At 65.4% G+C, this 112,217-nt stretch carries 109 protein-coding genes, 2 pseudogenes and 2 riboswitches (1 of these 113 running past the window's edge); of the genes and pseudogenes, 56 read left to right on the forward strand and 55 right to left on the reverse strand.

The genetic code is table 11. The features are described from left to right. Nucleotides 1-31: 31 nt before the first annotated feature. Together NLR35_RS24285 and NLR35_RS24290 are read right to left on the reverse strand one after the other, a co-directional pair. The gene (locus NLR35_RS24285; RefSeq protein ID WP_257169058.1) at nucleotides 32-1,078 is read right to left on the reverse strand and encodes an HD-GYP domain-containing protein; all 1,047 of its coding nucleotides are present in this window, start codon (nucleotides 1,076-1,078) and stop codon (nucleotides 32-34) included. A 213-nt stretch (nucleotides 1,079-1,291) separates the two neighbouring features. Continuing rightward, nucleotides 1,292-1,699, reverse strand: coding sequence for a hypothetical protein (locus NLR35_RS24290; protein WP_257169059.1), 408 nt, complete (start codon nucleotides 1,697-1,699; stop codon nucleotides 1,292-1,294). Nucleotides 1,700-1,899: 200 nt separating this feature from the next. On the opposite strand from NLR35_RS24290, the gene NLR35_RS24295 reads away from it, so the two are divergent. After that, nucleotides 1,900-3,399 (forward strand): caspase family protein, encoded by a 1,500-nt coding sequence (locus NLR35_RS24295; protein WP_257169060.1) that lies wholly within the window; start codon nucleotides 1,900-1,902, stop codon nucleotides 3,397-3,399. Between the two features lie 193 nt (nucleotides 3,400-3,592). Here the strand turns inward: NLR35_RS24295 and NLR35_RS24300 are convergent, their stop codons facing one another. Further along, the gene (locus NLR35_RS24300; RefSeq protein WP_257169185.1) at nucleotides 3,593-3,844 is read right to left on the reverse strand and encodes a PilZ domain-containing protein; all 252 of its coding nucleotides are present in this window, start codon (nucleotides 3,842-3,844) and stop codon (nucleotides 3,593-3,595) included. A 148-nt stretch (nucleotides 3,845-3,992) separates the two neighbouring features. Continuing rightward, complete coding sequence (locus tag NLR35_RS24305; protein WP_257169061.1) at nucleotides 3,993-4,433, reverse strand: PaaI family thioesterase; 441 nt, start codon at nucleotides 4,431-4,433, stop codon at nucleotides 3,993-3,995. A 383-nt stretch (nucleotides 4,434-4,816) separates the two neighbouring features. On the opposite strand from NLR35_RS24305, the gene NLR35_RS24310 reads away from it, so the two are divergent. Then, nucleotides 4,817-5,113, forward strand: coding sequence for a hypothetical protein (locus tag NLR35_RS24310; protein ID WP_257169062.1), 297 nt, complete (start codon nucleotides 4,817-4,819; stop codon nucleotides 5,111-5,113). A gap of 108 nt (nucleotides 5,114-5,221) precedes the next feature. Beyond that, the gene (locus NLR35_RS24315) at nucleotides 5,222-5,452 is read left to right on the forward strand and encodes a hypothetical protein (protein WP_257169063.1); all 231 of its coding nucleotides are present in this window, start codon (nucleotides 5,222-5,224) and stop codon (nucleotides 5,450-5,452) included. A gap of 15 nt (nucleotides 5,453-5,467) precedes the next feature. On the opposite strand, the gene NLR35_RS24320 is transcribed toward NLR35_RS24315, so the two are convergent. The 4 genes from NLR35_RS24320 to NLR35_RS24335 form a co-directional block, all read right to left on the reverse strand. Next, complete coding sequence (locus NLR35_RS24320) at nucleotides 5,468-5,605, reverse strand: hypothetical protein (RefSeq protein ID WP_257169064.1); 138 nt, start codon at nucleotides 5,603-5,605, stop codon at nucleotides 5,468-5,470. A gap of 193 nt (nucleotides 5,606-5,798) precedes the next feature. Then, nucleotides 5,799-6,038, reverse strand: coding sequence for a DUF6894 family protein (locus NLR35_RS24325; protein WP_015665825.1), 240 nt, complete (start codon nucleotides 6,036-6,038; stop codon nucleotides 5,799-5,801). A 410-nt stretch (nucleotides 6,039-6,448) separates the two neighbouring features. After that, nucleotides 6,449-6,640, reverse strand: coding sequence for a hypothetical protein (locus NLR35_RS24330; protein ID WP_257169065.1), 192 nt, complete (start codon nucleotides 6,638-6,640; stop codon nucleotides 6,449-6,451). A gap of 987 nt (nucleotides 6,641-7,627) precedes the next feature. Beyond that, on the reverse strand, nucleotides 7,628-7,981 hold the full coding sequence (locus NLR35_RS24335) for an ADP-ribosylation/crystallin J1 (protein ID WP_257169066.1): 354 nt from the start codon (nucleotides 7,979-7,981) through the stop codon (nucleotides 7,628-7,630). A gap of 340 nt (nucleotides 7,982-8,321) precedes the next feature. Here NLR35_RS24335 and recA point away from each other — a divergent pair, with 340 nt between their 5' ends. Further along, nucleotides 8,322-9,410, forward strand: coding sequence for a recombinase RecA (gene recA / locus NLR35_RS24340; RefSeq protein ID WP_006610143.1), 1,089 nt, complete (start codon nucleotides 8,322-8,324; stop codon nucleotides 9,408-9,410). 317 nt (nucleotides 9,411-9,727) lie between these two features. Then, a complete protein-coding gene (locus NLR35_RS24345) occupies nucleotides 9,728-10,807 on the forward strand; it encodes a DUF1835 domain-containing protein (RefSeq protein WP_257169067.1) in 1,080 nt (359 codons plus the stop codon). On the opposite strand, the gene gcvP is transcribed toward NLR35_RS24345, so the two are convergent. The 3 genes from gcvP to gcvT form a co-directional block, all read right to left on the reverse strand. Continuing rightward, nucleotides 10,786-13,659, reverse strand: coding sequence for an aminomethyl-transferring glycine dehydrogenase (gene gcvP, locus NLR35_RS24350; protein WP_257169068.1), 2,874 nt, complete (start codon nucleotides 13,657-13,659; stop codon nucleotides 10,786-10,788). The two genes, NLR35_RS24345 and gcvP, sit on opposite strands and share 22 nt — an antisense overlap. A gap of 148 nt (nucleotides 13,660-13,807) precedes the next feature. Then, entirely contained in the window at nucleotides 13,808-14,173 is a 366-nt protein-coding gene (gcvH, locus tag NLR35_RS24355) for a glycine cleavage system protein GcvH (protein ID WP_006610141.1), read from the reverse strand. A gap of 24 nt (nucleotides 14,174-14,197) precedes the next feature. Then, the gene (gene gcvT / locus NLR35_RS24360; RefSeq protein ID WP_257169069.1) at nucleotides 14,198-15,352 is read right to left on the reverse strand and encodes a glycine cleavage system aminomethyltransferase GcvT; all 1,155 of its coding nucleotides are present in this window, start codon (nucleotides 15,350-15,352) and stop codon (nucleotides 14,198-14,200) included. Between the two features lie 142 nt (nucleotides 15,353-15,494). After that, a riboswitch (glycine riboswitch) is annotated at nucleotides 15,495-15,605 on the reverse strand. A 182-nt stretch (nucleotides 15,606-15,787) separates the two neighbouring features. Here gcvT and alaS point away from each other — a divergent pair. The 4 genes from alaS (at nucleotide 15,788) to NLR35_RS24380 (ending at nucleotide 20,331) form a co-directional block, all read left to right on the forward strand. Beyond that, a complete protein-coding gene (gene alaS / locus NLR35_RS24365; RefSeq protein WP_257169186.1) occupies nucleotides 15,788-18,469 on the forward strand; it encodes an alanine--tRNA ligase in 2,682 nt (893 codons plus the stop codon). Between the two features lie 2 nt (nucleotides 18,470-18,471). Beyond that, a complete protein-coding gene (locus NLR35_RS24370; protein WP_257169070.1) occupies nucleotides 18,472-19,695 on the forward strand; it encodes a cyclic nucleotide-gated ion channel in 1,224 nt (407 codons plus the stop codon). A 140-nt stretch (nucleotides 19,696-19,835) separates the two neighbouring features. Continuing rightward, a complete protein-coding gene (locus tag NLR35_RS24375; RefSeq protein WP_257169071.1) occupies nucleotides 19,836-20,042 on the forward strand; it encodes a hypothetical protein in 207 nt (68 codons plus the stop codon). Then, entirely contained in the window at nucleotides 20,035-20,331 is a 297-nt protein-coding gene (locus NLR35_RS24380) for a type II toxin-antitoxin system RelE/ParE family toxin (RefSeq protein WP_257169072.1), read from the forward strand. Before NLR35_RS24375 ends, NLR35_RS24380 begins: the two co-directional genes overlap by 8 nt. Before the next feature lie 15 nt (nucleotides 20,332-20,346). Here NLR35_RS24380 and NLR35_RS24385 read toward each other — a convergent pair whose 3' ends face one another. The 5 genes from NLR35_RS24385 to NLR35_RS24405 are packed head-to-tail and all read right to left on the reverse strand — an operon-like array spanning nucleotide 20,347 to nucleotide 26,365. Further along, nucleotides 20,347-20,592, reverse strand: a complete 246-nt coding sequence (locus NLR35_RS24385; protein WP_008961224.1) for a formate dehydrogenase subunit delta — start codon at nucleotides 20,590-20,592, stop codon at nucleotides 20,347-20,349. Beyond that, entirely contained in the window at nucleotides 20,582-21,430 is an 849-nt protein-coding gene (gene fdhD / locus NLR35_RS24390; protein WP_257169073.1) for a formate dehydrogenase accessory sulfurtransferase FdhD, read from the reverse strand. Before fdhD ends, NLR35_RS24385 begins: the two co-directional genes overlap by 11 nt. A 1-nt stretch (nucleotide 21,431) precedes the next feature. Next, complete coding sequence (gene fdhF / locus NLR35_RS24395) at nucleotides 21,432-24,311, reverse strand: formate dehydrogenase subunit alpha (RefSeq protein WP_257169074.1); 2,880 nt, start codon at nucleotides 24,309-24,311, stop codon at nucleotides 21,432-21,434. A 24-nt stretch (nucleotides 24,312-24,335) separates the two neighbouring features. Then, nucleotides 24,336-25,892, reverse strand: coding sequence for an NADH-quinone oxidoreductase subunit NuoF (locus NLR35_RS24400; RefSeq protein ID WP_257169075.1), 1,557 nt, complete (start codon nucleotides 25,890-25,892; stop codon nucleotides 24,336-24,338). Beyond that, nucleotides 25,889-26,365 (reverse strand): formate dehydrogenase subunit gamma, encoded by a 477-nt coding sequence (locus NLR35_RS24405; protein WP_257169187.1) that lies wholly within the window; start codon nucleotides 26,363-26,365, stop codon nucleotides 25,889-25,891. Before NLR35_RS24405 ends, NLR35_RS24400 begins: the two co-directional genes overlap by 4 nt. Nucleotides 26,366-26,639: 274 nt before the next feature. Here NLR35_RS24405 and NLR35_RS24410 point away from each other — a divergent pair, with 274 nt between their 5' ends. Both NLR35_RS24410 and NLR35_RS24415 read left to right on the forward strand, forming a co-directional pair. Next, nucleotides 26,640-27,533, forward strand: a complete 894-nt coding sequence (locus NLR35_RS24410; RefSeq protein ID WP_257169076.1) for a LysR family transcriptional regulator — start codon at nucleotides 26,640-26,642, stop codon at nucleotides 27,531-27,533. A 412-nt stretch (nucleotides 27,534-27,945) separates the two neighbouring features. Further along, on the forward strand, nucleotides 27,946-29,187 hold the full coding sequence (locus NLR35_RS24415) for a YeeE/YedE family protein (RefSeq protein WP_257169077.1): 1,242 nt from the start codon (nucleotides 27,946-27,948) through the stop codon (nucleotides 29,185-29,187). 12 nt (nucleotides 29,188-29,199) lie between these two features. Here the strand turns inward: NLR35_RS24415 and NLR35_RS24420 are convergent, their stop codons facing one another. From NLR35_RS24420 to NLR35_RS24435, 4 genes are all read right to left on the reverse strand, one after another. Further along, entirely contained in the window at nucleotides 29,200-29,505 is a 306-nt protein-coding gene (locus NLR35_RS24420) for an antibiotic biosynthesis monooxygenase (RefSeq protein ID WP_257169078.1), read from the reverse strand. A 172-nt stretch (nucleotides 29,506-29,677) separates the two neighbouring features. Beyond that, nucleotides 29,678-30,190 carry an isoprenylcysteine carboxyl methyltransferase family protein gene (locus NLR35_RS24425; RefSeq protein ID WP_257169079.1) on the reverse strand — a complete coding sequence of 171 codons (513 nt, stop codon included), beginning with the start codon at nucleotides 30,188-30,190 and terminating at the stop codon, nucleotides 29,678-29,680. 882 nt (nucleotides 30,191-31,072) lie between these two features. Then, nucleotides 31,073-33,397 (reverse strand): PAS domain-containing sensor histidine kinase, encoded by a 2,325-nt coding sequence (locus tag NLR35_RS24430; RefSeq protein WP_257169080.1) that lies wholly within the window; start codon nucleotides 33,395-33,397, stop codon nucleotides 31,073-31,075. Nucleotides 33,398-33,606: 209 nt separating this feature from the next. Continuing rightward, nucleotides 33,607-34,920: a cation-efflux pump gene (locus NLR35_RS24435; RefSeq protein ID WP_257169081.1), complete on the reverse strand. Its 1,314-nt coding sequence runs from the start codon at nucleotides 34,918-34,920 to the stop codon at nucleotides 33,607-33,609. Here NLR35_RS24435 and NLR35_RS24440 point away from each other — a divergent pair. Next, nucleotides 34,901-35,029, forward strand: a complete 129-nt coding sequence (locus tag NLR35_RS24440) for a hypothetical protein (RefSeq protein ID WP_257169082.1) — start codon at nucleotides 34,901-34,903, stop codon at nucleotides 35,027-35,029. The two genes, NLR35_RS24435 and NLR35_RS24440, sit on opposite strands and share 20 nt — an antisense overlap. Before the next feature lie 74 nt (nucleotides 35,030-35,103). Here the strand turns inward: NLR35_RS24440 and NLR35_RS24445 are convergent, their stop codons facing one another. The 8 genes from NLR35_RS24445 to NLR35_RS24480 all read right to left on the reverse strand — a co-directional run bounded on the left by NLR35_RS24445 (nucleotide 35,104) and on the right by NLR35_RS24480 (nucleotide 43,454). Beyond that, nucleotides 35,104-36,072: a zinc-binding dehydrogenase gene (locus NLR35_RS24445; RefSeq protein WP_257169083.1), complete on the reverse strand. Its 969-nt coding sequence runs from the start codon at nucleotides 36,070-36,072 to the stop codon at nucleotides 35,104-35,106. 137 nt (nucleotides 36,073-36,209) lie between these two features. Continuing rightward, on the reverse strand, nucleotides 36,210-36,629 hold the full coding sequence (locus NLR35_RS24450) for a CBS domain-containing protein (protein ID WP_257169084.1): 420 nt from the start codon (nucleotides 36,627-36,629) through the stop codon (nucleotides 36,210-36,212). Nucleotides 36,630-36,845: 216 nt separating this feature from the next. After that, complete coding sequence (gene oxlT / locus NLR35_RS24455; RefSeq protein ID WP_257169085.1) at nucleotides 36,846-38,162, reverse strand: oxalate/formate MFS antiporter; 1,317 nt, start codon at nucleotides 38,160-38,162, stop codon at nucleotides 36,846-36,848. Between the two features lie 244 nt (nucleotides 38,163-38,406). Beyond that, nucleotides 38,407-39,696 (reverse strand): oxalate/formate MFS antiporter, encoded by a 1,290-nt coding sequence (gene oxlT, locus NLR35_RS24460; protein ID WP_257169086.1) that lies wholly within the window; start codon nucleotides 39,694-39,696, stop codon nucleotides 38,407-38,409. Nucleotides 39,697-39,904: 208 nt separating this feature from the next. Then, a complete protein-coding gene (locus tag NLR35_RS24465) occupies nucleotides 39,905-41,404 on the reverse strand; it encodes a tripartite tricarboxylate transporter permease (RefSeq protein WP_257169087.1) in 1,500 nt (499 codons plus the stop codon). 42 nt (nucleotides 41,405-41,446) lie between these two features. Further along, complete coding sequence (locus NLR35_RS24470; protein WP_257169088.1) at nucleotides 41,447-41,941, reverse strand: tripartite tricarboxylate transporter TctB family protein; 495 nt, start codon at nucleotides 41,939-41,941, stop codon at nucleotides 41,447-41,449. Between the two features lie 9 nt (nucleotides 41,942-41,950). Then, nucleotides 41,951-42,949: a tripartite tricarboxylate transporter substrate binding protein gene (locus NLR35_RS24475; protein WP_257169089.1), complete on the reverse strand. Its 999-nt coding sequence runs from the start codon at nucleotides 42,947-42,949 to the stop codon at nucleotides 41,951-41,953. Between the two features lie 367 nt (nucleotides 42,950-43,316). Then, nucleotides 43,317-43,454 (reverse strand): hypothetical protein, encoded by a 138-nt coding sequence (locus tag NLR35_RS24480; protein WP_257169090.1) that lies wholly within the window; start codon nucleotides 43,452-43,454, stop codon nucleotides 43,317-43,319. Nucleotides 43,455-43,830: 376 nt separating this feature from the next. Here NLR35_RS24480 and NLR35_RS24485 point away from each other — a divergent pair, with 376 nt between their 5' ends. After that, nucleotides 43,831-44,322 (forward strand): peptidoglycan-binding domain-containing protein, encoded by a 492-nt coding sequence (locus NLR35_RS24485; RefSeq protein ID WP_257169091.1) that lies wholly within the window; start codon nucleotides 43,831-43,833, stop codon nucleotides 44,320-44,322. 40 nt (nucleotides 44,323-44,362) lie between these two features. Here NLR35_RS24485 and NLR35_RS24490 read toward each other — a convergent pair whose 3' ends face one another. Beyond that, nucleotides 44,363-44,770, reverse strand: a complete 408-nt coding sequence (locus NLR35_RS24490; RefSeq protein WP_257169092.1) for a hypothetical protein — start codon at nucleotides 44,768-44,770, stop codon at nucleotides 44,363-44,365. 304 nt (nucleotides 44,771-45,074) lie between these two features. Between NLR35_RS24490 and NLR35_RS24495 the strand changes: the two genes are divergently transcribed. Continuing rightward, nucleotides 45,075-45,365, forward strand: a complete 291-nt coding sequence (locus NLR35_RS24495; protein ID WP_257169093.1) for a hypothetical protein — start codon at nucleotides 45,075-45,077, stop codon at nucleotides 45,363-45,365. Between the two features lie 199 nt (nucleotides 45,366-45,564). Beyond that, entirely contained in the window at nucleotides 45,565-46,269 is a 705-nt protein-coding gene (locus NLR35_RS24500; protein ID WP_257169094.1) for a hypothetical protein, read from the forward strand. A gap of 66 nt (nucleotides 46,270-46,335) precedes the next feature. On the opposite strand, the pseudogene NLR35_RS24505 reads toward NLR35_RS24500, so the two are convergent. Further along, nucleotides 46,336-46,478, reverse strand: a pseudogene (locus NLR35_RS24505) (formyl-CoA transferase); the annotation flags it as partial. A 107-nt stretch (nucleotides 46,479-46,585) separates the two neighbouring features. Between NLR35_RS24505 and NLR35_RS24510 the strand changes: the two are divergent. Beyond that, nucleotides 46,586-46,879: a hypothetical protein gene (locus NLR35_RS24510; protein WP_257169095.1), complete on the forward strand. Its 294-nt coding sequence runs from the start codon at nucleotides 46,586-46,588 to the stop codon at nucleotides 46,877-46,879. Between the two features lie 783 nt (nucleotides 46,880-47,662). Here the strand turns inward: NLR35_RS24510 and NLR35_RS24515 are convergent. From NLR35_RS24515 to NLR35_RS24540, 6 genes and pseudogenes are all read right to left on the reverse strand, one after another. Beyond that, nucleotides 47,663-47,875, reverse strand: a pseudogene (locus tag NLR35_RS24515) (formyl-CoA transferase); the annotation flags it as partial. Then, the gene (locus NLR35_RS24520; RefSeq protein ID WP_257169096.1) at nucleotides 47,869-48,330 is read right to left on the reverse strand and encodes a hypothetical protein; all 462 of its coding nucleotides are present in this window, start codon (nucleotides 48,328-48,330) and stop codon (nucleotides 47,869-47,871) included. The pseudogene NLR35_RS24515 and the gene NLR35_RS24520, both read right to left, overlap by 7 nt. Nucleotides 48,331-48,374: 44 nt before the next feature. Beyond that, nucleotides 48,375-48,656 (reverse strand): hypothetical protein, encoded by a 282-nt coding sequence (locus tag NLR35_RS24525; protein ID WP_257169097.1) that lies wholly within the window; start codon nucleotides 48,654-48,656, stop codon nucleotides 48,375-48,377. Nucleotides 48,657-48,855: 199 nt separating this feature from the next. Continuing rightward, nucleotides 48,856-50,133, reverse strand: a complete 1,278-nt coding sequence (gene frc, locus NLR35_RS24530) for a formyl-CoA transferase (protein ID WP_006610672.1) — start codon at nucleotides 50,131-50,133, stop codon at nucleotides 48,856-48,858. Nucleotides 50,134-50,199: 66 nt separating this feature from the next. Further along, entirely contained in the window at nucleotides 50,200-51,930 is a 1,731-nt protein-coding gene (gene oxc / locus NLR35_RS24535) for an oxalyl-CoA decarboxylase (protein ID WP_257169098.1), read from the reverse strand. Nucleotides 51,931-51,989: 59 nt separating this feature from the next. Further along, on the reverse strand, nucleotides 51,990-52,685 hold the full coding sequence (locus NLR35_RS24540) for a GntR family transcriptional regulator (RefSeq protein WP_374940856.1): 696 nt from the start codon (nucleotides 52,683-52,685) through the stop codon (nucleotides 51,990-51,992). A 225-nt stretch (nucleotides 52,686-52,910) separates the two neighbouring features. Here NLR35_RS24540 and NLR35_RS24545 point away from each other — a divergent pair, with 225 nt between their 5' ends. From NLR35_RS24545 to hyi, 5 genes are all read left to right on the forward strand, one after another. Continuing rightward, nucleotides 52,911-55,052, forward strand: a complete 2,142-nt coding sequence (locus tag NLR35_RS24545) for an acetate--CoA ligase family protein (protein ID WP_006610669.1) — start codon at nucleotides 52,911-52,913, stop codon at nucleotides 55,050-55,052. A 128-nt stretch (nucleotides 55,053-55,180) separates the two neighbouring features. After that, nucleotides 55,181-56,014, forward strand: a complete 834-nt coding sequence (locus tag NLR35_RS24550; protein WP_257169100.1) for an IclR family transcriptional regulator C-terminal domain-containing protein — start codon at nucleotides 55,181-55,183, stop codon at nucleotides 56,012-56,014. A gap of 122 nt (nucleotides 56,015-56,136) precedes the next feature. Further along, on the forward strand, nucleotides 56,137-57,939 hold the full coding sequence (locus NLR35_RS24555) for an adenine deaminase (protein ID WP_257169101.1): 1,803 nt from the start codon (nucleotides 56,137-56,139) through the stop codon (nucleotides 57,937-57,939). Between the two features lie 171 nt (nucleotides 57,940-58,110). After that, nucleotides 58,111-59,898, forward strand: a complete 1,788-nt coding sequence (gcl, locus tag NLR35_RS24560; RefSeq protein WP_257169102.1) for a glyoxylate carboligase — start codon at nucleotides 58,111-58,113, stop codon at nucleotides 59,896-59,898. 33 nt (nucleotides 59,899-59,931) lie between these two features. Further along, nucleotides 59,932-60,723, forward strand: coding sequence for a hydroxypyruvate isomerase (gene hyi, locus NLR35_RS24565; protein ID WP_257169103.1), 792 nt, complete (start codon nucleotides 59,932-59,934; stop codon nucleotides 60,721-60,723). 229 nt (nucleotides 60,724-60,952) lie between these two features. Here the strand turns inward: hyi and NLR35_RS24570 are convergent, their stop codons facing one another. Then, nucleotides 60,953-61,222, reverse strand: coding sequence for a hypothetical protein (locus NLR35_RS24570; protein ID WP_257169104.1), 270 nt, complete (start codon nucleotides 61,220-61,222; stop codon nucleotides 60,953-60,955). Between the two features lie 214 nt (nucleotides 61,223-61,436). Here NLR35_RS24570 and arr point away from each other — a divergent pair, with 214 nt between their 5' ends. Beyond that, on the forward strand, nucleotides 61,437-61,850 hold the full coding sequence (gene arr, locus NLR35_RS24575) for an NAD(+)--rifampin ADP-ribosyltransferase (RefSeq protein WP_257169105.1): 414 nt from the start codon (nucleotides 61,437-61,439) through the stop codon (nucleotides 61,848-61,850). A gap of 185 nt (nucleotides 61,851-62,035) precedes the next feature. On the opposite strand, the gene NLR35_RS24580 is transcribed toward arr, so the two are convergent. Continuing rightward, the gene (locus NLR35_RS24580; RefSeq protein ID WP_257169106.1) at nucleotides 62,036-62,707 is read right to left on the reverse strand and encodes a hypothetical protein; all 672 of its coding nucleotides are present in this window, start codon (nucleotides 62,705-62,707) and stop codon (nucleotides 62,036-62,038) included. A 23-nt stretch (nucleotides 62,708-62,730) separates the two neighbouring features. Beyond that, entirely contained in the window at nucleotides 62,731-63,768 is a 1,038-nt protein-coding gene (locus NLR35_RS24585) for a hypothetical protein (protein WP_257169107.1), read from the reverse strand. 81 nt (nucleotides 63,769-63,849) lie between these two features. Here NLR35_RS24585 and NLR35_RS24590 point away from each other — a divergent pair, with 81 nt between their 5' ends. Next, entirely contained in the window at nucleotides 63,850-64,050 is a 201-nt protein-coding gene (locus NLR35_RS24590; RefSeq protein ID WP_257169108.1) for a hypothetical protein, read from the forward strand. 195 nt (nucleotides 64,051-64,245) lie between these two features. Here the strand turns inward: NLR35_RS24590 and NLR35_RS24595 are convergent, their stop codons facing one another. Together NLR35_RS24595 and NLR35_RS24600 are read right to left on the reverse strand one after the other, a co-directional pair. Next, on the reverse strand, nucleotides 64,246-64,893 hold the full coding sequence (locus NLR35_RS24595; protein WP_257169109.1) for a response regulator transcription factor: 648 nt from the start codon (nucleotides 64,891-64,893) through the stop codon (nucleotides 64,246-64,248). A 29-nt stretch (nucleotides 64,894-64,922) separates the two neighbouring features. After that, the gene (locus tag NLR35_RS24600; RefSeq protein ID WP_257169110.1) at nucleotides 64,923-66,029 is read right to left on the reverse strand and encodes a PAS domain S-box protein; all 1,107 of its coding nucleotides are present in this window, start codon (nucleotides 66,027-66,029) and stop codon (nucleotides 64,923-64,925) included. A gap of 1,258 nt (nucleotides 66,030-67,287) precedes the next feature. Here NLR35_RS24600 and NLR35_RS24605 point away from each other — a divergent pair. Then, nucleotides 67,288-67,677, forward strand: coding sequence for a DUF1236 domain-containing protein (locus NLR35_RS24605; RefSeq protein WP_015665892.1), 390 nt, complete (start codon nucleotides 67,288-67,290; stop codon nucleotides 67,675-67,677). Between the two features lie 52 nt (nucleotides 67,678-67,729). On the opposite strand, the gene NLR35_RS24610 is transcribed toward NLR35_RS24605, so the two are convergent. The 3 genes from NLR35_RS24610 to NLR35_RS24620 form a co-directional block, all read right to left on the reverse strand. Continuing rightward, nucleotides 67,730-68,083, reverse strand: coding sequence for a VanZ family protein (locus NLR35_RS24610; protein ID WP_257169111.1), 354 nt, complete (start codon nucleotides 68,081-68,083; stop codon nucleotides 67,730-67,732). 166 nt (nucleotides 68,084-68,249) lie between these two features. Continuing rightward, entirely contained in the window at nucleotides 68,250-68,849 is a 600-nt protein-coding gene (locus NLR35_RS24615) for a thiamine pyrophosphate-dependent enzyme (protein ID WP_257169112.1), read from the reverse strand. Continuing rightward, the gene (locus NLR35_RS24620; RefSeq protein ID WP_257169113.1) at nucleotides 68,846-69,394 is read right to left on the reverse strand and encodes a thiamine pyrophosphate-binding protein; all 549 of its coding nucleotides are present in this window, start codon (nucleotides 69,392-69,394) and stop codon (nucleotides 68,846-68,848) included. The genes NLR35_RS24615 and NLR35_RS24620 overlap by 4 nt, the downstream gene beginning before the upstream one ends. Before the next feature lie 135 nt (nucleotides 69,395-69,529). Between NLR35_RS24620 and NLR35_RS24625 the strand changes: the two genes are divergently transcribed. Further along, nucleotides 69,530-70,579: a hydroxyacid dehydrogenase gene (locus NLR35_RS24625; RefSeq protein WP_257169114.1), complete on the forward strand. Its 1,050-nt coding sequence runs from the start codon at nucleotides 69,530-69,532 to the stop codon at nucleotides 70,577-70,579. A gap of 433 nt (nucleotides 70,580-71,012) precedes the next feature. Beyond that, on the forward strand, nucleotides 71,013-71,225 hold the full coding sequence (locus NLR35_RS24630; protein ID WP_006610655.1) for a hypothetical protein: 213 nt from the start codon (nucleotides 71,013-71,015) through the stop codon (nucleotides 71,223-71,225). Between the two features lie 8 nt (nucleotides 71,226-71,233). Here NLR35_RS24630 and NLR35_RS24635 read toward each other — a convergent pair whose 3' ends face one another. Together NLR35_RS24635 and NLR35_RS24640 are read right to left on the reverse strand one after the other, a co-directional pair. Then, complete coding sequence (locus tag NLR35_RS24635) at nucleotides 71,234-71,806, reverse strand: GNAT family N-acetyltransferase (protein ID WP_257169115.1); 573 nt, start codon at nucleotides 71,804-71,806, stop codon at nucleotides 71,234-71,236. A gap of 8 nt (nucleotides 71,807-71,814) precedes the next feature. Further along, nucleotides 71,815-74,184, reverse strand: a complete 2,370-nt coding sequence (locus NLR35_RS24640; protein WP_257169116.1) for an Orn/Lys/Arg decarboxylase N-terminal domain-containing protein — start codon at nucleotides 74,182-74,184, stop codon at nucleotides 71,815-71,817. Between the two features lie 208 nt (nucleotides 74,185-74,392). On the opposite strand from NLR35_RS24640, the gene cobT reads away from it, so the two are divergent. From cobT to cobS, 3 genes are read left to right on the forward strand one after another with little or no spacing between them, the layout of a single operon-like run. Continuing rightward, nucleotides 74,393-75,448: a nicotinate-nucleotide--dimethylbenzimidazole phosphoribosyltransferase gene (gene cobT / locus NLR35_RS24645; protein WP_257169117.1), complete on the forward strand. Its 1,056-nt coding sequence runs from the start codon at nucleotides 74,393-74,395 to the stop codon at nucleotides 75,446-75,448. Next, the gene (locus NLR35_RS24650) at nucleotides 75,448-76,041 is read left to right on the forward strand and encodes a histidine phosphatase family protein (protein ID WP_257169118.1); all 594 of its coding nucleotides are present in this window, start codon (nucleotides 75,448-75,450) and stop codon (nucleotides 76,039-76,041) included. Before cobT ends, NLR35_RS24650 begins: the two co-directional genes overlap by 1 nt. Further along, entirely contained in the window at nucleotides 76,038-76,757 is a 720-nt protein-coding gene (gene cobS / locus NLR35_RS24655) for an adenosylcobinamide-GDP ribazoletransferase (protein ID WP_257169119.1), read from the forward strand. Before NLR35_RS24650 ends, cobS begins: the two co-directional genes overlap by 4 nt. Here cobS and cobD read toward each other — a convergent pair. Beyond that, nucleotides 76,754-77,779: a threonine-phosphate decarboxylase CobD gene (gene cobD / locus NLR35_RS24660; protein WP_257169120.1), complete on the reverse strand. Its 1,026-nt coding sequence runs from the start codon at nucleotides 77,777-77,779 to the stop codon at nucleotides 76,754-76,756. The two genes, cobS and cobD, sit on opposite strands and share 4 nt — an antisense overlap. A 22-nt stretch (nucleotides 77,780-77,801) precedes the next feature. On the opposite strand from cobD, the gene cbiB reads away from it, so the two are divergent. Next, entirely contained in the window at nucleotides 77,802-78,764 is a 963-nt protein-coding gene (gene cbiB / locus NLR35_RS24665) for an adenosylcobinamide-phosphate synthase CbiB (protein WP_257169121.1), read from the forward strand. A gap of 3 nt (nucleotides 78,765-78,767) precedes the next feature. On the opposite strand, the gene NLR35_RS24670 is transcribed toward cbiB, so the two are convergent. Genes NLR35_RS24670 through cobU form a run of 3 tightly spaced genes read right to left on the reverse strand, consistent with a single transcriptional unit; the run spans nucleotide 78,768 to nucleotide 81,417 of the window. After that, nucleotides 78,768-80,252, reverse strand: a complete 1,485-nt coding sequence (locus tag NLR35_RS24670) for a cobyric acid synthase (protein WP_257169122.1) — start codon at nucleotides 80,250-80,252, stop codon at nucleotides 78,768-78,770. 3 nt (nucleotides 80,253-80,255) lie between these two features. Further along, a complete protein-coding gene (gene cobO, locus NLR35_RS24675) occupies nucleotides 80,256-80,864 on the reverse strand; it encodes a cob(I)yrinic acid a,c-diamide adenosyltransferase (RefSeq protein WP_257169123.1) in 609 nt (202 codons plus the stop codon). Nucleotides 80,865-80,880: 16 nt separating this feature from the next. Further along, a complete protein-coding gene (gene cobU, locus NLR35_RS24680; protein WP_257169124.1) occupies nucleotides 80,881-81,417 on the reverse strand; it encodes a bifunctional adenosylcobinamide kinase/adenosylcobinamide-phosphate guanylyltransferase in 537 nt (178 codons plus the stop codon). Between the two features lie 34 nt (nucleotides 81,418-81,451). Continuing rightward, nucleotides 81,452-81,645, forward strand: a riboswitch (cobalamin riboswitch). Nucleotides 81,646-81,764: 119 nt separating this feature from the next. Here cobU and NLR35_RS24685 point away from each other — a divergent pair. From NLR35_RS24685 to cobJ, 8 genes are read left to right on the forward strand one after another with little or no spacing between them, the layout of a single operon-like run. Then, nucleotides 81,765-82,397: a HupE/UreJ family protein gene (locus NLR35_RS24685; protein WP_257169125.1), complete on the forward strand. Its 633-nt coding sequence runs from the start codon at nucleotides 81,765-81,767 to the stop codon at nucleotides 82,395-82,397. A gap of 3 nt (nucleotides 82,398-82,400) precedes the next feature. Further along, entirely contained in the window at nucleotides 82,401-82,796 is a 396-nt protein-coding gene (locus NLR35_RS24690) for a DUF1636 domain-containing protein (protein ID WP_006610643.1), read from the forward strand. 12 nt (nucleotides 82,797-82,808) lie between these two features. After that, entirely contained in the window at nucleotides 82,809-83,858 is a 1,050-nt protein-coding gene (cobW, locus tag NLR35_RS24695) for a cobalamin biosynthesis protein CobW (protein ID WP_257169126.1), read from the forward strand. A 9-nt stretch (nucleotides 83,859-83,867) separates the two neighbouring features. After that, a complete protein-coding gene (cobN, locus tag NLR35_RS24700) occupies nucleotides 83,868-87,287 on the forward strand; it encodes a cobaltochelatase subunit CobN (protein WP_257169127.1) in 3,420 nt (1,139 codons plus the stop codon). After that, entirely contained in the window at nucleotides 87,284-88,555 is a 1,272-nt protein-coding gene (gene cobG / locus NLR35_RS24705; RefSeq protein WP_257169128.1) for a precorrin-3B synthase, read from the forward strand. Before cobN ends, cobG begins: the two co-directional genes overlap by 4 nt. Continuing rightward, nucleotides 88,548-89,180: a precorrin-8X methylmutase gene (locus NLR35_RS24710; protein ID WP_257169129.1), complete on the forward strand. Its 633-nt coding sequence runs from the start codon at nucleotides 88,548-88,550 to the stop codon at nucleotides 89,178-89,180. Before cobG ends, NLR35_RS24710 begins: the two co-directional genes overlap by 8 nt. Then, entirely contained in the window at nucleotides 89,177-89,935 is a 759-nt protein-coding gene (locus tag NLR35_RS24715; RefSeq protein WP_257169130.1) for a precorrin-2 C(20)-methyltransferase, read from the forward strand. Before NLR35_RS24710 ends, NLR35_RS24715 begins: the two co-directional genes overlap by 4 nt. Then, nucleotides 89,932-90,696: a precorrin-3B C(17)-methyltransferase gene (gene cobJ / locus NLR35_RS24720; RefSeq protein WP_257169131.1), complete on the forward strand. Its 765-nt coding sequence runs from the start codon at nucleotides 89,932-89,934 to the stop codon at nucleotides 90,694-90,696. The genes NLR35_RS24715 and cobJ overlap by 4 nt, the downstream gene beginning before the upstream one ends. Here the strand turns inward: cobJ and NLR35_RS24725 are convergent. Further along, the gene (locus NLR35_RS24725; protein ID WP_257169132.1) at nucleotides 90,660-91,433 is read right to left on the reverse strand and encodes a cobalt-precorrin-6A reductase; all 774 of its coding nucleotides are present in this window, start codon (nucleotides 91,431-91,433) and stop codon (nucleotides 90,660-90,662) included. The genes cobJ and NLR35_RS24725 overlap by 37 nt on opposite strands. Before the next feature lie 14 nt (nucleotides 91,434-91,447). Between NLR35_RS24725 and cbiE the strand changes: the two genes are divergently transcribed. From cbiE to cobM, 3 genes are read left to right on the forward strand one after another with little or no spacing between them, the layout of a single operon-like run. Next, on the forward strand, nucleotides 91,448-92,683 hold the full coding sequence (cbiE, locus tag NLR35_RS24730) for a precorrin-6y C5,15-methyltransferase (decarboxylating) subunit CbiE (protein WP_257169133.1): 1,236 nt from the start codon (nucleotides 91,448-91,450) through the stop codon (nucleotides 92,681-92,683). Continuing rightward, nucleotides 92,680-93,078 (forward strand): cobalamin biosynthesis protein, encoded by a 399-nt coding sequence (locus NLR35_RS24735; RefSeq protein WP_257169134.1) that lies wholly within the window; start codon nucleotides 92,680-92,682, stop codon nucleotides 93,076-93,078. The genes cbiE and NLR35_RS24735 overlap by 4 nt, the downstream gene beginning before the upstream one ends. Further along, the gene (gene cobM / locus NLR35_RS24740) at nucleotides 93,075-93,836 is read left to right on the forward strand and encodes a precorrin-4 C(11)-methyltransferase (protein ID WP_257169135.1); all 762 of its coding nucleotides are present in this window, start codon (nucleotides 93,075-93,077) and stop codon (nucleotides 93,834-93,836) included. The genes NLR35_RS24735 and cobM overlap by 4 nt, the downstream gene beginning before the upstream one ends. On the opposite strand, the gene NLR35_RS24745 is transcribed toward cobM, so the two are convergent. Next, entirely contained in the window at nucleotides 93,806-94,936 is a 1,131-nt protein-coding gene (locus NLR35_RS24745) for a cobalt-precorrin-5B (C(1))-methyltransferase (protein ID WP_374940855.1), read from the reverse strand. The genes cobM and NLR35_RS24745 overlap by 31 nt on opposite strands. 47 nt (nucleotides 94,937-94,983) lie before the next feature. Between NLR35_RS24745 and NLR35_RS24750 the strand changes: the two genes are divergently transcribed. Continuing rightward, the gene (locus NLR35_RS24750) at nucleotides 94,984-96,324 is read left to right on the forward strand and encodes a cobyrinate a,c-diamide synthase (protein WP_257169137.1); all 1,341 of its coding nucleotides are present in this window, start codon (nucleotides 94,984-94,986) and stop codon (nucleotides 96,322-96,324) included. Continuing rightward, entirely contained in the window at nucleotides 96,321-96,977 is a 657-nt protein-coding gene (gene bluB / locus NLR35_RS24755; protein WP_257169138.1) for a 5,6-dimethylbenzimidazole synthase, read from the forward strand. Before NLR35_RS24750 ends, bluB begins: the two co-directional genes overlap by 4 nt. Here the strand turns inward: bluB and NLR35_RS24760 are convergent, their stop codons facing one another. From NLR35_RS24760 to NLR35_RS24770, 3 genes are all read right to left on the reverse strand, one after another. After that, nucleotides 96,978-97,703: a formyltransferase family protein gene (locus NLR35_RS24760; RefSeq protein ID WP_257169139.1), complete on the reverse strand. Its 726-nt coding sequence runs from the start codon at nucleotides 97,701-97,703 to the stop codon at nucleotides 96,978-96,980. A 21-nt stretch (nucleotides 97,704-97,724) separates the two neighbouring features. Next, the gene (locus tag NLR35_RS24765) at nucleotides 97,725-99,050 is read right to left on the reverse strand and encodes a hypothetical protein (protein WP_257169140.1); all 1,326 of its coding nucleotides are present in this window, start codon (nucleotides 99,048-99,050) and stop codon (nucleotides 97,725-97,727) included. A 368-nt stretch (nucleotides 99,051-99,418) separates the two neighbouring features. Next, the gene (locus NLR35_RS24770; protein ID WP_257169141.1) at nucleotides 99,419-99,769 is read right to left on the reverse strand and encodes a hypothetical protein; all 351 of its coding nucleotides are present in this window, start codon (nucleotides 99,767-99,769) and stop codon (nucleotides 99,419-99,421) included. A 204-nt stretch (nucleotides 99,770-99,973) separates the two neighbouring features. Here NLR35_RS24770 and NLR35_RS24775 point away from each other — a divergent pair, with 204 nt between their 5' ends. From NLR35_RS24775 to cyoB, 13 genes are all read left to right on the forward strand, one after another. Continuing rightward, entirely contained in the window at nucleotides 99,974-100,678 is a 705-nt protein-coding gene (locus NLR35_RS24775) for an RNA polymerase sigma factor (RefSeq protein WP_257169142.1), read from the forward strand. Between the two features lie 138 nt (nucleotides 100,679-100,816). After that, nucleotides 100,817-101,644 carry a flagellin gene (locus NLR35_RS24780; RefSeq protein ID WP_257169143.1) on the forward strand — a complete coding sequence of 276 codons (828 nt, stop codon included), beginning with the start codon at nucleotides 100,817-100,819 and terminating at the stop codon, nucleotides 101,642-101,644. 61 nt (nucleotides 101,645-101,705) lie between these two features. Continuing rightward, nucleotides 101,706-103,415, forward strand: a complete 1,710-nt coding sequence (gene fliD, locus NLR35_RS24785; RefSeq protein ID WP_257169144.1) for a flagellar filament capping protein FliD — start codon at nucleotides 101,706-101,708, stop codon at nucleotides 103,413-103,415. After that, entirely contained in the window at nucleotides 103,415-103,840 is a 426-nt protein-coding gene (fliS, locus tag NLR35_RS24790) for a flagellar export chaperone FliS (protein WP_257169145.1), read from the forward strand. Before fliD ends, fliS begins: the two co-directional genes overlap by 1 nt. Nucleotides 103,841-104,073: 233 nt before the next feature. Further along, nucleotides 104,074-104,346, forward strand: a complete 273-nt coding sequence (locus tag NLR35_RS24795; protein ID WP_257169146.1) for a hypothetical protein — start codon at nucleotides 104,074-104,076, stop codon at nucleotides 104,344-104,346. 359 nt (nucleotides 104,347-104,705) lie between these two features. Next, nucleotides 104,706-105,371: a flagellar hook assembly protein FlgD gene (locus tag NLR35_RS24800; RefSeq protein ID WP_257169147.1), complete on the forward strand. Its 666-nt coding sequence runs from the start codon at nucleotides 104,706-104,708 to the stop codon at nucleotides 105,369-105,371. A 22-nt stretch (nucleotides 105,372-105,393) separates the two neighbouring features. Continuing rightward, nucleotides 105,394-106,632, forward strand: a complete 1,239-nt coding sequence (gene flgE / locus NLR35_RS24805; protein WP_257169148.1) for a flagellar hook protein FlgE — start codon at nucleotides 105,394-105,396, stop codon at nucleotides 106,630-106,632. A 2-nt stretch (nucleotides 106,633-106,634) separates the two neighbouring features. After that, complete coding sequence (locus NLR35_RS24810; RefSeq protein ID WP_257169149.1) at nucleotides 106,635-106,904, forward strand: hypothetical protein; 270 nt, start codon at nucleotides 106,635-106,637, stop codon at nucleotides 106,902-106,904. A 16-nt stretch (nucleotides 106,905-106,920) separates the two neighbouring features. Then, on the forward strand, nucleotides 106,921-107,373 hold the full coding sequence (locus tag NLR35_RS24815) for a flagellar protein FlgN (RefSeq protein WP_257169150.1): 453 nt from the start codon (nucleotides 106,921-106,923) through the stop codon (nucleotides 107,371-107,373). A gap of 27 nt (nucleotides 107,374-107,400) precedes the next feature. Further along, nucleotides 107,401-109,158, forward strand: coding sequence for a flagellar hook-associated protein FlgK (gene flgK, locus NLR35_RS24820; RefSeq protein ID WP_257169151.1), 1,758 nt, complete (start codon nucleotides 107,401-107,403; stop codon nucleotides 109,156-109,158). A 16-nt stretch (nucleotides 109,159-109,174) separates the two neighbouring features. Next, entirely contained in the window at nucleotides 109,175-110,083 is a 909-nt protein-coding gene (locus NLR35_RS24825) for a flagellin (protein ID WP_257169152.1), read from the forward strand. Nucleotides 110,084-110,200: 117 nt separating this feature from the next. Next, complete coding sequence (locus tag NLR35_RS24830) at nucleotides 110,201-111,964, forward strand: SDR family oxidoreductase (protein ID WP_257169153.1); 1,764 nt, start codon at nucleotides 110,201-110,203, stop codon at nucleotides 111,962-111,964. A 12-nt stretch (nucleotides 111,965-111,976) separates the two neighbouring features. After that, on the forward strand, nucleotides 111,977-112,217 hold the start of the coding sequence (cyoB, locus tag NLR35_RS24835; protein ID WP_257169154.1) for a cytochrome o ubiquinol oxidase subunit I. The gene runs 1,760 nt beyond the window's last position; 241 of the gene's 2,001 nt are visible here — the first part of the coding sequence; it begins with the start codon at nucleotides 111,977-111,979; its stop codon lies off the right edge, out of view.

Raw genomic sequence — 112,217 nt, forward strand, 5'->3', positions numbered from 1 at the left:
ACGACGCATTCACCACGGGCTCAACGCGCGATCAGCGGATCAGCGCGACATCGCGGAAGGCGCCGATCAACGGCTTCTCGAGCTTGCCCTCCATGCTCTGGAGGATCTCGTAGGCCTTTTCGCGGGCCATGACCGGCTTGTAGCTGCGATATTCGATCAGCGCCGAGAAGATGTCGGAGATGGTCAGGATACGCGTCAGATCCGGAATGCTGTTGGCCATCAGCCCGTCGGGATAGCCGCTGCCGTCGAGGAATTCATGATGGTGACGAACCGCCTTGAGCACCTCCTCGGTGATCGCCGCGTTGCCCTTCAGCGCATCGTAGCCCGCCGCCGGATGAGTCTCGACCAGCGCGCGTTCCGCGACATCGAGACGGCCGGGCTTGTCGAGGATGGCGAGGGGGATCTTGGCCTTGCCGATGTCGTGAAACATCGCAGCCATGTAGAGCCGTTCGAGATCGGAACTGTGGACGCCCAGGCTCAGGCCGAAATCGACTGTGATGCCGGTGACGAGCAGGCAGTGCTGATAGGTGCCTTCATGATGGCGGCGGACGGTGGCGAGCCAGTCGGACAGGCCGTTCTCAGCGATGCACTCGGCAATTCGCTTGCCGGCGCGTCGCGTCTCGTCGACGTCGATCTCGGCGCCGCCCAGGACGGCGGCGAACATCGAGGCGATGCAGGATGCTCCAGTGAACGCGGCCTGCCGATCGTCCGTGGCGACGCTCTTCGCCGGCTGATGAGGCCGCGTATCGAGCAGCTTTCCGAGCAGCTGGTTGCGGCTCGGCGTAGCCGACAGAACAGTCGTGGCGCCGAGCGCGTAGGCCTGCACCGTCGAGAGGCGCGATTTGTGATTGGTGAGGAAGATGCGGCGCGGAATACGCGCAAGCCGGTCGGAGATTTCCTTCAGGGCGGTGATGTTGTCGACATCGCGCAGGTCCGCGGCCACGACGATCGCGTCGATGTCGGCGCCCTTGATGTCGGCGTCACCGATCAGTTCGGTCGTGAGAGAGCAGCGCTCGGCCAGCATACCGCGCAGCAAAGCAAGCTTGGCCGAATCGTCGCCGACGAGGTGAACGTGCATGAAGAACCAGATCCAGTGGTCATTCCCGGCGTTAGCTGAAACCAATGTTGCGCAAGAATCGTTAAATTTGAGCCAGTCGTTCGCTCCTCGGTTACGCGCTTGCGTTAGCTAATAGCTAACGCTCTGCTACCGGGAAGGTAGCGGGTTCCCGCCCCGCGGGGGACCTGATCAGTTCAGGTCGATCGCGCCTGTTGTCATCAGCCAGGGGTTGAATCACTTTGTTGATAGTACGGCTGTGTAATCTTCAGCAACACAGTCCCCGGCGGCTGCGCGCCGGCGATCGATGATCTCATCCTGCTTGATCGTCAGCCGGTAGATCTGCCTCCGCAGCGGCGCGCCGGTGACCGAAATGATCTCCGCGCGCACGCAGGCTGTCCATGCATCGCCGTGGTCCGTGCGCCGGGCGGCTGTGGCCTCGAGATCGCGCGGTTGCGTCGTGGCGACGAAGATCATGTCGAGGTTCTTGCGGACGAGACGCCCGACATCGGGAGCAGCTTCGGGCGGGGGCGGCTCGGATGCCCGCACGCGCATGAAGGCGGGCAGGCGCGACTGACTGTCCGCGGCGCAGCCCGAGAGAAGCAGAGCTGCGAGCAGCCCTGCCAATATTGCCGTCAACCGCATGTTCGCCCCGCCGCCGTGCGGCGCGCAACCTAGTCGGCGATCGCGGCAAGGCTGCGGGAATCCTGTGCAGCAACGGTGTCCGATACGGTCCGAAGTGGTGAGCAGGACGTGTTCAGGCGTGCGGCATTTACTCTCCGCAATGAACCGGGTCGCGAACCGGCCCGACCAACTGGCACGTCAGCAGCAGATTGGAGATCGCCATGTTCCGCCACGCTCTCAGGGCCGCATTGATTGCGGGCGGCCTGCTTGCCGGCCTGGCGCCAGCCTTGGCCGAGAGCAGCCGGCTGGCGCTGGTGATCGGGCAATCCGCCTATCGGTCGGTGACGCCGCTGCCGAACCCGGCGAACGACGCCAATGCAATGGCGAAAATGCTGGGAGAGTCGGGCTTCGAGGTGACGACGGCCGCCGATCTCTCACAGCGGGATCTGAACCGCGAGGTCGGGGATTTCGCCGCCAAGATCGCAAGCAAGGGGCCCGATACGGTGGCCTTGGTGTTCTATGCCGGCCACGGCCTGCAGATCGACGGCGAGAACTATCTGGTTCCCGTCGATGTCGATCCACGCCGCGAGGCCGACATTCCGCTGCAGGCGGTGCGTCTCAACGATCTCCTTAACACGCTCAATGCGGTGCCGAGCCGGATGCGCATCCTGCTGCTCGATGCCTGCCGCAACAACCCGTTCCCGAGCATCAACCAGAGCGCCGGCCGCGGCCTCGCGCTGCTCGACACCAAGAGCGGCGCGCCGGGCACGTTCCTGTCCTACTCGACCTCGCCCGGCGCGGAGGCCGAGGACGGCAGCGGTGCCAACAGTCCCTACACCACGGCGCTGCTGCAGGCGGCGCGCGAGCCCGGCCTGCCGATCGAGGAGGCGTTCAAGCGGGTGCGCGTCGCCGTCAACAAGGCGACCGAAGGGCGGCAGACGCCGTGGGATTCCTCCTCGCTCACCGAGGATTTCCGCTTCGTGGCCACGAGCGATGCAAGCGCGGCCAATGCCGGGCCGCGGCCGGTGATCGCCAAGCGCAGCGTTGATGAATGGAAGCGCAGCCTGCAAGGCAAGCCGATCGAGGCCGCCAATGAGCTCATCGTCGGCGACGGCAGTGTCGAGGCCTATGAGGCGTTCGTCACGCTCTACACTGCGGCGCCCTATGGTCCGCAGGCGCGGCAATGGCTCGACCTGCACAATCGAATGGCCGCGTGGAACGAGGCCGTGCTGATCAACACCGTCGCGTCCTATCAGGGCTTTCTCGACCGCTATCCGGATAGCGACCTGACGGCGACCGCGCGCAAGCTGATCGAGCGCCTGCGCAACCGTCCGGTCGTGACGCCGGTCGTGGCGGCTGCCAACGCAGCCATCCCCGCGGTGGTCCCCGCAACTCCGCCGGTGGTGCCGGCGAATGCCACCACGGGGCCGACCTGTCCGTGCTCGCAGACGCCGCCGGCGCGCAAGTCCGAAACGCCCAAGCGCGTCGAGGAGAAGCCGGTCAGGAAACGCGATGAGGATCCGCCGAAGCGCGCCAGCCGCCCGTCCCGCCGTGATCCCGATGACGTCGTCGTCTACGCGCCGCCGCCGCCGCCGCGGGAATATTATGGGCCGCCGGTGCGGGTGGTGCCGCCTGTCAGCATCGGAATCGGCATCGGTGGCGGCTACGGCGGGGGATACGGGCGGGGTCCTTCGAACTATCCGACCCGGCGCGGCTACTGAGCGTCGAACTTTGCAACAGCGGCCGCTTGGGAGGCGGCCGCCTTGTATGGCGCGTTTGCCGTTCCCCTCGTTGGAGTTTCAGTCCGTGGAGGCGCGGGGGCAGGGGACGGCACCGTGCGAGAGCCGCCGGTACTCCAGGGAGAGCGTCGTCGGCCGCGTCATGCGCGGCAGGTCCCATCGCCCTCGATCCTGATCAGTCGAAGGCGATGCCGATCCGCTTATCGTGGCTCCACACCGCGTGACAACGGCGCGTGAACCTGTCGGACGGGATCACCAGCGTGAACGCTCCGGGCAGGCCGACCGGGCTGACCACCTCGACCCGCGCCCCGGTGTCCGACATGTTGCGGACCATGCAATCGACCGCGCCGCCGCCGTCGAACGCCAGCCTGCCCTGCTTGAGCACCCGATGACGGGGTGCAATCCGTTTTTCATCTGTCTCGCTCATCGCCTGCAACCCGATGCCGAATGGAATCACCTTTCGCGTCAAAAGCGCATAAAATAAATCAGGCCCGGGTTTCATTGCGATGAATCGCGCTCGCGAAGGCGGGGCCCTCATCTTCACAATTCGTTAAACTCCCGTGGCTTTGCGGGGGTCAGAGCATCGCGAAGGCGCTGGACACCATGGCCACCGGCTTGCCGTCGGCGGCGCTGGTCAACGTGACCCGGCCGAAGCCCATGGTGCGGCCCAGCCGGACCACGCGCGCATCGGCCAACACATCGGAGGAGGCGACCGCGCGCATGAAGTGCGTGGTCTGGTCGACCGTGGTCATCGGCCGATAGCCTCCGCTGGCGCTCACCATCGCGATCACCGTCGCGGTATCGGCAAAGGCCATCAGCGCCTGGCCGCAGACAACGCCGTTGTCGCGGCACAGCCGCGGCGAGAACGGCAGGCGCAGGATGGCGCCCGGCTCGCCCTGGGCCGTGGGCGCGATGTCCTCGACGATCAGCGCAAGATCCTTGATCCAGGGGGCGAACACGTCATCCAGCAGGCGCCGCGCCTGATCGAGGGTGAAGTCAGGTGTGTCGTTCGGCACGAGAAAGAGTCCTCCCCAGGTGTTTGATGCTGGTCTTGTTGTCGGCGGCCCGCTCGTTGGCGGAAGCAGTCCGGGCCGTTTGCCGCAAGCGGGCGGCTTGAAAAGGCCGGAGTTGGAATCCTATGCTGAATGGCAGGCCGGGCGACAGGCTGATGGGACGGCAACTGAGGCTTCCCTCCCGGAACTGCCTCGCGACTGGTGATGTCGAGGGCTGATCGTGCGGTGTCTCGGGCAAGGTGTCCCGTGCCAGCAGCCGCTGCACGTCCCGCGCTGGGTTGGTGGTTCCAGGGCAAGGAACGCCGATGGGGCCCGTCCGACACGCGCCTGAGACTTGGCGCGGGGCGACGCAATGGTATAAGGCGGCCAAGACCGGGGAGTAACCAATGAAGAAGCTGATCGTGACGATGGCGGTCGCCGTGTTGACCGGCTGGGCCGTGCCGGCGATGGCGCAGATGCCGAACATCAACCTTCTCGCTGATGGTCCTTCCAAGACCCCAGAGGAGAAGGAGGCCGAGGCTGCGCGGGACAGGGCCTACAGGGACACCATGCGCAAGATCCCGGACGCCAAGACGGCGGCGGATCCGTGGGGCAATGTGCGCGCTGCCGAGCAGCCGAAAACGACGCCTCCCGTGAAGACGACGGCGGCGAAAAAGCCGAAGACCGGCGCCAGCACCAACTGACGTTTGCCCATGGGGCGCCCGCTGGCAGAGCGGGCACGGCGACGATCCGACTCGGATTCCGTGCGACCTCGTCTATATTGACGGGGTGCAACGTGTTGGAGTTCGTCGATGGGGTTGCGCCCGCGGGACATTGCCAGCCGGATGGCGGCCCGGCGCCGGAAGCCGGACGGCTATGTGCGCGACACCTTCACTTTGCCGCGCGAGGCCGCGCGCGCCAAGGCGCGCGATTACCTGACCCGTTATCCGAAGGCCGGCTATATGAGCGCCGTGGAAAGCTGGCGCGAGCTCCCGGATGGAGCGATCGAATTCACGATGCGGCGATTGCCCAGCGCTGATTGAGCCATTGCCGGCCGATCATTCCCGCTCGCCGAGGAGCTTTCGTGTGTTGCGGTTGATGAAGTGAAGCCGGGTGCATGCCTTGCACACCACGGTTTCATACGCGCAGGTCGGGTCGCCCGGCTTCGGCTCTTCCAGCCAATGCTGCACGTTCATTCCCGTTCGCGGACATTTGAAGATCAGATTACCCATACAAATTTAAGTGTCGGCCAGCAGGGGCCTTGCCTACTTGATCTAGATCAAGGGGGCTTGCCGAAATGACAGGCAATGGCATATGGCCTGCCAACTACGGATTGTGAGCGAGGGCGACCATCGACCATTGATGGCAGATCGTCACGTCGAACAGCGCTCAGGCCTGATCCAGCGACTCGGCGACGATGCGGATGCGGAACACCGGCTGCCGCGTCTCGTCGAGCAGCTCCATCTGCCACTCCGAGTTCTCGGCGAGCTTGCGCGAGATGCTGCTGGCCATGTCGGCGCAGACAGTGGTCATCTCTTTCCAGGCGGCGTTACGATCGGCACACTCGGTCCCATACTCGGACGCGCCTGAGAAGTGGCCGTTACGGATACGAAAGAAATAGAGCGGCATTGCCAAAACCGGTGAGCCCTGACCGCCCCAGGCCGCTGGGTTTGATGAACGCAGCGTAAATGGAAGCGGAAAACCCCCCTGGATCAATTCCGGTAAAATACGGTCGACGGTTGCGATGGCTGTTAGTTGTTGCCGTCACGCAAGGATTTGCCGCCTTCGCACCGCGGGAGGGGCGAAGCTGAGACGAAGTTCATCTCCGCTGAATTCATGTCCGCTGAATGAGTGAGCCTCGGACCGCCGCGGTCCGAGGCTCGGCGTCAACGTCGTAGCTTCCCGGCGAGGGCAGTTCGGCAATGACACGTTGAGAGTAGACAGCAACTTGCGCGCGCGCCTTGCGTCAAATCAAGGGTTGCAAATAACAGATCAGCTCACGCGATTTTTGGCGAGTGAGTTGACTGCGTTGCCTGCGGCTATCGCGGATCGAAAATCCGCTCCGGCACGACGGTGAGGCGGTAGGCGACCTCAGTCGCGCCGTCCACCGTTTCCAGCACTTCATTGCAGGCCGGGCATCGTTTGTCGCCGGCAACGCCGCGCTGCGAGTGAAGCTCCAGGCGCTGCAGGCCGGCTCTGCACCAGCGGCAGATGAGATCATCGCGTGTCATCGGTCATATGATGGGCAACGGTGCGATCCGTTACCGGTACGGGCAACGACAAATTCGGATGCGCGTCATGGTGAATCCGGAACTGAGACGTCAAACGTCAAAAGCCCCGGACACGGGTCCGGGGCTTTCTTTCGGCGCGGATGGTTTCAGGGCCGTGCGCCTAGGGTGACTGAGCCTGCAGACATTGTCTCGAGCCATCGTCTCGGCAATTCTCTGCAGATGGCATGTCACATGGCAGCACATGACTCGCCAAAATGAGCCGGTCGATATGCGCCATCATCATCGGAAACGAACAAACAAATTCGGGGCTGAAAAATCCGTTGTCACGCTCCAAGACCCGGTTTTCGTACCACAACCAAAAGTTTATGACAATGGCCGTGGTTTGCCGGGGCGTTCCGGCACCGGACTGCGTGAGGCGCATCACGCAGCGGCGCGCTAAAGCGCGATGAGATTAGGATGAATCGCCACCGCGCTTTAGATTGTTGTTTGCGATGATCTTTTCGGAAAACCGCTGCGCGCTTTTCCGGATCATGCTTTAGAACATTCGGCAGACCAGGATGCTTTCATCTTGCGGTTGTGCAACGGGCGAGCTCGTAGACCTCCAGTCAATCGTGGTTGAGGCTGCGCTTGCGGCCCGCTTCACCTGCTGGTCATCATGCCATGAGCATCGAACAGCATCGTGATCCCGATCGCGCGTGATTGGAACCGGCCGGGAAGTTTCGCGCCTCCTTCGACGGGACATGTCCGCGATCTCTGGAAATTCGCTGCGCTGGTAGCAGGCTTGCGGAGACGATCGTTTGTGGAACTCGCAGCGGCTCGTCGCGCATGTCGTTCGACCACCTCTCTCATCGTCCGTTCGGATGCACGAAAACCAAGCGGCTGCTCAGAGGATGAGCCGAACAAAAGCAGAAGAGACGCGGGAACTTCGTTCTTCTCAGGAGAACCACGGACGTGCGGTGTTCGCACGCTAGCGGAAGTCGGGTTGTTTCAAGGAAAACTTTTGACGAGCACGATCGGCCCGACGATGGCGGCATTGAACTCAATGAGATGTTCGCTCGGAATCCAGTACTCGAGATGGTCCCGCCCGCCGGCCTCCTGCACTTGGTAGCAATCGATGAATTCGCGCAACACCTCGAACCGCAGCACATGGCCGCTGCCGCTCGCCGGCACGTTCCAGTCGCGCGCGATCTTCACTGCGTAGTCCTCGCTCAGCACGGGATAGAAGATCGGCTGCTCGGGGAGGCGGGGTGGAAACCGCCGCATGCCCGAGGCCTCGATCAAAGCGAGCTCCTTCGGGCCGACGGGGCGCCACAGCGTGACGGTGTTGCTTGGGGTGGTCATGGGGTTCGTGCTGGCCCGAGGTCGATCGGATCCGCCCGACGAAGCAGAACCCAAGAGCCGGCGCAAGCGTCTCGCGTCGTCTGCAATTTTTGGTTGTGTCGAGGCCTGCCGCAGGCGAGGCGCGCGAGATGCTGGAGCCGTGCCGCACGCTGTCGCCGCTCTCTGGCCGATGCTCGTTGAGGCCGCCGCCTCGGCGCGTTGCTGAAGCTGTGAACGGGCGCGAATGATTGAAAGAACATATTGCGAACAAAGAACAGATCGAGTACATTCACCTCAAGATTGCTGGCCGACCTCGTTAACCGTTTGTCCATCCCGCGAATCCCCGCCATAAGGAGCGCCAATGTCCGCCACAGCCCTGCGTATCGTCGAAGGTTCTTCCATGGATAAGAGTAAGGCGCTCTCCGCTGCGCTGTCCCAGATCGAGCGTCAGTTCGGCAAGGGCTCGGTGATGAAGCTGGGCAAGAACGACCGCTCGATGGATGTCGAGACGGTCTCGACCGGCTCGCTCGGGCTCGACATCGCGCTCGGCATCGGCGGTCTGCCGAAGGGGCGCATCGTCGAGATCTACGGGCCGGAATCGTCCGGCAAGACGACGTTGGCGCTGCACACGGTGGCGGAAGCGCAGAAGAAGGGCGGCATCTGTGCCTTCATCGATGCCGAGCATGCGCTCGATCCGGTCTATGCGCGGAAGCTCGGCGTCAACATCGACGAACTCCTGATCTCGCAGCCGGATACGGGTGAGCAGGCGCTGGAGATCTGCGACACGCTCGTGCGCTCGGGCGCGGTCGACGTTCTGGTCGTCGACTCCGTGGCGGCGCTGGTGCCGAAGGCCGAGCTCGAGGGCGAGATGGGCGAGTCGCTGCCCGGCCTGCAGGCCCGCCTGATGAGCCAGGCACTGCGCAAGCTGACGGCCTCGATCAACAAGTCCAATACCATGGTGATCTTCATCAACCAGATCCGCATGAAGATCGGCGTGATGTACGGCTCGCCGGAGACCACCACCGGCGGCAACGCGCTGAAGTTCTACGCGTCCGTGCGCTTGGACATCCGCCGCATCGGCGCGATCAAGGAGCGTGACGAGGTGATCGGCAACTCCACCCGCGTGAAGGTCGTGAAGAACAAGCTGGCGCCGCCGTTCAAGCAGGTCGAGTTCGACATCATGTACGGCGAGGGCGTGTCCAAGATGGGCGAGATCCTCGATCTCGGCGTCAAGGCCGGCATCGTCGAGAAGTCCGGCGCCTGGTTCTCCTATGACAGCCAGCGGCTCGGACAGGGTCGTGAGAACTCGAAGACGTTCCTCAAGACCAATCCGGACATGACCGCCAAGATCGAGGCCGCGATCCGCCAGAACTCCGGCCTGATCGCCGAGCAGATCCTGGCCGGCAATGCCGAGCGCGACTCCGACGACGAGGAGCCGGCGGAAGAATAGGGTTAGTTACGACGGCAGCGGGCGGCTTGGACGCCGACATATCGGCGTCCCGGTGCCCGCTTGCTGATCTGTGGCGCTCTGCCAGCCTGTGCATCTGAACGTCTGCGCATCTGCAAGTCTGTGCGCCCTGGGCTGCTGCATTTTCGAATGCAGCGGGCACGTTTTTCCGAGCGCCGGACGCGATCTCATCAGAATGGCTGAAAGCGGACGTGCGGTCCCGATCCGCACGGCGGCATTGCGTTGTCCGGTGCCGGTGTCTGGCGCCGGAAGCCGATTGCAAACGTGTTGGACCAACAGGTCGTGCCGGAGCCAACAGCATGACGCGTTTGATTCTCGTCGCCGATGATCCCAGCGCCGGCGCGCTCCGGAGAGGCGGCTTCGCCGAACTGGTGGTGCCAATTCTGCATCGCTTCGTTTGGGGACCCTTGCCATCCGAGGCCGAACTCTCTGCGTATCTCCTGCCGCGCGGCGCGCGACGGAAGAGGGGGCATTGGCTGGATTTCGCCTCGCGCGGTGACTTCCTGGCGGTCGGTGGGCGGAGCCACGGTTTTCTCGAACTCGTCGATCGCTGCGACAGCGTCGAGCTGTGGATGGGCACCCGCCCCAACGATCAGTTGGTGCTGATCTGGTTGCTGGATCATCTGCGCGATCACGCCGAGATCGCGACGAAGATCGTGTTGCGACACCTCGATTCGCCAGGCTTCGAGGCTTTGGTCAGACAACCCGCCGACCGAACCATCGCCGGCGTTGCGCTTTCACGTGAGCATCTCGATCTGGGGCGGCTCGCATGGCAGGCATTTCGGGCGCCGACGCCGCAAGCCTGGTTCGATCTGTTGAAGCAGGATCTCAGTCCGCTGCCGCAGCTTCGCCGTTGCGTGCAGGAGATGCTGGATGAGCTGCCCGGCGTCGTCACGGGTCTCGGCGCGTCGGAGCTGAGACTTCTCGAACTGCTCTCGGCCGGTTACCAGCACCCATCGGACCTGCTTCCGCATCATCGGGAGCGCTTTCAACGGCGCGTCTATGATTATTGGGAGGGCGGCATGTTGCTCGATGGCCTGGCACTCGCGCCGGTGCCGGCCATTTCAGGCCTCGCCGAATGGCCCTTCTCGGTCGACATGCACGACAGCCGTGAACGTCTCGCGCGCTACAAGGCCAGCACGCTGTTTCTCTCTCCGCTCGGCAAGGCCATCCTGGCCGGTGAGGAGGATTTCAGCAGCCACAATCCGATCCGGCGCTGGTGGGGCGGCACCGGATTGAGCAACGCCAATCTCTGGCGTTGGCATGCGGTGCTCATCGCTCCGGATCCCGACCGGCCCGACGTCGACGAATGTCGCGAGCCGTGGCGGCCGATCGATTGGGGCGTGCGTGAAGAGGCTTACTCCGCCGCCTGGGCGTAGTCGCCGATCGGCGGGCACGAGCACACCAGGTTGCGGTCGCCATAGACGTTGTCGACGCGGCCGACCGGGCACCAATATTTGTCGGTGCGCGAGGTGCCCTGGGGGAAGCAGCCCTCGCTGCGGCGGTAGGCGCGGCTCCAGTCATCATCGGCGACGTCGTGCACTGTGTGCGGCGCGTGGCGCAGCGGTGAGGCCTCGATCTTGAAGCGGCCCTGCTCGACCTCGGCGATCTCCTTGCGGATCGCGATCATGGCGTCGCAGAAGCGGTCGAGCTCGGCCTTGGATTCCGACTCGGTCGGCTCGATCATCAGGGTGCCGGCGACCGGGAAGCTCATCGTCGGGGCGTGGAAGCCATAGTCGATCAGGCGCTTGGCGATGTCATCCACGGTGACGCCGCTGGTCTGCTTCAGCGGCCTGGGGTCGATGATGCACTCATGCGCGATGCGGCCGCGCTCGTTGCGGTAGAGCACCGGGAAATGGGCATCGAGCCGGGCCGCGACGTAGTTGGCATTGAGGATCGCGATCTCCGTGGCGCGCGTCAGGCCCTCGCCCCCCATCAGCAGCATGTAGATGTAGGAGATGGTCAGGATCGAGGCCGAGCCGTAGGGCGCCGCCGAGACCGGGCCGACCGGATGGGCGCTCGCGCCATCCGTGTTGGGATGACCCGGCAGGAACGGCGCCAGATGCGCCTTGACGCCGATCGGGCCCATGCCCGGACCGCCGCCGCCATGCGGGATGCAGAACGTCTTGTGCAGGTTGAAATGGCTGACGTCGGCGCCGTAATCGCCGGGACGGGCGAGGCCGACCTGGGCGTTGAGGTTGGCGCCGTCCAGATACACCTGGCCACCATGGGCATGGACGATGTCGCAGATGTCGCGGATGTGCTCCTCGAACACGCCATGCGTCGAGGGATAGGTGATCATGATCGCGGCGAGCTTGGCGCTGTGCGCCTCCGCCTTGGCCGTGAGATCGGCGAGATCGACATTGCCGCCCGCGTCGCAGCCGACCACGACCACCTCCATGCCGACCATGTGCGCGGAGGCCGGATTGGTGCCGTGGGCGGAGGAGGGGATCAGGCAGATCGTGCGGTGGCTGTCGCCGCGCGCGGCATGGTAGCCGCGGATCGCCAGAAGCCCGGCATATTCGCCCTGCGCGCCGGAGTTCGGCTGCAGCGACACCGCGTCATAGCCGGAGATCCGGCAAAGCCAGTCCTCGAGATCGGCGAACATCGCGTGATAGCCGGCCGCCTGGGCGCGCGGCACGAACGGATGCAGGCTGGAAAATTCCGGCCAGGTCAGCGGAATCATCTCGGTCGTCGCGTTCAGCTTCATCGTGCACGAGCCGAGCGGAATCATCGCGCGGTCGAGCGCGAGATCGCGGTCGGCGAGCTTGCGCAGATAGCGCAGCATCTCGGTCTCGGAGCGGTGCGCGTGGAACACCGGATGCGTAAGGTATGGCCGCTGCCGCTTCAACTCGGCCGGAACGGCGTCGCGCGCCCCGGCTTCGATATCGGCATAGGACAGCTCGCCACCGAACGCGCGCCACACGGCTTCGACGACATCGGCCGTCGTCGTCTCGTCGAGCGCGATGCGCAGCCTGCTGCCGTCGCGTCCGAGATTGATCTGTTCGCCCTCGGCGCGCGCGATGATCGAGGAGGCCTTGGCGCCAGCGTCCACGGTCACCGTGTCGAAGAAGGCGTCGTTGGCCGGCGCAAAGCCGAGCTTCCGCAAGCCGGCCGCCAGCACCGTCGTCCGGCGATGCACCGTGCGGGCGATCGCCTTGAGCCCCTCGGGTCCATGATAGACCGCATACATCGCCGCGATCACCGCCAGCAGCACCTGCGCCGTGCAGATGTTCGAGGTCGCCTTCTCGCGGCGGATGTGCTGCTCGCGGGTCTGCAGCGCCAGGCGATAGGCGGGGGCTCCGCGCGAATCCACGGAGAGGCCGACGATGCGGCCGGGCAGCGAGCGCTTCAGCGCGTCGCGCACCGCCATGTAGGCGGCGTGCGGACCGCCATAGCCCATCGGCACGCCGAAACGCTGCGCCGAGCCGATCGCGATGTCGGCGCCGAGCTCGCCCGGCGAGGCGATCAAGGTCAGCGCCAGGAGGTCCGCGGCGAGAACGGCCAGTGCGCCCTTGTCGTGCAGCTTGGCGATGGCACCGCGCGGATCGCGCAGCGCGCCGGTCGTGTCGGGGTATTGCAGCAGGCCGCCGAACACCTCGGCGCTGTCCAGATCCTTGGCGGGATCGCCGACGATCAGCTGCCAGCCGAGCGGCTCGGCGCGTGTGCGCAGCACGGCCAGCGTCTGCGGATGGACATTCCGGTCGACGAAGAACGCCTTCGTCTTTGCACGCGCCGACCGCTCGGCCAGCGCCATCGCCTCCGCCGCCGCGGTGCCCTCGTCGAGCAGCGAGGCGTTGGCGACGTCGAGACCCGTGAGGTCGCAGATCATGGTCTGGAAGTTGAACAGCGCCTCCAGCCGGCCCTGGCTGATCTCGGGCTGGTAGGGCGTATAGGCCGTGTACCAGGCCGGGTTCTCCAGGATGTTGCGCTGGATTACCGCCGGCATGACCGTGCCCGAATAGCCCTGGCCGATCAGCGAGGTGAAGACCTGGTTCTGCGCCGCCAGCGCGCGCATGTGGCCGATCGCCTCGACCTCGCTCAAGGCGGGCTCCAGCGTGAGCGGCGCGGCCTGCCGGATCGTGCCGGGCAGGGTCTGTGCCATCAACTCCGACACGCTTTTGGCGCCGACGGTCTCCAGCATCGCCGCAACGTCGCGGGGAGACGGACCGATGTGGCGGCGGGCAAAGCTGGTGGCGGCATCATCGAGCGGCTTGAGCGGCGTGGTCATGAGCAAATCCTCTAGGCCTCGTCACGCCCCGCGAAGGCAGGGCATCCATTATTCGTTGCTGTCGAGATCAGACTGAGGGAGCGCGGCGTACTGGATCGCCCGGTCGAGCCGGGCGATGACAGAGGTGAGTGTCGCCGCACCGCGGCTCTCACGCGGTGTGCGCCTTGTAGGCGGCCTCATCCATCAGGCCGCCGAGCTCCGCCTTGTCGGCGATCTTGAGCTTGAAGAACCAGGCCTTGCCATCGGCGTCGGTGTTGACCAGCGCCGGCTCGTCGACGATGGCCTGGTTGACCTCGACCACCTCGCCGGTGATCGGCGCGTAGACGTCGGAGGCGGCCTTGACCGATTCGACCACGGCGGCGGCCTCGGTCTTCTTCAGCGCGCGGCCGACCTGCGGCAGCTCCACGAACACGACGTCGCCGAGCTGCGCCTGCGCGTAGTCGGTGATGCCGATGGTGGCGACATCGCCGTCGATGCTGAGCCATTCATGGTCGGAGGTGTACAGCGTGGTCATGGACGTCCTTCAGCGCTTGCAGGTTCAACGTTTGTAGGTGTTGGGGACAAAAGGCGTGGCGGCGACGCGCAGCGGCAGGCGCTGCCCGCGCACGTCGGCGAACAACTGGGTGTCGAGCGCGGCGAGGGCGGTCGGAACGTAGCCCATGGCGACGGGCGCATTCAGCGTCGGGCCGAAGCCGCCGGAGGTGACCTTGCCGACCGGCTCGCCGCCGTCAGCGCTGGCGAACAGCACCGCGCCCTCGCGGACCGGCGCGCGGCCCTCGGGCCGCAGCCCAACGCGGCGGCGGGCCGCGCCGCCGTCGAACTGCGCCAGGATCTTCGCCGCGCCCGGAAAGCCGCCGGCGCGCGCGCCGCCCGTGCGCCGGACCTTCTGCACCGACCATTCCAGCGCCGCCTCGACGGGCGTCGTGGTGGTGTCGATGTCGTGGCCATAGAGGCAGAGCCCCGCTTCGAGCCGCAGGCTGTCGCGGGCGCCGAGCCCGATCGGCAGCACGTCCTTGTCGGACAGCAGCGCTTCCGCAAGCTGCTCGGCCTCGTCGGCCGGCACCGAGATCTCGTAGCCGTCCTCGCCGGTATAGCCGGAGCGCGAGACGTAGCAGGCGAGACCGTCGACCGTGCGCGGGCCCGAATCCATGAACCGCATGCCGTCGGCCTCTGCACAGAATTTCGCCAGCACGCTTGCCGCCTTCGGCCCCTGCAGCGCCAGCAGCGCGCGGTCGGTCAGCGGCTGCACGTCGCAGACGTCGGACAAGCCGTTGCGCAGCAGCTGGATATCGGCCTCCTTGCAGGCGGCATTCACCACCAGCACCAGATGCTCGCCGAAATTTGCCACCATCAGGTCGTCGAGAATGCCGCCGTCGGCATGGGTGAACTGGGCGTAGCGCTGGCGGCCCGCGGGGATGCCGATGATGTCCTGCGGCACCAGCCGCTCCAGCGCAGCCGCGGCGTCGGCGACAGTGCCGGATTTCGGCACCAGCGCGACCTGGCCCATATGCGAGACATCGAACAACCCGGCGGCGGCGCGGGTATGGAGGTGCTCCTTGAGCACGCCGGGCGCGTATTGCACGGGCATCTCATAGCCCGCGAACGGCACCATCTTGCCGCCGAGGCTGACATGCAGCGCATGCAGCGGCGTTCGCTTCAAAGAGGAGGGAGTTGCAGCAGCCGGTTCAGCCATCAGGGGTCCTCGCGCGGTTCCTCGGGACCAGTCCCGAAAAACGCTACCGAAGCCCCATCTGTCGCTGTGCCTGAGAGTATTATCCCGTCGGCGGACGCCTCCCGGGATCAGGCCCGGCCAGCGTCTCTTTCCAGATGCAGTTGAAGTCGCGAGGGTCCTTTTGCCTGAGAGTTTCCGGGGCGGTTGCTCCTTCGGCGCCGACCCCTGAAGTTCAAGCTGAACCTCAAGAGACGGTCTCTCCCGACGCGACTGTCGTTGAGTAGCGGCGACAAAACACCAGCTCAACCGAGCTGTCAACGCGTCACCGTGGCTTTCAACCAGCTTTAGGAGCCGTGCAGCAACCCCATGATGTTTCTGCACAGTTTCTGGACACGCGATAGTCCCTTGTCTAAAAGCAATGCCGCCGAATTCCCGGACTTCTTCGATTGGATTGCTATGAGCGGCGTCAACGAGATCAGGTCGACCTTCCTCAATTTCTTCGCTGCGAACGGCCACGAGATCGTGCCGTCCTCGCCGCTCGTGCCGCGCAACGACCCGACTTTGATGTTCACGAACGCCGGCATGGTGCAGTTCAAGAACGTCTTCACCGGCGTCGAGAAGCGGCCCTACAACCGCGCCACCACGTCGCAGAAATGCGTCCGCGCCGGCGGCAAGCACAACGACCTCGACAATGTCGGCTACACCGCCCGGCATCACACCTTCTTCGAGATGCTCGGCAACTTCTCCTTCGGCGACTACTTCAAGGAGAACGCGATCGAGCTCGCCTGGAAGCTGGTCACCAAGGAGTTCGGCCTCCCGAAGGACAAGCTGACCGCGACCGTCTATATCGACGACGACGAGGCGTTCGGGCTCTGGAAGAAGATCGCGGGCCTCCCTGAGTCGCGCATCATCCGCATCGCCGGCTCGGACAATTTCTGGCAGATGGGCGACACCGGCCCGTGCGGCCCGTGCTCGGAGATCTTCTACGACCATGGCGACAAGATCTGGGGCGGCCCTCCGGGATCGCCGGAGGCGGATGGCGACCGCTTCATCGAGATCTGGAACCTCGTGTTCATGCAGTACGAGCAGCTCGAGGGCGGCGTCCGCAATCCCCTGCCGAAGCCGTCGATCGACACCGGCGCGGGCCTCGAGCGCGTCGCCGCGGTGCTGCAGGGCAAGCACGACAATTACGACATCGACCTGTTCGTCGCGCTGATCCGCGCCATCGCCGACCTCACCAATGCCGATCCGCAGGGCCCGCAGAAGGCGAGCCTGCGCGTCATCGCTGATCATCTCCGCGCCTCGTCGTTCCTGATCTCGGATGGCGTGCTGCCGTCCAACGAAGGCCGTGGCTACGTGCTGCGCCGGATCATGCGCCGCGCGATGCGCCACGCTCAGCTGCTCGGCGCGCGCGAACCGCTGATGCATAAGCTGGTCGGCGCGCTCACCCGCGAGATGGGTCAGGCCTATCCCGAGCTGATCCGCGCCGAGTCGCTGATCAAGGAGACGCTGCGCCTGGAGGAGACGCGTTTCCGCAAGACCCTGGAGCGCGGCCTTGCGATCCTCGACGAGAAGTCGGCCTCGCTCGCCAAGGGCGACATGTTCGACGGCGACGTCGCCTTCACCTTGTACGACACCTACGGCTTCCCGCTCGACCTCACGCAGGACGCGCTGAAGTCGCGCGGCATCAGCGTCGATCAGGCGTCCTTCACTGACGCGATGGAGCGTCAGAAGGCAAAGGCGCGCGCTGCCTGGGCCGGTTCGGGCGAGGCGGCCACCGAGACCGTCTGGTTCCCGCTGCGCGAGAAGCTCGGCGCCACCGAATTCCTCGGCTACGACACCGAAACCGCCGAGGGCGCGGTGACCGCGCTGGTCAAGGACGGCGCCGAGGTCGACAGCCTCAAGGCCGGCGAGAGCGGGGTGATCGTGCTCAACCAGACGCCGTTCTACGGCGAGTCCGGCGGCCAGGTCGGCGACACCGGCGTGATGACCGGCGACGGCGTCCGCGTCCGCATCACCGACACGCAGAAGAAGGCCGGCGACCTGTTCGCGCATATCGGCACCGTGGAGCAGGGCACACTCAAGCTCGGCACTGCGCTGCAGCTCGACGTCGATCATGGCCGCCGCTCGGCGATCCGCGCCAACCATTCGGCGACCCACATCCTGCACGAGGCGCTGCGTCAGGTGCTCGGCGACCACATCGCCCAGCGCGGCTCGCTGGTCTCGCCCGACCGCCTGCGCTTCGACTTCGTCCATCCGAAGCCGATTTCGCCCGAGGAGCTCGCCCGCGTCGAGGACATCGCCAATGACGTCGTGCTGGAGAATGCCGAGGTCACGACCCGGCTGATGGGGCTCGACGATGCCCGCGAGGCCGGTGCGCGTGCGCTGTTCGGCGAGAAATATGGCGACGAGGTCCGTGTCGTCTCGATGGGCCATGCCGCGCGCGACCATGGCGCCAACGCAATGGGCTGGTCGGTCGAGCTGTGCGGCGGCACGCATGTCAAGCGCACCGGCGACATCGGCCTGATCGCGGTGACCTCGGAGAGCGCAGTGGCCTCCGGCGTCCGCCGCATCGAGGCGCTGACGGCGCGTGGCGCCCGCGCGCATGCCAACCACAATCTCTCGCTCGCCAAGGCCGCCGCGGCCGAACTGCGCACCACGGTGGACGAAGTTCCGGCGCGCATCACCGCGCTGATGGAGGAGCGCAAGAAGCTCGAGCGTGAGCTGTCGGATGCGCGCAAGAAGCTCGCGATGGGCAGCGGCACCTCGATCGGCAACGGCTCGCCGGCGGCTGGCGTCCGCGACGTCGGCGGCATCAAGCTGATGGCCCGCGCTGTCTCCGGCATCGAGATGAAGGATCTCAAGTCGCTCGCCGACGAGGCCAAGAAGCAGCTCGGTTCGGGCGTCGTCGCGCTGGTGGCGACTTCCGAGGACGGCAAGGCCGGCGTCGTGGTCGGTGTGACTGCCGATCTCACATCGCGCTTCAACGCGGTGGAGCTGGTGCGCGCGGCGTCGGAGGCGCTGGGCGGCAAGGGCGGCGGCGGCCGTCCCGACATGGCCCAGGCCGGCGGCCCCGATGGCACCAAGGCGGAGGCCGCACTGGCCGCGATCGAGAGCGCGATCGGCAAGGCCGGCTAGCCGTGCCGCTGCTCGGGCCGGGCGAGAGCGTTCGCAGCCCCGATCTGCGGGACCGGCTCTACGAGTTGCTCGAGCACGACCATCTGCCGAGCACGCACGGCTCGCGCTTCGTGCAGCTGATCGTGCTCGTCATTACGCTCGACGTGCTGGCGGTGGTGCTGGCGTCCGATCCGGACATTGCCGCCAGCTTCGGCTGGCCGCTGCGGCTGATCAAGATCACAGCACTGATCGTGTTCGCCGCCGAGTATGCCGCGCGGCTCTGGAGCGTCGCCGGCCACATGCCGAGGCGCCAATCGCCGTGGCGGGACCGCCTGGCCTACGCGCTCTCCGCGCTCGGCATCATCGACCTCTTGTCCTTCGTCCCGGCCACGATTGCGCTCGCGCTCGGCGACCGCGGCCTGGAAGCGGTCAGCATCGTCCTGCCGTTCCTCAAGCTGGTGCGCTATTCGCCGGCGCTGCGCTCGCTGTTGTCGGCCGTACAGGCCGAGCGCCGCACTCTGGTCGGTTGCCTCGTGATCCTGGCCGGCGCGGTGCTGCTGTTCGCCTCGCTGCTCTACGCCGTCGAGCGCGACGTGCAGCCGGACAAGTTCGGCACCATCCCGCATGCGATGTGGTGGGCGATCGTGACGCTCGGCACCGTCGGCTATGGCGACGTCGTGCCGGTGACGCCGCTCGGCCGCATCATCACCGTGGTCGCGATCATCTGGGGCTTTGCGATGATCGCGCTGCCGGTGGCCATCATCTCCACGGCGTTCGCCGAGGAGATCAAGCGGCGCGATTTCGTCGTCACCTGGGGCATGCTCGCCAAGGTGCCGCTGTTCTCGCATCTCAACGCCTCGGAGATTGCCGACATCATGCGGCTGCTCCGCGCCCGCACGATCGAATCCGGCGAGGTGCTGGTGCGGCGCGGCGATGCGGCGTCCTCGATGTATTTCATCACCGCGGGCGAGGTCGAGATCGAGCTGCCGACGCAATGCGTCAAGCTCGCCGACGGCACCTTCTTCGGCGAGATCGCGCTCCTGCACCGAACCAAGCGCTCCGGCACCGTCACCGCCACGCGCAAGACAAGGCTGCTGGTGCTGGACGCCCAGGATTTCCACGCCCTGATCGCCCGCATGCCGGCGCTGGCTGCGCATGTCAGGACCATCGCGAAAGCCCGCATGGCCGATTCCGGCGATCTCGCCATCGCGGAGCTATCGCAGGCCGAGCACGAGGATGAGGTGTGAGATCACACGCTGCCAGACCGGCGCGCTCCCTCTCCCCGTAAGAACGGCGAGAGGGAGCTGACCTCGCAAAATTGGGCGAAAGCTGTTATCTGTCTAAGAGGCGGCCCCCCCGGGGGGCGACGGTTTTCGGGAACAACGCCATGTCGCAAACCAAGATCGGTGTCGTGCCTTCAGCGTTGCCGCCCAGTGATGCGGAACTCGCGGAGTGGAATGGCTTGAGCCGCGAGGAGCAGATCGCTCGCTACCGGGAGTTCTTCGCGCATCCCGATTGCGAGAGGTTCACCGACGAATCTGCCGAAGATATTATCCTGGCTGCCCGGCAGCGCGCTGCGGCGCGCCGTGGGTAGCTACCGCCTGACCATTCGTGCGCGCGACCAGCTCGCACAAATCTACGATTATACAGAGACACATTTCGGTTCTTATCAGGCGGACGCTTACGCGTCCGGACTGATCAGAACTTTCGAGCTTCTCTCGGACTTCCCTGCAATCGGCCAATCAGCCGACGAATTTCGAGCGGGACTGCGACGGTTCCGCTTCCAAGCACACGTCGTCTACTACACGGTATCTATTGAAGCGGTCGAGATCCGAGGCGTGTTGCATCACGCGCGCCGGATCCGATCCAGCCTGTTCGATTGACGGCGTAGAGGCGCCTTACGCCTTCTCCTTCGCGACCGCCGCGTCCTTCAGCTTGCCGATCGCGTCTTTCACGGCGGGGTCGAGGCCTTCGCCGCCGGCGTCGTGATGCGCGTAGATGGTCTTGAGCATGCGCGGGTCCCAGAACTTCTTGATGTGCTCGGCGACGCCGGCAACCTCCTTGTCGCGGCCCTGGCTCTGGAAGAACTTTCCGATCTGGTTCGCCATGTAGACGAGGCGGTCGTGGGTGCTGCTATGCGACATGGGGCTTATCCGTCTGTGGTGATGGCGCGCGCGCCTCGGCGCTCGCGACGATGCGGTCGGGGTGGGTGAAGATTTCGAAGCCGTCGTTGCGGGCCACCGCAATCAGGGTGATGCCCGCGGCCTCGGCCATGCGGATGGCAAGCGCGGTCGGCGCGGAGACGGCGACCAAGACTGGCGCGCCCATCGCGGCGGCCTTCTGCACCAGCTCGACCGAGACGCGGCTGGTCATGATGACCAGGCCTTCGCTGGCCGTCTCGCGCGTCTGCGCGAGGTGGCCGGCGAGCTTGTCGAGCGCGTTGTGGCGGCCGACGTCCTCGCGAAGGGCGACGATGCCGCGGGCCGGAGTCCAGAACGCCGCGGCGTGTACGGCGCGGGTCTCGTGGTTGAGCTTCTGCAGCGGCTCAATCGCGGCCAGCGCAGTCATGATATCGCGCGGGGCGAAGCGCCGTCCTGCGGGCACATGCGCAGCGGGCCGCACCGCTTCGGCGAGGGAGTCGATGCCGCACAAGCCGCAGCCGGTGGGGCCGGCGATGTTGCGGCGGCGCTCGGCGAGGCGTTCGGCAAGCGCGTCGGGCAGCCACATCCGAAGCTCGATACCGTCATCGAGTTCGACGACATCGAGCGAGACGATGTCGTCGCGGCTCTTGATCAGACCTTCGTTGAGGCTGAAGCCGATGGCGAAGTCGGCAAGGTCCTGCGGCGTCGCCATCATGACAGCCTGGGTGCCGCCATTATAGGTCAGCGCGACCGCGGTCTCCTCCGGCACGCGGCGGTGGCCCTCGGTGAGGGCTCCGTCGCGCCAGACCAGACGATCCGCGATGCGCACTGCATCTGGCATGCTACTCCGCAGCCTCCACGATCGGGGCAATGCGGCGCGAGTTGCGGGCCTGCTCGTCATAGGCCTTCTGCCAGTCCGACGGGCCGTTGGACTGCGACACCTGCACCGCCGTGACCTTGTACTCCGGACAATTGGTCGCCCAATCGGAGTAGTCGGTGGTGATGACGTTGGCCTGGGTCAGCGGGTGGTGGAACGTGGTGTACACCACGCCCGGCGCCACGCGCTCCGAGATCAACGCGTGCAGCGTTGTCTCGCCGGCGCGGCTGGTCAGCCGCACCCAGTCGCCGTCGCGGATGCCGCGCTGCTCGGCGTCGTGCGGATGGATCTCCAGCACGTCCTCGCCATGCCACACCACGTTGTCGGTGCGCCGGGTCTGGGCGCCGACATTGTACTGCGACAGGATGCGCCCCGTCGTGAGCAGCAGCGGGAAGCGCGGGCCGGTGCGCTCGTCGGTCGCGACGTACTCGGTGACGACGAACTTGCCCTTGCCGCGGACGAAGCCGTCGACATGCATGATCGGCGAGCCCTCGGGATACTTCTCGTTGCAGGGCCACTGCACCGAGCCCATCTCCTCGAGCTTCTGGTAGGAGACGCCGGTGAAGGTGGGCGTCAACGCCGCGATCTCGTCCATGATCTCGGAGGGATGATTGTACGTCATCTCGAAGCCCATTGCCTTGGCGAGGCCGATCGTGACCTCCCAGTCGGCGAGGCCATTGCGCGGGGTCATCACCTTGCGGACGCGCTGGATGCGGCGCTCGGCGTTGGTGAAGGTGCCGTCCTTCTCGAGGAAGGTCGAGCCGGGCAGGAAGACGTGGGCGTAGTTGGCGGTCTCGTTCAGGAACAGGTCCTGCACGATGACGCACTCCATCGACGACAGCGCCTGCACGACGTGGCTGGTGTTCGGATCGGACTGCAGGATGTCCTCGCCCTGCACGTAGAGGCCCTTGAAGGTGCCGTCGATCGCGGAGTCGAACATGTTCGGGATGCGCAGGCCCGGCTCAGGGTTGAGCTTGACGTTCCACATCGCCTCGAACTGGTCGCGCACCGCGTCGCCCGAGATGTGCCTGTAGCCCGGCAGCTCGTGCGGGAACGAGCCCATGTCGCAGGAGCCCTGTACGTTGTTCTGGCCGCGCAGCGGATTCACGCCGACGCCGCGGCGGCCGATATTTCCGGTGGCCATCGCGAGGTTGGCGATCGCGATCACCGTGGTCGAGCCCTGGCTGTGCTCGGTGACACCCAGGCCGTAATAGATCGCGCCGTTGCCGCCCTTGGCGTAGAGCCGGGCCGCGCCGCGGATCGCTTCCGGGTCGACGCCGGAGATGCTGGCGATCGCCTCGGGGCTGTTCTTCTCCAGGGCAACGAACTCGGCCCAGTCCTGGAACTCGCTCCAGTCGCAGCGCTCGCGCACGAAGGTCTCGTTGACGAGGCCCTCGGTGACGATGACATGCGCCAGCGCGGTCAGGATGGCGACGTTGGTGCCGGGTAGCAGCGGCAGATGATAGTCGGCCTTGATATGCGCCGACTTCACCAGGTCGATCTTGCGCGGATCGACCACGATCAGCTTGGCGCCCTGGCGCAGCCGCTTCTTCATGCGCGAGCCGAACACCGGATGCGCGTCGGTCGGGTTGGCGCCGATCACCATGATGACGTCGCTGTCCTCGACCGAGTCGAAGTCCTGCGTGCCGGCCGAGGTGCCGAAGGTGGTGGCGAGGCCGTAGCCGGTCGGCGAGTGACAGACGCGGGCGCAGGTGTCGACATTGTTGTTGCCGAAGCCGGCGCGGACCAGCTTCTGCACCAGATAGGTTTCTTCGTTGGTGCAGCGGGACGAGGTGATGCCGCCGATCGAGTCGCGGCCATACTTGGCCTGGATGCCGCGCATCTTCTGCGCCGCGAAGGTGAAGGCCTCGTCATAGGAGACCTCGCGCCAGGGCTGGTCGATGGTTTCGCGGATCATCGGCTTGAGGATGCGCTCCTTGTGGGTCGCATAGCCATAGGCGAAGCGGCCCTTGACGCAGGAATGGCCGCGATTGGCCTTGCCGTCCTTGTAGGGCACCATGCGCACGATCTCCTCGCCGCGCATCTCCGCCTTGAAGGTGCAGCCGACGCCGCAATAGGCGCAGGTGGTGACCGCCGAATGCTCGGGCTGGCCGATCTCGATGACGCTCTTCTCGGTCAGGGTCGCGGTCGGGCAGGCCTGCACGCAGGCGCCGCAGGACACGCACTCGGAGCCGAGGAAGCTCTCGCTCATGCCCGGCGAGACCCGGCTGTCGAAGCCGCGGCCGGAGATCGTCAGCGCGAACGTGCCTTGCACCTCCTCGCAGGCGCGGACGCAGCGCGAGCAGACGATGCACTTCGACGGATCGTAGGTGAAATAGGGGTTCGACTCGTCCTTCGGCAGCCAGGCCGGATTGGCCTCGCCGCAGGCGTCGGCGAACACGTGGTTCTCACCCTGGTTGCCGTAGCGCACGTCGCGCAGGCCGACCGCGCCGGCCATGTCCTGCAGCTCGCAATCGCCATTGGCGGCGCAGGTGAGACAGTCGAGCGGATGGTCGGAGATGTAGAGCTCCATCACGCCCTTGCGCAGCTTCTTCAGCCGCTCGGTCTGGGTATGGACGACGAGGCCCGCGGCGACCGGCGTGGTGCACGAGGCCGGCGTGCCGGCGCGGCCCTCGACCTCGACGAGGCAGAGGCGGCAGGAGCCGAAGGCGTCGACCATGTCGGTCGCGCACAGCTTCGGGATCTGCGTGCCCGCCTCCATGGCCGCGCGCATGATCGAGGTGCCCTCGGGAACTGTGATGCTCTGGCCGTCGATGGTGAGCGTCACCATCTTCTCGGACTTGGAGAGCGGGGTGCCGTAATCGGTTTCGTGGATGAGCGACATGGCTGTGTCCTTATTCCCGAATGTCTATTCCGCAGCCTGCAGGCGCGGTTGCTGAGGACCGAAATCCTCGCGGAAATGTTTCAGCGCCGAGAGCACAGGGTAGGGCGTGAAGCCGCCGAGTGCACAGAGCGATCCGAGCTTCATAGTGCCGCAGAGGTCCTCGACGAGAGCGATGTTCTCAGACACGCGCTCGCCGCGGCGGATCTTGTCGATGGTCTCGGCGCCGCGCGTCGAGCCGATGCGGCAGGGCGTGCACTTGCCGCAGGATTCGATGGCGCAGAACTCCATCGCGAAGCGCGCCTGCTTCGACATGTCGACGGTGTCGTCGAATACGACGATGCCGCCATGGCCGATCAGGCCTTCCTTGGCGGCGAACGCCTCGTAGTCGAACGGCGTGTCGAACAGCGCGCGCGGGAAGTAGGCCCCGAGCGGACCGCCGACCTGCACTGCGCGCACGGGACGCCCGGTGAAGGTGCCGCCGCCGATGTCGTCGACGAGATCGCCGAGCGTGATGCCGAACGCGGTCTCGAACAGGCCGCCGAACTTCACATTGCCGGCGATCTGGATCGGCATCGTGCCGCGCGAGCGTCCCATGCCGAAATCGGCATAGGCCTTGGCGCCCTCGTCGAGGATGAAGGGGATCGCAGCGAACGACAGCAGGTTGTTGACCACCGTCGGCTTGCCGAACAGGCCGTGATGGGCGGGCAGCGGCGGCTTGGCGCGGACAATGCCGCGCTTGCCTTCGAGGCTCTCCATCAGCGCGGTCTCTTCGCCGCAGACATAGGCGCCGGCGCCGGTGCGGACCTCGAGCTCAAACGTGTAGTTCGAGCCCGCGATCTTGTCGCCGAGCAGGCCGGCTTGCCTCGCGATGTCGATCGCCTTGGCCATGGTTGCGATCGCGTGCGGATATTCCGAGCGCGTATAGATGTAGCCCTTGGTGGCGCCCACCGCGATGCCGCAGATGGTCATGCCTTCGATCAGCACGAAGGGATCGCCTTCCATCAGCATGCGGTCGGCGAAGGTGCCGCTGTCGCCTTCGTCGGCGTTGCAGATGACGTATTTGCGGTCCGCCGCGGTCTGCGACACCGTCTTCCACTTGACGCCGGTCGGGAAGCCCGCGCCGCCGCGGCCGCGCAGGCCCGACGTCGTGACCTCGGCAATCACCGCGTCCGGCGACAGCGTCAGCGCGCGCGTCAGGCCCTTGTAGCCGCCATGGGCGCGATAGTCGTCGAGCGACAAGGGATCGATGATGCCGCAGCGCGCGAAGGTGAGGCGGGTCTGCCGCTTCAGCCAAGGGATCTCCTCTGTCAGGCCGAGCGAGAGCTTGTGCGATTTGTCATCGATGATGGCGTCGAGCAGCGACGGCGCGTCGTCAGCCGTGACGGGGCCGAAGCCGAAGCGGCCCTGCGCCGTCTCCAGCTCGACCAGCGGCTCCAGCCAGTACAACCCACGCGAGCCGTTGCGGACGATTTCAAGTTCGACCTTCCGCTCCAGCGCCGCCTTGTGCAGCGCGTGGGCGACCTCATCAGCGCCGACGGCGAGCGCGCCGGCATCACACGGGACAAAAAGACGCACGCTCATCGCTGGGCCTCCGAGACGAGAGCATCGATCCGGGCTTCATCGAGCCGGCCGACCAGCCGGCCGTCGATCATGGCCGAGGGCGCGGTGGCGCACAGGCCGAGGCAGTAGATCGGCTCGAGCGTGACGCGCTCATCCGATGTGGTGTTACCCATGGCGATCCCAAGCTTGGCCTCGGCACGCGCAGCGAGCGCATCGCCACCAGCGGCCTGGCAGGCCTCGGCACGGCACAGCTTCAGCACGTGACGGCCGGCCTTCTTGGCGCGGAAATCATGGTAGAACGTGAACACGCCGTAAACCTCGGCGCGAGACAAATTGAGCGTGGATGCAATCATCGGCAGGGCATCCTCCGGCACGTAGCCGAACGCCTCCTGCAACGCATGGAGGATCGGCAAGGTTGCTCCCTCCATCCTGCTATGTTCAGCGATGATCTCGGCGCCGCGCGCCGCATCCCAACTCTCGTACATCGGCGTCATCTTGGGCGTCATCCTGATCCCGATTCTGCGTTGCAAGCGTTTCTCATATCCAAGTTGGAATTGCTCAAGATATCAATAAAGCAGTCCCGTGCTGCGATAGCGAAACGCAATCGTGAGATAGCTAGAAGTTGACGAAAAACAGGCCTTCGCGCGACCGGCTTGCGGCCGCGTTTTACCGTGTCCGTGCCCCCCTCGCCGTGATAGGGTTTCATCCTGTCCGGAGGCGCCCAAAACGTGCGGAACCGGGCCATTCAACCCGGGGAAGGCCGACCTCTTGATCGACAAGCTCGAACTGCTGCTGGCACTCGCCAAGGAGCGCCATTTCGGCCGCGCCGCGGAGACGTGCGGGGTCACCCAGCCGACGATGTCGACCAGCATCAAGCAGCTCGAGGAGATCCTCGGCGTCATGCTGGTGCAGCGGGGATCGCGGTTCCAGGGTTTTACCCCCGAGGGCGAGCGCACGCTGGACTGGGCCCGGCGCATCGTCGGCGACTTCCGCGCGATGCGGCAGGAGATCAACGGCCTCAAGGACAAGCTGTCGGGCGAGATCCGCATCGCTGCGGTTCCGACGGTGCTCGGCATGGTGGCGTCGCTGACGACGCCGTTCCGCGCCAAGCATCCGGAGGTCCGGTTCCGCATCATGTCGTGCACGTCGGCGGATGTGCTCGGCCTCTTGGAGAACCTCGAGGTCGATGCCGGGCTGACCTACATCGAGAACGAGCCGATCGGCCGCGTCAGAACCATCCCGCTGTACAACGAGAGCTACCGCCTGCTGACCGCGCCGGACGCCATGTTCGGCGATCGCGACCAGGTGACCTGGCAGGAAGTGGGGCAGGTGCCGCTGTGCCTGCTGACGCCGGACATGCAGAACCGCCGCATCATCGACCGCGCGCTGAAGGCCGCCGGCAACGAGGTCACGCCGACGCTGACCTCGAACTCGCTGCTCGTGCTCTACACCCATGTGAAGACCGGCCGCTGGGCCAGCGTGATGCCGGCCAAGCTCGCCGAAACGTTGGGGCTCGCCGACAAGGTGCGCTCGATCCCGATCATCGACCCCGTGATCAACTATCAGATCGGCCTCGTCATCCCGCAACGCGACCCGATGACCCCGCTGATCGCCTCGCTGGTGCAGATCGCGCGCGAGGTCGCGCCCACATTGCAGGCGTGAAGCGCGACCGCTATCTGCGAGGCTCAAGGCTGGCCTCACGGCGGTCGACCCGACGTCGAGCAGGCGGCCCCTTGATTGACCCGCTGCGCTCGCAATGAGGAGCGGGGCTGGGATCTCCCCACTCCAGCTGTCATCGCCCGGCTTGACCGGGCGATCCAGTACGCCGAGACGTTCGTGAGTCCACCGAGAGGCCGCGGCGTACTGGATGCCCGCCTGCGCGGGCATGACAGCGAGGTTGAACCACAGCCGTCATTGCGAGCGAGCGCAGCGACGCAATCCAGGCTCATACAGCACGACTGGATGCTTCGGTTCGGGGGACGTACACCCCGGCGTTTTGATCGGCGTCGCCAGGGTGGAACAGCCCGGAGCAGCAGCTGTTAGCCCGGGACAGATCATCGCCCTCGGAACCGATATGACCGACCTCTCCATCGATGCCCGGCTGCTCGCGCCGGACAATCACCGCAACCGCTCGAACAGGCCGGTCGTCGCCGTCGCCGCTGCGGCCTTGATCCTCGGCGCGCTGGTGCTGGGCGCTGCGATCACCTGGCGGCAGGGTGCGCTGTTTCTGGTCGGCGGGGCGCTCGGGCTGTCGCTGTACCACGCGCTGTTCGGCTTCACCTCGGCCTGGCGCGTCTTCATCGTCGCGCGTCGCGGCGCCGGCCTGCGGGCGCAGATGGTGATGCTTGCAATCGCCGTCATCCTGTTCTTCCCGGCGCTCGCCCACGGCACGCTGTTCGGCCAGCCGGTGCACGGCGAATATGGCGCGGTCGGCATCGGTATGCTCACCGGCGCGTTCCTGTTCGGCCTGGGCATGCAGATGGGCGGCGGCTGCGCGTCAGGGACGCTCTACACCGCGGGCGGCGGCAACACGCGAATGCTGGTGACGCTCGCCGCCTTCATCGTCGGCTCGACGATCGGCGCGCGGCACCTGCCGTGGTGGAGCGCGCAGCCGAACATCGGCGCGGTGTCGCTGATCGACAAGCTCGGCTGGATGCCAGCGCTGATCGTCTGCCTCGTCGTGATGGCCGGGATCTACGTGTTCACCCTCCAGGTCGAAACCCACAGTCATGGTGCAATCGAGCCGGGCGTCCGCACCGAGCTCACCGGCGCCAGGCGCTTTCTACAGGGCCCATGGCCGCTGCTGTGGGGCGCCGTCGCGCTCGCGCTCGGCAATTTCGCGACGTTGTTTCTCGCCGGCCGTCCCTGGGGCATCACCTCCGCTTTCGCGTTGTGGGGATCGAAGATCGCGATGGCGCTCGGCGTTGACGTCGCGTCCTGGGGCTATTGGCAGGGCGCCCGCGCGGCGTCGCTGCAGCAGAGCATCTTCGCCGATATCACCTCGGTGATGGATTTCGGCATCATGCTCGGCGCGCTGCTCGCCGCGGGCCTCGCCGGCAAATTCCATCCGACCTGGCGCCTGCCGCTGCCGTCGCTGCTCGCCGCCATCATCGGCGGCTTGCTGCTCGGCTACGGCGCGCGTCTCGCCTATGGCTGCAACATCGGCGCTTACTTCAGCGGCATCGCTTCGGGCAGCCTGCATGGCTGGTGCTGGTTCGTCGCGGCCTTCATCGGCAACATGATCGGCACGCAGTTGCGGCCGCTGTTCGGGCTCACCGTCGAGCGCGGGCCCGTACCGGCGGCGAAGCCTGCCTGAGGCGATCTTGCATTAGTCGATGCGCAGCTCGTATTGCGCGGCGTGTGTTTCATAGCGGCTGAGCAGCACGCGCGCCGCCGGCGGCACCACCGCTTCCTTCGCCGGCCCGGCGAAGCGGACGACGGCGTCGTCGTCGCTGAACCTCATGATCGTCACGAACTCGACCTCGGTGTCGAGGGACCGGCGCAGCAGCTCGATGCCGATGAACCCTGGGATCGCGCGATCCTTGATGCCCGGAAAGATCGTCGACCGCAGCAACTCCTCATAGGCATCGGCATCCGCCGGCGCGGTCCAGCCGCGCCAAATACGCTTGAGCATCATTGATTCCTTCAGGTGCGATCGTGGTCGCCCCGGGAATCGCACAGCCTGCGGTTCTGGACTTGCTCAAAATTGCGATTCTGAGGTTTGGATCTCGAAACGGCGCGTCGCAGAGCAGGGCACGCCGCTCTCTTTGATCCGTGTCCCTTGCGCTTCGTGCAGCCCGCCGCGGTCAATACGCCGCAAACGTGTCGTGCATGATCTTCTCCTCCTGCCGGATGCGCAGCGTCAACGGCACGGCATAGATGATCAGTCCGGCAACGAGCGTGAAATAGGCGTGCAGTGTCAGCGCGTAGCCGATCAGCTCGGGCAGGATGTTGAGGAAGTAGTTCGGATGGCGGACGATCCGGAACAACGGGTGCGTCACCAGCGCGTGGTCGCGGGCGATCATCAGCTTGACGGTCCAGAACCGTCCGAGCAGTTGCGACACCACCAGCAGCATCGCCGCGCCGAACAGGTAAATCACGAATCCGATGATGCTGACGGCATCAACCGGTGCGTCGCGGACGAGGCCCTCGGCTGTCGCCGCGAGATAAAAGGCGACATGAGCGATCGCGAGCCAGCGCGACACGGAGGCGCCGTATTCGGTCGCGCCCCCGGCGCGCAGCCGCTTCTCGTTGCGGATCGAAACGGCGAGCATGGCGAAGCGGTAGGCGAAGGCGGCGACGATGAAGGCGATGATCACACGGAGGGTCCTCTGATGACTGTAGATGGATACCTATAACCTGTGTCGTCGCGATGATGAAAGCAGGCTGATTTGGCCGACGGGCAGAGTGTCCATGCCGCGCGCGAGCCGATCGAGCTGCCCAGCGCCGTCAGAGCCTGCGCGCTGCGCTGAAGTTCGCGAATGTTTTCAACGCGCGACTCGCTGTCCAGATGAGAGATGAAAAATATTCTGCTTTTCAGAACATTTGCAACGTGTTGAATTGGGCGCATCCCGCCTCATGCAAAGGGGCGTTGCGCGCGATCGTCACGACACGCGAGGCGGGGATGCGGTGGCCGCGAGGGATCGCAGCGTCGTCTTGCGACGGCGCCGACGAACGATGCTCTCGCGGACGTGAAGTCGCAGCGGCCTGACACCCCGAAGCTGGTGTCCAGCGCAATGCGCAAGCATTGTCGCGGCATGGTGGCCAACAAGCCCGGCGCACCAGGGCGACTGCGTATAAGCGTGAAACCCATCGCGCAGGGAAGGCCGGGTTTGTCCGGCTGCACCTGTGGTACCTGCCGCCTGCATTCTTTTTCGCAGGCGGGCCGCAGGCGTCAGCCGACGCCTGGCCTTCCCTGCGCCCTTTGCAACTCAGAGGGCATGACTGATCGCATCACTCGGGCATCATGTGCCGCGAGAATGCGCGGTCATGTCCAGTTCTGTCGATGCGCCGGGTCCATGGTTTTTCGAGATGTCAATCCGATCCTCAGGTGTCGTCCCGGGCTTGACCCGGGACCCATACGCCGCGGCGGAGATGAGGTGCGGGATGGTCGACGAGCGTGCCTCGCGCGACGGCCTGGGGCTATGGGTCCCGGGTCAAGCCCGGGACGACAGCGGTGGTTGTTGATGCAGCCGGGCCGCTCACGCCGCGACCGAGATGCTCGCCGTGGCCTTGTACGCGTCGCGGGGCAGGGTGACGCGGACGACGGTGCCGCATTCGAGGCGGGAGCGCAGGCGCATCGAGCCGCCGTGCAGCTGGGCCAGCGAGCGGGCGATCGCCAGGCCAAGGCCGGAGCCGTGATAGGTCTTGGTCATCTGGCTCTCGACCTGCTCGAACGGGCGGCCGAGCCGGGCCAGCGACTGCGCGGGGATGCCGATGCCGGTGTCGGCGATGATCAGCACGACCTTGTCCTCGAACACCCGGCTGCGCATCGTGACGCGGCCGCCTTCGGGCGTGAACTTCACCGCGTTCGACAGCAGATTGACCATGATCTGCTTGGTGGCGCGGCGGTCGGCGATGACGGGGATGCTGCCCTCGATGTCGGCGTCGAGCACCAGGCTCTTGTCCTGGGCGCGGCCGGAGACGACGCGCAGCGACTCCGCCAGCGTCTTGGCGAGGTCCAGCGGCTCCATGTCGAGCTTCATGCGGCCGGCCTCGATCTTCGACATGTCCAGGATGTCGTTGATCACTTCGAGCAGATACTGACCCGAGGTCAGGATGTCGTGGCAATATTCCTGGTACTTCTCCGAGCCGAGCGAGCCGAACATGCCGCTGCCCATGATCTCGGAGAAGCCGATGATGGCGTTGAGCGGCGTGCGCAGCTCGTGGCTCATATTGGCGAGGAATTTCGACTTGGTCTGGTTGGCTTCCTCGGCCCTTGTCTTCTCCTGCGAGTACTTTTCCGCGAGGTCGGCGAGCTCGATCGCCTGGCGCTCCAGCGCCGTCTGCGATCGCTGCAGGTCGATGACGGTGGCGCGCAGGCGCAGATCGTTGTCGACGAGCTTCTGCTCGTGCTCCTTGATCCGGGTGATGTCGGTGCCGACCGAAACGTAGCCGCCGTCCTTGGTTCGCCGCTCGGAGATGTGCAGCCAGCTGCCGTCGTCGAGCTGCGCCTCAAAGGTGCGTCCGCCCTGTGCCTGCTGGCTGTTGTCGTGCAGCCGTGTGCGGATCTCCGGCATCTTGCCGACCTCGATCACGGTCTCGTAGGAGGTGCCGGGGGTCACCGCGGAGTCCGGCAGCTTGTGCAGCTTCTGGAAGTGCGAGTTGCACAGCACGAGGCGGTTGTTGGAGTCCCACAGCACGAAGGCTTCCGAGATCGTCTCGATCGCGTCGCGCAGCCGCAGATCGGCCTCGACGGTCTTCTCGACCAGGCTCTTCTGCTCGGTGACGTCGACGGCGATGCCGATCAGATGCAGGCCGGAGTCGGTGGTGCCCTGGCTCAGCTCGCAACGCACGCGCAGCCAGATCCAGTGGCCCTCGGTGTGGCGCATCCGGAAGCTCTGGTCGATGTGGCGGAGTTCGCCGGCGACGAGCTGGTCGGCGATCGCGAACAGGTCGATGTCATCGGAGTTCACCAGCGCATTGACTTCGCCGAAGGTGAGCAGGTCAGTGCGGTTGTCGAGGCCGAGCATTGCGAACATCGAGTTCGACCAGAAGATCCGGCCGCGCGACAAGTCCCAGTCCCACAGCCCGCAGCGGCCGCGGTTCAGCGCGGTGTCGATGCGGCCGCGCACGGCGTCGTTGATCAGGTCGCCTTCGCGAGCCCGCGTCGACTGCCAGTGGAAGGCGAAGCCCAGGATCAGCACGACGAAGCCTGTCGTCGCCGACAGCGTGATCGACAGCGCTGCGTCCGAGCCCCAGATCGGCTCGATCTTCTCCTGGATGATGACGACGCGGCCCGGCAGGCTCTTGATCAGCTGCGAGACAGCGAAGGCCGGACGGCCGTTCGGCAAGGTGATCTCGGTGACGGCGCCCTGCAGGCCCGGCGTGGCCAGGAGTTGCGCGGTCGAGATCAGGTCGAGGATGCGGTCGTTCTCGCCGAGGCCGGCATCCACCGGGACCCGGGCGAGGATGCGGTGGTCGGCGCCGGTCACGATGACATGGCGGCCCGGCGCGACGCCCCAGGCCGGGATCAGGTCAGGCAGCAGCGTCTGCAGATGCTCGATATTGGCCATGCGGTCGGGCCGCATCGCCAGATAGCCGATGCGGTCGGCGAGCAGGTCCGAGATCGCGGCAAGGTCGCGCTTGGTCGCGCCACGCTTCTGCCGGCTGTGATCGAGCACCTGGACGAAGGCGCCGAGGCAAATGGTGACGAGAAAGGCGATGATCAAAGTGGGGACAGCACGACGCAATACCGGCTCAGCAGTCAGCAGCCTTTGATAGGCCGGTTTCGCGATCGATTGCGCCAACCCTTTGATTGAATCAGAAGATTGGACGCACGCGTTCGCGGCATGCGCACGCGCCATGCTGTAGACCCCCGAAACTTCCTGGATTACCCGAATTTCGAAAGAGCCCCAGCCGCTTCCGAATCAAGTTGATTTGAATCCAGATTTGTCGGGCTGTCGAGAGTCAACGATTTGGCAAAAGCTAATAAATCTTATCCAATGCGGAGTCGCGGTGACAAAAAATTGGCGAGATGAGTCCGAAGCAAGAACACCGCGTGACTTTTACGGCTTCAGCCGTGCGGCGGCTCGGCATGGCTGATGACGCGCTTCACGGTCGGGAAGGCGCGCCGCAGGCCGCGCTCGATGTGATCGACATTGTCGTGCACCTTGAGCACGCTCATCGACGGCGCCGCCCGGCAATGGAAGTTGACGATCTCGCCGGCCTCGGTGTTGCGGACCCGGACATTGTGCACGTCGTACATGTCGGTCTCGGCGGCGAAGCGTTGCAGGGCCTCGGCGATGATGGCGACGCGCTCGATGGGAGCGTCGATGCCGAACGGCAGCTCCGGCTCGAGCGGCTCGATATGGGTGTCGACCTCGACGTCGGCGCCGAACTCGTCGCGGATCGAGCGCTCCAGCTCGTGCGCGATCGCATGCGCGGCGACCAGGCTCATGTCGCCGTCGACCTCGAGGTCGATCGCGACGATCAGACGGCCGCCGACGTCGTGGACTGTCACGTGATGGATCGCGAGTCCGGAATTGCGCGCGATGACCATGATGCGTTCGCGCACGCTCTCATTGCTCAGCGCCACCGGCACGGTGGTGAAGGTGACGTCGGCGCCGGACAGGCTGACATCGACCGCAGCCTGCGCGTCGCGCTTGATCTCGTGGACCCGGTCGATCGGATAGGTGCGCGGCACCTGCACGGTGGCGTCGACGAAATGGGTGGCGCCGACGAGCCGCACGCGGAGGCGCTCGACGTCGACGACGCCGGGGACCGAACGGATCGCGGCATCGGCCTTCTCGGCGGCGCCGTCCGGCGCGCGGTCGAGCAGGGTTTCGACGGTCGAGCGCGCCAGCCTGAGACCGAGCACGGAGATCATCACGGCAACCGCGACGGCGGCGGCGGAGTCCCCCCACCAGAAGCCGAGCGCGGTGAGGACGAGGCCGGCGATGACCGCGATCGAGCCGAGCACGTCGGAGGCGAAATGCAGCGCGTCGGCGGCGAGCGCCTGGCTGTGGGTCTCGTGCGCGGCGCGGTGCAGCGCGCGGGCGCGCCAGAAATTGACGGCGATGTCGATCAGCAGCACGACGAACGGGATCGCCGACAGCGACGGCGGCGGCGCCGCCTCGCGCAGCCGGCTCACGGATTCGACCAGCACGCCGCCGGCCAGCACGTAGAGCAGGGCGATGACGCCGAGCGCCGACAGGCTCTCGAGCTTGCCGTGGCCGTAATGATGTTCGTCATCGGCCGGCCGGTCCGATACCCGAACGACCATCCAGGTGATGACCGTGGCGACGACGTCGACGCCGCTGTGCAGCGCCTCGGAGATCAGCGCGAGGCTGCCGATCAGGATGCCGACGATGAACTTCGCCGCCGCCATGCTGGCGCTCGCCGCGATCGAGATCGCGGCGACGCGGGCTTTCCCGGAATGGATGGGGGAGTCGGCATCGCTCATGGCCGCGGATGTAGCAGCCGAGGCTCTGCCGTGAAAGCCGGGATCGCGCGGCATATGTGCATGAGCCGCGCACTGTTTCGATTGCGTCTAAATGTCAGGAGCTCGCGCTCACAAGGTCACCACGATCTTGCCGAGATGTTTGTTCGCTTCCATGTGCGCGAACGCCGCGCCGATGTCATCGAAGGCGAACACGCGGTCGATCGGCAGGCCCAGAGTCCGGGTTTCCACGGAGCTCCAGATGTCGGCCTTCACCTCGGCGAAGATCGCGCGGATCTCCTCGATCGAGCGGGTGCGGAAGGTGACGCCGACATAGCTGATGCGGCGTGCGGCGTGCAGGTCGAAGTTGAAATCGGCATGCGTGCCGCCGAGACGGCCGACATTGACGATGCGGCCGAGCACCCTGGTTGCGGCGAGATTCTGGTTGGCGACCTGGCCCGAGACCTGGTCGATGATGAGATCGACGCCCTCACCATTCGTGGCCTCGAGCACCTGCTTGACCCAGGCGGGATCGCGGGAGTCGATCGCGAGATCGGCGCCGAACTCCTTGAGCCGTCCGCGGCGCATGGCATCGGTCGAGGAGCCGATCACCAGCGAAGCGCCCTTGAGCTTGGCGATCTGCATCGCCATCAGGCCGACACCGGAGCTCGCGCCCTGCACCAGCACGGTTTGCCCCGCCTGCAGCGCGCCGTTGGTGACGACGGCATTGTGCATCGTGGTCAGCGCGATCGGCAGCGTCGCGGCCTCGTCGAAGTTCATGTTCGACGGCGCATGAAACAGCCGGCCATGATCGGCGAGGGTGTATTCGGCAAACGCGGCAGCGCCCGAGCCCATCACGCGGTCGCCGACCTTCACGCCCTTCGCATCAGGTCCGAGCTCGGCCACTTCGCCGGCCCATTCCATGCCGAGCACGGTGCCGACGCCGCCGGCGGCGCCATGCACATGGCCCTTGGTCATGCCGAGGTCGGCGCGGTTGAGCCCGCAGGCACGCACGCGGATCAGAACCTGCGTGCCCTTCGGCACGGGCTTGGCGATGTCGGTGATCGCGGCGCCCTGGGCGCCATAGACATAGGCTTTCATCGCAAGGAATCCTGTCGGAGTGAAACGAGCCGCAACCCGAACGTTGCTGCTCTCTGTTGCGCACCGCCTAGCAGGCGGCGCGCTGATCCGACAAGTCTGCGGTGGCAGCGGAACGGTTCCGCCGGCCGGGATCCCGATCAGGCGGCGGCGGACGCTTCCGCGTCGTCGAACGCCGAGGAGACGTCGCGCATGCTGATGACGCCGGCGAGCGCGAAGTCGACGATGACGGGCAGGTGGCGGATGTGATGCACGTTCATCAAATGGCGGACATGCTCGAGCGAGTCCTCGGTGCTGCAGGAGATCAGCCGCTGCGGCGAGATCAGCTGCGAGACCTTCATGGTGACGCCGGCTGCGCCGTGCTCGGCGATCGCGCGGACGACGTCACGCTCGGTGAACATGCCGGCGGCGGTGTTGCCTTCCGTGCGGACGACGTCCTTGACGACGAGGGCACTGACATTGCTGGCGCGCATCAGCTGCGCCGCAACGCCGACGGTCTCGTTCATTCGCACCGTGATCACGCGCGCCGTCTTGTTGCGCAGGATGTCTCCGACCTTCATGGCACCCTCCCGTTGGTTCATCGTTGGTGGCTGAAGTCTGGTATACGTTATGCCAGATGTCAATGCAGTCAGACCGCTTTTTGTCTGTCCGATCACCGAAAAAACACGTCAGTGACACTGCCGGAGCGCGGCGATCCGGCCGCGGCGTTTCGTGTCGGCGCAAAAAAAGAGGCGCACCGGGGTGCGCCTCTGGAAGTCGCGGGAAGAAACAGGGGCTCAGGCGGTGCGGACGTCCTGCGTCGCCGGCTGGGTGGCCGGAGCCTCCTTGCCAAGGATGAAAGCGCGGCGCAGCGGCTTGATCACGAACAGCGCCATCAGGGCGGCGGTCGCATTCAAGCCGACGCCGATCACGAACACGGCCTGCCAGCCATACTTGGCCGAGACCAGGCTCGCGAGCGGGACCAGCAGCGAGGCGGTGCCCTTCGCGGTGTAGAGCATGCCGTTGTTGGTGGCGGCGTATTTGCTGCCGAAGGTGTCGCCCGAGGTTGCCGGGAACAGGCTGTAGATCTCGCCGAACACGCCGAAATAGACGGCGGTGGCCAGCACGAACACGATCGGGTTCTGCCCGTAGTTCGACAGCGTCAGCAGCATCACCGCGGCCGTGCCGAAGGCGATGAACATGGTGTGCTCGCGGCCGATCGTGTCCGAGATCCAGCCGAATATCGGACGGCCGAAGCCGTCGAAGATGCGGTCGAGCGAGATCGCGAACGTCAGCGCGGCCATCTGGAAGCCGGCGAGCGACACCGGCTCGTTGGCGATCTTGAAGTCGTGGGCGATCGGCGCGATCTGGGCCGCGGTCATCAGGCCGCCGGAGGCGACCATCACGAACACCAGGTACATGATCCAGAAGATCGGCGTGCGCAGCACCTGCGGCGGGGTGTAGTCGATCTTGCTCTGCGGCAGGTTGAGCTGCTTCTTGCGCGCCGGCGCCGCGTGGGTCGGCGGCCGCAGGAAGATTGCCAGCACGAACACGATCAGGCCCTGGCCGATGCCGAAGGTGAAGAACGCGCTCTGATAGCCGCTCGAGGCGATCATGCTTGCGATCGGCACCACGGTCAGCGCCGCGCCTGCGCCGAAGCCGGCAGCAGTGGCGCCGGCGGCGAGGCCGCGGCGGTCGGGAAACCACTTCAGCGCATTGCCGACGCAGGTGCCGTACACAGCACCGGCGCCGATGCCGCCGATGACGGCGCCTGCGTAGAGCAGGGTGAGCGAGTCGGCATAGGAGTTCAGGATCCAGGCCAGCGAGATCATGACGCCGCCGAACATGATCACGACACGCGGGCCGTATTTGTCGACGAACCAGGCTTCGACCGGCACGAGCCAGGTCTCGGTGACGACGAAGATCGTGAAGGCCAGCTGGATGGCCGTGCGGCCCCAGTGATATTTCGCGTCGATCGGATCGACGAACAGCGTCCAGCCATATTGCAGGTTGGCGATCATCGCCATGCAGACGATGCCCATCGCGAGCTGGACCCACCGGAAGCCGCTCGACTGCTGCGGGGTGGGCGGTGAAGCCTCTGTGCTGGAAACCATGAATCCTCCCAAAGCGCGCTCTCTTGGAGGTTGCCGCTGCGACCAGCGCGCTCCTCATCTGCGCATCCGGTCATCCTGGTATAATATATTCCAGTCCGCAATATGGCCTGCGACACAAGGTGCGACATGCTGCTCTGCAGCGAGACGCGGGCGGCCGATCAACCAAAAGAAAACGCTCGGCAAAATGCCGAGCGTCGCGTCTGTGGAATCGTTCTATTTTATTTTTGCTGCGAGTGCGAAGTCGCTATTGCAGCATGGACTTCTCGACCACGACCTTGCGCCAGGGCTTGAGCACCGCGATCGAGAGGATCGAGGCCAGGATGTTCGCGCCGGCCGCGATGATGAAGACGCGGTCCCAATCGCCCGATGACTGCTGCATGTAGTTGGCGATCGGCACCAGCAGCGCGGCGGTGCCCTTCGCGGTGTAGAGCAGGCCGGCATTGGTGGTCGCGAACTTGGTGCCGAAGGTGTCGGTGCAGGTCGACGGGAAGAGCGAGTAGATCTCACCCCAGGCAAAGAACACGAAGCCGGAGAGGATCACGAACCACACGGGATCATGGCCGAGCATGTACAGCGCCCAGATGCCGATGCCTTCCATGCCGAAGGCGATGAACATCGTGTTCTCACGGCCGATATTGTCGGAGATCCAGCCGAAGAACGGACGCGTCAGGCCGTTGAGCACGCGGTCGATCGTCGCCGCGAAGGTCACGGCCGTCATGGTCATGCCGATCAAGGTCACCGGGATGTTGTCGACCTTCCAGTCGCCGGCGATCGGCTTCAGGTTGGCGGTGACCATCAGGCCGCCGGCGCCGACGATCACGAACATGAAGTACATCAGCCAGAAGATCGGCTGGCGCAGCACTTCGGTCGGGTTGTAGTTGCGGCGGCTCTGCACGAGGTTCGCATTCTGCGTGACCGCGGGCACCTGGCCTTCCTTGGGTGCGAACAGGAAGAAGGCGAGGATGACGATGATGATGCCTTGGCCGAGACCGAAATACAGGAACGTGGTCTGGAAGCCGGAGTCGCGGATCATCGCCTGGATCGGCGCGACGGTCAGCGCGGAGCCCGCGCCGAAGCCGGCGGCGGTGATGCCGGCCGCGAGGCCGCGCTTGTCCGGAAACCACTTCAGCGCATTGCCGACGCAGGTGCCGTAGACGCCGCCGGCGCCGATGCCCGCGATGATCATGCCGAGATAGTAGCCGTTGAGCGAGGTGGCGTAGGCGTTGATCATCCAGCCGATGGCGCAGAGCACGCCGCCGACGAGCACGACGATGCGCGGGCCGTATTTGTCGACGAACCAACCTTCGACCGGCACCAGCCAGGTCTCGAACAACACGAACAGCGTGAAGGCCCACTGGATCGAGGCGCGATCCCAGCCGAACGTCTTGGCGATGTCAGGGACGAAGAAGGTCCAGCCATATTGGTAGTTGGCGATCATCACCATCGCCAGAACGCCGACCGCCAGCTGCGTCCAGCGGTAGGCGTCACTTACTCTTGCAGATGCGGGCGCCCCCGCGTGAGCCAAGTCCGTCATGTTTCCTCCAGGCTGTCTATTTTTGACCTAACAGCTATGCGGAGTTTGGTATATGATATGCCAATAGACAAGCTGATTTCCGCGGAGCTGCGGCTCCTGCACTGCGAAGCCGGCCCAAAAAAACCAGCGATAGCAAGGCAAATCGCTGCAGCGACAATACGACGCGGCAGCGGAGAATTGTAGATCAACTATCGGATTAACGTCCGGTTTATGCGGCCGCCCCGCGCAACCGGCTCCATCCCTGGTTGATGGCCGACCAGAACAGCGCAACGAGGCCGAGCACCATGATGGTGCCGACCAGTCCGTTCGCGAAGAACACGGCGAGCGACCCCTGGGATCCCAGCAGCGACTGCCGGAAGGCTTCCTCCGCCTTGTCGCCGAGCACGATCGCCAGCACCAGCGGCGCCAGCGGGTAGCCGCACTTCTTGAACAAATAGCCGAGCACGCCGAACACCAGCATCATGACGACGTCGAACGTGCTGCTGTGCACCGAATAGGCGCCGATGGCGCAGAGCACGAGAATGAGCGGTGCAATGATGCTGAAGGGGACCCGCAGGATCGCCGCGAAGATGGGGACGCAGGTCAAGACGACGAGCAGGCCGGCGAGATTGCCGAGATACATCGAGGCGATCAGACCCCAGACGAACTCCTTCTGTTCGACGAACAGCATCGGCCCCGGCTGCAGGCCCCAGATCAGGAGGCCGCCAAGCAGCACCGCCGCGGTGGGCGAGCCGGGAACGCCGAGTGACAGCATCGGCAGCAAGGCTGCAGTTCCCGCGGCATGGGCCGCCGTCTCCGGCGCGACCACGCCCTCGATCTCGCCATGTCCAAAATTCTTGCCGCGCCTGGAGAGGCGCTTGGCGATGCCGTAGCTCATGAACGAGGCCGGCGTGGCGCCGGCCGGCGTGATGCCCATCCAGCAGCCGATCAGGCAGGAGCGCAGCGAGGTCAGCCAATAGGCCGGCATCTCCTTCCAGGTGTGCAGCACGACGCGCAGATTGATCTTCGCGTTGCCGCCGCGGAAACTCAGGCCTTCCTCCATGGTCAGCAGGATCTCGCCGATGCCGAACAGGCCGATCACCGCAATGAGGAAGTCGAAGCCGTTGAGCAGCTCGGTGATGCCGAAGGTGAGCCGGAGCTGGCCGGTGATGGAATCGAGACCGACGGCGGCCAGCGCGAAGCCGATCATCATCGCCGCGACGGTCTTGAACGGCGGCTCCTTGCTCAGTCCGACGAAGCTGCAGAAGGCGAGAAAGTAAACGGCGAACTTCTCGGCGGGGCCGAACTGCAGCGCGAAGCTCGCCACCAGAGGCGCGACCACGGTGATCATCATCACCGCGAACAGCGCGCCGACGAAGGACGAGGTGAACGCCGCGGTGAGCGCCTCGCCGGCCTTGCCCTGCTGCGCCATCGGGTAGCCGTCGAAGGTCGTTGCGACCGACCACGGCTCGCCGGGGATGTTGAACAGGATCGATGTGATGGCGCCGCCGAACAAGGCGCCCCAGTAGATGCAGGACAGCATGATTATGGCCGAGGTCGGCGGCATGCTGAAGGTCAGCGGCAGCAGGATCGCGACGCCGTTGGCGCCGCCCAGCCCCGGCAGCACGCCGATGATCACGCCCAGCACGATGCCGAGGAGCATCACCATGATGTTGAAGGGTTGGAGGGCGACGGCGAAGCCGTGAAACAGATTGGCGAGTTCTTCCATGCCGGCTTCGTCCTGCAACCCTTCAGCGGATGATCGTTCTTGTCAGAGCCCGAGCCATTCCTCGACCGGTCCCTTCGGCAGCGGGACCATGAACCAGCGCTCGAAGATCAGATAGGTGACCACCGGCATTCCGATCGCGACAACGGCGACCGTGAGCCAGCCGTACTTGCCGAGCCAGCGCATGAACCAGGCGATGAAGATCATCGATGCCAGATAGAGCCCGGTGAAGGGCAGGGCGCCGACATAGATCGCGGTCGGCACCACCACGCTCATGACCTGGCGCAGTTGCGTCCATTCGGCGAACAGCCCGCCGTCATCCTCGCGCAGCGTGTTGCGAAAATTCATCGCGCTCGACGCCACGATGAACAGGCCGACATAGAACGGGAAGAAGCCCGCGCGCGGCCCCTCGGCGCCCCAGTTGATTCCCGCCTTCACGCTGCCGACGATCACGATGATGCCGAACAGCGCAATGGCGAGCGTGACGCCGAGCTCGACCGCTCTATGGCTCGGGCCGGCGGAGCGTCCCTGACTGCTCATGTGCGCGGCTCAGTTCGACGCCAGGAAGCCGGCGTCCTTCATCAGGGTCTCGTGCCGCTTCTCCTCGGTCTCGACCCATTTGGCGTAGTCGGCGCCGGTCATGAAGGTAGTATTGAACGCGCCGGTCTTCATGAAGTCCTGCCAGTCCGGTGTCTCCCGCACCTTCTTGAACAGCTCGACATAGTATTCGACCTGGTCCTTGGTGGCGCGCGGCGACATGAAGATGCCGCGCAGCATCAGGTACTCGATGTCGAGGCCCTGCGACTTGCAGGTCGGAATGTCCTTCCAGGCCTTTCCCTCGGTGATGGGCTCGTCATAGCTCATCGGCTTGGCGTCGAACACGCAGAGCGGCCGGACCTTGCCGCCGCGCCATTGCGCCACCGCCTCGATCGGATTGTTCACGGTGGAATCGACGTGGTTGCCGACGAGCTGCACCGCGACCTCGCCGCCGCCCTTGTAGGGGATGTAGGTGAACTTCGTGCCCGTCGCCTTCTCCATGGCGACCGTGATGATCTGGTCTTCCTGCTTGGAGCCGGTGCCGCCCATCTTCAAGGTGCCGCCGGCCTGCTTGACCGCCTCGATGTAGTCCTTGGCGGTCGTGTACGGCTTCTCCGCGTTGACCCACAGCACGAACTCGTCGAGCGCGAGCATCGCGACCGGCGTGAGATCCTTCCAGCCGAACGGGATGCCGGTGGCGAGCGGGGTGGTGAACAGGTTCGACAGCGTGATGATGATCTTGTGCGGGTTGCCTGCGGACGCCTTGACGTCGAGGAAGCCTTCGCCGCCGGCGCCGCCGGACTTGTTGATCACGACCAGCGGCTGCTTCATCAGGTTGTGCTTGGTGACGATGCCCTGGATCGTCCGCGCCATCTGGTCGGCGCCGCCGCCCGTGCCGGCGGGAACGATGAACTCGACAGGCCGGACCGGCTCCCAGCCCGCGAGAGCCGGAATGTTGCCTGCGGCCAAGGCCACGCCGGCCGCGAAGGCACCGCGCACAAAACGCTTCATCGACGCTTTCTCCCCTTCAATCTCGGACCTTCGCCGCTTCTTCCGAGCCGCTTACCGGGTCCCGATCCCGTCTCATTCCTCAATCGTTGACAGCTTCAACGTCGTCACGCTGGTCGGCTCTCCCTCGGCGCGCCGCGCGCCTGCTGGATGCAGAAGCGAGCAGCCGCACGCGACAGGAGTTTGCCGATTGCCAATCGACCGATTTGATTTTGGTATGAGAAAGCGGCCGACCGCAATTGAGGAGATGGGCTGGTGCGCCTGCGGAGCCAATTTGTCGCAGCCCACGGGGGCGCTCACAAAAGCAAAAAGCCCCGGGATCCGGGGCTTTTGACTGGGCCGTGCTGATAGGGCGTGGGACGCGCCAGGCTCAGAGGCCGAAATAGGGCAGGTCGCCGTTGCGGTTGGCGGCGCGGGCGCTGACCATGAGCACGCGGTCGAGGGCGGCCAGGAAGCGGCCGAACAGGGACACCGAGTTGACGAGGGGGAGGGCGACGGTCTTGGCCATGGTTTGTCTCCTTCAGTGGCGGTATGACGTTCTGACTGAGGAGAATTTACGTATACCAGATGCCAGATACAATGACGGATATTGCATAGCGATATGAGGTTTTTGCGCTGCAGCGTCTATGTCACAATTGGGATTACTTATCGAAACCGGCATTCTCATATGGAAAGGGCCGCCCAATGCTGGGCTCGAAAGGTATCGGGGGACAGATGTGGCGCGGACGGCACGCTCCAACAATTGCCGTCAAGCGCGGGAACCCGGCACGACGGACCGAGGTTGATTGCACCAAAGCTGGACGGCGCCGGGAGTGGTCATTCCTTCATCGCGCCGGTTCGGGATGGAACAAATGATCGGCAGATTTGAGGGCGAAGGAAGAGCCATGCGCGCCTTGATCCTGGCAATGTCCATCCTGACGGTCGTCGCGAGCGCTGACGTCGCGAACGCTGGTCTGAGCAGTTCACCTCGTGAAGCGACCGAACCCGCCGATCCCGCGATCGCCGCGAAGGACGGCAGCCAGCAGGACGCAAACCAGCAGACCGAGAATCAGATCGGCCTCACCAAGGCGAAGCGCCGCGCCGTCCAGCGCGGGCTGACCCGACTCGGGTTCGACACCAAGGCGAACGGGACGTTCGATGACCAGACGCGCGCCGCCATCTCACGTTGGCAGGAGGAGCGCAGCTATCCCGCGACCGGCTTCCTCAACCCCGCCCAGCACAAGGTTCTGATGACCGCGGCCACCGAGGCTGCCAAATCCGACCGGCAGGCCCGCCGCAGCTCAGGGCGTGCGCGGGGGCAGCGAAATGTCGGAGGGCCCATCGGCGCGATCGGCGGGGCGATGCACCGCGTGGTCGGCGGGATCTTCGGCAGGTGAGGCGTTCACTTCAATCAAGTTGGAAGCGCGCACCGAGAGCTTAGGAAGCCAGTCCGTAGTAGCGTCGGTAGAAAGCAAGGTGCTGCTGCGGCGAAAAGCGATCAAAAACGCCTGCACGCTTATCCCCCTGAAGCCTGTCAAAAAGCTCTTTCGCTTCAGGGGCGCTGTTCGAACGCAGGAATTGTTCGGTGGCTTCGAGACCTGCTCCGCAGACGAACTGAATGTCGATGCAGCACCCCGCGTCGAAGGACGACATCTTGGCGTCGTAGATCAGAAGAGCATCACTTGGATCGCCGGCTGAGAACAGCTGTATGCACAGTAGCAGCAACGGCTCATTGCTGGCGCGATCGGCATCTTCGGTTTCAGCTTGGATGAGACGTCGGATCTCAGGGAGATCTTCCGTAACCGGAGTGAGACCGAAGCGGGCGAGGAGTTCATTTTCGTCCATGGCGAGGTGGAGTCTAACAGATTTACGGTGCGGCCAACACACGGGAGCTTGCCGATGCCTCCTGTTCCAGAAATTCATTGACTGTAACGGAGAGATTGTAGTGTGAGTCCCCCGCCACCAGGCAGGCGGGGATCGAGGGGGGATGTTCATGGGGCAATCGGGGCGACGGTGGAGGGCATGGGCCTCCGTGACTGGCCTTGTCGTTGGTGCGTGTACGCTCGCGGCGTGTAGCAGCGCCGAGAGGCACGCGTTCTTTCCGCCTGAGACACCAGACCCGAAGGAAACGGCCGCCGTTGCGGCCGAGATGCCCAAGAACTACCGGGAGCTGGTGGCCGAGCAGATCAGAGCATTTTATGCCTATCGCCACGTGCTGCGCGATGCCAAGATTTCCCAGCCTTATCTCCGCTATGGCGGGCTGCTTCGCGGCGGCACGATGCCGACCGTGTGCGTTGCCCTTTATCGCGCAAATCCATTTGGGATCGTGGTGAGAGACAATCTCGCCTTCGCCTACCGGGATGGCAAGATGCGCAGCATCCTTATCGCGACGGAGTCCTGCAGCGATCTTTCCGATTTCACCGAGCTGAAGCGCTCATGAAGCGCCGACCGGATGAGGATCACACGCTGGTGGACCCTATCGCCTAAAGGGGGGCGATGCATCTCGTGCTCAGAAATATTCGCTCTGTTTTATGACGATAGGCTTCCGCTGAAGCCTATTCATTGCTTGCGGCCACGTCTCCCTGCGGCAGGAGCATCGCCGTAGAACCCGTCTTTGATCCATGTCCGCAGGTGCCAATGTGGCTGACAAGATAGTCGCCCCTCGTCTGTTTGTGATCTTTGCGCGTGAAGCCTATGAAGCCGTCATCTTTCGCCGGGGTCCGTCGGCGTGGTTTCATATCGTTCGCTGGAACACGAAGAGCGATAAGTTCTATCCCGGCGCCTGGCTGAAAGGGCGCATCTATCCAGAAAAGTGCGATCTGTCGCCTGATGGTGAATTGCTTCTGTCGTTCATCCACCAAGGTCGTACTCTGAAGACGGATTACAAGTCTGCATGGAGTGCGATAAGCCGGAGTCCCTGGCTTCATGCCCTTGGGCTGTGGCCCCAGGGAACGACCTATGGCGGAGGCGGGCGATTCACCGGCAATCGAAGCGCCGTGCTGAGATTCTACCCGGTCGCAGCGCATCCAAATCATTTGGGAGCAGGGCTCGATGTGAGCTTTACTGCATCCGATACGAGCTTTGCCAAGGAAAGCGATCTCGCTCCTCTGCATCGGTCGACCCGAGAGATTGAGGGAGCCGAATGGACCGGCCGAGATCAACGCGGCAGATTGATCTACTCGGCTGATGGCAAGCTCATCTGCGCGGCGACCAAGACACGGGAAGCGATCTGCCTCGCCGATTTCAACAATCTCGTGCCAGACCCGCAACCGCCCCCTCTTTCCGCGACTTTGCCGATCGGAGCAGAGAGGCGGAAGCGCCGCGTCGAACCTCGAAGGAGATAGCGTCCTCGCGCGCGATCGGACGCCGGAGGTCGAGTCCAATCTCTCGTCGATCACGGCGGCGCCCGCTCAGTCTGCAGCTTGCTTCGGCGGCGGATCGGGCGCGCCGGAGGCGGGATCTCGGCGACCTGCTGGTCGCCGAAGCCGAGGACCTGGCGGAGGATCTCGTCGGTGTGCTCGTCGAGCCGGAGAGAGCGCGCCACGTCCGCCGGGGCGGCACGCGGGCGGGGCCGTGGTCCATAGTTGAAGCACCTCCCGACGTGGCGCATGATACGTTATAAAGGTCGATCGCCTACCTTTCAGACCATGGAAGTCGACGATGCGCAGTGCATTCAAGCAGGTTCTGGGATCTGGCACGCTTGCCTTAATCTTGTTCAGTGCCGAAGTGGCGCACGCCGCCAGCCCGTCGACAATGATGGCGCAATGCCGGGGCCGCGCGGCCTCGTCGTTCCGATTGCGTTTGCCCGACGTCGATACGAAGTACGAAGGGCAGCGCGTTGACGGCACGCATGCCGTCAACGGAACAGCTTACCCGCTTGGCCGCACCGTGACCTTTCAATGCAGTTTCGACCGCCCCGGGCAGCGCATCCTCCGGTTCGTCGTGAACCGCTGATGCCGGTCTCCGCTTCGCGGCGGGCGCATAGCATGTGTGCGCGACGTCATGAATTCAACATGGTCATCTCATGCGGCGAATGAATGATCTCGACGAGAGTGTAAGGGAGCCACCGAAAAATGCGGCGCGACGGGATGCTATTGAAGCGATACTGCGCGGGTGAGTTCGATGAGGTCTGGCGGGAAATCCGCTCATACCAAAGCATTGACGGTGAATTTCGCGACGAGGTCATGGAAGTTGCCGATGCGACGGGTCGCGCAAAACGCTGACCTTGTCGCCTCCCGTTTGCAGGCCATTGGCTGGCGCGCCCTATCATCCTCATATCACCATCTTCGAACTCCTCCGAGAAGGGACGACGAGGAAGTCTTCGCTCGGATTGTCGAGATCTCCGGAGCACCGATTTGCCCGACGTTGCTAGTCTAAGGCGGCATGGCTTACCGCAGCAACGCCACGAGAGGTCCTATTGCAAAGATCCAAAAACCGAAAGCTGCCTCATTTCTTATCTCCCATGCGCGATATTTTTGTCCTGCTTCACTGAACAGCTCCTTGTCTACTTGTCGCGCAAATTTTCGGGCGAAGATCACGTGTTTGCGATCCACGCCGGGAGCTAAGTTTTCGAGGGCGTGAGTTAGGAGATAAAGCTCGAACCCGCCGAAGACAGCCACACCCAAGACCCAGATATAGACTGCCATCAGCCAGCTCCCTGCCGTGCGAATCTAAAATGCCGGCCCCGTGTCGGCTGTGGTCAAACAGCCAAAGTGCGAACGACTGCGGCACTTCTGCTGCGTCTCGGTCTTCGGCGACCTGGTGGTCGCTGAAGCCGAGCACCTGGCGGAGGATCTCGTCGGTGTGCTCGCCGAGCAGGAGCGAGCGAGTGACGTCGGCCGGGCTGTCCGACAGCTTGACCGGGTTGCCGACCGAGAGATACTTGCCGCGGGTCTCGACCAGCGTGCCGCTCTTGCGCAGCGACTCGTACTCGGCGATCTCCTTCATCGCGCTCGCTGCATCAACGCGTCGTAGGCCGCAGTTGGAAATGGCGCCCCATAATTGTGCTCAAACGTCGCATCGCTTGTGCTTGCTCGAACGCTCCTGAGGGCTGCGACGAACGGTGAAATAATCTCCTGTCGAGCGCCTCCGAACCGGAAGACAGTCGGCTCCGGTCGCAAGGCGCTGCGCTTGTGGTCCGGCCAGAGATTTATCTTCAGGACGGCCTGCGAGGATTGCGCTGCCGCCTGCAGCAGCAGATCGCATTCTGGTGCACCTATAAGGAGTCGGATTCGATCATCGATGAAGCCGTCATGCAAAACGCGAATCGCATCGCAAAAATCTTCGAAGAAGGGATAAACTCGCGTTGTGAAGTCCGCCTCGAATTGTTGTGAGCCTGATGAGAAGCGCAATGTCATTCCTCCACTGACGGGAGGGGAGATTTCGATTCGAAGCTGATCTGGCATGCGGCTATTCTGAGGTCTGGGGCGGGCTAAATACTTAGATGCGATCACTCGTAGCTCTTCCCGGCGCTCAGGAATTCAGCGAAGCGGCGCCAGAGATTGTTTGCGGCGAGCCCCTGGTCAACTCCAAAGTCGGTGGATTCCGCCCACGCGGCAGCAGCTTCAAGGTAGGTTTCGATCCGGATATTCTCCCAACCACCTGCATCAGGCTCCCAGGTCGAGCTTGGCTCGGCCTTCTCGCGCTGCACTGCAGCCTCTCGGTCGGCCACTAGAGCGGAAACGAACGCCAGGAATGAGCTGGCGTCTGTGACGGCTTCCAATTTCATCATCAATTGCTCGTTCGAGCCAGATTCCGACAAGGCACCACCCGCCTATTCGAGCTCACCCCGACGTCGTCGCACTCAAGTCGAGGCTAGCAAATGATCCGCTTAGCTTCATACGAAAAGCCGCCGGACGACGCCGGCGGCTTGATCTCGGTTGGGACTGTTCGGCGGTGACCGCCGCGCGTCTCGTCTCTGACGCGCCCGCTTACTCCGCGGCTTCCTTGCGCGGCGGGTCCAGCGCGCCGGAGTCGTGGATCTCGGCGACCTGGTGGTCGCTGAAGCCGAGCACCTGGCGGAGGATCTCGTCGGTGTGCTCGCCGAGCAGGGGAGAGCGGGTGACGTCGGCCGGGCTGTCCGACAGCTTGATCGGGTTGCCGACCGAGAGATACTTGCCGCGGGTCGGGTGGTCGACCTCGACCAGCGTGCCGGTTTTGCGCAGCGACTCGTCCTCGGCGATCTCCTTCATCGAGAGAATGGGGCCGCAGGGGATGTCGAACTCGTTGAGGATGTCCATGGCCTCGAACTTGGTCTTGGTCATGGTCCACTGCTCGATGCGGCCGAAGATCTCGTTCAGGCGCGGCAGGCGGGCGGCGGGCTTGGCGTAGTTCGGATCGGTCTTCCAGGTCGGCTCGCCGATGACGTCGCAGATCTTCTCCCAGACTGGCGCCTGGGTGATGAAGTAGATGTAGGCGTTCGGGTCGGTCTCCCAGCCCTTGCACTTCAGGATGCGGCCCGGCTGGCCACCGCCCGAGTCGTTGCCGGCGCGCGGCACGGCGTCGCCGAACGGCACGCCTTCGCCGAACTGGCTGTATTCCTTGAGCGGACCGTGATCGAGGCGCTGCTGGTCGCGCAGCTTGACGCGGCAGAGGTTAAGCACGCCGTCCTGCATCGCAGCGGTGACGCGCTGGCCCTTGCCGGTGTGGGTGCGCTGATAGAGCGCGGTGACGATGCCGAGCGCCAGATGCAGGCCGGTGCCGGAATCGCCGATCTGCGCGCCGGTGACCAGCGGCAGGCCGTCACGGAAGCCGGTGGTCGAAGCGGCGCCGCCGGTGCACTGCGCGACGTTCTCGTAGACCTTGCAGTCCTCGTAGGGGCCGGGGCCGAAACCCTTGATCGAGGCGACGATCATCTTCGGGTTGATCGCCTGGATCTTCTCCCAGGGGAAGCCCATGCGATCGAGCACGCCGGGGCCGAAATTCTCGACCAGCACGTCGCACTTCTTGATCAGCTCGGTGAGGACTTCCTTGCCCTTCGGATTCTTGGTGTCGAGCGTGATCGACCGCTTGTTGTGGTTCAGCATCGTGAAATAGAGGCTGTCCACGTTCGGAATGTCCTGCAGCTGGCCGCGGGTGATGTCACCCACGCCCGGCCGCTCGACCTTGATCACGTCGGCGCCGAACCAAGCCAGCAGCTGGGTGCAGGTCGGTCCGGACTGGACGTGGGTGAAGTCGAGAATGCGAACGCCCTCGAGCGCCTTGGTCATGTTGTTGCTCTCCGTAACGAATGGTCATCCCGCATCTCGCGGGCAGGTGATGTCTTGCGGGTGGCCTTACTTCTTCTTGGTCAGCACGCTCTGCGGATTGAGGTTGCCGATACGGCCGCTCTCCGAACCCGCAGCGGGATCGATCACGGCGTTGATCAAGGTCGGCTTGCCGGAATCCATCGCCGCGTTCACGGCGCGCTTCAGCTCGTCCGGCGAGGTGGCGTTGACGCCGACGCCGCCGAAGGCCTCCATCATCTTGTCGTAGCGTGCGCCCTTGACGAACACGGTGGTCGCCGGATCGTCGCCCGCCGAATTCTGGTCGGTGCCGCGATAGATGCCGTCATTGTTGAAGATGACGACGCAGATCGGCAGATTGTAGCGGCAGATGGTCTCGACTTCCATGCCGGAGAAGCCGAAGGCTGAGTCGCCCTCGATCGCCAGCACCGGCTTACCGGTCTCGACGGCGGCCGCGATCGCCGAGCCCATGCCGATGCCCATCACGCCCCAGGTGCCGACGTCCAGGCGCTTGCGCGGCTGGTACATGTCGATCACGCCGCGGGCGAGGTCGAGCGTGTTGGCGCCCTCGTTGACCAGGATCGCGTCCGGACGCTCCTTGATGATGGTGCGGAGCACGCCGAGCGCGCCGTGATAGTCCATCGGCGAGTTGTTGTTCATCAGCCGCGGCGCCATCTTGGCGACGTTGTCCTCGCGCTTCTTCTGCACCGCGCTCAGCCACTCGACCGGAGCCTTGGCCCAGTTGCTGCCCATCGCGTCGGAGAAGGCTGATACGACCGAGCCGATGTCGCCGACCACGGGGGCCGCGATCTCGACGTTGGAGTCCATTTCCTTCGGCTCGATGTCGACCTGGATGAATTTCTTCGGGGCATCGCCCCAGCTCTTGCCCTTGCCGTGCGACAGCAACCAGTTGAGGCGGGCGCCGATCAGCATCACGACGTCGGAATCCTTCAGCACCGTCGAGCGCGCCGCACCGGCGCATTGCGGATGCAGGTCGGGCAGCAGGCCCTTGGCCATGCTCATCGGCAGGAACGGCACGCCGCTCTTCTCGACGAAGGTCTTGATCGCCTCGTCGGCCTGCGCATAGGCCGCGCCCTTGCCGAGGATGATCAGCGGACGCTTGGCGCTCTTCAGCACATCGAGTGCGCGCTTGACGGAATCGGGGGAGGGGATCTGCGCCGGAGCCGGGTCGATCACCTTGACCAGCGACGCTGTGCCGGCCTGCGCATTCATCACCTGGCCGAACAGTTTTGCCGGCAGGTCGAGATAGACGCCGCCAGGACGGCCCGACACTGCGGCGCGGATGGCGCGGGCGAAGCCGATGCCGATGTCCTGGGCGTGCAGCACGCGGAACGCCGCCTTGCACAGCGGCTTGGCGATCGCGAGCTGATCCATCTCCTCGTAGTCGCCTTGCTGCAGGTCGACGATCTCGCGCTCCGAGGAGCCGGAGACCAGGATCATCGGGAAGCAGTTGGTCGTCGCATGGGCCAGCGCCGTGAGGCCGTTGAGGAAGCCCGGTGCCGAGACGGTGAGGCAGACGCCCGGCTTCTTGGTGAGGAAGCCGGCGATCGCCGCCGCATAGCCGGCGTTCTGCTCGTGGCGGAAGGAGAGCACGCGGATGCCTTCAGCCTGCGCCATGCGGCCGAGGTCGGTGATCGGAATGCCCGGCACGTTGTAGATCGTGTCGATGCCGTTCAGCTTCATCGCGTCGATGACGAGATGAAAACCGTCGGTGAGCTCCTCGTGGGTATCCGCCTCGGTCTTCATTGCAGTCTGCGGCATGCGCCTCTCTCCCTGGTCTTCATCGAAGGCGCATTCCGCGTCTTCTTCTGTTTGAACGGTTAGCTGAACAACTCTTGCCCGTGCGTCTCGACATAGGTCGCAAGACCGAGCGTATGATCGCGGGCGCGCTTCTCGGCGAGCTCGGTGTTGCGTTCCTCCAGCGCCTCGATGATCGCGAGATGCTCGGGCAGGGAGGCCGCGATACGGTCGGTGCGTCCGATCGTGAGCTGACGATAGCCACGGACGTGCAGCAGGATGTCGTTGGTCATGTCGACCAGCACCGGCGACTCCGACAGCGAGATCAGCGCCTGATGAAACGCGATGTTCGCCTTGGAATATTCCTCGATGTGCTCCTGCGGCGGGCGGTCCTTGCCGAAATCCTTGAAGTAGTCGCGCAGCGCCGAGATGTCCTTCTTGCGCGCGATCGTGGTGATGAGACGCGCGGCCATGCTCTCCAGCGCCGCCCAGGCGCGGATCATGTCGACGATCTCGTTCTTCGTCCGACGCACCACGACGATGCCACGCCGCGGCACCGTCTTCACGAAGCCGTCCTGCTCGAGCATCGCGATCGCTTCGCGGATCGGCGTGCGGCTGACACCGAGGCGCTCGGAGAGAGCGCGCTCGTCGAGCATCACGGGCTCGGGCGAGGCGTAGATGTCCATCTTCAGAATCGCTTCTTTCAAGGCCTCATAGGCCTTATTCTTGAAGCTGGTCTCCGGGGCGATGCGAGCGATCGCGATGTCGGCCTCGGCCATGATGGGCAATGCCTTGTTTGTTTTCTCTGTAGACAAGACCGATCTCCTCTCCTTGGGAGATCACTGTGTACAGCATTTTGCGTCCAATATTTTTGGCATGCCAGATGCCAGACTGTCAAGACGACCTATTTTTCCGCGTTTCCACATCTTCGACGCGCTTGACAAAGTTTGCTTCTGGCATACCAAATGCCATAAACCAGGATCAATCCCCAGGAGGAAGCCCCTATGTCTGACGCCATCCCGAACGCCAAGGCTACGATCCGAGACGTGCTCGATCGTGTGAAGGCGGATAAACGCACCGCCCTGACCGCGCCCGAAGGCAAGATCGTCTGCGACGCCTACGGGATTCCGGTGCCGAAGGAGGGATTGGCGAAGTCGGCGGCGGAGGCGGCCAAGCTCGCCGGCGACATGGGTTTCCCGGTGGTGATGAAGATCGTCTCGCCGGACATCCTGCATAAGACCGAAGCGGGCGGTGTCATCGTCGGCGTCAAGACCGCGGACGACGCCCAGAAGGCGTATGAGACCATTCTCGCGAATGCGAAGAAGTACAAGGCTGACGCCAAGATCGAAGGCATCCAGGTGCAGCAGATGCTGACTGGCGGTACCGAGGTGATCGTCGGTTCGATCACCGACGGCTCGTTCGGCAAGCTGGTGGCGTTCGGCCTCGGCGGTGTGCTGGTCGAGGTGCTGAAGGACGTGACATTCCGACTCGCCCCCGCGACCAAGGAAGATGCCCTGTCGATGCTCGACGGCATCCAGGCGCACGAAATGTTGAAGGGCGTGCGCGGCGGCGACGCAGTCAGCCGTGAGGCGCTGTCGGACGTCATCGTCAAGGTGTCGAAGCTGGTCAGCGATTTCCCTGAGATCGTCGAGCTCGACCTCAACCCGGTGTTCGCCACGAAGAATGGCGCGATCGCCGCAGACGTCCGCATCGTCGTCGATTTCGACTACAAGCCCCGTCCGGCGCCGCGCTCGAACGAGGAAATCGTCACCGCGATGAACCGCATCATGAAGCCCCAGGCGGTCGCCGTGATCGGCGCCTCCGCCGAGGACGGCAAGATCGGCAACTCCGTGATGAAGAACCTGATCAACGGCGGCTACAAGGGCCAGATCTATCCGATCCACCCGAAGGCCTCGGAGATCCTTGGCTACAAGGCCTATAAGAGCGTCAAGGACGTCCCGGGCGTGATCGACACCGCCGTGTTCGCGATCCCCGCGAAGTTCGTCGCCGGCGCGCTGACGGAATGCGGCGAGAAGCAGATCCCCGGCGCGGTGCTGATTCCCTCGGGCTTCGCCGAAGCCAACGAGCCGGAGCTGCAGGCAGAGATCGTCGAGATCGGCAAGAAGTACAACGTCCGCCTGATGGGCCCCAACATCTACGGCTTCTACTACACGCCGGCCAATCTCTGCGCGACCTTCTGCACCGCCTATGACGTCAAGGGCCATGCGGCGCTGTCGTCGCAGTCGGGCGGCATCGGCATGGCGATCATCGGCTTCTCGCGCTCGGCCAAGATGGGCGTGTCGGCGATCGTCGGCCTCGGCAACAAGTCGGATATCGACGAGGACGATCTGCTCGCCTTCTTCGAGCAGGACCCGAACACCAACCTGATCGCGCAGCACTGCGAGGACCTCAAGGACGGCCGCGCCTTCGCGGAAGCCGCCAAGCGCGTCTCCAAGAAGAAGCCGGTCATCGTGCTCAAGGCGGGCCGCACCTCGGCCGGCGCGAAGGCGGCGTCGTCGCACACCGGCGCGCTCGCCGGCAACGACAAGATCTACGAGGACGTGCTGAAGCAGTCCGGCGTCATCCGCGCCCGCTCGCTGCGCCAGCTGCTCGAGTTCGCCCGCGGCGTGCCGGTGCTGCCGACGCCGAAGGGTGAGAACGTCCTCATCATCACCGGCGCCGGCGGTTCGGGCGTGTTGCTGTCCGACGCCGTCGTCGACAACGGGCTGTCGCTGATGACCATGCCGCCGGATCTCGATGCCGCCTTCCGCAAGTTCATCCCGCCATTCGGTGCCGCCGGCAACCCGGTCGACATCACCGGCGGCGAGCCGCCGATCACCTATGTGAACACGGTCAAGCTCGGCCTGTCGGACGAGCGCATCCACGCGCTGATCCTCGGCTACTGGCACACGATCGTGACCCCGCCGATGGTGTTCGCGCGCAACATGGTCGAGGTGAAGAAGGAGATGGAGGCCAAGGGCTTCGTCAAGCCGATGGTCGCCTCGCTCGCCGGCGACGTCGAGGTCGAGGAAGCCGCCGAATATCTCTACCAGAACGGCATCCCGGCCTACGCCTATTCGACCGAGCTGCCGGTCGAGGTGTTAGGGGCCAAGTACAAGTGGGCGCGCGGCGCGGGCCTGCTCTAAGTCAAATCGACGCGAATGCCGCTCCGGCCTCTCGCCGGGGCGGCACTTTCTTTGATAGCGTGACGAAGCAAGATCCGTCCGTCCTGCAACGACGCCGCCCATGAGAGGGCCGCGCAGAGAGGCGCCACGTGATCCGTCGCAAGACTATTGAGCCACGCACGGATGCCGCGGCCGAGCCCCGCGACGGCGGTGTGCAATCCGTCGGCCGCGCGCTGCAGATCTTGGAAATTCTCGCCGAGGACGACGAAGGCTATCGCCTGAGCGATCTCGCGGTCCGTGCGGGCCTGTCGACCTCCACCGTGCATCGCCTGCTGACCACGCTGGAGAAGCGCCGCTTCGTCCAGTTCGACCGCATGGAGTCGAAATGGCATGTCGGCGCGCAGAGCTTTGCCGTCGGCGCGACCTTCACCCGCCGGCGCAACTTCGTCGCGCTGGCCATTCCCTATCTGCGGCGCCTGCGCGACCAGTCGCGCGAGACCGCCAACCTCGCCGTCGTCGACGACGAGTCGCTGATGGTGCTGCTGCGGCTCGACAGCCGCGAGATCATGCGCTCGCTGACCAAGGTCGGTGGCCGTCTGGCGATGGTCGCCTCCGGCATGGGCAAGGCGGTGCTCGCGACCTATTCCGACGACGACGTCAACGCCATCATCCATCGCCAGGGCATGCCGCGCCTGACCGAAAAATCCATCATCCGCGCCAGCGACCTGTTCCGCGAACTGGAGACCATCCGCCGCCAGGGCTACGCCGTCGACGACGAGGAGGCGAGGTTAGGCCTGCGCTGCATCGCCGCCGTCGTCCACGATTCCTGCCGCGAGCCGCTGGCCGCGATCTCGATCTCGGGTCTGGCGAGCCGGCTGACGGAGGAGCGGGTGCCGGTGGTCGGCGGCATGGTGCGGGATATCGCGGCGGAGCTGACGGCGGCGCTGGGCGGGGCGGCGCCTGCTGCGCGGGATTGTGATTGAGGGGGATCACCTCCGGCAGACTGCTCAACGTGTGGGCAACCATTCGATCGGATTTGAGCTTGCTCCTGGCGAGGCATGGCGCGACCATCGCGGCGGTATAACTGCCGCAGCGAGAGGCCAACATGACCAAACTCACCCGCTTCTCCGTCGCTCCCCTGCACGTCATGACGCGCCGCTTGGCCGATGTCGCGTCGGGCCGCGCTGCGCCCGATCTGGTCATCACCGGTGGCCGCGTGCTTTCGACCTATTCGGAGCGCATTCATCCGAACCGCGAGCTCTGGATCACCGGCGGGCGTGTCGCGGCGGTGAAGCCGGCTGGCGCGCACAAGGCGCTCGGCAGCGGATTTGCCGTGTATGACGCGGCCGGCGGCATCATCGCGCCGGGGCTGGTCGATCCGCACATCCATATCGAGTCCTCGATGGTGACGGCCTGCGCCTATGCGGAAGCCGCGCTGCTCAACGGCACCACGACGATCTTCTGCGACAGCCACGAGATCGGCAACGTGATGGACGTTGCCGGAGTCGAGGCGATGCTGGAGGACGCGCGGCAGGCGCCGCTGTCGATCTTCCTCACCGTGCCTTCGACGGTGCCGGCGACGTCGGCGGCGCTGGAGACCGCGGGCGGTGATCTCACGCCGGACAAGATCGCCGGGCTGTTCGACCGCTGGCCGGAGGCGGTGGCGCTTGGCGAGAAGATGGATTTCGTGCCGGTCTGCATGGGCGACGAGCGCAGCCATGCCATCCTCGCCGCGGCCCTGCAGCGCGGACGGCCGGTGTCGGGCCATGTCTATGGCCGCGAGTTCGTCGCCGCTTACGCCGCGAGCGGCGTCACCGATACGCATGAGGCGATCGACCGCGACATCGCCGACGACCTGCTCGATGCCGGCGTCTGGATCTTTCTGCGCGGCGGCCCGCCGACGACGCCGTGGCACAGCCTGCCGCAGGCGATCCGCACCATCACCGAGCTCGGCGCCTCGCACAAGCGCACCGCCGTGTGTACCGACGATCGCGATGCCGATGATCTCCTGCTGTTCGGGCTCGACTGGGTGGTGCGCGAGGCGGTGAAGGCCGGGATGTCGCCGGAGCAGGCGTGGTCGATGGGCTCGCTGCACGGCGCGACGCGCTTTGCGATGGACGGCGAGATCGGCGGCCTCGGCGGCGGCCGCCGCGCCGATCTCGTGCTGCTCGACGACGGCCTGAAGCCGCAATCGACCTGGTACGGCGGCGAGCTCGTCGTCGACAAGGGCCGGATCACCGCGCGGCTCGATCAGGCGCTGTCGCAGCGCTATCAATATCCGAAGCCGGCCTACGCCACGGTGAAGCTGCCGGCGCAGATGACGCTGACGCCGGAGCTGCCGGCCAAGGCGTGCACGGTCAACGCGATCAAGACCGCTTTGCCGGGCATCACGCTGATCCACGAGAAGGTCGCGATCGAGCCGGCCAATGATTGGGAGACGCTGTTCGCGCGCCATGGCCTCTGCTTCGTCGCCGTCATCGAGCGCCACGGGAAGTCCGCGGGCAACGTCGCGCATGGCCTGCTGAAGGATTTTGGTCTCAAGCGCGGCGCTGTCGCATCCAGCGTCGGACACGACAGCCACAACATCATCGTCGCCGGCACCAACGAGGCAGACATGCAGACCGCCGTGGCCGCGATCGGCGCGCAGCAGGGCGGCGTCTGCGTCGTTGCCGACGGCAAGGTGAGGGCGATGGTTCCCTTGCCGATCGCGGGCCTGCTGTCGGACAAGCGCGTCACCGAGGTTGCGGAGGAGGTGAAGCTGTTGAAGACGGAATGGGCCGAGGCCGGCTGCACTATTCCCTACATGGGCTTCAATTTGATTCCCCTATCGGTCATTCCAGAAATTCGTATCACCGACAAGGGCCTGGTGTTGGTGCCGCAGATGGAGCTCGCGCCATTGTTCGAGTAGCTACGCGGAGCGTCATCCTGTTAGGACATGTCAGCGTCGTTCTGTTCTAACTAATTGAGGCCGCCGCTATTTTGCCGAGCGTGCCGCATCGTGGGAAAATTCGACGACTGAATTGAGATCGTAGCCCTCAACAGCGAAGCTCGCGCATCAACCAAACAGGGGAAGCGCGAGATGGCGAAGATGCGGGCGATCGATGCTGCGGTGCGGATCTTGGAGAAGGAGGGCGTCGCTTGCGCCTTCGGTGTTCCCGGGGCGGCGATCAACCCGCTCTATTCCGCGCTGCAGCGGCGCGGTTCGATCCGCCACATTCTCGCCCGTCATGTCGAGGGCGCCTCGCACATGGCCGAGGGCTACACCCGCGCCAAGGCCGGCAATATCGGCGTGTGCATCGGCACGTCGGGCCCAGCCGGCACCGACATGATCACCGGGCTGTATTCGGCGATCGCGGATTCGATCCCGATCCTCTGCATCACCGGCCAGGCGCCGCGCGCGCGGCTCTACAAGGAGGATTTCCAGGCCGTCGACATCGAGCAGATCGCAAAGCCCGTGACCAAATGGGCGGTGACGGTGCGCGAGCCCGGCCTCGTGCCGCGCGTGTTCAGTCAGGCCTTCCACATCATGCGCTCCGGCCGCCCGGGCCCGGTGCTGATCGACCTGCCGCTCGACGTGCAGCTCGCCGAGATCGAGTTCGACGACGAGACCGATGCGCCGCTGCCGGTCTACAAGCCCGCCGCGACCCGCAAGCAGGTCGAGAAGGCGCTGGAGATGCTCAACGCCGCCGAGCGCCCGCTGATCGTCGCCGGCGGCGGCATCATCAACGCCGATGCCAGCGATCTGCTCGTCACCTTCGCCGAGACCGTCAACGTGCCTGTTGTTCCGACCCTGATGGGGTGGGGCGCCATTCCCGATGATCACGTGCTGATGGCCGGCATGGTCGGGCTGCAGACCAGCCATCGCTACGGCAACGCCAATTTCCTGGAGTCCGATTTCGTGCTCGGCATCGGCAACCGCTGGGCCAACCGCCACACCGGCTCGCTCGAGACCTACACCAAGGGCCGCAGCTTCGTGCATGTCGACATCGAGCCGACCCAGATCGGCCGCGTCTTCAATCCCGACCTCGGCATCGTCTCGGACGCCAAGGCCGCGCTGGAGATGTTCATCACCGTTGCGCGCGAATGGCGCAAGGCCGGCAAATTGCGCGAGCGGCAGGCGTGGCCGGCGGCGTGCCAGGACCGCAAGCGCACGATGCTCCGGCGCAGCGATTTCGACCAGGTCCCGATCAAGCCGCAGCGTGTCTATCACGAGATGAACAAGGCGTTCGGCCGCGACACCTGCTATGTCAGCGTCATCGGCCTGTCGCAGATCGGCGGCGCGCAGTTCCTCAGCGTCAACCATCCGCGCCACTGGATCAATGCGGGGCAGGCGGGCCCGCTCGGCTGGACCCTGCCGGCCGCGCTCGGCGTCCGCGCCGCCGATCCCAAGCGCGAGATCGTCGCGCTCTCGGGCGACTACGACTTCCAGTTCCTGATCGAGGAGCTCGCGGTCGGCGCCCAGTTCAACCTGCCCTACATCCACGTCGTCCTGAACAACGCCTATCTCGGCCTGATCCGCCAGGCGCAGCGCGGCTTCTCGATGGACTATCAGGTGCAGCTGTCGTTCGACAACATCAACGCCCCTGAAGTCGGCGGCTACGGCGTCGACCACGTCGCGGTCGCGCAAGGTCTCGGCTGCAAGGCGATCCGCGTCACCGATCCGCGCCAGGCGCAGGCGGCGTTCGCGACCGCGCGCGAATGGATGGCGGAGTACCAGGTGCCCGTTGTCGTCGAGTTCGTGCTCGAACGCGTCACCAACATCGCGATGGGCACCGAGATCGACAACGTCGTGGAGTTCGAGGAGGTGCTCGACCTGCCGGTGGATGAGACGCCGGCCGAGCCGGCCCGCACGCTGCAGCCGGCTTGACCGCAGCTCCAGCTCTCATCGGAGGACCACGCCATGCCGCGCTTTGCCGCCAATCTCACGATGCTGTTCAACGAGCTGCCGTTCATGGAGCGCTTCGCCGCCGCCAAGGCGGCAGGCTTCAGCGGTGTCGAGTATCTGTTCCCTTATGATTTCGACAAGGCGGAGCTGCGCGAGCAGCTCGTGCGTCACGGGCTGACCCAGGTGCTGCACAATCTGCCGGCCGGCAACTGGGCCGCGGGCGAGCGTGGCATCGCGATCCTGCCCGACCGAGTCGATGACTTCCGCGACGGCGTCCGCCGCGCCATCGAATACGCCAAGGCGCTGGACTGCCGGCAGCTCAACTGCCTGGTCGGCATCGCACCCGGCGATGCCGATCCGCGCGAGCTCAACCAGGTGCTGGTGCGCAACCTGCGCTTCGCCGCGACAGCGCTGAAGGCGCAGGGGATCAAGCTCCTGATCGAGCCGATCAACACGCTCGACATCCCCGGCTTCTTCCTGAACCGCACCGCCCAGGCGCTGCAGCTGATCTCCGAGGTCGAGTCGGACAATCTGTTCGTCCAGTACGACATCTACCACATGCAGATCATGGAGGGCGATCTCGCGCGCACCATGCAGAAGCATCTCGCCCGCATCGCCCACATCCAGCTCGCCGACAATCCCGGCCGCCACGAGCCGGGAACGGGCGAGATCAACTACCCGTTCCTGTTCCGTCATCTCGACGCCATCGGCTATGGCGGCTGGATCGGCTGCGAGTACAAGCCGCGGGCAGCGACGGTGGATGGGCTGAGCTGGCTGACGGACCGCGCGCTCGTTCCAGCGAACTGAGCCTTGCACGTGCCATTCGGCCCGGTGTCGCCGGCAGGAAAGGCGCCGCCGCTGCACGCGCTTCACGGCAGGCCGATGGAGAGCGAGCCTTTTCGCAGGGCAGTAGGCTCCCGCTCCCCCATCCTCGATGTGGAGAGGGATGGGGGAAGGGCAGTCGCACGGCGTGCGCGATGAGACGTGGACGCGCTCACTCCCCTCATGTTGTCTTGGTGCAAATCGTCGCGCAAGGTCAGGTCTTCAGGCCGAGGCTCGAGCAGTACCACCAGATGTCGTTCGTGCGCCAACCCATCCTGATCGAGGCCGAATGACAATCGCCATAATCCTTGAAGTGGTACACGTTCTTACAAGCCGCAAAGGCGGGCCAGACACCGCCTGTACAGCCGGTGCCCGTGGTCGGGCTTTCGGTGGGTCCGGCGCGCAGCGCACGACGGTCCTCAGCATTGGCGGGGGCGACCGCAGCCGCGGCCAGTATAAGAGCCAAGACGAACAAGACTTTCATGGTCATCTCCTCTCGGTTGGTCACAATCAGAAGAGATATCGTATCATGGCGTCTGCCGCCTGAACAGCGAGGTTCCGAACTCGACGTGTCCTGTGCTGGAATGTTTGTCGCTCAGACGTCCATGCTTGTGTCAGACTGCGAACGCGACTCGCTCGGACCTGTTGACGGCTTCTCCCGACAGATACCAGCGCTGAAAATCTCCCCGAGGTTCCTGATGTCATCCATCGCGACCGTGTTCGCTCAATCCTACTTTCACGGCACACGCGCCGATCTGCGGCCGGGTGACATGATAGCAGTCGGATATCGCTCGAACTTTACCGAAGCGAAGCCGCTGTCCTGGGTCTACTTCACCGCCACGCTGGATGCGGCGATCTGGGGCGCGGAGCTTGCTGCCGGTGATGGCCGCGAAAGGATCTACGTCGTGGAGCCGACCGGGCCGATCGTCAACGATCCGAATGTGACGGACAAGAAGTTCCCGGGCAATCCGACTCGATCCTACCGATCCCGCGCGCCGCTGCGCGTCATTGCTGAGGTCGTCAATTGGCAGGGGCACGCAGCCGGTGTGGTCGAGCGGATGAAGGAGGGGGTGGCGCGCGCGATGGCAGAGGGGCCGGGCATTATCGATTGAACGGCACAGGTTGCGCGCGGTTGGTCTGATGAGAGCAAGCGTCCCTTGTGGCTCCGCTCGCCAGAACGTCTGCGCAACCGACACGTTCCGCCTGCTGGCCGGGCCGTCAGAACCGGCGAGCAGCAAAAAAGCGACAGGCATTGATCGTGGGGCGCAGTCCAATGCGTTGGTCGGAGATACGCCGCCTAGACTTGAACTTGAGTGAGCACGCCGTTTCCCCGAGAGTCGAACTTCAGAGTGTAGTCATGGCCCATCGGCATCGGCCAACTCGTCGAGCCGGTGGGCACGGGGTCGCCAATCACTTCCGTTCCATTCGATCGCACGAGCTCGTATGAGCCGGCTTTCACCACTAAGCGCGTTTGCGGCGTGCATTGAATCGAGTAGCCCCATGCGATGTAAGTCGCGCCGACGCCAAATCCGACGTTCACGGTATATTGCTGGGAATCGTAGGCCGGGATTGACCACCCGTCCTTGCTGTGTGTGACGGTGATCGCCGTATTCAGGACGAGCCGGAAGGTGTCGTCGTCGCTCGAATAAGCAAAGTAGCTGGTGTTGGGCGCGAGCTCGCCGTTCTTGAGAACGGAGGCCATCCAATATAGCGGCAGGACCGCACTGAAATCGATTGCGACGTTCGAGGTCACGGTTTGCAGGCCCGCGACCCGGGCAACGCCGTTTGGTTCAGGGCGCGCGGGCAAGAATGTCGCGACCAGATCGATTTCGATGTTCTCCGTCGAAATCCAGACACGCGTCGGTGTAACAGCGGTCGCAGGCGGTGGGAGGGCCGGCGCCGTCGCAGGCTGGAAGAACGGGTTAGCGTTCTCCAGCTGCGACTTGGTGATGAGGAAGGTCTGCGCCATTTTCAGGTCCGAGACCGCCAGTGTCAGACTTGGCCGCTCCGTCCGCCAAAAAACAACTGAGCGCCGGCGATGAACATGTCCTTGATCACCTGGGCGTTCTGCGATCCGGAGTAGGTGAAGTTCACGGTGGTTCCACCGACGATGCTGTTGATCGTGAATGTCGTATTCGCCAGCACGAAGAAGGCGAACGCCGCGGTGAGCGCGGTTGTCACCGTGATGGTTCCGCTGAGGTAAGTGAATTCGGCGTCGGTGAAAGCGCTCGAATTCCAGGACACGGACTTGAGGTAGTCGACCTGCCCATTACTGTCGCTGAGATAGGCGAGGGCAAGCAGCTGGTTGTGTTCGTTGGACCGAAGCCAGTCGAGATTCTCGGCAATCAGCAGCTGGGGCGGCTTTCCGGGCGTCTTCGACCAGTTGCCCGACGCGTCGTATGTGACCGTGGCGTTTGCATACTGGAAATCGATGGGCACGTTGACTTGAATCGAGTTGGTGGAGACCGTGTTCCAATCCGCCAACGTGTTCGATCCGTAGTCGCCGATCGCGATATAGAAGGAGAGCTTGGGCGTCAGCGTCCGCTTTTGCTGCGGCTTGGGCGACCAGCTCATCCCGATGAAGCCCGCCCCGGTCTGAATTCCGAACGACTGGTTGGAGAACCAGCCGCCATTCTCGTTCTTAGCCTTGTCGAATTCGCCGGACGTGATGGAAATCGAGTTCGCGGGCGCTTGATTTCCCAGCAGCTTCATCGTGGGCCCCTGCTGTGGCGGTATGGTCTTGTAGTCCGCCTGCCACTGGTCCTTGATTGATGCGTCGTTGATCACGTTGGACGTGACCACGACGTCCAGCCCGACGGCATTGTTGCTGGCGCCGGCGCCGACCTTGTACTGGACGGGGATGGCGAAGAAGTGCGTCCCGGGCTGATTGCTGGCGATGGCAAGCGATGCGCTGGAATTGGCGTAAACGCCTGGATCGGCGACGAGCTCCTGGGGACGCTCCAGAAAACACCAGAAGAGCTGCGTGTCGGCGGATTTGTTGACGAGGTAGATCGTATAGGTATCGACCATGGAAGAATCCTCCGAATGAGTTGGTGGCTGCGGCGACTGCCTGATCGTCAGGCTCGAACGTCGCAGTCTGGAGGGTAATCTTTGGCGATGCGGGAAAACATCGGTGATCGACTGTTAGTAGTTCAGGAGAAGCTGGGTGTTCGATGTCGGGGGATCCCCGATGACAGCCTGCGCGAGATCGACGCGCAGGAAGGCAAGCAGACCTCGACTTGGAATTCGTCTGAGACAGCTTGCCTGATCAAGGTGGTCATCGCTCTCGCGGCGTTGGAGGCGCGCAATTGAATGCGGCCGACGCCTTGCGTGTCCGCTGCTGCCTGCTCACCGTGGCTGTGCGGTGCTTTGGGCTCAGAGCGATTGTTCGCTCATTATCTCACGTCCGGTTCGCCTCGCGCTCAGGCAAGGAGCCCGGTTGGCCGCAGAAAGGCGGAGGGGTCTGTTTGGACATCCATGACGGTCGAACGCACGCGTCGTCTGCGATCATTCCCCGCTCTCGACGAAGCGGATCGCATGGCGCAACAATTCGGACGCGTTCTCGAGGCCGAGTTTCTGTTTGATGTGCTCGCGGTAGGTCTCGATGGTTTTGGGGCTCAGATGCAGGGTGGTGGCGATCTCACGGGTGCGACTGCCGACGCCGATCAGTCGAAAAACCTGCAATTCGCGATCACTGAGCGCGGCAAAGGAATTCGCGGCGGGGCAGGCGTCGCCGACAAAACGCGCCGCGAGCGTCGTTCCGAACGCTTCGCTGACATAAATCTGGCCATCCAGGACGCGACGGATCGCCTTCAACACGTCGTCGCAGAGTTGCTGCTTGTTGACATACCCGTGCGCGCCCGCGCGCAGAGCCCGTTCGGCGTAAAGAGCCTCTTCATGCATGGAGAGCACCAGGGTGGGAATCCCGGGATGATTGATCTTCATCGCCTTCACAAAATCGAGGCCGTCCGCGCCGCCTTTGAGCATGAGGTCCACGATGGCGAGATTCGGCGGCCGACGAGCCAGGGCGAGGAGCGCAGCTTTGCCGTCGCCGGCTTCAGCCGAAACCGCGAGGTCGGGCTCGCCCTCGATCAGCGCGATCAGGGCACGCCGCATCAATGGATGGTCGTCGACGACGACAATCGTGCGTTTCATCGCGGATCCGTCGCCGGATTGGGCTGGAGTCATGTCGGTGCTGGCCGAGGATAGACCGGTCTGGTCGCGCTAGGAGGTTGGCTCGATGTTGCGGGCGCGGCGTTTCGCGTTCGCGCGTCGACCGTCCACGCACATTCCACGCGGGTCCCGCGCGGCGAGGCTGGCTCGATCGTCAATGAAGCGCCGATCAGGCGAGCGCGATACTCCATGCTCCGCAACCCTATGCCGGTGGCTTCGAGCCGGCGTTGCCCTGTGCCGATGCCGTTGTCCACGACGCTCAGCAAGATCCGACCCTCGCGATGGCGCAAGCGAATGACGATCCGTGTGGCTTTGGCGTGTGCGACGACGTTGCTGACGGCCTCCTGAACGATCCGATAGAGATGCGTGGCGACCTGGGCATCCAGGCTGGGCAGATGCTGGTCATGCAGAAGGATGCAGCTGATGGGATGTAACGAACCGATGTTCGTCGCCAAGGTCTCCAGCGCCAGGGGCAGGCTCGAGGGCGTCAACCCGGCGCAGTCCAATCCCCGGCCGAGATTCCGTGCGTCCCCCACGCTCTGCTTGAGAAGGGCCGTGAGCTCGGCTGCGGCTGCGGCCGCGGGATCGGCGCGTCCTGCCAATTTGCGCGCAAGCGTCGCGCTGAGAGTGCATATGCCGGCCAGGCTCTGACACAAGCCGTCGTGCAACTCGCGGCCAATCCGCGCCTTCTCCCGATCTGCGGCCTCGATGAGTTCACGTTGCAAGCGACGCTCGCCGGTCACGTCACGCCCGATCGCTCCGATCCCCGGTCGCATGGGCGAGGTGGCCAGCTTCCAAATCATCCGGAGTTCGGTCCCATCCTTGCCGCGCAGGCGGTTCTCGAAGCCTCTCGTCCCGGCGCCTCCGGCCGCGTCGTACAGCGCGGCTGCGGTCGCGGCGCGATCGTCGGGATGCGCGAAGTCGATGAAACGCCTGCGATTGAGATCTGCTTTCGTCCATCCAAGGCGCGCTTCCCAGGACATGTTGACGCGCTCCAATCGGCCGCTGCCGTCGATGAGGCACGCCAAATCGCTGCTCAATTCGAATAAACTTTCAAACCGGGCCTCGTCGCTAGTCGGTGCCGTCCAAACAGTGTTCGAGCCGCACTGGCCTGACATACATAGACTCCCGCCATTCGAGGAGTGGCCAATTTGATGAGATAAGAGAAGTAAGTTAGTCGCGTTGGTGTTCGATCAAAAATCACTCGAGCACTCGCGTGAAATTACTCAACTTCAGATTGTATGGTTCGATTGTTCGCCGGTCAAGCGGCTGCGTGGTGTCGTGCCGGAGACAAGATGCGCATTGACGAAAATACTCTGCGCGCGCAATTCGCACTCTGTTCGGAGTGGTTGGCGCCTTTGTAGACAAGCGAAAAGTTGATCCTAATTGTTGCCAATGCGCTGCGGTGGTGCAGAGGATGTCTCGGTGACCGTGTTCATTGAAATGACAAGAGCCGCGAATGACTGTTTCGATGGGCGGAGGTGCGAGCCGATGTCGCTTGAGTGAGAAGGTGGCTGCGTGCGAGGCGCCGATCGCGAGATCATCAGTGCGGCCGGCGCTCTGCATGTCGGCCTGGGCACGGTGATCTTGCCCGTCGGGCAAATCAGTCGCGCTTGTCATGCGTGAGATCGAACGCCGGCATCGCCAACACGCGTCAGGCGAACTGAAATCGCAAGCCGGATCAACCCGATGTCGAAAGATCGTTCCTCTCACAACAAAGGTCTTTCTTTTTTCCAGAAATCATGCATGATGTACGCATCCCGCCTCGATGAGAGGGACGTTGCGCGCGATCGTCACGACACGTGAGGCGGGGATGCGGTGGCCGTGAGGTGTCGCAGCATGTGCTTGCACGTGCGGACGAACGACACGTCACGGACGCGAAGTCGTGTGGTCCTGGCCTCCCGATGCCGAGGTCAAGGTCGCGTCGAGAGCTTTCGCCCTCGCGCGGACGACGGGGTCAATCAGCCGGTCCCCGGGGAGAGCGCGAAAGAAGCGTTAAGACCGCCGCGCAGGGAATGCCGGATGACCGGCTGAACCTGTGGTACCTGCCGCCTGCATTCTTGTTCGCAGGCGGGCCATGGGTTGCGGCCAGCACCCGGCATTCCCTGCGCCCTCTCGATTCATCGAAGGGCCTCATCGATCGCAGGACTCGGGCGTGATCCGCCGCGAGACGGCGAACGCGCGTGCGCTGTTTGAAGCGTGGATAGCAATGAGCCATCTCTCCGCCTGAGGGCGCGGAGCTGCGGCGCTGTCTGTCGTCGCCGCCGCGACGTTTCGTTCCCGCTGACATGATGAAGTTTCAGCCATCTGGAACCGGAACTACAGGCGATCTCTCGGTGTTGAGCGGGCACCTTGAACACACTGGAGGAGAGAATGATGAGGACCCGTCTTGCCGTTTCGCTGATCGCCACCTCGCTGCTGGCGTCGACCGCTGCCTTCGCCCAATCGACCACCGTCGAAGGCGCCGCCAATGGCGCAGCGGCCGGCGGCGCCGTCGCCGGTCCGGTCGGCGCCATGGTTGGTGGCACTGTCGGTGCGGCCGTTGGTGCGGCCGTGGAGATTCCGAACGCGGTGATCACCTCGATCGATGCCGAGCGTGCGCCGTCGGTGGTGGTGCGTGAGCGCGTCGTCGTCGGCGAGCCGCTGCCGGACACGGTGGAGCTGCGCCCGGTGCCGCGCTACACCGAGTACCGTTATGCCGTGGTGAATGATCGCCGCGTGATCGTCGATCCGCGCACCCGCCGCGTCATCAAGATCATCGAGTGATCTGACGCTCTCACGAACAGGGGCCTCGCTGCAGCCGCGGCGGGGCCTCTTTTCATGCCGCCTGCGGGCGAAGCTGCCGAATGAGCCAGTCGATGGCCGCAGCGAGACCGAAGCCGATGCAGGCGGCCGCGGCGTCGACAATGAAATCCTCCAGACGCGCGTGTCGTCCGGGCGCCAGGAACTGGGCGAGCTCGAGTGCTCCGATCAGGATGACTGCGATCCCGGCCGTCAGCAGCCGATGACTGCGATAGGCGAGACCGAACGCAAGTCCGACCAGGATGAAGGCGAGAGCATGCTCGCCATCCTGCCCGAGATGGGAATGCGGCCGAAACTTCGGGGGACCGAGGGTCGCGAAGGCAACGGCTGCGGCGAGCAGCCAGGCCGAGACACGAAATGCGATTTTCATCCCCAATGCTTAGCATGTTCTGGGCCATCAGCCCCGCTCACACCGGGTTGAGACCGTGGTGTAGTTAACGACGCAAGCAGCAAACAGCGGATTGTTAACGCAGCCAAACCGGGCTCCGCGATGGCGTTTCCTGGCCTGAGGCGGGTATGGGCACGCCGGCGCGTCGTCATAGCGGCTGCCTCACTCCCAGGCCCTGCATGAAGCGCTCGCGGATCTGCACCGGATCACGCCGGGTGGCGCCGACGCCCGGTCTGTCGTCGATTTTCGCCGCAATCAGCATCGGGCCGGGCGTGTCGCGTGAGAGATCGACCAGACGTTCGAAATCTGCCTCGTCCGCGGCCCAATGGCAGGACGCGATGCCGCAGCCCGCGGCAATGGCCACGATGTCGGCCCGCTGGGCCGGTGTCGGTTGGCTGCCGGTGATCTGGTAGATGCCATTGTCCACCACGATGATGACCAGATTGTCCGGCGCCAGCGTCGCGATCGTGGTCAGGCAGCCGAGCTGCATCAGCAGCGAGCCGTCGCCTTCGAGCGCGAACACCCGCCGTTGCGGTTGCGCCAGCGCGACGCCGAGCGCGATGGGACAGGCCAGCCCCATGCTGCCGAGCATGTAGAAATTCTGCGGCCGCGGGCCGGCCGCCCACAGGTCGAAATTGGTGTTGCCGATGCCGCCGATCACGGCCTCCTCGTGCGTCAGCTTGGCGACCAGGCGACAGGTGAGATCATGGCGGTTCATGACCTTGGTGTTGGGGATGGCCGCACTCATGCGAACACCTTTCCGCCGGTGAGCAGGGGCGAGAGGATCAGCGCCACCGGCGCCTGTGTCGCCAACGCCTGCTTGATCGAGCGGTCGACGGTGAATTCGAGTTCGTCGAGGCGGGTCATGGTGTGATGCTCCATCGCCAGGGCGTCGAGCACCGGCCGCATCGTCCGGCACACCAGCGACTGGCCGAGATTGAACTCGCCGAGCGTGCCGCGCTCGGAGACGATCATGATCAGCGGGATCTGGCAGGGCACGACCAGCGAGGCGAGCACATTCGGCAGGGTCGCAAAGCCGGAGGTCTGCATCAGCAGCGCGCCGCGCCGCCCGCCCATCCAGGCGCCGGCGAGAATGCCCACGGCTTCCTCCTCGCGCGCGGTGGCGAAGGTGGTGAAGAACGGGTCGTCGCGGAGGCCTTGGATCAGGGGCGTCAGCACACGGTCGGGTACGTAGGGGACGAGCGTGACCTCGTTGCGCTTGAAGGTGCGCAGGATGATGTCGGGCCAGCTCGGCGCGGATGGGGATCGCGCCGCCTCGGCGTCAGTGGACATGGTTCCTCCCGCTCTTGGCTGGCGGCGTGGGGGGCCGAGCTTGACGCCGCCGGATCGATTGTCAACATGCCGGCCGGTTTGGCATTCCGCCTTTCGTGTCCGGCAAGAAGCAAGAAACCAGGAGGTCGCCTGTTCATGGCCGCGAATTCCAAGCGCGTGTTCTATGTCAAATATCTCGCCCACCCGATCTTCAGCGAGCTGCTGGCGGCGCGGCCCGACGTCCGGCTCGACCGGCTGGAGAACGAGAGTGCCGAGGCTGACACGGCACAGATCCTCGCGGCGGCCCATGCCTACCAGATCGGTGCGGCCCGCGACGAGCTGGCGCCGCGCTTCCATGTCGACGCTGATCTCTTGCGTCGTGCGCCGGGCCTGCTGATCGTCTCGAGCAACGGCGCGGGCTACGATCCGGTCGATGTCGAGGCCTGCACGAGAGCCGGCGTCCTGGTCGTCAACCAGTCCGGCGGCAATGCGCACTCGGTCGCCGAGCACACGCTGGGGATGATGCTGACCCTGTCGAAGCGCATCATCCAGTCCGACCGCCGGCTGCGCCGTGAGCCCAACGTCAACCGCAACGATCTGATCGGCAACGAGGTGCAGGGCCGCACGGTCGGCATCGTCGGGCTCGGCAATGTCGGTCGAAGGGTGGCCGAGCTGTGCCGCGGTCTGCTGGGCATGACGGCGCTGGCCTATGATCCTTATCTCTCGGCCGAGGAGATCGCCGCGCGCGGCGCGGAGAAGGTGGAGCTTGATGACCTGATGCGGCGCTCCGACTTCGTCTCGATCAACTGCCCGCTGACCCGGGAGAGCCGGGGCATGATCGGCGCACGCGAGTTCGCGCTGATGCAGCCGAGCGCCTATTTCGTCACCACCGCCCGCGGTTTCATCCATGACGAGGATGCGCTGCTGGCGGCGTTGACCGAGCAGCGCATCGCGGGCGCCGGGCTCGACGTCTGGTCCAAGGAGCCGCCGCCGCCGGAGCATCCGCTGCTGCAGCTCGACAACGTCCTGGCGAGCCCGCATACGGCCGGCGTGACTCGCGAGGCCCGGCAGAACATGGGCCGCATCGCTGCCGAGCAGCTGCTCGCCGCGCTCGACGGCGGCCGGCCAGAGCGGCTGATCAACCCCGAGGCCTGGCCGCGCTACAGCGCCCGGTTCCGCGAGGTGTTCGGAGTGATGCCGGAGTAGAAGGGAGAGGCGTAAGACGAGGAGAAGATTTCATACGTCGCAGGCCGCGGTGCAGCAAGGAATCTTCTCTCCAGAGCGGCCGCGGCGAAGCAGCCATTGCTATTTTCGCCGCCGTCTCGACAGCCGGCAGGTGGCCGATCATTTTTCATGAAGCGCCATGAGCTTAAGTCTGATCTTTCGCTCGGCGCCGAAGGGAAAATGGTCCGATGCGCCGGTTGAATGCCATCCTGAGATCGACTCCTGGCCGCGTGCGGCGCGCGGTCTCCAGGTTCGTCGCCATCGCCGCCGCGAGCCTGCCTGCCGCCGGCGCCTGAGCGCCGGTTCCGCCAGCTGCATCAAATATTTGCGTCGGCCGCCTGATATCGGTCAACAGCGGACCGCGAGGCGCGGTAACATCAGCTTCGAGCACTGCTTCAACAGGCAGGGAGGTTGCATGTCGCGCTATGTCATCCATTTCATGAAAGACGTGCTGGGCGAGAACGGCCGCCAGTGCGAAATCTGCCAGAGCACGCTGGAGGTTGAGGCCGAGAGCGAAGGCGAGGCGGCAGAGATCGCCAAGCAGGAATTCTGCAAGACACAGAATTTGCGCGACTGGTCGCTGCACGCCGACCGCATGCAGGTGAAGGCGGCGGATTTCCCGTCCTGATCGAGGGCTCAGCGTCCGAGCAGGGCCGGCGCCTCGGACGTGCCCGGACCCAGGGAGCGCTGAACCATCACGGTGTCGGACCAGCGGCCGTAGCGGTAGGCGACGCCGGGCAGCAGGCCGACCCTGATGAAGCCGAAGCGCTCGTGGATCCCGAGCGAAGCGGTGTTGTCGGCATCGATATAGCCGATCATCTGCCGATAGCCGGCGGCGGCCGAGGCATCGATCAGCGCCTGCATCAACAGCCGGCCGACGCCGCGGCCGAGATGCTCGTGATGGACGTAGATGGAGTGCTTGACCGCGAAGCGGTAGGCCGGCCGCTTCCGGAACTGGACCACATAGGCATAGCCGACGACCTCGCCGCGATAGGTCGCGACGAGATGCGGCAGGCGGTGGTTGCGCAGATTCTTGCGTCGCTGCTTGAGATCATCCGGCTCCGGCGCACCGGTGCCGGCCGCGCTGTCCTCGACCCCGCGGCGGACGTGTCGACGGTAGATCGCAAGCATCGCCTCGACGTCCTCGTCCCGCGAGGGACGGACGAGGACTTGCGGTTCAGTCTCGATCGCCGTGACCGTGGTGTCCATGGGACGAATTACTCTGTGCAGACATAGGTATAGAGCCGGATCCGGCCGGACTCGTCGACCTCCTTATACAGTCCCTGAATCTCCACGTCGAAGCCCGGGAACGTGTTGAAGGCGCGCTCGAACATCTTGAGGTAATCGATCATCGGCTTGGCACGCTCGGACAGCCGTTCGCCCGGCACGATGGTCGCGATGCCGGGCGGATAGACCACGAACGGCGTCGTGGCGATGCGCCCGGCGATCTGGTCGATGGGGAGGTAATCGACCTCGTTGCGCATCAGCGCGCGGGCCGCCTCGCGCGGCGACATCGCGATCTCGGGCAGATGCTGCGGCTGGAACTGCTTGGCCTGCAGCGCGCTGACCTCGGCCTCGCGGTAGAACCGGTGCATCTCGCCGCAGAGGTCGCGCAGCCGCACCTTGCCGTAGCGGCCGAAGCGGCGGCGGGTGAACTCGGGGATGGCGTCCTCCAGCAGCACGTTGTCGTCGTGCAGCCGCTTGAAGGCAACGAGCCCGCTGATCAAGGTGCCGGCCTTGCTGGCCTCGACACCCGGCGTCAGCAGGAAGAGCAGCGAGTTGAGGTCGTTCTTCTCGGCGACGATGCGGTTCTCACGCAGATATTGCGCGACGACCGGCGCCGGGATGCCATGCTCGGCATAGCCGCCGGTGGCACGGTCGAAGCCGGGCGTCAGCAGGGTCAGCTTGTTCGGGTCGGTCATCGCGAAGCCGGGCGCGAGATCCGGAAAGCCGTGCCAGGCTTCGCCCGGCGCGAGCTGCCAGAGCGAGGCGTCGGTGGCGAGCTGGTCGGTCGAGATCGCCTCCCAGGCGACGTCATGGCGGCCGCCGGGGCTGGCGGCATCGGGGATCGACACCCGGTCCGGCACGAACGGCTCGAAGAACCAGCGCCGCGCCGGATCCTTCTCCTTCTCGTCGAACTCCCGGCGCATCGCCCGGATCTTCTTGCGTAATTCGATGCCGAGCCGGATCGTATCGTCCCACAGCACCTCGCCGGAGCGGCCCTTCATCATCTGCGCGCCGACATCGAGTGAGGCGAACAGCGGATAGAACGGCGAGGTCGAGGCGTGCTGCATGAAGCTTTCGTTGAACCGGCGATGCTCGACCCGGCGGCGCTGGCCCTTGATGTGGCGATCCTTGATGTGGATCTGCGAGGCCTGGGAGAAGCTCGCGAGCTGCTTGTGGGTCGATTGCGTCGCGATGATGCCGGGGGCGTCGGGGCCGAGCTCGGACAAGCCCGTCCCAAGACCCATGGCGAAGCGGCCGGCGTAGAGCGGGTGGAACTTCATGAAGCCCGCCCAGGCCTCGTCGAACATGATGTAGTCGCAGAGGTGGCCGATGCGCTTGAGGATCATCTCGGCGCTGTGGATCGTGCCGTCATAGGTGCACTGCTCGACGACAGCGACACGGAACGGCCGCTCCTTTCGCCAAGCGTCGGTGTCCTTGACCAGCGGATTGTTGCGGATCTGCTGCCGCAGATGCTCCTCGTCGAGGAGGTCCCAGCGCATCGGGCCGATCAGTCCCCAGGCATTGCGGACCGTGGAGACATAGATCGGAACGCCGCCGGAGATCAGCAGGGCACCGTGGTGGGCGGCCTTGTGGTTGTTGCGGTCGAACAGCACGAGATCGCCGTCGGTCACGAGTGACCCCAGCACGACCTTGTTGGAAGTCGAGGTGCCGTTCAGCACGAAATAGGTCTTCTCGGCGCCGAAGATCTGCGCCGCCTCCTTCTGCGCCCGCAGCGCCGGCCCTTCATGGGTGAGGAGGTCGCCGAGATCGAGCACGGAATTGTCGAGGTCGTCGCGAAACACCGCTTCGCCGAGATGCTCGACGAAGATCCGGCCGATCGGGCTGCGGCTGTAGAACACGCCGCCATTGTGCCCGGGACAGGTCCAGAGCTGGTTGCCTTCCTCGGCATAGTCGACCAGCGTGCCGAAGAACGGCGTCTTCAAGGTCTCGGCATATTGCTTGAGCCGGCTGATCAGGTTCTTCGCGATGAAGGCCGGCGTCTCCTCGGACAGGAAGACATAGCCGTCGATGAAGTCGAGCACCTCGACCGGCAGGTCCTCGAAGCGCTTGCGACGAATCAGGAGAATGATCGGGAAGTCCAGGCCACGGCGGCGCATCAGGTTGATCAGCGACGCCGTCTTGCCCTCCAGCCCCTTCTTGCCCCAGTCCACCACCATGCAGCCGATCGCCGCATCCGTCTGCACCGCGATCTCGGCGTCCTCCAGCTTGCGGGCGCGGACGACCTCGAAGCCCGAGCGCTGGATCTCCTCGATGATCTGGTTGAAGCGGACACCGGCGAGGTCGTCGGTCTCGAAGACGGGCGCGGCGAACAGGAAGGTGAAGCGGCGGAAGTAATCCATTGAGGTCTTTCGAGCTGGGTGGGGCAGCCACCTGTCAACGCGTTCGGTGACAGTTGCATGACAGTCGGGCCGTCGGCCAGCACCGGTTCTGCCGACCGCCGAGCTCCCTTGGCATGCTGTCGCTTGGCGGCGGTGCCCCGGCAGCGCTTGTCATGAAGGTGAGGCGGTGGCAATCGTCCGATACCGAGCAACGCCAAAAGGACAGATCGTGCTCCCTGACTGGATCAATTCGGAGTGTCCGGCGCCGTCCGAGGCGCATCGAAAAGCCGCTCTCGCGCGCCAGGCGCAACTGACCAAACCGCTCGGCGCGCTCGGCCGGCTGGAGGAGGTCGCTGTCGAATTGGCGGCGCTGCAGGCTGTGGACCGGCCGGGAGCGGATCGAGCCCCCGTGGTGCTGTTTGCCGGGGATCACGGCATCGCGGCTCAGGGAGTTTCGGCCTATCCGCCGGAAGTCACCGTGCAGATGCTGCACAATTTCGCCGGCGGCGGCGCGGCGATCGCGGTGCTGGCTCGGAGCCTGGGGTGCCCGTTGGAGGTGGTCGATGTTGGCACGCTCGCGGATGAACCGATGCGCGGTATCGTCGTCGACAAGCCGCGGCGCGGCACCCGCGACTTCAGCGTCGAGCCCGCGCTGACGCCGGAGGAGGTGGCCTTCGCCTGCGAGGCTGGGCGGCGAGCGGTCGCGCGGCAGTCCGGTCATTCGCCTGATCTCGTGATCTTCGGTGAGATGGGGATCGGCAACACGACGTCAGCTGCCGCGATTGCCGCCGCGCTGCTGCCCTGCGCGCCGGCCCAGATCGTCGGCAGCGGCACGGGGCTCGATGCCGATGGGCGGGCCCGCAAGGCCAGGGTCATCGGTGATGCGCTGGCGCGGCATGGGGTGAACACTGACGCCGCCGTGGCGGATGTCCTGGCCGCCGTCGGCGGTCTCGAGATCATCGCGATGGCCGGCGCCATCATCGCGGCTGCGCAACGGCGGTGGCCGGTGCTGGTCGATGGCTTCATCGTCTCGGTTGCAGCGCTGGTTGCGGTCAGGCTCAATCCGTCGTGCCGGCCCTGGCTGCTGTTCTCGCATCGCTCGGCCGAGCGCGGCCATGCCCTGGTGCTCGAGGCGCTCGGTGCCCGCGCGTTGATCGATCTCGATCTCCGGCTCGGCGAAGCCTCGGGCGCGGCCACGGCGCTGCCGATCATCCGGCTCGCCTGCGCACTCCACAACGGCATGGCGACGTTCGCGGAGGCCGCCGTCTCCGGGCGCGAGGCCTGATGCGGGTCGACCTGCTGCGGCATGGCACCACCGGGCGCGACGGCTATCTCGACGGCCGCACCGATCCGCCGCTGAGCGAGACGGGCTGGGCGCAATTCCGGCGGCAGACGCAAAGCAAGGCATGGCGCCGGGTCGTGAGCTCGCCTTTGGCGCGGGCGCGTGCGGCAGCGGAGGATTATGCCCGACACGCCGGCTGTGTGCTGCAGGTCGATCCGGATTGGAGCGAACTGGATTTCGGACGATGGGACGGACGCAAGCGCCGCGACATCGTGAGCGACCCTGAACGAGCCGCCTTGCTCGAGGCCTTCTATGCTGACCCGGCAGTGGCACCGCCCGACGGAGAGAGCTGGGCGGATCTGCAGGCGCGGGTGTCGCGCGCGGTGGATCGCATTCTCGCCACGCCGGAGCCTGCGCCGGTCCTCGTCCTCACGCATGGCGGGGCGATCCGCGCCGCGCTGGCGCATCTGCTCGGCTGGCCCTTGCACCAGCTATGGAGTCTGCGCATTCATCCCGGCACCCGTCTCACGCTCGAAGCCGGGCAGAGCGCGGATGGCGCGCCGTGGGCCGAAATCATCGAGATCATCCAGCCATGAGTGTGCGTGAATTCTGGATCGCCCTGCAATTCCTGACGCGTCTGCCGACACCGCGTGTCGCGGACTCGCGACCCGATGATCTCGCGCGGGCGTCAATATGGTTTCCGGCTGCCGGCCTGGTGATCGGTGCCTGTCTCGCGATTCTCGCTCGGGTGTTGCAGAGCGCCGATCCGTGGATCGTCGCGCTTGCCGTCCTCGTCGGCTGGATCTGGATCACCGGCGCGCTGCATCTCGACGGGCTCGGCGATGTCGCCGACGCGTTCGGCGCCTCGCATGGCAAGCCCGAGCGTTTCGTCGTCGTGCTCGGTGATCCCCATGCCGGCAGCTTCGCCGTCGTCGCGATCGCGCTGCAGATCGTGGTGAAGCTGGTGTTGATCGCCGAGCTGGCCACGGGTCCGACGGCCTGGGCCCTCCTGCTCATCCCGGCCTGGGCCCGCCTGGGGACGTTGGTCTGCACCGAGACGCTGCTGTCGTTGAAGCCGGGGCTCGGCGCCAGCGTTTCGAACGGCGTCGGCTGGAATGTCATCATCGGATGGGGCGGCCTGCTCGCCATCGGCGCGCTCGTGGGTGCAGTTCCGACCTTGATCGCCATCCTGCTGATCCCGGCGATCGCGTTCTATTGGCAATGGCGGCTCGGCGGCATCACCGGCGATTGTCATGGCGCGAGCATCGAGGTGACGGAGACGCTGCTGCTCGCCGCGTGCGTGCTCGGCTAGCCGGCAAGCGCTTCCGCGAGCCGCTGCCACTGCGCTTCATCGCCCGGCAGTCCGAACCGCAGCCAGCTCGGCTGCGCCGGGAAGCGGCGGACATGAATGCCGTGACGCGCGAGGCGCTCGGCGATCTCGGCCGCGTTGGCCGTGGCGACGAGCCGGAACAGCGGTGTGCCGCCGATAGCCATACAACCAGCCTTGGATAGAAGCGTGTCGATGCGCACGCAATCCTTGGCCAGGCGCGCACGTGTCTGCTGCAGCCACGCGTCGTCCGCCAGCGCAGCCGTCCCGACGGCGAGTGCTGGTCCCGAGACCGCCCACGGCCCGAGCTCGTCGCGGATGTGCCGTATGATCTCGTCGGAGCTGATCGCAAAGCCGAGGCGGATTCCGGCGAGACCGTAGACCTTTCCGAACGAGCGCAGCACGATCGTGGCGGGCGGCAGGTCGGCCGCCAGGCTCGCTTCAGGAGGATACAGGTCGATGAAGGCTTCATCGACGATCATCAGGCCGTCGCGCCGACGCAAGGTCGATGCCAGCCGGACCAGCGCATCGCGCGGGTGCAGGCGGCCGGTCGGATTGTTGGGATTGACCATCACTGCGACATCGGCCCCGGCGAGCGCATCGAGGTCGTCGACCAGTTCGACCCGATGGCCACAGCGTCGCCAGCACAGCGCGTGCTCCTCATAGGTCGGCGCGAGCACGGCGACGCGCGAGCGCGGACGCAGTCTTGGCAGCACCTGCAGCAGCGCCTGCGTGCCCGGCGCCGCCACGATCGTCATGGGCTCCGGCACGCCGTAGCGCGCCGCCGCCGCGGTCAGCAGCGCGTGCTCTTCGGTCTTGCTCGGCAAACGCGCCCAACTGCCGGGCGCAAGCTCGGGCAAAGAGTAGGGGACGGGGTTGATGCCGGTCGACAGGTCGATCCAGGGACGCGGCGCATCGGGGTAGCGACGGCTGATCGTATCGAGATCGCCGCCATGCACGATGGCTTCCGGCGTCTCGGATCGCGTGCTAGTCGCTCTCTGGTCCATGTCTGTTCCTTAGCGGAGATCGATGTTCGTCTCTCTCGCGCTCGCGGCGCTCCTCATCGAGGCGGCCGCTGGTTACCCTCAAATCCTGGTGCAGCGCATCGGCCACCCCGTGATGTGGATCGGCGCGCTGATAGCATGGGCCGACCGCCGCTGGAACGGCGACGGCGACAGCTTTGCGACGCGCCGGGCGTACGGCGTCGCGCTGGTGGTTCTGCTCGTGGCCGGGATGGCCGCCATCGGCCTGGCTGCAACCTGGCTCTTCACGGCCGCTCTTGGCGACATCGCCGCAACTCTCATGCTCGCCGTGATGGCGAGCAGCCTGCTGGCGCAGCGCAGTCTCGACACGCATGTCGCCGCCGTTGCGGAGGGATTGGAAACCTCAGGCCTCGACGGTGGCCGTCGCGCCGTGGCCATGATCGTCGGGCGCGATCCCGAGCGTCTGGATGAGGCCGGCGTGTCGCGCGCAGCGATCGAAAGTCTCGCCGAGAATTTCTCGGATGGCGTCGTAGCGCCCTTGTTCTGGCTGTTTGTCGGCGGTCTTCCCGGCATCCTGATCTACAAGGCGATCAACACCGCCGACAGCATGATCGGACATTTGTCGGATCGTCACCGGGCGTTCGGCTGGGCGGCGGCGCGGCTCGATGATCTCATCAACCTGCCGGCCTCGCGGTTGTCGGCGGTGTGGATTGCGGCGGCAGCCTGCTGTGTGGCCGGCGCGTCATCCGAGGCTGCCCTGCAGAGCGTCGCACGCGACGCCTCCAAGCATCGCTCGCCGAATGCCGGCTGGCCCGAGGCAGCGATGGCGGGAGCTCTTGGGCTGCGCTTGGCCGGGCCGCGCGTCTATCACGGGCAGCTCGTCACCGATTCCTGGATGGGAAACGGTCGCGCTGATCTGAAGGCCGCCGACATCCGGCGCGCGTTACGGCTCTACCGGCTGGCATGCCTTGTTCAGGCTCTCGTCATGGCCGTCATTTTCCTCATCTAGGCGCTATGAACTCCCACGTGGGATGGGCGCGCGCGCCAGTGCAAGAAGGCCGTTGACATCGACATGGCGCTCCAGATGCGCTGCGAGCGCATCCAGGGTGGCGTCGACATCGCGCTCGTAGGCAAGGCCCGTCGTCGTCGCGCCGAACTGCCGCAGCCAATGCGCGCGCAGGCCATCATCAGCGAACAGGCCATGCACATAGCAGCCGGCGATCTGGCCGTCGGCTGCTACAGCCCCGTCGCAGCGGCCGTCGGCGAAGGTCAGGAAGGGACTTGCGGTGGCTGGACCCTCCGTGCGGCCGATATGCATCTCGTAGCCGCGGAACGACACCTGATCATGCATCAGCGTGCCCTGGACCTCGCGGAGCGCCTTGTCGTCCGTCAGGGTGGTTGTGACATCGAGCAGTCCAAGGCCTTCGACAGAAGCTGGCTCACCCTCCCGTCCGTCGGGATCGCTGATGGTTCGTCCGAGCATCTGATAGCCGCCGCAGATGCCGAGCACGTGGCCGCCGCGGCGCAGATGCGCCAAGAGATCGACGTCCCAGCCGGTCCCGCGCAAGGCGGCGAGATCGGCGATGGTCGCCTTCGAGCCGGGCAGGATCACGATGACCGCATCGCCGGGGATCGGCGTGCCCGGCCGGAGGAAGTGCAGGTCGATGCCATCCTCGAGGCGAAGCGGATCGAATTCGTCGAAATTGGAGATGCGAGGATAAGCGAGCACGACGGCCTTCGGGCGTTGTCCGCCCCCTGCGCTGCGTTCCGGGAGTCCCAGCGCATCCTCCGCGGGCAGACGACGCGCGTCGGAAAAATGCGGGATGAGGCCGAGCGACGTCCATCCGGTCCGTGTCGCGATCTCGTGCATGCCGGATGCAAACAGAGCGGGGTCACCGCGAAACTTGTTGACGAGAAAACCTGCGACGAGACTGGCATCCTCCGGGGCGAGCACCGCCTTGGTGCCGACGAGGCTCGCGATGACCCCGCCGCGATCGATGTCGCCGATCAGCACCACCGGACTCTGGACCGCTTGTGCAAAGCCCATGTTGGCGATGTCTCCGGCGCGCAGATTGATCTCGGAGGCCGAGCCTGCACCTTCGACCAGCACGATGTCCGCATCGGCCGCGAGATGATAGAAGCTGTCGAGCACCGCCGTCATCAATTGCGGCTTCATGGCCTGATAGGCCGATGCCTTGGCATTGCCGATCACGCGGCCCTGAACCACGACCTGCGAGCCGATCTCGCTCTGCGGCTTCAGAAGCACCGGATTCATGTGCACCGTCATCGGTCGGCGCGCCGCGCGCGCCTGCAGCGCCTGGGCCCGGCCGATCTCGCCGCCGTCGGCGGTGACGGCTGCGTTGTTTGACATGTTCTGCGGCTTGAACGGCGCCACCTTCAGACCGCGCAAGGTCAGCGCGCGCGCGAGGCCCGCGACGATCAGCGACTTGCCGACGTCGGAGCCGGTGCCCTGGAACATGATGGCGCGCGCGCCCATGGTTTAGAACTCGATGCCTTCCTGCGCCTTCACGCCGGCCGAGAAGTGATGCTTGACCAGATTCATTTCGGTGACGAGATCGGCGGCCTCGATCAACTCCGGCTTGGCGTTGCGGCCGGTGACGACGACGTGCAGATCGGGACGGCGCGCGGCGAGCGTCGCGACGACGTCGCCGATCGGAAGGTGATCATAGCGCAGCGCGATGTTGAGCTCGTCGAGGATGACGAGCCGGATCGACGGATCGGCCATCAACTCCTTCGCCTTGGCCCAGGCCCGCTCGGCCGCTGCGACGTCCCGCGCGCGGTCCTGTGTTTCCCAGGTAAAGCCTTCGCCGAGGGTATGCCATGAGACCTGATCGCCGAAGGTCGCGATCGCCTTGCGCTCGCCGGTCTCCCACGCACCCTTGCCGAATTGCACCACGCCGATGCGGAAGCCGCGGCCGAGGGCGCGCAGCATCAGGCCCCACGCTGCGGTGGATTTGCCCTTGCCTTTGCCGGTGTGGACGATGAGGAGGCCTTTCTCGACGGTCTTCGAAGCGACCTCGGCATCCTGCACCGCCTTGCGGTTCTCCATCTTGGCTTTGTGGCGCGAATCGTCGGCGCTCTCGGTCATCGGTTTGTCCTCTGCTTCATTTCAAGACGAGCGGCAATCCGGCCGCCATCAGAATCACGCGATCCGCCAGCGCCGCGACATCCTGGTTCAGCCGACCCTGGGCATCGCGAAAGGCGCGGGCCAGCGCGTTGCCCGGCACGATGCCGAGACCGACCTCGTTGGAGACGGCGACGATCGGGCCGCGCGCAGTCCTGAGCGTATCGATCAACTCGGCGCAAGCTGCTGGAACGTCCCTGTTGGCAAGCATAACGTTGCTGAGCCACAGGGTCAGGCAATCGATCAGCATCGGCGCGGGCTGTTCCGCGCGCGCGCGGATGAGGCCGGCGAGATCTTGCGGGGTCTCCAGCGTCTGCCATCCCTCGGCGCGCCGCATCCGATGATGGGCAATGCGCTCGCTCATTTCATCATCGAAGGCCTGCGCAGTCGCAACATAGATCCAGGGCGGCGCCGTGGCGGTGACCAGCGCCTCGGCATGACGGCTCTTGCCCGAGCGCGCCCCGCCGAGCACCAAAGTGAGGCGCGGTAGAGCGGGGTGCGGGGGGGCAGGGGTCATGGGGACGATTCCGATTGACGGGCTTTGGCCCGACCCGTATCTAACAGATGACGGTTCTCCGAAAGGAGAGATTTAGGGAACACGGTGCGGGCTCCTCGCCCTAGGCCGTGGCTGCCCCCGCAACTGTAATCGGCGAGTGTGAGGCCAAGACACCACTGGGCAACCGGGAAGGTGGTTTCACGCAGCGACCCGAGAGCCAGGAGACCTGCCGTCGACATTGCTGTTGGCCGACCCGTCGCGCGGGGAGTCGCGATGCTGGTTCTGATCCTGCCGGGATGGGCGGGATGCCGTCGGATGCAGCGCATCGTCCGGTCCTCTGGGGGATCCGGCAAGCGACGGAGACGGCCATGAAGTTTACCCGTTATTCCACCTGCGCGCTCGCGAGCTTCGTTCTGCTCGCCGCAGAGCCCGCCTTCGCGCATCACATGATGGACGGCAGGCTGCCGCAGACCTTTGCGCAGGGGCTGCTGTCCGGCCTAGGTCATCCCGTGATCGGGCTCGATCATTTCGCCGCCATCGTCGGCGCCGGCATCGTTGCCGCGGTGCTCGGCCGCGGCTTTGCACCGGTGCTTGCCTTCACCACGGCAATGATCGCCGGTGTCGGCCTCCATCTGGCGAAGGCCAACATCCCGGCGGCCGAGCTGCTGGTCGGCCTCTCCACCGCGCTCGTCGGCCTCGTGGTGGTGATGCGCGGCGGTTTCGGCGTGCTGCCGGTCGCGGGCCTGTTCGCGGTGACCGGCCTGTTCCATGGCTATGCTCTGGGCGAGTCGATCGTCGGGGCTGAGAACACGCCGCTCGGCGCGTATTTCGCCGGCCTGCTGGTGATCCAGACCGTGATTGCTGCGGGTGCCTTCCTCGGCACGAAGCTGCTGTCTGCGAAGGCGGACGCGATCGCCCCGCCGGCCGTGCGGATCGCCGGCGCGGCCATCGTGCTGGTGGGCGGTGTCGCCGCGGCGACGGCGGCCGGCGTGATCGGCTGATCAATGTCATCATCAGAGATCGGCGCGACGACGCTGTTCGTCTGCGTCACCTGCCGCGCGCAGGTCCCCGACGCTGCTTCATCTGATCAGCCGCGTGCGGGGGCCCGTCTGCTCTCGGCGATCGAGGCTGTGCCGGCCGAGCAGCGAGCCGGCGTGACGGTGGTCGGTGTGGAGTGCCTGTCCAACTGCAATCGTGCCTGCACGGTTGCCGTGACGGCGCCGGGCAAATGGACCTATGTGCTCGGCGCGCTCGATCCGGATCTGCATGCGCAGGATGTTCTGACATTCGCGCAACTGCATCAGCGCCACGAGGCTGGTCTGCCGGCGTGGCGCGAGCGTCCGGAATACATCCGCAAGAACACCGTTGCGCGCGTGCCTGCGCTGGCGACGCCGAACTGAGAAGAGGTCGCCATGACCAAGTCCTATGCCAAGTCCTATGCCAAGACGCCCTGCACCATCGTCACCGGCTTTCTCGGTGCCGGGAAGACCACGCTGGTGCGCAACCTGATCGAGACCGCCAATGGCCGCCGGCTCGCGATCATCGTCAACGAGTTCGGCGATGTCGGCATCGATGGCGACATTCTCAAAGGCTGCGGCGTGCCGGATTGCCCGGAGGATCGTATCGTCGAGCTCTCCAACGGCTGTCTGTGCTGCACCGTGGCTGATGATTTCGTGCCGGCGCTCAAGAGCCTGCTCGACCAGAAGGAGCCGCCCGAGCACATCGTGATCGAGACGTCGGGCCTGGCACTGCCGAAGCCGCTGGTGCAGGCTTTCAACTGGCCGGAGATCGCGACGCGCGTCACGGTCGACGGTGTCGTCGCGGTGGTCGATGGCCCGGCTGTCGTGGCGGGTCGCTTCGCCGATGATCCCGAGGCGCTCGCGGCGCAGCGCGCCGCCGACGATTCGCTCGATCACGACAATCCGCTCGAGGAGGTCTACGAGGATCAGCTGCTGTGCGCCGATCTCGTCGTCATGAACAAGAGCGACCTGATGAGCGACGAGGAGCGCAAGGCGGTTGCGTCCGAGATTGCTGCGAAGGTGCAGCGCGCCGTCAAGGTGATCGCGACGGAGCACGGCCAGCTCTCGGCGTCCGTGCTGCTCGGACTTGGTGCGGCCGCGGAAGACGATCTCGCGGCGCGGCCGTCACATCACGACAACGAGGCCGAGCACGATCACGACGATTTCGAGAGCTTCGTGCTCGACGTGCCGCCGCAGACCTCGCCGGAGGTGCTGGTCGACCGCATCGCCGCGGCGGTCGATGCGCATGACGTGCTCCGCGTGAAAGGCTTCGTGGAAGTGGCCGGCAAGCCGCTGCGCCTGCTGGTGCAGGCCGTCGGCAGCCGCATCCAGCATCAGTTCGAGCGGCCATGGCGCGCGGACGAATCGCGGCAGGGCCGGCTCGTGATCATCGGCGAGCGCGGGCTCGATGCGGCCGCGATCAAGAGCGTGATCGCAGGCTAGGCGAGGACGATGCACCTTCTGGCGACATCCGGCGCAGACCTGGACGACCTCGAACAGGCCGTCGATCTCGCGCAGTCGCCGGCCGACATCGTCGTGCTGTCGTTCTCCGACAGCGATCTGACGGCACTGGCAGAGGCCTGGACCGGGGCGTCCGCCGATCTGCCGAGCCTGCGCCTCGCCAGCCTGAAGCGGCTGAAGCATCCGATGTCGGTGGATCTGTACATCGACAACGTCATCGTCGGGGCCCGCGCCGTGGTGGTGCGCTGCCTCGGTGGGCTCGACTATTGGCGTTACGGGATGGAGCGCATCGCAGCCGTTTGCCGGAGCCGCAAGATCCTTCTTGCGGCCTTGCCGGGCGACGACCGCGCCGATGACCGCCTCGATGAGCTCTCGACGTTGCCGAACGACGCGACCGCGCGCCTCTATGGATATCTGCATGAAGGCGGCGTCGGCAATGCGCGGGAGGCGCTGCGCTACCTCGCCACGCTGCTCGGCCGCACGATGCCATTTGCCGACCCGGTCGCGATCGGCTCGATCGTCGGCTTCGTGCCCGATCGCGGCGCCGTTGCCGTCGACGATCTCTGCCGAAGCGAGCCGCGCCCTACCGCGCTGATCGTGTTCTACCGCGCGAGCCTGCTCGCCGCGGATACTGCTGCTATCGCGGAGCTGATGCGGGCGCTGGAGCGCGTAGGTCTGGCGGCGCCCGCCGTTGCGGTCACCAGCCTGAAGGATCCGAGCATTGCCCATCCGCTGGCGCGACTGATCCGACAGCGGGCTCCCGCGATCATCCTGAATGCGACCGCCTTCTCGGCGTTGCGCGATGACGGCACGACCGTCCTGGATGTCGCTGATGTCCCGGTGCTGCAGATCGTGCAGGCGCAGAGCTCCGAGGAAGCTTGGGTATCCTCGTCGCGCGGATTGTCGCCGACGGACCTCGCGATGAACGTCGTGCTGCCGGAGCTCGATGGCCGGCTGCTGGCGCGGCCGATCGCCTTCAAGGGCGAGATGCCGGTCGACGAGCGCCTGCAATTCGGCGCGGCGCGCTATGTGACGCAGGACGATCGGATCAGTTTCGTCGCGCGGCTCGCTGCGCGCTGGGCGCGCTTGCGTGGTTTACCGGCCGCGTCGCGCCGCGTCGCGCTGGTGCTGTCCGATTATCCTGCGCGCGGCGGACGGCGTGGCTATGCCGTCGGCCTCGACACCAGCGCGAGCGCTGCGGGGATCGCCGGACTCTTGGCCGAGGCGGGGTATGATGTCGGCGATGCGCCTCCGGCCGCCAACGCCGTCGAGGCACTGCTGCGAGACGATGCCGATGAGCTCGTTGTCCCGCTCTCGATTTATCAACGCGCGTTGACGCTGTTGCCCGACGATCTGCAGCGCGTCTTGCAGGAGAGCTGGGGTGAGGCGGACGCCGATCCGGCGTTCCGCGATGGCGCGTTTCGGTTTCCCGTGCTGCGCGCGGGAAAGATCACAATTCTGCTGCAGCCGGATCGCGGCAGCCGCGCCGATCGCAAGTCTGGCTACCATGATACGACCGTGCCGCCGCGGCATGCCTATGTCGCGCTCTACGCGCATCTGCGTGAGGCCGAGACGATCGATGCGCTGATCCATCTCGGCGCCCATGGCACGCTGGAATGGCTGCCGGGCAAGGCGCTGGCATTGTCGAACGCGTGTTGGCCCGAAGCGGTGCTCGGGCCAGTGCCGGTGATCTATCCGTTCATCGTCAACAATCCCGGCGAGGCGATGCAGGCCAAGCGCCGTCTCGCGGCGCTCACGCTCGGGCATCTGACGCCGCCGCTGTCGCAAGCGGGTCTGCACGGTCCGCTGCTCGAGCTGGAAGGCCTCGTCGAGGAATATGCCGAGGCCGACGGGCTCGACAAACGTCGTCTGAGGCTGCTCGAGGACGAGATCATCGCGCGGGCCTGGCAGAGCGGCCTTGCCGCCGATTGCGGGCTCGATCGGACGATGAGCGGACGCGAGGCGATTGCGCAGCTCGATGCGCAGTTGTGCGACATCAAGGAGCTGGCCGTGCGCGATCGTCTCCATGTCTTCGGCCAAGCTCCCGACACCGCGGCGATCGGCCTGCTGGCGGACGCCATGACGGCAGCCGCCGGGCAAGCAGGTAGCGTTCTCGATCGCACGGACGTCGTAGCCCGGCTGCAGGCGAGCGCTGCGGTCGAGCGCAGTGCGTTGCTCGCGGCGCTCGATGGCCGTCGCGTCGCTGCGGGTCCAGCCGGCGCACCTAGCCGCGGGCGGCTCGACGTGCTGCCGACCGGGCGCAATCTCACCGCCATCGATCCGCGGGCGATTCCGACCCGGACCGCGGCGCTGGTCGGCGTGCGCGCGGCCGACGAAGTCATCCGGCGCTATCTCCAGGACCACGGCGACTACCCCCGCTCGCTGATGCTCGATCTCTGGGCCTCGGCGTCGCTGCGCACGGGCGGCGACGATCTCGCGCAGGCCTTGGCCTATCTCGGCGTGCGGCCGCGCTGGGACCTCAACTCCAATCGCGTTACCGGCGTCGACGTGCTGCCGCTGGCGCTGCTCGACCGGCCGCGTATCGATGCGACGCTGCGAATCTCGGGCCTGTTCCGCGATCTGTTCGAAGCCCAGATCGCGCTGTTCGATCTGGCCGTGCAGACGGTGGCGGCGCTCGACGAGGATAATGCAGACAATCCCTTGGCGGCAGCGCGCCGGCGCGGTGAGTCTCTCGCACGGGTGTTCGGCGGCGCGCCCGGCAGCTACGGCGCCGTGGCTGCCGATCTCGCGCTCGGCATGGCCTGGGAGAGCCGCGGGCAGCTTGGCGAGGCGTATCTGGAGAGCGCGAGCCACAGTTTCGGTGGGGAGCGCGAGGGCGTGTCGGCACCGGCGACGTTCCGCGAGCGCGTCCGTAGCGCCGACGCGCTCGTGCATGCACAGGACGACCGCGAGCGCGATCTGCTCGATGGCGAGGAGGTCGCCGATTTCGCCGGTGGATTTGCCGCTGCCGCAGCCTCGCTCGGCGCGTCGCCCGCGCTGCTGCATCTCGACACCAGCCGCCCGGAGGCGCCGAAGGCGCGGAGCTTTGGCGAGGAGATCGCCCGCGTGGTGCGCGGCCGCGTGGCCAATCCGCGCTGGATTTCGGGCATGCTGGCGCATGGCTATCGCGGTGTCGCCGAGATTGCGCAGGCGATCGACGCGCTCTATGCGTTCGCGGCCACGTCCGAGACCATCCCCGAGCATCTGTTTGATCTGGCGCATGGGGCGCTGCTGCGCGACGAGGCAGTGTTGGACGCCATGGTCGTGCGCAATCCCGCGGCTGTTGCCGCGATGGCTGCCCGTTTCGAGGACCTGCTTCGCCGGCGGTTGTGGGTGCCGCGTCGGAATGCGGTGGCCGACGAGCTCGCGGTCGTGCGGTCGCGCCTCGCGCAGACGGAGAAGGTGTCGTGACCGCCGGGATCGAGATCAAGGGCTGGTGCCCGGGCGCGCGACGGCCGATGCAAAGCGGCGACGGACTGATCGTGCGCGTTCGCCCTCATAGTGGCGCGTTGTCGGTCAGCGCCTTGCGTGAGCTTGCCGCAGCAGCGCGGCGCTTCGGCAATGGCGAGATCGATCTCACCCGCCGCGCCAATCTGCAGATCCGTGGTGTGCGGGCCGAGACGCTGACGCCGCTCTGGGACCTGATGGCCTCGCTCGGCGTGCTGGACGACAGTGCCGAGCTGGAGGCGATCCGCAACATCGTGATCAATCCGCTGGCGGGGCTTGATCCGGCTGAGCTCACCGACATGCGCCCGGTCGCCGCTGCGCTGGAAGCGCTGCTCGGGTCTGATGACGCGCTCCAGGCGCTGCCTGCCAAATTCGGTTTCGCGCTCGATGGCGGCGGCAGGCTGCCGCTGAGGAACCTTGCCGCGGATATTCGCCTCGTCGCGTGTGGCTCGGCTGATGATCCTCACATTGCCGTTGGTCTGACGGGGCCAGATGGCGTCGAGTGGCTCGGATCGACGGCCCTCGCTGATGCCGCACCCGTAGCGGCGAAGCTGGCGCGGACCGTTCTGCAGCACAGTCCGACACGCCGCTCGGCCATGCTGCCGCCGCACGCGATCACGATCGTCGCTGTCGAGCTTGGCCTCGATGCACGCGAGACGATCGCCTCAGGTGCAGCTTCGCCGCGGCTAGGTCGCCTGCCGCTGGCCGGGGACTCAAATGCCGTAGGGCTCGGCATTCCATTCGGCCGAATCGATAGCGAAACCTTGGAGCAACTCACCGAGCTGCTCGCATCCTTGGATGTGTCGGAGGTCCGCCTGTCGCCATGGCGCGCGCTCTATGTTGCGGCGGAGAGTGATTCTGCAGCAGCGCTCGTTGCAGACGCGGCCCGGCTCGGCCTGATCGTCGACGATACCGATCCGTTGATGCGCATCGATGCCTGCTCGGGCGTCGGCTGCTGCACGTCGACGGCGCTCGCGACGCGCGAGCATGCCCGCGTGCTGGCGGCTGCGATGGTCCGCACCGGGTTCGCCGGCGCCCTGCATGTCTCCGGCTGCGCCAAGGGCTGCGCGCGCTCGGCATCTGCTGACGTCGTGCTGGTCGGGGAGGGCGACCACTACAACATCGTCCGCAACGGCACCGTGAAAAACGAGGCCTGCGACGTGATCGGCCCGGCCGATCTGGCGGCCGCGGCCGATGGATTGTTCAAATCGCGGGAGAAGGCCCATGTCTGACCTGCGCGACTACATCAAGGACGGCGCCGAGATCTATCGTCGCTCGTTCGCGACCATTCGCGCGGAGGCCGATCTGTCGCGCTTCCATGGATTGGAAGAGAAGATCGCCGTACGCATCATCCACGCTTGCGGCATGGTCGAGATCACCTCCGACATCGAGATGTCCAAGCAGTTCGCGGCCGCGGCGCGCGCCGCCCTCGATCGCTGCGCGCCGATCCTGTGCGATGCCAAGATGGTGGCGCAGGGGATCACGCGGCCGCGGCTGCCGGCGAAGAACCAGATCATCTGTACGCTCGATGACCCCGGAGTGCCTGCACTGGCCGCGCAGCTCGGCACGACACGATCAGCCGCGGCGCTGGAGCTGTGGCGGCCGCATCTCGCCGGCGCGCTGGTGGCGATCGGCAATGCGCCGACCTCGCTGTTTCATCTGCTCGACATGCTCGACCAGGGCGCGCCGCGCCCGGCGGCGGTGATCGGAACGGCGGTGGGCTTCGTCGGCGCGCGAGAGTCGAAGGAGGCCTTGGCGGCCGACGGCCGCGTGCCCTATCTGATCGTCAGGGGACGCAAGGGCGGCAGCGCCATGGCGGTTGCGGCCGTGAACGCCATCGCGAGCGACGTCGAATGAGCCTGCTCGACACCATCGCAGGCTCGGCCAGCGCCGGCACGCTCTATGGTATCGGCGTCGGGCCCGGCGACGTGCGCTATCTGACCTTGCGCGCCGCCGGACTGATCCGCTCCGTCGACGTGGTGGCGTTCTTCGCCAAGCGCGGCATCGAAGGCAATGCGCGGCGGATCGTGGCGCCGCTGATGGACGCTGGCCGTCACGAGCTGCGGCTCGAATATCCTGTCACTGAGGAGGTGCCGGTCGCCGATCCCTCCTATCAGGCGCAGATCGGCGACTTCTATCGCCGCGCTGCCGACAGCATCGCGGCGCATCTGGCCGAGGGCCGGTCCGTCGGCTTGTTGTCCGAGGGCGATCCGTTCTTCTATGGCTCGTTCATGCACATGTGGCGGCGGCTCGAGCGTGACCATCCGGTGGAGGTCGTCCCCGGTGTCACCGGCATGTCCGGCTGCTGGACCAAGGCCAATGTTCCGATCACCTGGGGCGATGACATCCTCACGGTGCTCCCGGGCACGCTGGCCGAAGATGTTTTGCACGACCGGCTGACGCGCTGCGAGGCCGCCGTGATCATGAAGGTCGGCCGTAATCTCCCCAAGGTGAAGCGCGCCATTGCGCAGGCAGGACTGCTCGCGCGCGCCATCTATGTCGAGCGCGGCACGATGGACGCGCAACGCGTGACGCCGCTGGTCGAGGTGGAGCTGGATCGCGGCCCGTATTTCTCGATGATCCTGATCCCCGGACAAGGGCGGCGGCTGTGACGGGCACGCTCACCATCGTCGGTGTCGGCCCGGGCCGGTCCGAGCTGATGACGCCGTCCGCCTCGGCGGCGATCGCGGCTGCGACGGATCTGATCGGCTACGGTCCCTATCTCGACAGGGTGACGCTCCATCCCGGGCAGATCCGCCATGCCAGCGACAACCGCGTCGAGCTCGAGCGTGCCCGACATGCCCTCACGCTGGCCAGCGAGGGCCGGAATGTGGCGGTAGTGTCGGGCGGCGACCCCGGCGTGTTCGCGATGGCGGCGGCCGTGTTCGAGGCGATCGAGACCGGACGCCCTGAATGGCGCGACCTCGACATCCAGGTGGAGCCCGGCGTCACGGCGATGCTGGCGGCCGCCGCCGACGTCGGAGCGCCGCTGGGCGGCGATTTCTGCGCGATCTCGCTGTCCGATAACCTCAAGAGCTGGGCGACGATCCGGCGACGCCTGGAGGCCGCAGCCGGCGCCGACTTCGTCATCGCCTTGTACAATCCGCTGTCCAAGGCACGGCCGCATCAGCTCGGTGAAGCCTTCACGCTGCTGCGGCAGCTGAAGCCGGCTTCGACCGTGGTCGTCATGGTGCGCGCGGCCGGCAGCGGCGATGTCAGCCGGATTATCACGACGCTTGGCGAGGTCGATCCCGCAAAGGCCGACATGCGAACGCTCGTCCTGATCGGATCGACGGCGACGCGCCTGATCGCGCGCGACGGCAAGCCGCCCTTCGTCTACACGCTGCGCCGTGAAGTCGAGGACGGCCGATGAGCAAGCTGTCCCTCCAGCCAGGTCACCGCGGCTCGCGCGCTGTCCAGGGGCACGCCATGCGGCTTGTCGGGCCGCGCGATCATCACGACCGGGATGTTCAGCCGCCGCGCGGCGGCGATCTTCGGATAGGTCGCTGCGCCGCCGGAGTTCTTCGACACGACGAAGGCGATGTGCTCCCGCGTGAGGAAGGCCTCTTCCTTCGTCTCGTCGAACGGACCGCGGTCGAACACGAAGCGGATGTCGGGCGGCAGCGCGATGTCTCCGGGCGGATCGATCGTGCGCGCGACGTAGTGGTGCTGCGGAGCTGCGACAAAGGCCGCGAGCTCCAGCCGGCCGAGGCTGAGAAACACGCGTGCAGGATCCTGTCCGAGGGCCGACACCGCAGCCTGCGGCGTAGCGACGTCGATCCAGCGATCGCGCTCCTGGCGCGGCCAGGCCGCGCGGCGGATCGACGCCAGCGGCAGCGCGAGCCCCTCGCAGGCCGCAACGGCATGCCGCGCCATCTGGTCGGCGTAAGGATGCGTCGCGTCGATCACCGCCTCGACGGCATGATCGCGCAGCCACGCCTCCAATCCCGCAATGCCGCCGAAGCCGCCGATGCGTGTCCGCAAAGGTTGCGGTTTGGGCGAGACGGTGCGGCCGGCGAGCGAGAGCGTGGCCTCGAAACGGCTGTCGCCGGCGAGCAGTTGCGCCAGCTCCGAGGCCTCGGTCGTCCCGCCGAGGATGAGAATGCGCATGCGGGGCAGGGTCCATGGTGAGTCCGGCCGCAACTTGCAACGCGACGCGCTGGCTGTCCATCGTCGGCATCGGCGAGGACGGCATCGAAGGTCTTTCGGCGCATGCGCGCCGTCTGATCGCACAGGCGGCACTCGTGGTCGGTGGCGCACGTCATCTCAAGCTCGCGGCGCCTTTGATCTCCGGCGAGCGGCTGGCCTGGCCGAGTCCGCTGCAGCTTGCATTCGAGCAGATCGCGGCGCGCAGCGGCGAGCCGGTCGTCGTGCTGGCCAGCGGCGACCCCTTCAATTATGGCGTCGGCAAGCAGCTGATGCAGCGCTTCGATGTGCGTGAGATGCTCTGCGTCCCGCAGCCCTCAGCGTTCAGTCTCGCCGCGGCGCGGCTCGGCTGGCCGCTGCAGGATGTGGCTCAGGTCACGCTGCATGGCCGCGCACTCGAAGGCATCATCCGACATCTCTCGCCCGGCGCCCGCATCCTGGCGCTGGCCTGGGATGGATCGACGGCCGCCAAGCTCGCAGCGCTGCTGACGTCACGCCGCATGGGGCGCTCGCGGCTGACGGTGCTGGAGGCCATGGGCGGACCGCAGGAGCGGATGCGGCGTGCGTTGGCGGAAGCGTTCGATCTGGCCGATATTCATCCGTTGACGACCATTGCGCTCGAAGTTGAAGCCGAACCGGGTGCGCCGTTGATCCCGCTGAGTCCGGGCCTCGCCGATGATCTGTTCGAGCATGATGGCCAGCTCACGAAGCGTGACGTGCGTGCCGTGACATTGTCTGCGCTTGCGCCAACGCCGGGCGAGCTGCTGTGGGACGTCGGTCTGGGATCAGGCTCGGTCGCGATCGAGTGGCTGCTGCGACACGGCTCCCTGCGTGCGGTCGGCATCGAGGCGCGGCAGGAACGCGCCGACCGCGCCATGCGCAACGCGCTCGCACTCGGCACGCCGGACCTGAAGGTGGTTCTGGGGCGCGCACCGGCGGTCCTCGCGGACCTCGAGTCGCCTGATGCTGCCTTCATCGGCGGCGGGATGTCGGAGCAGGGCGTGTTCGACGCCGTCTGGTCGAAGCTGAAGCCGGGTGGCCGTCTCGTTGCCAATGTCATTTCGCTCGAAGGCGAGGCGCGGCTGATCGATCTGTTCGGCCGGCATGGCGGCGAGTTGATCCGCATTGCGATGTCGCGCATCGAGCCGGTCGGACGCATGCATGGCTGGCGGTCCGCGATGCCGGTCACGCAATGGCGGGTGATCAAGCCATGATCGCGCTCGGGATCGGCTGTCGCCGCGATGCACGTCTCACTGAGATCGAGGCCGTGATCGCGCAAGCCCTGAGCGCGGCGCGTCTGGCAGCTGAAGATATCGACGTCGTTGCGACCGCAGCAGACAAGCTGCGGGAGCCCGGCGTGATCGACGCGGCGCAGCGGCTGGGTCGGCCGCTGCGAGGCATTGCTCAGCATGACCTTGCGGCCGTTGCCGATCTTGCGCACACACGCAGTGATCGCGTGCAACGTCTCAAGGGTGTTCCCTCGGTTGCCGAGACCGCGGCGCTCGCCGCTGCGGGGCGTAACCCGCGTCTGATCCTGCCACGCATCGCCAATGCATCTGCGACCTGCGCGCTGGCCCATGGCGAAGGCGCAGCGGAGGATCGGCGATGACGGTGCATTTCATCGGCGCCGGGCCCGGCGCGCCGGACCTGATCACCGTGCGCGGCCGCGACCTGATCGCGCGCTGTCCCGTGTGCCTGTATGCGGGTTCGCTGGTTCCCAGAGCGCTGCTCGATCATTGTCCGCCGGGCGCGCGCATCGTCGACACGGCGCCGCTGTCGCTGGACGAGATCGTCGCTGAGTTCGTGCGGGCCACCTCGGCGGGCGAGGACGTGGCGCGGCTGCATTCCGGCGATCTCGCGATCTGGAGCGCGCTCGGCGAGCAGTTGCGGCGCCTCGATGCGCTCGACATTCCCTACACGGTGACACCCGGCGTTCCCTCGTTCTCGGCTGCCGCCGCCGCGCTCGGCCGCGAGCTGACGCTGCCCGGACTGGCGCAGTCGGTGGTGTTGACGCGCACCTCCGGCCGCGCCTCCGCCATGCCCGAGACGGAGCAGCTGGCGCTGTTCGCGCAGTCGCAGGCGACGCTCGCGATCCATCTGTCGATCCATGTGCTCGACAAGGTCGTGGACGAGCTGCGCCCGCACTACGGCGCGGATTGTCCGGTCGCCATCGTCTATCGCGCGAGTTGGCCGGAGCAGCGCATCGTGACGGGCACGCTCGCCACCATCGTCGATCAGGTGGCGACGAGCCCGATGGAGCGCACGGCCCTCATCCTGGTGGGCCGCGCGCTCAGCTCCGAGGATTTTCGCAACAGCGCGCTGTACGACGCCGATTATCAACGGCGCTTTCGCGGGAGGGGCGAGTGAGCCGGCCCCTGGCATTGTCCGACCAGCCGTCCATCGCGATCGAACACGGCGATATCGAGCGTGACAGCCTCATTGCCGAGCGCGCGGTGCGCCGTCTGCCAGGCGGCGCGCGCGACCACCTCGCCGGCTGCGAATCCGCAGCTGTCAGCCTCCTGCAAAACCTGGAGTGCCGTGTTGGCGCTGCGCGCGGTCGTGACCAGCGCGTCCGGCGCGCCCGCGTCCTGCAGCGCCTTGGCCAGCCAATCGAGATCGACCTCGCCCGCGCGCGAATGCAGGTCGAGCAGGCCCTGGCCGAGCTTGGTCATCTTGGCGAAGCCGCCGGCGACCGTGACGCGCGCGACCGGATGACGGCGCAGATATTTCAGCATGCCGCCAGCGAAGTCGCCCATGTCGATCAGCGCCGCTTCCGGCAGCCCGTACAGCCGCTGCACGGCCTTCTCCGACGTGTTGCCGGTCGCGCCGGCGATGTGCGGCAGGCCGGCGGCACGCGCGACATCGATGCCGCGATAGATCGAGTGAATCCACGCGGCACAGCTGAACGGCACGACGATGCCGGTCGTGCCGAGGATCGACAGGCCGCCGACGATGCCGAGCCGCGGGTTCAGCGTCTTCTTCGCCAGGTCTTCTCCGCCCGGGATGGAAATCTCGACGATCACGTCGCGCGTGCCGCCGAGTGCTGCGGCGGCCTCCTGGATCGCAGCGATGATCATCTCGCGCGGCACCGGATTGATCGCTGGCTCTCCCGGCGGCAGCGGCAGGCCTGGACGCGTCACGGTGCCGACGCCGGGACCGGCGCGGAACGTGATGCCGGAGCCTTCGGCGCCGCGTCGCACATGGGTCCTGATCAGAGCGCCATGCGTGACATCGGGATCATCACCGGCGTCCTTCACAACGCCGGCGGTCGCGTCCGCATCGCTCCCCTCGTGCATCGCCACGGCGAAGCTGACGCGGCGTCCGCCGGGCAGGGCGATCTCGACCATGGCGGGACAGCTGCCGGTGATCAGCAGCTCATAGGCGGCGCGGGCAGCCGCCGTGGCGCAGCTGCCCGTCGTCCAGCCACGCTTCAGCGGTCGTTTCGGCGCATCCGCAGGTCCCGTCATGCCCGATCGCATAGCACATTTTGCCCGGACACGGCGGTGCTCCGGCCATGACCTCTGCGGGCCCCAGAGGAATCATCATCGCTGCCCCGCGGTCGGGGGCGGGCAAGACGACGGTGACGCTCGGGCTGCTGCGGGCGCTGCTGCGGCTGGGCTCCGTCGTGCAGCCGTTCAAATGCGGGCCTGACTACATCGACCTTGCTTTTCACAGCGTCGCGGCACGGCGGACGAGCTACAATCTGGACAGCTGGGCCATGTCAGCGCCGCAGCTGATGGGGCTCGTGTCCAGCGTCGCCACTGGGACCGATATCTGCATCGTCGAGGGCGTGATGGGCCTGTTCGACGGCGCGCCGCAGCCGGGCCGGGCCGGCCACGGATCGGCGGCGGATCTCGCGGCCTTGCTGGGCTGGCCGGTGGTGCTCGTGCTCGACGTCAGCGGGCAGACCGAGACGGCGGCGGCGATCGCCTTGGGCTGCGCGTGGTTCCGCGAGGATGTGGATGTCGCCGGCGTGATTCTCAACCGCGTCGCCAGCCCGCGGCATCGCGCGCTGATCGAGCCGGCCTTCGCGCGGATCGGGATCAGCGTGCTCGGCGCGCTCGGGCGCGACGAAAAGCTGACATTGCCCGAGCGGCATCTCGGTCTTGTCCAGGCGCAGGAGGTTACGGCGATCGAGACGCATCTCGACCGTCTCGCGTCGTCCATCGCAGCATCCGTCGACCTGGATGCGGTAAGTGCCCTGGCGCGGCCGATCAGCTCTGCGGCCGAGGCTGCGCCGGCGCACGGCTTCGGCATCCGGCCGCCGGCGCAGCGCGTCGCCCTCGCATCCGATGCCGCGTTCTCGTTCTGCTATCCGCATCTCCTGGACCATTGGCGCAGATGCGGCGCGGAGATCCTGCCGTTCTCGCCATTGAACGATGAGCCGCCCGATCCGGCGGCTGGCGCGGTGTGGCTCCCCGGCGGCTATCCCGAACTGCACGCCGGCCGGTTGGCGTCCGCAGCACGTTTCCTCGAAGGCTTGCGTGCCATGGCGGCGCGCGGCGTTCCTGTCCATGGCGAGTGCGGCGGCTACATGACGTTGGGGGCGGGGCTCGAGGACGCCGACGGCGGGCGGCACGCGATGGCCGGGCTGCTGTCGCTGGAGACGTCCTTTGCCAAGCGGCGTCTGCACCTCGGCTATCGCCACGCAACACTGCTGGCCGATTGCAGCCTCGGTGGGAAGGGGTCTTTCATTCATGGCCACGAGTTTCACTACGCGACGATCCTGAGCGAGGCCGACGATCCGCTGATCGACTGTCGCGATGCCGCCGGCCGCGCCATCGCCGAGCGCGGTTCGCGTCGCGGTCTCGTGACCGGATCGTTCCTGCACGTCCTGAGCGGCGAGGGCGCATGAGCGATCAAAGGCCAGAGCCTCCGCAATTCGACACCTCGTTCAGGCAACGCTTTGCCGAGCTGGTGCGCTGGCGCCGCGATGTCAGGCGCTTCCGCACTGATCCCGTCAGCCCGGAGTTGATCGAGCAGCTTCTGGCGCTCGCCATTCACGCGCCGTCCGTGGGCTTCTGCCAGCCCTGGCGCTTCGTGCTCGTCGAGAGCCCGGAGCGCCGCGCGGCGATTGCCGCGAATTTCAAGCACGCAAACCAGGCCGCGCTCACGGGCTATGATGGCGAGCGCCGGGCGCTCTATGCCGGGCTCAAGCTCGAAGGCCTCACCCAGGCGCCGGTGCATCTCGCCGTCTGCGCGGATGAAGGCGCCGCGACCGGCCATCGTCTCGGTCGCGCAACGATGCCCGAGACGCTGCGCTATTCCGTCGTCGCGGCGATCCAGACATTCTGGCTTGCGGCGAGGGCGGAAGGATTGGGTGTCGGCTGGGTCTCGATCCTCGACCCCGTGGCCGCATGTCGTGAGCTCGAACTGCCCTCCGACTGGACGCTGATCGCCTATCTCTGCATCGGCTGGCCGCAGGAGGAGCATGACGATCCCGAGCTGGAACGTCACGGCTGGGAAGCGCGGCTCGATCCGGAGGCGATCAAGCCGCTCAGGCGTTGATCAGGACGCCATCGCGAGCGCTGGCGCTTCCACGATGAGCGGTTTGGCGCTCGGCCCTGCCGCCACGGCGAGCTGAAACCGCGTGCCGTGGACGGTGACCGTGAGCGGGATGCCACGGAAATCGTCGTGGAAGGCACTGACGCGGCGCTGCATCTCGGCAGCATCGATATCGGCGGGCATGTCGCACATGTCAGCATACATGCGTTTCGTGCTCCTGGTCCCGCTCCAGCTGATCGGAAGAACCGGCAGCGGCCCGGCATGGCAGGCGAGATCGCGCGACATCCGCCAGAACAGATAAGCGAGGCGCACGAATGTCATCTGCTCGAGGCCGCGGACATCCACGCCTGCCGGGATGTCGAACGTCTCGACACCGACGATGGCGCCGCAATCGACCCGGGCTTCCATGACATGCGCCGTCGCGCCGAAGCGCGTTGCGCCGTCATACATCGCGAAATGCGCCGGCGCCCAACCGGGATAGTTGGGCGGAGCCGGATGGAAGTTGTAGGCGCCGTGCCCGAGAGCCTGAAGGATGTCGGCAGGAACGATCACACCGGTGGTGAAGGCAAGCAGGCGGGATCTTGCGAGCACGCTGCGCTCGATGGCTCGCAGGTCTTCCATGCTGACAGCGCAGCGAAACGACAGCGCCGGATTGTGCGCCCTCAGGAGCTCCGTCAGCGCAAGCTGCTGATCGCGGCTGCCGGTCAGAAGTATGATCGTGTCGAGCATGTTGTGGCTCCAGTGTTGGGCTCAGCGCCCTCGGGCGATGTTGGTGGGAAGCCGCGCAGCGTCCGACGCGGCGATCGCACGGAACAGGTTCGGCGGCAGATGCTGTCCCGGCGTCACCTCAAGCACGCGATTGGCGACGAGCAGGGCGGCGTCTCGGACGAGACGCGCATCATCTGGCCAAGGGCAGAGCGAAAGCTCGAGGCGGGCAAAGCCGCCATGATCTCTGGTGAATGCCTGGGTGAGCGCCTCGATGCTCGCCGCAGTGGCGCGCGCGTTGGCGGCTTCGGCACCGCTGAGGATCACGGTGACCGCAGTTTTGGAGGGCTGGTTGGAGTTGATCACCAGCAAGGGATCGCGGGCGCCGGCACGACCTGCGCGCCGGGCGGGTCGAACCATCTCGGCAAATCCGGCATCGGGACCGAGATCGGCAGTGGTCGGTGTCAGATTGTGAACGATCGCTGCGTTGCTGGCTCCGGTCTCGCCGGCGACGGAATGATAGGAGCGGGGAAGCCAGACCGTATCGAGCGGCACCTGTGACGAGACGAGGCTCCAGGCTTGATCGATGACATAGCCGGCCCAGACGTCGGGGTAGGCGGCGGCGATCTCATGCCACGTTGCGAGCAGCAGCTCGGCGGCCTTCGACCGGCCAAAATAGAGCGTACGCGCCGACATCTCCCAGCCGCTCCACTTGTGAACGGCAAAGTCACAGTCGGCGAGCAGCGGGAGCATTGGCGGCGCTTGCAGGATGACGTCGGCATCGACGAACAGCAGCGGAGCCGTATGCCGCTCCCGCATCCCCCGAATGAAGCCCGCTTTTTCGGCCGCGCTCACGACGCCGCGATGACGCGTGTCGATCGGCTCGATCTCGAACGGAAGCCCGAGCCGCTGCAGCGAGCGGCGAAGATGATAGATGTGGAGATCGCCGAGACTGTCGGGATGACAGGACACGATACGCAGCGCGTCGACCGCGGGCGTGACGCTCGGCAGGCGCCAGGCGAGCCCTCCCCACCATAATTCGTGCGGCCCCTCGGCGGAGGCCCCGACCGTGCCGAACTCGGTCAGCTTCGATTTGAGGAAGTCGAACGCGGGATTTTCCCCGAACGGGATCACGACCGCATCATGCGTCGTCAGCGAGCGGTAGAGCAGCTCGGCGCCGGCGCCGGTCGGTGGATCGATGACCACGATAGTGCGACCGCCGTGCGGCGGAACGCCATCGCTCCATGGCACCAGCGGCCCGAATGTCCGCGATAGCCATCGCAGACGGCTTCGTTGTTGTCGGCTGACGCCGGAGCCTCGCAGCGCCTCCATGGCATCGTCATCCGTACCGCTTGAATGTCGTCGCGTCATGCCGCGTCCTCCTGAACATCAAACGGATGACGGGTGCCGATCAGGCGCGTCGATCGCGTCATGCGACGCGGATCATGCTGAGTGTTCGAGTGTGTCTCGGCGCCCCGACACGTCATGCGCGTTGTTTGTTTCGAAGCGTTGCTCGTCTGCTGCACGAGGTTGCCGCAGGTGAGGGCGGCCCTGATTTGCCGAATGGTAGTCGAAGACGTGATCCCCTTTCCAAGACAGAAGAAGAGGCCCCGGCATGGCCTATTATCTCAATAGAAAGACGATTGCCGCCGACCTCGCCGCGCGAGCGAGTTGTTAGCTTGCGTGACAAACCCGAAACATTTCGAAATGTTTCGCTCGTTTTTGTTTCCGGGATGTAACTAACACGCGCGCAACGACGTGCGGCCGACACGTGGTCGATCGCGATCGCAGTTCAGATCTTTCGACTGATTAAACGGACGAAACTGCATGATCAGGCGCGCAGTGCTGCAAAAAATCGTCATGCGATTCAAAAATCGAACAGGCGACAACTGACAGCGGCGAAAAATGCGATAGCTTCGTCGAGGATGATTCGGAAAAATTTGCCGGGTGCGATCAACGCTCCGCGCGACGTTCCGGATCATACGCAGCCGCGCTTGTGTGATGTCAGCGCTGTGCTCGAAGGTCGCGTTCATACGTGTTGTCACTGCGTCTTCTGTTGAAATCGTCTTCCGGAATGAATCCTTGGCCATGCCGACCCGCGGCTCTGCGCTCCCCACGATATCCTGGCACGCTCGCAATGTGCGGCAGAATTTGCCCGGCACCCGGCAAAACATTCCATCTAAGCGTTTGAAAAATAACGAAAATACTCCGCCTGCTTGTTCCGATTGCAGCGTTCAACGATCGGAAGCCGTCTGCGAGCTGCGCATTCGGCATTGCGGGTTGGAGATGCGGAAATGAGCTACGCGCTGGACGTCTGGGCCCCGGCCGATGGCGTGTCTTCGAACGAGCCGGCATCGGCCGAGATCGCCGTGGTGCCGTGGAGCGAGACGGCTCCGACCGTTCCGGACTGCGAGCCCGTTGTTGAAGCCGGGGTATTCGATGAAGACAAGGAGCTGCTCGACCGGCTGGCTACCGGAGAGGAGCTGGCATTCCGTCTCCTGGTCGAGCGTCACGTCGACCGCGCCTATGCGATCGCGTTGCGCATCGTCGGCAATGCCGCTGATGCCGAGGACGTCGTGCAGGACACAATGCTGAAGGTGTGGACGCATCGCGGCCGCTGGCAGCATGGCCGCGCGAAGTTCTCGACCTGGCTCTATCGCGTCGTCAGCAACCGCTGCATCGATCTCCGCCGCAAGCCCCGCACTGAGAATGTCGATGTCGTTCCCGAGGTCGCGGACGGCAAGCCCGATGCGGTGAGTGTGATCGAACGCGCTGAAATGAGCGACATTCTTGAAGCGGCGATGCAGCGGCTGCCGGAGCAGCAGCGGGTGGCCGTGATCCTGTCCTATCATGAGAACATGAGCAACGGCGAGATCGCAGAGGTGATGGATACGACCGTGTCGGCCGTGGAGTCGCTGCTCAAGCGTGGGCGCCAGCAGCTGCGGGAAATCCTGCGCCGGCACGAGCGCGACATCCGCGGCGCCTTTACTGATTGCTAACTACAAAAGTTCCGGCGCAGGAGAATTCCCGCCTGATTTCCGTGAGCCATTCCGTTTGATCGATCAGACGGGGCTGATCCGCACCGTCAGTCCTTCCACGATGCGGCGTGTCTTGCCGATCACCCAGGAGTTCTCACCGTGCCCGCCATTTCGACCAACGTCGCCGCCAACTCGGCCGTCCGCTACCTGAACATCAACTCTGCGCAGGAGACGAGCTCGCTCGCGAAGCTGTCGAGCGGATCCCGCATCACGTCCGCCTCGGATGACGCCGCGGGCCTCGCGATCTCCACCCGCATTTCCTCCGACATCACCACGCTGCAGCAGGCCGCGACGAATGCCTCGCAGGCGACCTCGATCCTCCAGACCGCGGATGGTGGCGCGTCCAACATCAGCGACATTCTCGCCCGCATGAAGTCGCTGGCCTCGGAGTCCGCATCGGGCACCACCGTCGACAGCAGCAGCCGCAGCTACATCCAGTCGGAATTCTCCCAGCTGATCAGCGAAATCGACTCGATCGCGACCGGCACCCGCTACTCGGGCACGAGCCTTCTGGACGGCACCAGCTCGTTCTCGTCAGGCGTGTCGGTGCTGGTCGGCTCCTCGGCCAGCGACACGATCAGCATCCACCTGTCGAGCCTCACCTCGACCGCTCTCGGCGTGACCTCGCTCGACGTCAGCACCCAGACCGGTGCAACCGCGGCGCTGACCGCGCTGGATACGGCGATCAGCAACGTGTCCCAGGCGCGTGCCGATATCGGCGCCCAGGAATCGCGCTTCAACTTCTCGGCTGACTCGATCTCCACGCAGACGCAGAACCTGCAATCCGCCAACTCGGCGATCAAGGACGTGGATATCGCCTCCGAGCAGGCGAAGCTGTCGTCCGCCCAGGTGAAGACGCAGGCCGCCGTATCGGCCGAAGCGGCCGCCAACCAGATCCCGCAGTACCTCTTGAAGCTGCTGGGCTGAGCCGTGAGCCGCCGGACCGGCGCCGCGCCGGTCCGGCGATTTTGTTGGAGGACGTCGACGAATGACCGTGAGCAGCGCCACCTCGAGCACCAGCAGCACCGCGTCCTCTTCGTCGTCTTCGAGCTCGAGCAGCTCGCTCACCACTTCGGGAACGAGCACCACTAGCACGATCGACTGGAGCGCGTTGATCAGCTCGGCCGTTGATGCGAAGCTCACGCAGGCGACCCAGATCTCCACCAAGATCACCGCCAACGAGGCCAAGATCACGGCGTATCAGACGTTGCAGACCGACTTGAAGACGCTCTCGTCGGGTCTGGCGTCCCTGGCGACGTCGGTGGTCAACTCGCTCGCGACCAACGTGTTCGCGACACGGTCAGCCACGATCAGTGCGACGGGCGATGTCAGTGCCTCGTCTGCGCTCTCGATGTCGGTGAGCAACGGTGCCGCGACCGGCAGCCACACGCTGACGGTCAGCCAGATCGCCACCGCGCAGAAGGTGACGGGAACGACGCAGTCCAGCCAGACCGATACACTCGGCTATTCCGGAACGTTCTCGCTCGGCCTCTCGGGAGGCGCCACCGCTGACATCACGGTCACGAGCGGCATGTCCCTGCAGGACGTGGTCAGTGCGATCAATGCGCAGTCCTCCACCACGAACGTCGAGGCTTCGATCGTCCAGGTGTCGAACGGGTCGTATCAGCTGGTGCTCACCGGCACCAAGGACGCAGCCGACATCACCTATTCCAGCTCGTCCGGCGACGACATCCTCAATAAGCTCGGCGTCACCGACAGCTCCGGGGCGTTCTCAACGGTGCTTCAGACGGCGCAAGCCGCCGAATTCACGCTCGACGGCATCAGCCTCACCCGCGACACCAACGACATCACCGACGTTCTCAGCGGCGTCACGTTCGACCTGCTGCAGGCCACGCCGTCCGGAACGACTCTGAACGTCACCATCGGCACGGATACGAGCCAGATCTCTTCCGCGCTGCAGACCTTCGTCACCAACTACAACGCGTTCCGTGATGCCGTGGTGGCGCAGCAGGCGACGAATTCCGACGGCACGGCTTCGTCGAGCGCAGTCCTGTTCGGCGACGGCACCATGCGCCAGATCATGAATTCGCTCCAGGCCGTGCTCGGCACCTCCGTCGGCGGCCTGACGATGGCGGATCTCGGTCTGTCGTTCAACGAGAAGAACGAGCTCGAACTGGACACCAGCACGCTGTCGACCATCCTCAGCACCAATCTGAGCGGCGTGACGACGCTGCTGTCGGCGCAGACCAAGACGTCATCGAGCCAGCTCAGCGTGGTCAACACCGGTACGTCGCCGCAGTCCTTCACGCTGGACCTCACGGTGGATTCATCGGGGACTCTGACGGGGGCGGCCGTCGGCGGTGACAACTCGCTGTTCACGGTGAGCGGTAACACCATCATCGGCAATTCCGGAACGATCTATGCCGGCATGGCCTTCAACTATAGCGGCTCGACCTCGCAATCGATCACCGTGACCTCGACGCAGGGGTTGGCGACGCAGCTCTACCAGATCGCGAAGACGGCGTCCTCCACCAGCGGCTCGTTGCAGACGCTGATCGACAACCTGACGTCCCAGGACGAAACGATGCAGTCCAAGGTCAACGACATCCAGAGCGCGGCGGCGACGTTTCAAACCCAGCTCACGGCACAATACGCCAAGTACCAGGCCGCCATCGAGAGCGCCAACAATACGCTGACCTATTTGAAAGCCCTCCTCAACGCGAGTTCGAGTAACTGATGACCCAGAGTTCGATGGCCCAATTCGCAAGCCAGGCCTATCGCGGCGCAGCCGTGGCCGTTCCCCCACTGCGGGCGGTGATCCTGCTGCTCAATGGTGCCGTGAGCAGTCTGCAGAAATGCCTGCAGGCTCAGGAGGCCCGCCGGTTCGAGGAGGCGCATGCGCACCTGACGCGCGCGACCGCGATCCTGCGCGGATTGAGCCTGCATCTCGATCCCGTGCGGGGCGGCGCGGTGGCGGACCGGCTGTTCGAGACATACAATGCGCTGATCATCGCCGCCTTGCGCGCCTATGGCCGGCCGCACATGCGCGAGAATTTCCGGCGCATTAGCGACAGTCTGCTCGACCTGCGTCAATCCTGGGAGGCGGTCGACGCGGCTGCACGAAGCGCGCGCCTTCCCGCTGATTCGGCCAACCGGCGGTAGCCGACTCGAATCACACGGCGCTGCATCGCGGAAATCTGGCGAAACCGAGCAGAAATGGGCTGCATTGTCGGGCCCCTGGGGTATCCGGTGCAGCCTCTCGTGCACACGCATCCCGGAATTTACGGGTTTTCGACCGAAGTCCCGCGGTCGATCGTCCCATTTGGCCGATATCAATTTCGTTCGTTCGCTGAATGCTTTATGAGGAATCCAGAGAGCGCTGGATCGAGCGGACGATGGACGTCAGGGAATTCGAGGATCTGATCGACCGCCTGGGGGAGGACGTCTCCCAGTGGCCTGCCGAGCAGCGCCAGGCGGCCTCCGACCTGCTCGCAACCTCTTCCGAAGCGGTCCGATTGGTCTCCGAGGCCCGCCTCGTCCGTGAGGCGCTATCCTCGCCGCCGGTTCGAGCGCCGGCAGGTCTTGCTGGCCGCATCCTGGCCGAGGCCAAGCGTCTGACGTCCGAAGAGCCGGCGAGCGCCGCAGCCGACGCCCATCAACCCGGCTGAGGGCCAGGGGCTCTGCGGCTCGTCCGCTGAGCCTGTGCGCCGCGCTTGCTGTGGGCCGGTTCTCGCACGCCAGCCTGGGCAACATGACCGCACTCAGCCTCGGCTTGCCTTAGATTATGCCGGCCCCAGCGGCCGCACGCTCTCGCGGATCTCGCGATAGCCAAGCTCTGCACCCGGCGATTTTTGCCTGCCATGCCCAATCGCTCGGCGGCAAATTCTGCCGTCAGATCAACTAATTCGACCAACTAATTGTCCGCCTGAATTCGGCTCTCCGGCCGTTTGATCAGCAAACGCCTCCATGACGATCGGAGGTGCGCTGTGTCGCACCGTGATCCGCGGTGAGAGCCGGAGTTCAGCCCATGACAGTTTCAGCGACGAGTTCGTCGACCGCAACCACCGCAACTTCGACGTCCTCGTCGAGCGACTCGCGGACAACGCTCAGCTCGACCGATTTCCTCCAGCTTCTGGTGAGCGAGCTGCAGAACCAGGATCCGCTCAACGCCACCAGCGTGACCGATTTCATCAACCAGATGACGTCCTATGCCAATTTCACGTCGCAGCAGTCGCTCAACACCAGCATGACCTCGCTGGCTGGCTCGTTCTCGAGCCTGGTGACGCTGAACTCCGTCAACTACATCGGCCACACCGTCGAGGCCAAGACAGACACTGCTGTCCTGTCGAACGGCTCAGCGACCTTCGGCTATTCGCTGTCCTCGGCAGCGTCGAACGTCTCGATCTCGGTCAAGGATTCCTCGGGAAACACCGTCTGGTCCGGCACCGGAACCGGCAACAAGGGGACCAACTCGTTCACCTGGGACGGGACGGATTCCAGCGGCAATCAGCTCAGCGACGGCGGCCAGTACACCATCTCCGTGACCGCGACCGACTCGGCGGGAAGTTCGGTGCTCAACTACACGACCGTCACCGGAACGGTGACCGGAATCGACACCTCGACCAGCACGCCCTCGCTCACCGTCGGCGGCGTATCGGTCAGCGCCAGCAACATCATCGGCGTCACCTCGTAACGGCAGCATTCGGAGTAAGCACATGAGTCTTTCTGGAGCCTTGTCTTCGGCCATCTCGGCGCTCAACGCGCAGAGCTCGTCGCTGGCCATGATCAGCGACAACATCTCCAACGCCGATACGACCGGATACAAGACCACGTCCGGCCTGTTCGAGCAGCTGGTGACGGCATCGAGCAGCGCGAAGTCCTATTCGTCCGGCGGCGTATCGGTTTCCGGCCGATCGAACATCAGCCAGCAGGGCCTGCTCGCTGCCACGACCAATGCGACCGACGTGGCCATCCAGGGCTCGGGCTTCTTCGTCGCGACCAGTTCCACCGGGGCAGGCGGCGAGACGGTCTATACGCGCAACGGCGCATTTTCGACCGACAATGCCGGCTACCTCGAGAACAGCGGCTACTACCTCGAAGGCTGGCGCACCGACGCGAGCGGGAACGTGACCGGAAATGGCCTGGAGCCGATCAACACCAAGGTCGCGCTGACGAATGGCGGCGCGACCACCAAGACCTCGCTCGCGGCCAATCTGCCGGCCGATGCGGCCAGCGGCGACACGTTCAGCAGCTCGATGACGGTGTACGACTCGCTGGGCCAGTCGCACACGCTTAACGTCACCTGGACCAAGAGCGCGACGGCCAATGAGTGGACCGCCGATGTTGCGCCGGCCACGGCGTCGGACGGGACGGTGACCAGCGGGACCTATACGATCAACTTCAATTCGGACGGCTCGCTCAGCACTGTCTCGTCGACCAATCTGGGGATCAACTGGACCAACGGCGCGGCGGCCAGCTCGATCACGCTCAGCTTCGGCACGACGGGGGGCGGCACCGACGGTCTGACGCAGCTGTCATCGGGCAGCACGACGCCGAGCGTCTCCAATTTCAGCGCCGATTCCGACGGAATTTCCTTCGGCACCTTGAGCAGCATCGCGGTCGGCAAGAATGGTCTCGTCGAAGCGACCTATTCCAATGGACAGACGGTTCCGATCTACAAGATCGCGGTGGCCACCTTTGCCGATCCGAATGGCCTCGTGGCCCATAGCGGCGGCATGTACACGTCCACCGCGACGTCGGGCAATGCGACCTTGCAGGCGTCCGGCGAGAACGGCGCAGGGACGATCTACGGCAGCGAGCTGGAGTCGAGCACGACCGACACCACGGGCCAGTTCAGCAACATGATCTCGGCTCAGCAGGCCTATTCGGCGGCATCGCAGGTCGTCTCGGCGGTCAACAAGATGTACGACACCCTGATCTCGTCGATGAGGTGATTGTGGCCGATTTGAAGAGGGAGCGGATCGGCGAGGGCGAGGCTCTGCTGAAGAAGCTGCGCCGGCTCAAGCTGCGAACAGCCGCGGCCGGCATGGATGACCGCGCACAGCTGCTGGCGCTGATGGACGATATCGAGACGGTCCGACGCAAGCTGCTGCGCGAATGTGCACAGCTCGAGGAAGAGTTCAAGGTCGCCGCCGTCCGTGTGACGGCCTTGAACACCTACGCAAAGGTTGCGCAAGCGAGCCGCCGGCCGCCGCGTGAGCACTGAGATTGGGAGCGACAGGATGAGACACGCAATCCAGGCCGATCAGCCGGCCGCGACCGAGACCGAGGTGCGGACGTTGATCGCGCTGATCGACGAGCTGATCACGGTGGTGATGGAGGAGAACATGGAGCTCGCCAAGGGCCTGCCGGCCTCGCGCTCCAAGCAGCTCGACGACAAGAACAGGCTGGCGGGCCTATTCGAGCAGAGGGTCGCCGAATGCGCCAGGCGGACGGCGAGCCTGAATGTGCGTGATCGTGTGCTGCGCGAGCAGCTGATGGAGCACATTCTCAATCTTCGCCTAGCGATGGACGAGAATCTCATGCGTCTGCGAGCCGCGATCGAAGCGAGTAATCGCCGCATCGATGCGATCATGCAGGCCATCCGCGAGCAGATTGCAAGCGCATCGCCCTATGGGGCGAGCGGGCGACGCACGGCGCGTGCGACCTCCTGTGGAACGAACCTGAGAGCGTGACGGCGGTAGAACTGCGGGAGTAGGGCGATGTCGCTCGATATAGCACGGCTGGTCGCGTTCAGCGGCATCTCCGCCGCCGAGCTGCAGATCAGTGTAGCCTCGTCGAACATCTCGAATGCCGACACCGAGGGCTACACCCGGAAGTCGGCCACCCAGGTGGCTGATGTCACCGGAGGGGTGGGAACCGGGGTTTTGATCACCGGAATCTCCAGCAGTGTCGACAAGCTGCTGCTGAAGTCCCTGATCGGGGCGAACTCGGAACTCGGGGCGGCCGACAGCACCAACAGCTATCTGACACAGCTGCAGCAGCTGTTCGGCAGCGCGTCGACATCGGGCACCTCGACCACCGGCACCTCGCTCGCAAATTCGCTGGCATCGCTGGAGTCGGCCTTGTCGTCGCTGGCGAGCTCGCCGAGCAGCGTTTCGCTGCAATCCGCCGTCGTCAGCGCGCTGGATGATTTCGCCAGCCAGCTGCGTAGCACGTCGAGCGGCGTGCAGACCCTGCGTGCCAATGCCGACAAGGACATTGCCTCGTCGGTCAAGAGCGTCAACGACGACCTGCAGCAGATCGCGGATCTGAACGTCGAGATCCGCAAGATGGCCGCATCCGGCCAGTCGACGGCCGATCTGGAGGATGAGCGCAACACGGCGCTTCAGGATCTCTCGTCCTATATGAACGTCAGCTATTACACGGCGTCGAACGGTGACCTCCAGGTCTACACCTCCTCGGGACGGGCGCTCGTCGACAGCTCCGCGCACAAGCTGAGCTATACGGCCTCGGCGAATGTGTCGGCGTCGACGAGCTATGCCTCCGGCGGCTTCAGCGGCATCACGGTCGACGGGGTAGACGTCACGTCACAGATCACGTCGGGCAAGATCGGCGGCCTGATCACGCTGCGCGACACCACGCTTCCGGCGGTGCAGAGCCAGCTCGATCAGCTTGCGTCGCAGCTGAAATCCGCGCTGAACAGCGTCACCAACGGCGCCTCGGCGGTCCCGCCGCCGACCAGCCTGACCGGATCGGCGAGCGTCAGCAGCACGGCTTCGATATCGGCGTCGGGCACCGTGCGCATCGCAGTCGCCGACCAGAGCGGCAATCTGGTCTCCTACCAGGATCTCGATTTGTCGTCCTATGCGACGGTGGGTGATCTGGTCACTGCCCTCAACAGCATCGCCGGAGTCTCTGCGTCGATCGACTCCAGCGGTCATTTGTCGATCAACGCCACCTCGTCGTCGAACGGCGTTGCGATCAACGACATGACGAGCGCGATCGGCGGCAGCGGATTCTCTGACTATTTCGGCATGAACGATCTCGTGACCGGAACCGGCGCGTCCAATTTCGCGGTCAACAGCAGCGTTCTGACCGGGGCTGCCGGCCTGCCGACCGGCACGCTGGACGGCTCTGCGACATTGACGACCGGAAGCCAGGTCCTGACGGCCGGCTCGGCATCCGTCGTCAACCAGCTTTACGACGCGTTGACCGGCTCGACCAGCTTCGCGTCCGCAGGTGGTTTGAGCGCGACGACCGGCTCCTTCGCGGATTACGCGGCGGCGATTGTCGCCAACGTGGCCAGCAAGGCTTCTCAGGCGTCCAGCGCCTACACCAGCAAGTCGACGGCACAGTCGAGCTATGCCAGCTCGCTGTCGTCGCAGTCGGGTGTCAATATCGACGAGGAGACGGCGCGGGTCAGCGCGCTGCAGAATAAGTATGCCGCTGCCTCTCAGCTGATCTCGGTCGTCAACAGCATGTTCTCGTCGCTGCTCACCGCCGTGCAGTCGACTTAAGCCCGGAGCGCACACCATGACGATGCGGGTCGCGACCTTTGCGAATTCCGACCAGATGGTCGCCAGTGCGTTGCGCACGCAGGCGACCATGGCCACGCTCCAGGTCCAGGAGGCGTCGGGGCTGAAGACGGAGTATCTCGCCGGCTACGGCGCCGACACGCAGCACGTCGTCAATCTTCAGGTCTCGGTGACACGAGCGCAGTCCTACATCGATGCGGCAACCCTGGCCGACAGCAAAGTACAGGTGATGTACTCCGCTGTGGGACAGGTGTCGGATATCGTCAGCCAGTTGCGGACCGCATTGAGCGCAGCGAGTTCCAGCAGCAGCACAGCGACGACGTCGGCCATCAGCTCCGCCCAGCAATTGCTGCAGCAGATGTCCGGCATCCTCAATACCCAATATGACGGGCAGTATCTGTTCGGCGGAGCGCGGACCTCGACGGCAGCCGTCGACACCACGGCCTTTGCGTCCGGAACCGGATCTTTGACCACGGCCGATACGAGCTATTACCAGGGGGACAGCGAGCTTGCTTCGGTCCGGGTCTCCGACGGCCAGTCCGTGACCTATGGCGTCACCGCGGATAATTCCGCGTTCGAAGAGGTGATGCGCGCCCTGAAGTTCGTGGCCAACAGCTCGTCCCTGTCGGGAACGGACATCACCTCGGCTCTCACGCTCGCGGATCAGGCCGTAGACGATGTCGCGACCGTCCAAGCAAAATTGTCGGACGCCGCATCCCGGATCGAGAGCGCCAAGTCGCAACAGACCGACTTCAAGAGCTATGCCGAGAGCCTCGCGACCGACCTCACCAGCGTGGACGTGGCGGCCGTCACCGCGCAGCTCTCGACGTACCAGGCGCAGCTGACTGCGTCTTACAGCGCCATGTCCAAGATCCAGAGCCTCAATCTCGCAGACTATCTGCGATAACGCGCGGGAGTGGGGGCCTCCGTGCCCGACGCTCGGTGCGGGAACTTCCGCAACCGTGATTGAAACCACGATGCGTTGAGACGGTTTGTTGACGGGCCAACCGTCGGCGGACCTTTCATGGATCAAGCAACTCAGCCTCGTATCGTCGGCCACGGCTTGCGGCCGGTGGCAGACAACGTCTGGATCGTCGATGCCGGCCGGATCAATGCCGCCGGCCTGCCGCTTCCAGTCCGCATGACAATCATCCGGTTGTCGAGCGGGGATCTGCTGCTGCACTTGCCGACGCGCTTCTCCCATGCATTGCGCGAGGAACTGGAACACCTCGGACCAATCAAATATCTGCTCGCGCCGAACGTGGCGCACTGGATGTTCCTACCGGACTGGCAAGCGGCACTGCCCAATGCCAGGGTGTATGCGGCGCCCGGCTTGGCTGATCGGTCGCAGGTGCGCCGCAGCGGCCTGCGGATCGATCGCGAGCTGACCGACGTCACGCCCGACGAATGGTCCGAAGACCTCCAGCTCGTCCTCATCGCCGCGCCGATGTTCACGGAGGTCGCGTTGTTCCATCGGTCCAGTCGGACCCTTGTGCTCACCGACCTGGTGCAGAACCTGGCGCCGGAAGGCCTTGGCGTCGTGTCTCGTGGCGTGGCTCATCTGCTCGGGATCACGGCACCGGACGGCAAGGCTCCCGCTTATCTCAGGCTGCTGCTTCGCTTGGGTGGTCGCGCCGTGCAGCTCGCGGCGGCTCGTCTCATTGCGCTCGCGCCTGAACGCGTCATCTTCGCCCACGGCCGCTGGTTCGAATCGGGCGGCACCCGACAGCTGCGGCGCTCGCTCGGCTGGCTGCTGGATGGCTCCCCCGAGGCTCGCCGGCTGATGCGCGATCTCAAAGGAAAACGTGTCGTGATCACGGGCGCCTCCAGCGGCATCGGCCGCGCGACGGCCCTGGCTCTGGCGCGGGAAGGGGCGAGCCTGGTTTTGGCGGCCCGTCGGGAGGACGTGCTGAAGGACGTTGCGGCCGAATGCGAAACGTTCGGCGGACGCGCGATCGCGCTCGGGACCGACGTCACAGACCCAGATGCGGTCAAACAGCTGGCCGAGCGGGCGGTACAGAGCTTTGGCGTCATCGACGTCTGGATCAACAACGCGGGCACCGGTGTTTTCGGCGCTTATCAGGATGCCGACATTGCACTCCACCGCAAGACCATCGAGGTCAATCTGCTGGGCACGATGAATGGCGCTTATGCTGTCCTTCCGGTCTTCCTCCGGCAGCGGCGGGGAACGCTGATCAACAACATCTCGCTCGGTGGTTGGGCGCCGACGCCGTTCGCCGCGGCGTATACGGCGAGCAAGTTCGGTCTGCGCGGCTTCTCGGCCAGCCTGCGCCAGGAGCTCGCCGCCCACAGCGATATCCATGTCTGCAGCGTCTTTCCGGCGATGGTCGACACGCCTGGTTTCGTCCACGGCGCCAACGTCTCCGGCCGGAATCTCGATCCCGGACCGCTGTTGTACCGCCCTGAAGATGTCGCCGAGACGTTCGTTCAACTGATCCGCGCGCCGCGTGACGAAGTGGCCGTCGGCTGGCCGGCGCGGCTCGGCCAGATCTCCTATGCGGTGGCGCGCTGGCCGACCGAACGGCTCATGAGCACGGCGTTCCGCTTCCTGCTGTCGCGCGCCAAGATCGCACCGCGCAGTTCCGGCGCAGTGCTTGCGCCGATCTCGGCCGGCACAACCGTGAGCGGCGGTTGGCTCGCACGCAAGAAGCTGCCGCCGGCTGGACAGCTCAGCAAGATCGGCCTCGCTGTCGGCATCGGCGGGATCGCGCTGCTGCTGGCAACGCGAAGCCGTGCGCCGCGCCCGCGCAAGCGTCTGCATCGCTGATCTGGAGGCATCATGCTGGGGAAGCTCACCTGGTCGGCGATTCCGTTCGGCCAGCCGATTCCGCTCGTCGCCGCGGGCCTCGTTCTCCTTGGCGTCCTCGGTGTGCTCGTCTGGGTCGTTGCCAAGGGCTATGTGCCTTATCTCTGGCGTGAGTGGATCACGAGCGTCGATCACAAGCGGATCGGCGTGATGTACATCCTGCTCGCCTTCGTCATGCTGCTGCGGGGCGGCACCGACGCGATCATGATGCGCA

The sequence above is a fragment of the Bradyrhizobium sp. SRS-191 genome (genome assembly GCF_024586915.1).
In the GTDB taxonomy this organism is placed as follows: domain Bacteria; phylum Pseudomonadota; class Alphaproteobacteria; order Rhizobiales; family Xanthobacteraceae; genus Bradyrhizobium.

Coding starts and splice junctions, on each gene's coding strand:
- cobW (WP_257169126.1), top strand. CDS start 82,809: ATGACCAAGTCCTATGCCAAGTCCTATGCCAAGACGCCCTGCACCATC.
- bluB (WP_257169138.1), top strand. CDS start 96,321: ATGAGCGATCAAAGGCCAGAGCCTCCGCAATTCGACACCTCGTTCAGG.
- NLR35_RS24470 (WP_257169088.1), bottom strand. CDS start 41,941: ATGAGCAGTCAGGGACGCTCCGCCGGCCCGAGCCATAGAGCGGTCGAG.
- NLR35_RS24640 (WP_257169116.1), bottom strand. CDS start 74,184: ATGGATTACTTCCGCCGCTTCACCTTCCTGTTCGCCGCGCCCGTCTTC.
- NLR35_RS24520 (WP_257169096.1), bottom strand. CDS start 48,330: ATGCCAGATCAGCTTCGAATCGAAATCTCCCCTCCCGTCAGTGGAGGA.
- fdhD (WP_257169073.1), bottom strand. CDS start 21,430: ATGCCAGATGCAGTGCGCATCGCGGATCGTCTGGTCTGGCGCGACGGA.
- NLR35_RS24635 (WP_257169115.1), bottom strand. CDS start 71,806: ATGGACACCACGGTCACGGCGATCGAGACTGAACCGCAAGTCCTCGTC.
- flgK (WP_257169151.1), top strand. CDS start 107,401: ATGTCGCTCGATATAGCACGGCTGGTCGCGTTCAGCGGCATCTCCGCC.
- NLR35_RS24765 (WP_257169140.1), bottom strand. CDS start 99,050: ATGACGCGACGACATTCAAGCGGTACGGATGACGATGCCATGGAGGCG.
- NLR35_RS24480 (WP_257169090.1), bottom strand. CDS start 43,454: ATGGCCAAGACCGTCGCCCTCCCCCTCGTCAACTCGGTGTCCCTGTTC.
- NLR35_RS24430 (WP_257169080.1), bottom strand. CDS start 33,397: ATGGCGCGTGCGCATGCCGCGAACGCGTGCGTCCAATCTTCTGATTCA.
- fliS (WP_257169145.1), top strand. CDS start 103,415: ATGACCCAGAGTTCGATGGCCCAATTCGCAAGCCAGGCCTATCGCGGC.
- NLR35_RS24690 (WP_006610643.1), top strand. CDS start 82,401: ATGTCATCATCAGAGATCGGCGCGACGACGCTGTTCGTCTGCGTCACC.
- NLR35_RS24440 (WP_257169082.1), top strand. CDS start 34,901: ATGAACTTCGCCGCCGCCATGCTGGCGCTCGCCGCGATCGAGATCGCG.
- oxlT (WP_257169086.1), bottom strand. CDS start 39,696: ATGACGGACTTGGCTCACGCGGGGGCGCCCGCATCTGCAAGAGTAAGT.
- NLR35_RS24685 (WP_257169125.1), top strand. CDS start 81,765: ATGAAGTTTACCCGTTATTCCACCTGCGCGCTCGCGAGCTTCGTTCTG.
- oxlT (WP_257169085.1), bottom strand. CDS start 38,162: ATGGTTTCCAGCACAGAGGCTTCACCGCCCACCCCGCAGCAGTCGAGC.
- NLR35_RS24335 (WP_257169066.1), bottom strand. CDS start 7,981: ATGACCACCCCAAGCAACACCGTCACGCTGTGGCGCCCCGTCGGCCCG.
- NLR35_RS24290 (WP_257169059.1), bottom strand. CDS start 1,699: ATGCGGTTGACGGCAATATTGGCAGGGCTGCTCGCAGCTCTGCTTCTC.
- fliD (WP_257169144.1), top strand. CDS start 101,706: ATGACCGTGAGCAGCGCCACCTCGAGCACCAGCAGCACCGCGTCCTCT.
- NLR35_RS24400 (WP_257169075.1), bottom strand. CDS start 25,892: ATGAGCGTGCGTCTTTTTGTCCCGTGTGATGCCGGCGCGCTCGCCGTC.
- cobN (WP_257169127.1), top strand. CDS start 83,868: ATGCACCTTCTGGCGACATCCGGCGCAGACCTGGACGACCTCGAACAG.
- frc (WP_006610672.1), bottom strand. CDS start 50,133: ATGACCAAGGCGCTCGAGGGCGTTCGCATTCTCGACTTCACCCACGTC.
- NLR35_RS24310 (WP_257169062.1), top strand. CDS start 4,817: ATGAAGAAGCTGATCGTGACGATGGCGGTCGCCGTGTTGACCGGCTGG.
- NLR35_RS24795 (WP_257169146.1), top strand. CDS start 104,074: ATGGACGTCAGGGAATTCGAGGATCTGATCGACCGCCTGGGGGAGGAC.
- NLR35_RS24525 (WP_257169097.1), bottom strand. CDS start 48,656: ATGATGAAATTGGAAGCCGTCACAGACGCCAGCTCATTCCTGGCGTTC.
- NLR35_RS24595 (WP_257169109.1), bottom strand. CDS start 64,893: ATGAAACGCACGATTGTCGTCGTCGACGACCATCCATTGATGCGGCGT.
- NLR35_RS24580 (WP_257169106.1), bottom strand. CDS start 62,707: ATGGCGCAGACCTTCCTCATCACCAAGTCGCAGCTGGAGAACGCTAAC.
- NLR35_RS24375 (WP_257169071.1), top strand. CDS start 19,836: ATGTCGCAAACCAAGATCGGTGTCGTGCCTTCAGCGTTGCCGCCCAGT.
- oxc (WP_257169098.1), bottom strand. CDS start 51,930: ATGCCGCAGACTGCAATGAAGACCGAGGCGGATACCCACGAGGAGCTC.
- gcl (WP_257169102.1), top strand. CDS start 58,111: ATGGCGAAGATGCGGGCGATCGATGCTGCGGTGCGGATCTTGGAGAAG.
- recA (WP_006610143.1), top strand. CDS start 8,322: ATGTCCGCCACAGCCCTGCGTATCGTCGAAGGTTCTTCCATGGATAAG.
- cobU (WP_257169124.1), bottom strand. CDS start 81,417: ATGACCCCTGCCCCCCCGCACCCCGCTCTACCGCGCCTCACTTTGGTG.
- NLR35_RS24670 (WP_257169122.1), bottom strand. CDS start 80,252: ATGGGCGCGCGCGCCATCATGTTCCAGGGCACCGGCTCCGACGTCGGC.
- NLR35_RS24825 (WP_257169152.1), top strand. CDS start 109,175: ATGACGATGCGGGTCGCGACCTTTGCGAATTCCGACCAGATGGTCGCC.
- NLR35_RS24605 (WP_015665892.1), top strand. CDS start 67,288: ATGAGGACCCGTCTTGCCGTTTCGCTGATCGCCACCTCGCTGCTGGCG.
- NLR35_RS24345 (WP_257169067.1), top strand. CDS start 9,728: ATGACGCGTTTGATTCTCGTCGCCGATGATCCCAGCGCCGGCGCGCTC.
- NLR35_RS24570 (WP_257169104.1), bottom strand. CDS start 61,222: ATGAAAGTCTTGTTCGTCTTGGCTCTTATACTGGCCGCGGCTGCGGTC.
- NLR35_RS24315 (WP_257169063.1), top strand. CDS start 5,222: ATGGGGTTGCGCCCGCGGGACATTGCCAGCCGGATGGCGGCCCGGCGC.
- NLR35_RS24555 (WP_257169101.1), top strand. CDS start 56,137: ATGACCAAACTCACCCGCTTCTCCGTCGCTCCCCTGCACGTCATGACG.
- NLR35_RS24420 (WP_257169078.1), bottom strand. CDS start 29,505: ATGCTCAAGCGTATTTGGCGCGGCTGGACCGCGCCGGCGGATGCCGAT.
- cbiB (WP_257169121.1), top strand. CDS start 77,802: ATGTTCGTCTCTCTCGCGCTCGCGGCGCTCCTCATCGAGGCGGCCGCT.
- gcvP (WP_257169068.1), bottom strand. CDS start 13,659: ATGACCACGCCGCTCAAGCCGCTCGATGATGCCGCCACCAGCTTTGCC.
- cobD (WP_257169120.1), bottom strand. CDS start 77,779: ATGGACCAGAGAGCGACTAGCACGCGATCCGAGACGCCGGAAGCCATC.
- hyi (WP_257169103.1), top strand. CDS start 59,932: ATGCCGCGCTTTGCCGCCAATCTCACGATGCTGTTCAACGAGCTGCCG.
- NLR35_RS24415 (WP_257169077.1), top strand. CDS start 27,946: ATGACCGACCTCTCCATCGATGCCCGGCTGCTCGCGCCGGACAATCAC.
- NLR35_RS24435 (WP_257169081.1), bottom strand. CDS start 34,920: ATGGCGGCGGCGAAGTTCATCGTCGGCATCCTGATCGGCAGCCTCGCG.
- NLR35_RS24650 (WP_257169118.1), top strand. CDS start 75,448: ATGCGGGTCGACCTGCTGCGGCATGGCACCACCGGGCGCGACGGCTAT.
- NLR35_RS24750 (WP_257169137.1), top strand. CDS start 94,984: ATGACCTCTGCGGGCCCCAGAGGAATCATCATCGCTGCCCCGCGGTCG.
- NLR35_RS24770 (WP_257169141.1), bottom strand. CDS start 99,769: ATGGCCAAGGATTCATTCCGGAAGACGATTTCAACAGAAGACGCAGTG.
- NLR35_RS24325 (WP_015665825.1), bottom strand. CDS start 6,038: ATGCCGCTCTATTTCTTTCGTATCCGTAACGGCCACTTCTCAGGCGCG.
- gcvH (WP_006610141.1), bottom strand. CDS start 14,173: ATGACCACGCTGTACACCTCCGACCATGAATGGCTCAGCATCGACGGC.
- NLR35_RS24545 (WP_006610669.1), top strand. CDS start 52,911: ATGTCTGACGCCATCCCGAACGCCAAGGCTACGATCCGAGACGTGCTC.
- NLR35_RS24615 (WP_257169112.1), bottom strand. CDS start 68,849: ATGAGTGCGGCCATCCCCAACACCAAGGTCATGAACCGCCATGATCTC.
- NLR35_RS24715 (WP_257169130.1), top strand. CDS start 89,177: ATGAGCCTGCTCGACACCATCGCAGGCTCGGCCAGCGCCGGCACGCTC.
- cobO (WP_257169123.1), bottom strand. CDS start 80,864: ATGACCGAGAGCGCCGACGATTCGCGCCACAAAGCCAAGATGGAGAAC.
- alaS (WP_257169186.1), top strand. CDS start 15,788: ATGAGCGGCGTCAACGAGATCAGGTCGACCTTCCTCAATTTCTTCGCT.
- NLR35_RS24490 (WP_257169092.1), bottom strand. CDS start 44,770: ATGGACGAAAATGAACTCCTCGCCCGCTTCGGTCTCACTCCGGTTACG.
- NLR35_RS24600 (WP_257169110.1), bottom strand. CDS start 66,029: ATGTCAGGCCAGTGCGGCTCGAACACTGTTTGGACGGCACCGACTAGC.
- NLR35_RS24485 (WP_257169091.1), top strand. CDS start 43,831: ATGCGCGCCTTGATCCTGGCAATGTCCATCCTGACGGTCGTCGCGAGC.
- NLR35_RS24625 (WP_257169114.1), top strand. CDS start 69,530: ATGGCCGCGAATTCCAAGCGCGTGTTCTATGTCAAATATCTCGCCCAC.
- cobM (WP_257169135.1), top strand. CDS start 93,075: ATGACGGTGCATTTCATCGGCGCCGGGCCCGGCGCGCCGGACCTGATC.
- fdhF (WP_257169074.1), bottom strand. CDS start 24,311: ATGTCGCTCATCCACGAAACCGATTACGGCACCCCGCTCTCCAAGTCC.
- NLR35_RS24745 (WP_374940855.1), bottom strand. CDS start 94,936: ATGACGGGACCTGCGGATGCGCCGAAACGACCGCTGAAGCGTGGCTGG.
- NLR35_RS24630 (WP_006610655.1), top strand. CDS start 71,013: ATGTCGCGCTATGTCATCCATTTCATGAAAGACGTGCTGGGCGAGAAC.
- NLR35_RS24775 (WP_257169142.1), top strand. CDS start 99,974: ATGAGCTACGCGCTGGACGTCTGGGCCCCGGCCGATGGCGTGTCTTCG.
- arr (WP_257169105.1), top strand. CDS start 61,437: ATGTCATCCATCGCGACCGTGTTCGCTCAATCCTACTTTCACGGCACA.
- NLR35_RS24620 (WP_257169113.1), bottom strand. CDS start 69,394: ATGTCCACTGACGCCGAGGCGGCGCGATCCCCATCCGCGCCGAGCTGG.
- NLR35_RS24710 (WP_257169129.1), top strand. CDS start 88,548: ATGTCTGACCTGCGCGACTACATCAAGGACGGCGCCGAGATCTATCGT.
- NLR35_RS24450 (WP_257169084.1), bottom strand. CDS start 36,629: ATGAAGGTCGGAGACATCCTGCGCAACAAGACGGCGCGCGTGATCACG.
- NLR35_RS24385 (WP_008961224.1), bottom strand. CDS start 20,592: ATGTCGCATAGCAGCACCCACGACCGCCTCGTCTACATGGCGAACCAG.
- gcvT (WP_257169069.1), bottom strand. CDS start 15,352: ATGGCTGAACCGGCTGCTGCAACTCCCTCCTCTTTGAAGCGAACGCCG.
- cobS (WP_257169119.1), top strand. CDS start 76,038: ATGAGTGTGCGTGAATTCTGGATCGCCCTGCAATTCCTGACGCGTCTG.
- NLR35_RS24830 (WP_257169153.1), top strand. CDS start 110,201: ATGGATCAAGCAACTCAGCCTCGTATCGTCGGCCACGGCTTGCGGCCG.
- NLR35_RS24510 (WP_257169095.1), top strand. CDS start 46,586: ATGCGCAGTGCATTCAAGCAGGTTCTGGGATCTGGCACGCTTGCCTTA.
- NLR35_RS24540 (WP_374940856.1), bottom strand. CDS start 52,685: ATGGCCGAGGCCGACATCGCGATCGCTCGCATCGCCCCGGAGACCAGC.
- NLR35_RS24320 (WP_257169064.1), bottom strand. CDS start 5,605: ATGAACGTGCAGCATTGGCTGGAAGAGCCGAAGCCGGGCGACCCGACC.
- NLR35_RS24815 (WP_257169150.1), top strand. CDS start 106,921: ATGAGACACGCAATCCAGGCCGATCAGCCGGCCGCGACCGAGACCGAG.
- NLR35_RS24735 (WP_257169134.1), top strand. CDS start 92,680: ATGATCGCGCTCGGGATCGGCTGTCGCCGCGATGCACGTCTCACTGAG.
- NLR35_RS24465 (WP_257169087.1), bottom strand. CDS start 41,404: ATGGAAGAACTCGCCAATCTGTTTCACGGCTTCGCCGTCGCCCTCCAA.
- NLR35_RS24800 (WP_257169147.1), top strand. CDS start 104,706: ATGACAGTTTCAGCGACGAGTTCGTCGACCGCAACCACCGCAACTTCG.
- NLR35_RS24495 (WP_257169093.1), top strand. CDS start 45,075: ATGCCCAAGAACTACCGGGAGCTGGTGGCCGAGCAGATCAGAGCATTT.
- NLR35_RS24300 (WP_257169185.1), bottom strand. CDS start 3,844: ATGAGCGAGACAGATGAAAAACGGATTGCACCCCGTCATCGGGTGCTC.
- NLR35_RS24405 (WP_257169187.1), bottom strand. CDS start 26,365: ATGACGCCGATGTACGAGAGTTGGGATGCGGCGCGCGGCGCCGAGATC.
- NLR35_RS24610 (WP_257169111.1), bottom strand. CDS start 68,083: ATGAAAATCGCATTTCGTGTCTCGGCCTGGCTGCTCGCCGCAGCCGTT.
- NLR35_RS24585 (WP_257169107.1), bottom strand. CDS start 63,768: ATGGTCGATACCTATACGATCTACCTCGTCAACAAATCCGCCGACACG.
- NLR35_RS24330 (WP_257169065.1), bottom strand. CDS start 6,640: ATGACACGCGATGATCTCATCTGCCGCTGGTGCAGAGCCGGCCTGCAG.
- NLR35_RS24760 (WP_257169139.1), bottom strand. CDS start 97,703: ATGCTCGACACGATCATACTTCTGACCGGCAGCCGCGATCAGCAGCTT.
- NLR35_RS24295 (WP_257169060.1), top strand. CDS start 1,900: ATGTTCCGCCACGCTCTCAGGGCCGCATTGATTGCGGGCGGCCTGCTT.
- cbiE (WP_257169133.1), top strand. CDS start 91,448: ATGGTGAGTCCGGCCGCAACTTGCAACGCGACGCGCTGGCTGTCCATC.
- NLR35_RS24445 (WP_257169083.1), bottom strand. CDS start 36,072: ATGAAAGCCTATGTCTATGGCGCCCAGGGCGCCGCGATCACCGACATC.
- NLR35_RS24285 (WP_257169058.1), bottom strand. CDS start 1,078: ATGCACGTTCACCTCGTCGGCGACGATTCGGCCAAGCTTGCTTTGCTG.
- NLR35_RS24725 (WP_257169132.1), bottom strand. CDS start 91,433: ATGCGCATTCTCATCCTCGGCGGGACGACCGAGGCCTCGGAGCTGGCG.
- flgE (WP_257169148.1), top strand. CDS start 105,394: ATGAGTCTTTCTGGAGCCTTGTCTTCGGCCATCTCGGCGCTCAACGCG.
- NLR35_RS24475 (WP_257169089.1), bottom strand. CDS start 42,949: ATGAAGCGTTTTGTGCGCGGTGCCTTCGCGGCCGGCGTGGCCTTGGCC.